Below are 115,343 nucleotides of genomic sequence, written 5' to 3' on the forward strand. Positions count from 1 at the left end.
GCGTTGGTTTATGACGGGTTTGGTATTTACCGCCGCAATCGCCGTATCGTCGAAAAAGTGGCGGATATCGCCAAGGCCTGGACCCTCAGTTTTGGCGGCGTGGCGCTGCTGATGTACCTACTTAACTTATTAGGGTCAATGAATGCCACGACCTTGTTTGAAATTTTCAGCGTGGGGTTTCTGCTGCAAGTCGCGTCCTACTCAGTCTTTCGCAAACTGCAGGCCTACTCTGGCGGCAAGCGCGCCAAGGCGATTGTGGTGGTGGGCGCCGGTGCCTTTACAAAAACCCTCGCGGAAACGCTGAACTCGAACCCCTGGTCGAACGAGCGCGTGGTGGGCACGGTGCTGCTGGACCACAGCGAAATCAACCCAAGCGACGTCATGGCCTTAGTGGATCAAGCTTCCCAGGGCGAGCGGTTACGTGGGGTTTACTTGGTATTGCCGATCGAGCGTGGTGAGTTTGCCGTCGAGTTTTATCGGACCATGGTGAACAAGCACATCGATGTTCACTGGGTGCCTGACACCTCGTCGTTGGATTTGATTAATCCAAATATCAAAGAGGTCGGTGGCAATCCGGTCATTTCGTTTTCCGAAACCCCCTTGCTCGGCCTGCAATCGCACAAAAAAGCTTTGTTGGATCGGTTGGTTGCCAGTGCTGCGGTGCTGCTGTTGTGGCCCATCATGTTGGTGGCTGCCGTGGCTGTGAAGCTGTCATCGCCAGGGCCGATTTTGTTCAAACAAAAACGCACCGGCTGGGACGGCCAAATCTTTGAAATCTGGAAGTTTCGCAGCATGCGTATGGATATCGAGGTCGGCGACTGCGTCAAGCAAGCGACCAGAAATGACCCTCGGGTGACGGCGGTGGGGCGCTTTATACGCCGAACCAGCATCGACGAGTTACCTCAGATATTTAACGTCTTGGGTGGGTCGATGTCACTGGTCGGGCCGCGTCCCCATGCCATTCAACACGACCGCGAATACAGCACGCAAATTGACAGCTACTTAGCGCGTCACCGTATCAAACCCGGCATTACCGGTTTGGCCCAGGTACGCGGCTTCCGGGGTGAAACCGAGACCGTTGATCTGATGGCAAAACGAGTCGCAGCCGACTTGGAATACATCAATACCTGGTCCGTTTGGGCGGACATTCAAATCATCATTGCAACAGCATTAACGCTGTTCAATAAGCGTGCATATTAGGGATTATTTGTGAGCGACTTCGATCAAGAGCAAAAGTTTGAAGTGCCGGCCAAGTATTTGGCAGCGGTGTCACGTTTCAAGTGGGCACTCGGGGTGGGCGTTCTGTTCCTGGCGGTGATCGCCGTGTCGGTATCCATGCTGATCCCGGCGACCTATCGATCCGAAGGCATGGTGTTAGTCGAGACGCAGCAAATTCCCGACGAGTTGGTGCGATCAACGGTGACCTCGGTCGCCGCGGAACGTATTCAGATCATTCGCCAGCGCGTGATGACCCGTGAACGGTTGCTCGAATTGATGGACAAGTACCCGGATTTGCATGAATGGCTGGGTGGCGAGCTGGTCTCTCAGCGGGTGGCGAAATTCCGTGAAAATGTCCTCGTCGACCTGATCAGCTCTAACTCGCGCTCCCACAGCGCCGCGACAATTGCGTTCAAAATTAGCTTTGACGCCCCTGAGGCGGCGATGGCGCAAGCGGTTGCCAACGACTTGGTGACCATGTTTTTGGATGAAAACGTCCGCGCGCGTACCGAACGAGCCACCGAAACCACGGGCTTTTTGCAAGGCGAAGCCGACAAGATGCGCCAGCGCTTGGCAGAGACTGAAACCTCTATTGCGGTGTTCAAAAACGACAACGCGGATGCGTTGCCCGAGCACTTGGATCTTTACCTTTCGATGTTGGAACGGGCTCGGGGTGAGGCCACGGACATTCGCCGTCAGATCGAAGTTCAGACCAACCAAGTATCCCTATACGAAGGTGAAATCGCAGCCAGTCGTCAGGAACAGTCAGAAAGCCCTGAGCTGGTCCGCCTGGAAGCCGAATATGCGCGCCTGACATCGCTGTATTTGCCGAGCCACCCGGATGTCCGCTCTATTCAGACGCAATTGGATACCGCCAAGTCAATTCGTAAGACCTCGACCCAAAGTCAGGCCGGACGTGTCTTTGAAAGCAAGATCTCAGCGGCCCAGAAACAGCGGCGGTTGCTGCGAAGTGAGCTGATCCAAGCGAACGAGAATATCGCAGTGCTGGAAGCCCAAATCGTGCGGATACCCCAGGTTGAACAAGGGTTAATCGCGTTGAATCGTGATTACGAAGCCGTTCAATCCCAGTACGAACAGCTGATCGGTAGCACGATGCAAGCGCAAATGGCTGAAAGCCTTGAGCAAGGCCGCAAAGCAGAGCGCTTTTCACTGCTGGAAGCTCCCGTTGTGCCGGACCAACCACATAGTCCGGATCGAAAAAAGCTACTGGGCGGCGGTCTGGTTGCGTCGGCGGGTTTGCCGTTGGCCTTGGTGCTGGCGGTTGGCTTTTTTGACCGCAGTGTCCGCGGCACCAGCGCTGTCGAACGGGTCGTCGGTCAGTTGCCGTTAGTGTCGGTGGGTGTGATTAACCCAGGCGTTGCATCGCGCCACTGGTTTCTAAAGTCGCTGCTGATGCTGTTGGTGCTAATGGCGCTGGCGGTGGCGGCCGCGCTGGTCGTTCATACCCAGGTCATGCCGCTGGATACCTATGTCTACAAAGCTATCTACAAATTTAACCTCGAGGGGTTCGTCCAATGAGCAGACTTTACGATGCGGTGCAAAAGTCAAAAGGCAATCTGACGGCTCCGGTTGTGGCACCCGCACCCGCACCGATCGTTGAAGGTGCTCGGGATCGTGCACAGCCTCCTGTGGCCGCGCGGAAGACCCGGACCATTAAAGTGGACACCCATTCACTCAAGCAAAATCGGGTTTTGTCATTTGATAAGAACGAGCCCGAAGCGGAAAGCTTCGCGTTGTTGCGGACCAAAGTTTTGCACCAAATGACGGTGAATGGATGGAACTCATTGGGGATTACGGCCCCGCATGAGGGTGCGGGCAAGTCGTTGGTCGCCGTTAACCTGGCCTACAGCCTGTTATTGGAAGGCAACAAGAACATATTGCTGGTGGACTTGGACTTGCGCCGGCCGACCTTGCACAAGTACTTCGACTTCACGCCGGAATTCGGTCTGGTCGACTACGTCCGAAATGGCACACCGCTGGACCAGATTTTGGTGTCGCCGGAGGGTGACCCCAAATTGTCAGTTTTGCCGTCCAAGGGGCGGACTCTGCACTCATCAGAGACCTTGACGCTCCCGAAAATGAGGGAGTTGCTGTGGGAAATGAAATCCCGCTATGACGATCGGATAATCATTTTTGATATGCCGCCATGCCTGATTACAGACGATGTCATGGTCTCACTGCCGTATGTCGACTGCTCGATTCTGGTGGCCGAGGATGGTCGAACCAAAGAAGACGAGCTTAAGCAAGCGCACTTGATGCTGAATGAGCATGGCTTTTTGGGCGTTGTGCTTAACAGGGTCAAAGACACCCGGAAAATCTATGTCTACTGATCAATGTATTGGTGTTGTCTTTGTCAGCTACAACTGTGGGCGTGACATCGCCGAGCTGATCGGCCGTTTGAAAGCGCAGCCTGTGGCCGGCTATCGGTTCACGTATGTCGTTGTCGACAACGCCTCGGCGGATGACTCGGTGGAACGTTTGGCGGGCATTGTGTCGGAGGATGTCGTACTGATCGAATCGCCGCAGAATCTGGGATTTGGGCGCGGCTGCAATTTAGCCTTTGAGCATACCCAACACTGCGACCGGGTGCTGTTGATGAACCCCGATATTGAGCTGTTTGATGACTCGGTTGAACAGCTGTTAGCGTGCGCCGAGCGCGTGCCGGCGGCAGGTATCTGGGGCGGCGTTACCCTGGGCCAAGATCGCTTGCCTGACGGTGCCAATGCGTGGCGCGAGCCACGTTTGTGGCACAGCCTGGCGTGGGCGACATGGGGTGATCAGTTATGCATCAAAGCGACCGGGACCAGCGTGGCGGCATACCCCAAAAGCCTCGCGGTAGGTGATTCCCCTTATCCCGTCGATGCAGTGTCCGGGTGCTTCCTGCTGATTGATCAACCCATGTTGACGACCCTCGGCGGCTTCGACGATCGGTTCTTTATGTACAGCGAAGAAATTGACCTGTGTCGTCGTGCGCGTGCGCTCGGTGCGCAACCGACGGTGTGCCCATCCGCTCAGATTATTCATGAGGGCAGTGCCACGGTCACGTCAGTCAACCGGCTTAAGTTCATGCATGGCGCCCGTCTCAAGTACTTTACAAAACACTCAGGTGCACTGGGCGGACATACGGCACGCGCACTGACTGGACTTGGCGTCGGCATCCGCTTAGCCGCATTTGGTGCCAAGTCGTTAATCGATCCTGACGCAAAAATTCGTTTCAAAACCTGGTTGGCGGTGGCCTGCGACCGCAGTGTTTGGTCGCTGCGATGAGGGCGCTGACGACTCAACCGACGCTGGCGGAAACTGCAATAACGGAGGTGCCGATTGAGCACGCATAATCTGACGTTGCCATGGCAACGTCCCAGTTCAGAGCAGTGGATGCTGATCGCGATTGGCGTGTTTCAACTGGCTATTTACGCCGAGCCGATGGCTCGAATTATCGGTGTCTGGTGGAACAGCGCCGAATATGGGCATGGCCTGTTTATGCCCTTTGTCGCGGGCTATATCGTTTGGCTTAACCGCGCCGCATTGTCATCCGCGCCGCGCAACATGATCACCATCGGGTACCTCGGTTTGGCGCTCAGCCTGTTTTTGATGCTGGGGGCGTCGCTGTCAAATTTGGAATCCGTCAAGCTGTACTCATTGTTAGCGGCCGTGATCAGTTATTTTACACTGGCGTACGGTTGGATTGGGCTGCGCATTATAGCGGTGCCAGCTTTGCTGATGTTTTTGGTGATCCCGCTGCCCTACCTACTCATTTCACAACTCACGGCGGGCTTACAGCTGATCTCGTCTGAGCTGGGCACCTGGTTTATTCGGTTATTTGGTTACTCCGTGTTTTTGGAAGGCAACCTGATCGATATGGGCAGTTTTAAGCTGGCGGTGGTCGAGGCCTGCAGCGGGCTGCGGTATCTGTTTCCGCTCTCAAGTTTTGCCGTGCTGGTGGCGTACTTTGTGCGGTCCGGCTGGCTGTTTAAAACACTGTTAGTGCTGGCCACTGTGCCGGTCACGATATTGATGAACAGTCTGCGGATTGCTGGCACCGGAGTGATCGTCAATACCTTTGGGATCGAGGCGGCTCAGGGTTTTCTGCATGACTTTGAGGGGTGGGTTGTTTTTGTGGCAGCGCTCGCCGTGATGGTGCTCATGGTGTTGGCGTATGGGGCGCTCACCCGACGCGGCGCGGGCATTGATTCACTGTTTGATTTCGAGCCCCGTGGGGACGCTGGCGAAGCTGTGGACGGCGCGTCAGTTCAGGTCACTAAGCGGCCCGCAGTAGTCCTTGGGCTGGCTGCACTGGTTGCGGCGTCGGTGGCGGCGGTGACGTTCAATTCAACGGCGTTCGTGCCGGATCGCTTGTCGTTTTATGACTTTCCGACGCGACTGGGTGACAAACAGCTGTATGCCAAAGGCCTGGGGCTTGGCGAGATCGAAATACTGCGCCCCGATGATTATTTCCTCGGTGACTATGTCAGTGACTCGGGTGACCTGGTCGGTCTCTACATGATCTATTACGAAGAGCAAAAGGAAGGCAGCGCCTTGCACTCCCCAAAGGTCTGCATCCCCGGCGGCGGGTGGGAGATTGTTGACGAAAACATACGAGTGATCTCGCTTGGCGTCGACGTCGAGGTAGCCGTCAACCGTGCCGTCATTCAGCGCGGTGAAATCACCCAAGTGGTCTATTACTGGATCGATCAGATGGGCGTGACGTACACCAACGAATATCTGGCACGGGCGTCGCTGCTCAAAAGTGCGACGCTCAAAGGCCGCTCCGACGGCGCCTTAGTGCGCGTCAACTCCGTGGTTCATGACGGTGACTTTGACTCGACGGACGCCGAGCTCGATCACTTTGTCCGAAAAATGTATGTGTTCTTGCGCGATTACTTGCCCAGCTAAACAAAAGGATCAATACCCATGAAAAACTGTCGTTTTACGCTGCGTGCTCTGGTGCTTGTGTCTAGCCTTGCCGTGCTTTCAGGTTGTCAAAGTCCGGAGGAAAAGGTTCAAGCCTTCGTCGATAAGGCGGTTGCACAGGCCGCTGCCGGTGATTACGCGGCGGCCCATATTGAGTTTTCGAACGCGCTTCAAATCAATCCCAACCACATCGGCGGATTGTTCGGTGTCACCGAAGTCTTCGAGCATGAGCAGAAGTGGAAGCAGGTTCACCAGTACCTCAAACGTGTCTTGGAACTTGACCCCGACCATGTTCCCGCGCTGCATAAAGTTGCGCGCCTTGAAGTGGCAGGGAACCAACTGGACACAGCGCTTGCACGCAGCCAGCGTCTAAAACGCCTCGATCCGAATTCGGCGGAATTGCATGCATTAGACGCCTTAATTGAACTGCGCGAGCAACGCCCCGTGCTGGCTGACGCAGCGGCGCGCCGTGCCATTGCCATCGACCCCACCAATGAAGACGCAGTGTTGGTGATTGCGACCTTGACGTTGCAAGCCGGCAAGGTCGACGAAGCACTGTCGATCGCGGAACGTTTGCAGTCCCATGACTCCAGTGCCATCGATATGTTCCGAGTCACTGCGGTGGAAAAGACCGACGACATCGAGCGAATCGCAGCCGTGTATCGGGATGTGATTGCCAAGCACCCGGACGAGAGCTTGTTATCGCTGCGCCTGGCCGGCTTTTATGCGGACGCAGGTCGTATCGACGACGGGCGTGCGGTCATGCTGCAGGCACTGGCCCAATCCCCTGATAATCGCGAGCTGGAAAATCAGTTTCTCGCGTACATTCAACACATGTCCGGCAACCAGGCGATGCTTGACGAAGTCAATCAACTGATCGCAACCACTCCCGATCGACTCGATTTACTGAATAAAAAAGCGATTGTGTTGAATCGTATGAACCCGGCCGGCGATCTGAACTCGCAAATCGAATCCCTGTTGTTGTCGGTGGCGCAGCAGGGGGGGGATTCGGTTGACGCTCACGACGCTAAAATTGCGCTGGCGTCGAGCGCGTTCTCGGTGGCGGATGATGACCGCGGTGACGGCCTGATCGCCGAAGTACTGGCGGCGGATCCAGAACATCAGGCAGCGCTGCGAATTAAAGCATCGCGCATGATTGAAGAGGGTGACGCCGATGCAGGCTTAACGGTGTTGCGTGCGCTGCAGGCCGATAACCCCCGTGACGCCCGGGTCGCGTTGGCCATTGCGCGCGCCCATCGAATGGCGGATCGCTTTGACCTTGCCGTTGACCAGTATCGACGTGCCGCCGAAATCAACCCTCGTGACCCGGACATGGCGGTCGAATATGCGCGGCTTTTGAAAGACCGGAACCAACTGGCGGAGGCGGATCAGGTATTGGTTGACAGCCTGTCGGCGTCGATCGCTGATAACGTGCGACAGTGGTCGTTGCTCGCGGACATTCGTTTGGCACGCCAGGATTGGATTGGTGCCGGGCAAGCCGGGCAACAACTGCAGCAGGTCGAGGGGACTGAAGAGGCCGGCCAGCAAGTCGTGGCCTTGGCGTTAGTGGGCCAAAATCGGTTTGATGAGGGTATTGCGTCGCTCCAACAAATATTTGAACAGTCCGATGCGAAGGCCCGTCCCATGGTGGCCCTGGTCAACTCATACGTGCGAAGTGGTCGAGGCCAGCAGGCACTGGATTTCTTAGACTCGGTTTTGCTCAAGGATCCAACCAATGCCTTAGCCATGATCGTAAAGGCGCGCAGCCAGCGCACACTGGGGCTCACGCAGCAGGCCGAGTCGAGCTACCGGGAGTACATTTCCAATCACCCAGAAAACCCAACGGCGTACGCTGAACTGTCGAGTCTGTTGGTTCAAACCGACCGGCTCGCCGCAGGGCTGGCCGTGCTTGATCAAGGGCTGAGCCGGTTCGATGACGATCAGTCATTGTTGTTCCGCCGATCAGCCGTGTTGACCCAGCTTGATCGAAAGGCTGAGGCTGTGGAGGTATTGGCCGCGCTGTTGGAGTCATCGCCTGACTTCGATGCGGCGGCCAACAACTTGGCGGTGCTGTTGGTCGAACAAACGCCGTGGCGCGACACCCAGCGCGCGCTCGCGCTTGCCGAACGATTCAAACGCACCCAGGTTCCCGCGTTTTTGGACACCTTGGGTTGGGTCAACCTTCAGGCCGGCGACGTCAACAATGCGATCTACTTTTTAGAATCGGCGGCGAAAGGCGACCCAAATGACGGCGCGATCCGGTATCACCTGTCGCATGCTTACATCGCCGCTAATCGAAACGCGGCCGCACGCGCAGAACTGGCCCGAGCACAGGACGACACGCGCTACGCGGATCGGCCCTGGTTTGGAACCATCAAGACCACGTTGGAATCGTTGCAGGATTAATCATGTACGAGCAGTTCTATGGCCTAAACGCGAACCCTTTTACTTTGGAGACCGATCCAAAGTGGCTCTTCCTGAGCGAAACACACCGCGGTGCACTCGGGATGCTGGAGTACGCAATTCTGCAGCACTCCGCGTTTTCGGTCATTACGGGTCCGATTGGGAGTGGCAAAAGCACGCTGGCGGCGAAAATTCTAGAACAGATCGACGAGAGCATGAATGTCGCCCATCTAAACTTTGTGCATTCGGACATGGGGTCGATGTTGGCCTGGATACTTTATGGTTTTGGGCAGGACTATGAGTCATCCAACCGAATAACGCTGTACGACCGGCTCAAGACGTTTTGTCAGGAGCAGGTCAAGTTGAGCCGGCGTAACGTGGTGCTGATCGACGAGGCGCAGAATTTGACCGGGCCTCAGCTTGAAGAGATTCGCACCATTGCCAACTTGAACTTTGGCTCGACCCAAGCGCTGCAAATTCTGTTTATTGGTCAACCCGAGTTCCGCGACACACTCGCGGCACCGGCGCTGGAGCAGCTACGACAGCGTATCGCCGTCGATTACAGCATTTTGCCGTTGTCGGTGCGTGAAACCGATGAGTACATCGGGCATCGGCTTACCGGGGCTGGCTGCGACTATGCGATATTCGGTCATGGGGCGGTGGACTTTATTCATTCGATGACCGGCGGAACGCCGCGAAAGATCAATATTTTGTGCGACACACTGCTGTCGTATGGCTACTTGGACGAAGTGCGAATTGTTGACCAGGACTATGCGATCGAGGTCATGAAGGATCGCAGTCGCTCGGGCATGGTGGCCCTTGGAATCGGCGCTACGGCGACGGCGGGACGCTGAGGTGATTACTGGGTATTACAAAAGCGTTGGCTGGAACTCGCTGGCCCAATTCGGTGGACAGGCAATTAACCTGGGCGTTTTGCTGGTTCTGACCACGGAGCTAAGCCCCGGCGTCTTTGGCACCTTTGCGGCAACCTTATTCATTGTGGCGCTGTCCGGCACCTTGATTGAATTTGGTTTGCTGTCGGGGCTTATTTACCAGGACAGCATTTCCCGGCTACAAAAAACCGGTGCCGCTTTGCTGTCGTCTGCGCTGCTGCTGGTGGTTTGGTGTGGCATCGGTTTGGGGGCTGACGTTCTGTCGGCGTGGATGAAAGTCGAGGGTGCCGGGCAATTAGCGCAGCTGACTTTACTCGGGTTTGCACTGGTGCCGCTGTCAATTGGAGCCGATGCGCAGATACGCAAGAACAACCAGTACCGGCAGCTGGCGATCGCCAATATTTCATCCGTATTGTTGTCCGGCATGGTCGCCATCGGCTGCGTTTACTCGGGTTATACGACCTGGGCGCTGGTCGCTCAGTTTGTCGTTCACAACCTAACACGCAGTTGTTTGCTGTTTGCCCAGGCGCCTTGGGTGCCGAAATTCGGGGGCCTAGGGGCAATGTTCTCGACCTTGCGCTATTCGGCTAAAACCACGGTCAGCAACGCCCAAACACAGCTCAGCGAGTCGGTCGACACCCTGATCGTATCCCGTTTGTTTGGCGCCGACGGTTTGGGGATCTATGCCATTGCCTTGCGCTTGGCCAGTTACCCGCTCAACAAAATTAAGCACATCATTGGAATGATCTTGTTTCCGGCCTTTGTCAGTGTCCGGGATTCCAACGCGGCACTGATGAATCAGAGCGTGGAAGTGCGGCTCAACTCGTTGTGTTGGGTCAGCCCCTTGTTCGTGGCAATTGCTGTTTTTTCGGCCCACATTGAAACACTCTACTTTCACGGGCAATGGCAGGGCGTCGGCGAATTGATATCGATTATGTGTGTCGGGTTCGCGATTGAGATGGCGTTTTTTGGCCAGCCGCAGCTGTTGCAGGCCCGGGGGCTGCTAAACCAACTGAATGCGGCTATCGCCTTTCAAATTGTGGTGTTTTTTATGCTGGCACAGGCGCTGGCACCGCAATTTGGATTGACTGCAGTCGCCTACGCGCTTGTGCTCTCGCGTCTAGGCCAGTGTGCGTACCTCGCTGTGGTGGCATCGCGTACGTTGAACCTATCGCCGGTTCGGTTTATGGCGCCACTAGCCCGGCCCTTTGTGACCACGCTCAGCTTGGGGCTGTGTGGTGTGGTGTTGTGGCACATGGACATTTCGTTGTCCGCGTTCAGTGTCGCATTCATGCTCGCAGCAACCCTGGTCTATGCGATCCAGGCCTACTGGTTTTGCCGGGCATTACCCAAGGCCGCTATTAGTCGCTACATCGTCAGTGTGGCGAGCGCGTTGCTGCGCCGAGGTCACGGCTATGAGTGATGGCAAGGTCGTGGTCTTGATGGCCGCCTACAACGTTGCTGAGTTTATCAACGAGGCCATCGAATCGGTGCTGAGGCAGTCATATGGTCACTTTGAGCTGCACATATTCGACGATGGCAGCCGCGATGACACCTTGAGCTTAGCGGCGGCCTATACCGACCCTCGTGTCCAGATTCATCATTGGCCCGGGCATGCCAATAAAGGCAAGGCGAGCTGCCTGAACTACCTCATGGAACACACACAATGCGACTATTATATGATGATGGACGCGGACGACACGGCGCATCCGCGCCGGATTGAACTGAATATCCAGGCCGCACAAGCCGACCCCGAACGGGTGCTGGTGATGTCCGGTCACGAACTGATCGTGGGGGCGCAGCGAATGGCCCCAAACGGGCACTTTTATGCGGCGTCCGAGGTTAAACAGATATTTAAAAACTGCCGCATGCCGGCGCATGATCCGACCATGTTTTTCAGGGCGGACATCGGGCGGGAGCTGGGGTTTGATGAGGAACAACGGTTGGGGCAAGGCGTGGATTTCTGTCAACGATTATCCGAGCGCGGCGCGGTTCACGTGCTGCCGGACGTCTTGTATCACTACCGAATTAATCCTGGATCGATTACGCATCGTCAATCGAGCGCGAAAACCGAGTTCGTTTATCGGGTGGTTGCAAAGGCGGCCGAGCGTCGCGGACACCCGATTCCTACGCGTGAACAGTTCGAAAATGACAATCGCCGCTGGTTGAACGACGACAACAACCTGGCCGGTCACTTCCTCGAAAGTGTGCGCTATCAAATGGCAACGGGGCAGGTCGCAGGGGCCTGGCGCACCGTGGTGCAGTCGTTGCAGCTGATGCCGTGCCGTCGTCGTTCCACGTACAAGGCATCGGCTGGATTTTTGATTGGTTTGGTGACCGCTGGCTGGTGGCACGGTCGCGCCAATGCAAACCGGGGTGCCGCGTCCTGATCCTGTTAATGGGTCCTTCTTTCATCGGTTTGATGAGGTACGCATGAGCTTTGCGGTCTTTGGTGTCTTTTTGCTATTGGTTTTGTTTGGTTCACTGCGCTGGCTGGTACCGACGCTGGTCGCCTTCGCGGTATTGGTGCCGTTCACCGAGGGGCTGGTGGTCGCAGGCATCGATCTAAAATACATCCGCCTGTTGTCGCTGGCCGGTTTAGTGCGGCTGATCGCGATGGGTCGCTTTAGCCTGGAACTCAACCAGGTAGACCGTGTTTACCTGTTTTGGGTGTTGTCAGGATTCGCCGTTTTTATGCTCGCGAATTTAAATGGAAGCTCGTTCGTATACCGGGCGGGGATGGCGTTTGATGGCTTGGTCTTGTGGGCCTTGGCACGCTGGGCTCTCAATGCCGATTGGTACGGAGTCGCAGTACGCGCGTTTACGGTCGCCTTAGTGTTGGTCTCGATCAGCGTTGCGGCGGAATTGTATTCCGGGTCGAACGTACTCGGCGCTATCGGCCAGCCGGACGCCCTGTGGCGTGACGGCAAGGCGCGCTTGTACGCGGCGTTTGATCACCCGATTTTGATGGGGTCATTTTTTGCCGCGGTGCTGCCCTTGGTGCTCGGGCTGTGGGTGACGCAAAAAATATCCAAGATCAGCGCTCTGGTCGCCGGCGCGTTGACCGTGATGATAGTGCTGTCCACGAGCTCATCCGGTCCGATTGCAGCGATGGCGGTGGGCGTACTGGCGTTTGCCGGCTTCAAGTTAAAGTCCTGGGTGTACCCCGGCCTGATCGCGCTGGTGCTAATTGCGGGCGTATTGCATTTTTTGGTGATGGAGCAGTCAGTGTGGCTGCTGCTGGGTCGGCTGGACCTAACCGGCTCCTCGACCGGCTATCACCGCTACTGGTTGATCGAGCAGACCGTCAATCACTTTAATGAGTGGTTTTTGGTTGGAACACGCGACATCTCGCATTGGAATGTGTGGGCTAACGACGTCACCTCTATGTACGTGCTACAGGCCATCACCGGTGGGTTGGTCGTTTTGGTCGCGTTCTTTTGGATGTGCTGGAAACTCTTTGTGCGGTTAGAAAACACCGAGTCCGTTGATCCAATCGCGTTGCCGCCGGTGCTGCAGTGGGGGCTGTTCTGTTCGTTTCTGACGCAACTGGCGTCGTTCATGAGTGTGGCGTATTGGGGCCAAACACTGGTGTTGTTTGGCTTTTGGGTCGCCCTGTATTCGTCGCTGCCTCGTCAGCGAACCGCGCAACCCCAGCAACAGTCGCGGCCGGCGGTGGTCGGATCGTCGCCTAAGTTCCAGCGCCCCGCGGTGTCACCGAGGTCGCTGGGCTAACTAGGACGGCCCCGAAGCCATCGGTCCATCGGGCGTTCCAGCATCCGGTAACTGGCGATGCCCACCGCGGTGCAAAAAACGCTGGCCGTCAGTATAAAAAGTAGCGCTTGAACGGTTGAGTCAGTCGGGGTAACAATCAATCTCCAAAGCTCCCGGTACAGCCCAAGCGCCAGAATATGGGTCAAGTAAAGCGAGTACGACGCGTTACCCAGCAACAGTGGCAGGCGCATAAAGCGAACGGGTCGAGTGCGTTCTAGTGCTAACACGCCGAGCACGATCAGCGCAGCCGGGATCCCGCGTGCCACGAAGCGCAGATCATTAATCCCGTCGAGTTGGGGCAGCAGTGCCATGCCGAGGGCGCCGGCGCCGATCATGGCCCACGCCACAGTAGGCGTGCCGATCATCGAGTCCTTGCGCAGAAACCATTTTCCGATGAGCACGCCGAACAAGAATTCGAGCATCACATTGTGGGTAAAGGTCACGACGACCGCGTGCGTTGAGTGGCTAACACGTCCGAGTAATACCAGGGAGATAATAATGCCGGCGATGATGAACGCCCTTGATCGCGTCAGCAGCGCCAGCGCGAATAGTGCGTAAAAGAACATTTCATAGTTGAGCGTCCAGCCCGGAACCAGGATCGGTGAGATTTGACCGGGAAAGGCGAGGCTGTAGTGGGGAATGAACAGTAGGGACATTGCGATGGTGGTGGCATCGATCTGGGTGGTCTTGAACAAGGTAGGCACCAGCCACACCAGTGCGCACACGACCAGGGTGACCAGCCAGTAAATCGGCGCAACTCGAATTAAGCGGTTTTTTAAGAACTGAAGCGCTGGCTGCGGTCGCAAATCAGTGATGTAGTACATGATGAAACCGCTAAGCACGAAGAACAGATCGACACCGCTGGGCCCAATTCGGTAGTCCGAAAGCTGGGCGCCGTAGGCATCGATTTGGCCGATGGCATGGTGGTACACGACCATCATTGCGGCGATGGCGCGCAAGTATTGCAATGAGGCTAGGGTTTGCGGTTGCGATGCCATGCGTAGGGGTTCCTTGTGGCGTCGGGTACTGCGTGATCTTGAGTCGTCATCCTAGTCGAGCGCAGGCCGTCTCGGTACGTCGCTTGGTCGGTAATGGTGATCTGAACAGCGGTACAAGGTGGTGGGTAGCCATTGGCGTCATGATTCGTGGATGACTGCTGTTCGATATTTGCTCTCTCTATTGCTGATCCTTGCATGGGTGGCCCGGCCGGGTATTGCCGGCGCCGCGCCGTCGGCATTGCTTGCGGTCGAAATGACGGCCTGGGAGTCGGCGTATGCCCAGCGCAAGTCCGGTTTCGACCCCTCGCCGCGCGAAGTCCGCGAGTGGACCGGTCAATCGAGGCAAGCATGGGTTGACCATGTCATGGCCAACCTCAATCCCGCGGCGACCATCCAAGCGCCGACCTGGACGGGACTGGCCGTCAGACACTGGGGGCATGGCGACCTGACCTCTAGCGACCGATCGAGCTTTGGAAAAGCGCGCCAAGCTGAGGTGCAAGCCCTTCGTGGATGGTGGTTTCAACAAATGTCATCGACCCGCTCGCCGCTTGCGGAGCGGATGGTGTTGTTATGGCACAACGCCTTTGTCGTGGCTTTTTCGGGCATGCGAAATCGTTCAGATGCGCTGTGGCAGCATCATCAAACCCTGCGGCAGCACGCGGTCGGGAACTACCGGGAGCTGCTCGGGGCGATGATTCGAGACCCGGCGCTGCTGATCTACCTCGACAACACCGCCAACACGGCGAAAAAGCCCAACGAGAATTTCGCCCGCGAGCTATTTGAAATATTCACCCTAGGGGACGGGCACTACACCGAACACGACATTCGTGAGGCTGCCCGGGCGCTGTCCGGTTGGCACGTCTCCCGATTCGGCCCGCTGCGTTTTGAGGTCAACCCCAGGGCCACGGACCACTACGGCAAGACAATTTTCAACCGGAAGGGCCGTTTCGACGGTGACGATCTAGTCGAGCTGATATTGAGTCAACCGGCCAGTGCTGAGCATCTGGTTAAACAACTTTGGAATGAGTTCGTCTCGAACGAGACGCCAGACCCCGATTTTGTAGCCCACCTATCCGGTGTCTTGGTATCTAGCGACTACGCGATCCGGCCGGTGCTAAAGGCGCTGCTGTCGTCGGAGTCCTTTTGGGATCCGCGTTGGGTGGGCACCAGTGTAAAGCCGCCTGTGGAACTGATTGTGGGGGCGCTGCGGTCGTCTCAGCGCCCGCTCATGACCACACAGCAGGCCACACAGTTGTCAGCCAAGATGGGCCAGGTGCTGTTTGATCCGCCCAATGTGAGCGGCTGGGGCTACGGGGAGTATTGGCTGGAACCCTCGTTGCTGGTCGAGCGCGACAGGGCGCTTGATGGTATCGCCGAGGGCACAATGAGCATGTCCGGCCGTATGGCCATGCAAGCGCCAGCCACGATCGCGACTCGGCCGCTTCAGGCCGGGACAACCCCGGAACTGCTGACTCGGGAATTGGTCTTGAGTTACTTCACCCCAGCGCGCGATGGCCAGCGCTTAGTCGTCGACGCAATTTTTGATGGGCTGGTATTCCAGGGCCGACGGTGGGATTTTTTTGGTGTGTCATTTGGGCAGGATAAAAACGGTGAGTACCTAATGACGATCACCCGCGATCGCTGCCGGCCGGCGTGTTTGTCGGTTTGGCCGATCGATGCTCGGGATCGAGGACTGAAGAACTTTACCCGCTTCTATTTGAGTGGCCGTGGCTCGGGCATGATGGAGGCGTTGCCGGCCGACGATTCAGCGCTAGTCAAGGCCCTGCTTAACACCGCGCCGGCGGTGCTGGCGCGTGTGCTCCAGAGCCCTCGTATGCGAACGGACGAGCAAAAACTCCAATGGAGCCTGCGCATGCAGGGGTTGCTAACGCAGGTCCAGGCGCGGTTTGGTGACCAGGCGATCCCGGTCCGCGAAACGGGTGAGGGTCTATGGCTTGAACCGCCGATTAAGACGGCCGGCCCGATCCAGCCGGCGGATTCCGTCGCCAGCTCCGGTGAATGGAGCGCACGGGCGCGTGAGTTGGGCCTGGCGTCCGACCTATCCGGCTGGATGTTGAGCACCGGCTCGACGTCGGCCATCCAGCAGTGGGCTATGGTGATTCGACACCCAGCTTTCCAAATCAAATAACCGAGTCTGAGCGGAGTGAACATGGACCGTCGGGGTTTAATCAAGGCACTGATCGCGGCTGGGCTGGTCAGCCCAACGGCGCTTCAGGCTGCACTGCGAACGGATTTTAAGTACCTGGTGTTAGTCGAGTTGACCGGCGCAAATGATGGCCTCAATACGCTGGCGCCTTTTGAGTCGGATGCCTACCACCGTCTTCGGCCGACTTTGAAACTTGCAACCGACCAAATTATCCGAGTCGGCGAAAGCCCGATCGTCGGACCCTTGGGCTTGAACGTTGAACTGGCCAAACTGGTGGACGAAGGCTGGGGCCAGGACATCGCGGTGGTCATGGGGCTTGGCTACCCGGCGCCCAATCGTTCCCACTTTTCATCGATTGCGTTGTGGGAAACCGGCGGTGATGGCTTGCAGGTACGTAATCGAGGCTGGGTGACCGATACGCTGGAGCGCCTGTACCCAGGTCAGCAGCGCATCCATGGCGTGACGCTCAGTCAATCGATGGGCTTGTTTAAAAGTGGGCGGGGCGTTTACACCAGCATCGCTAACCTGAATCAGCTCAAAGGCTACCAACCGGCCTCGATGGAGGCGACCAGTAACCCGTTGCTTCAGCTAATGGCCCAGCGCCGCTCGGATCTGAGTTTGGCCTCGCGTACGATTCGTGAAACGCTGGAAAGTTACGGCGCAAGCCGCCTGCCATTGCAACCGCGCTATAACCCCCTGGGCAACCAACTACGCGACGTAATGAGAATCATCGGCGCAGAGTTGCCGATTCCGGTACTGCACCTTCAGCATGGGTCGTACGACACCCATAAGTCGCAGAAATACCGTCATCGGAGCCTATTGCGAGACCTTGGGGAGAACCTGTCGTTGTTCAGTCGAGGCTTAAAGCAGATGGGGCGGTGGGATGACGTGTTGGTCGTGACTTATTGCGAATTTGGGCGCCGCGCACTCGAGAACGCAAACGGCGGCACCGACCACGGCACGGCGAACACGCATTTTGTTATGGGGGGGCGCGTCAACCCCGGGGTGTATGGCCGCCACCCGTCGCTGACCGAATTGGTCAATTCGGATATGCAGCACACATTGGATTATCGCGGTCTGTACGACCGGATATGCACGCAGTGGTTCGAAGATCCGCTTGAACGCTGGCAACCCTATCGAGAGCCGGATCTATCGGGTTTGATTCGGGCCCGTTCATAACTCGCACCTGATTAGCACCATGGGGCTGGGTACAACGGCGGCCCGGTGGTGCATTCGACTAGGCTTTACCCCGTAACTTCGGAAGGAAAACGACGACATGTTCAGTGCCATTGTACCCGCGTATAACGAAGCCCGAGTCATCGGCCGCTGCCTAGAGACGCTGTCCGCAGCGGCGGTAAAGCTCGGTGGCGACATTGTGGTGGTGTGCAACGGTTGCAGCGACGACACCGCGTCGGTCGCGTCGCACTACCCCCGGGTGCGAGTCCTGGTCACCGATATTCCATCAAAAGTACAGGCACTCAACCTTGGCGAGTCCGAGGTCTCGAGCTTTCCGCGGTTGTATTTCGATGCCGATTTGCAAATGACCACCGACGCAATCGTGGCGCTGGTCGAGCGCATGAGCTGTACTTCGGCGCTGTTGGTGGCGCCAAAAATGACCATGGATTTGTCGCGTTGCTCGTGGGTGTCCCGTCAGTACCATCAGTTTTGGTCGGCCTTGCCGGCGTACGCCAAGCGAATGGGCGGGGTCTATGGGCTGACCGAGCAGGGGCGCGGATACTTTGATCAGTTTCCAGAGGTCACCGGGGATGACGCCTATGTGCGATCGCTATTTTCAGCGGATCAGGTGGATATTCCGGCGGACATCGAGTTCCTGTGCGAGCCGCCAACGAACCTTCGCGACTTGCTTCAGGTCAGAACTCGAATCGTCCGCGGTGGCAACCAGCTTGAAGCGCAATACGGCGCGTCCCCTGAGGTCCCCACCAACGGCTTGGGCGATGTTATTGCACGGGTGGCGCGGCATCCCTCTGAGCTACTGGCAGCGGCGTGCTTTGTGTCGGTGACGCTATGGGTTAAATACCGGGTCAACCGCCAGCGCGGCCGCGGACACGCGCTTACATGGGAACGTGACCATTCAAGCCGGGTCAGCGGGTAGTGCGCGTACTGTTGGTGTCGTCGTCGGGCGGTCATTGGGTCGAGCTGATGCGGACACGCCAAGCCTTTGCTGGCCATCAGGTGCTGTTCGCGTCGACTGAACGTGCCTATGCAGCTGACAATCCAGACGCCGCCTTTTATTACCTGCCCGATGCGTCACGCTGGAGCAAGTTTCGTCTAGCCGTTCAAGCGCTGGCCTGTGCCTGGTTGATCCTTCGTACCCGTCCGGATGTTGTGGTCACAACGGGTGCCTCGGCAGGTTTTTTCTGTCTGGTGTTCGCCAAGGCACTGCGCAAACGCACGGTGTGGTTGGACAGCATCGCCAACTGCAGCGAAATCTCGATGAGCGGCCGCAAGGCGCAGCCCTATGCCGATCTGTACTTGACCCAGTGGCCGGAGCTGGTCGAAAGCAATGGGCCAAGCTTTCACGGGGCGCTGCTGTGATTTTTTTAACCGTAGGCTCGCAGTTGCCATTCGATCGTTTGGTCATCGCCGCGGATCAGTGGGCCGCCCAACACCCCGACACGCCGGTGATCGCCCAGGTTGGCCAAACGGATTACCAACCCCGTGCCTTAAACGTGATCGACACACTGAGTCCGAGTGACTACCTCGCCACCGTGCGTGAGTCATCATTGGTCTTGAGTCACGTCGGCATGGGCACCATCATCAACTGCTTGAACGAGTCCACACCCATGGTGTTACTGCCGAGGTCGTCCGCTTTGGCGGAAACGCGAAATGAGCATCAAGTCCATACCGCCGAAAAGCTTAATCGCTTTGCGCTGATGAACGTGGTGTGGGATGCGGACGACCTTGGTAACACGATCGATCGTTTGTTGAGCGCGCCGTCGGCGTGCATGAAAGAAACTATCGAGGTTGATGCGGCGCTGTTGAATAGGCTGCGCAACTTCGTTGACCAAACCTAGCCGAGCGCGTGGATCCGGCCACGGCGTACGGACCGATAACGCGATTAACACAGAGGCCGACCATGTTTACGAAAAATGCGCACCATTACTTACCGCCCGTTGCGTTCGATATCGCTAGAAAGCTGCGCGGGTACGATGCCCCGAACGTTTTGTTCGACAGCGACGACCGGGTCTTCAAGGATGCCGTCGCAGATTCGAACGTCTACGGGGAATACGGCTGCGGCAAGTCAACGACCTGGGTGTTAGCCAACACCTCGGCTCAGATCATTGCAGTAGATACCTCCAAAGAGTGGGTGGAAGTGGTCAAAAACAGCAATGCGAGCCACCGTGATCGACTCACCATTGGTCACGCGGATGTCGGTGATGTGGGTATGTGGGGCCGACCTTTGACCTACGAGCGCAAAGACTCATTTTCCCACTACACCGATTACCTGTGGCGCCAGGCCCTAACGCCGGATCTGGTGCTGGTGGATGGCAGATTCCGGGTTTGCTGCTTTTTGACCAGCCTCAAGTTCGCCCCAGCGGGCACTAAAATTATTTTCGATGACTACATTAACCGCCCGCACTACCACTTCGTCGAAAACTACGCCAAGCGGTCCCTGGTGTGTGGTCGACAGTGCCTGTTTATCGTGCCACCAAAAAATGGCATCGATATGGACGCGCTGGACAAAGATATTGATGGGTTCAGATACGTGATGGACTAGTGGTTTCAAACGCTGCGATTGCCCAAGGGTGGGACTTTAGCCGAAGGGCGGGTTGCTCTACCCACCGCCACGACAGGATCGCGAGGCTGAGTGAAATCAGCGTGGCTAGGGCAATGGACTGAGTCACCGTGGTGTCCGGGTTCAATACCATCAGTGTTTGTTGGACCGGGAACGCATAAATGTAAAGGCCATAGGAATAGTCGCCCAGGCGATTGAAGTTAAGCCACGGACCACGTGGTAAATACGCCAGGCTAAAGACCAGGTACGGCAGGGTGATAAAGTATCCCAGCTCGAATCGGCCAAGGAGTGCGGCGATTATCAGGGCGGCTGCGGCGCCGAGCGCCAGTGTGTGATTCAGGCGGATGTTTGACCGCCATAGGTAAAAAGCAGCGCCCACTACGAACCAACAAAACAGGCGAAGGCCCTTTCCGGGTTCGTGGCCCAGGTAAAGCATCCCCCAAATAAGCCCCCATGATCCCAGTGCGGCGAGTGTCACCCAAAAGCGCGACCCGAGCGTCGGAACTCGCTGTTGAATGTTTTGACTGACCGTCAATATCGCCACGATTACCACGTACATTCGAACTTCGTATGGCAGTGTCCAGAGCGATCCGTTGACCGCATTCGCATAGGGCGTGGTCGTGAACACCCCCGGCAACTGGTGTTCGATGCCAAAAAATAATACCGCGTTGCGGGCCAGGTACTGGTAGGTCGCCGGTTCGGTGAGGTAGGCGGCCGCGGAGAGGTCAGTGACGGCCAGGCCCAGCCCGAACACGGTAAGGCTCAGGGCGATGAGTAAGGCGGGATAGATACGTAGAATGCGTGCCCAAAAAAACAGCCAGGTATTTTTGCGCGCCATAAAGCTTGCGGTGATTAAAAAGCCGCTGGTTACGAAAAATATATCGACCGCCATCGTCCCTAACGTCAGGCCCAAGGTAGATTTGAGCGGTTCGGCGTCGCCGGTTCCGGCGACCAGTGCAAAACTATGAGTCAACAGCACTAAAAATGCCGCGATCAATCGGATGAGGTTGAAATTATTGTCCCGACCGTGGCAAAAGTCGGCGAGAGAGCGATTCATGGCAAGGGCCTCTGAGCAATGATTCGCAGTGTGCCAGTTGACGCTTTGACGGGGCTACGTACACAAGGCGTGGTGCCGGTTCAGTCTGTGTACTTGGGTCCTAAAGAGGGTGTGGTAACGAAAACGCCGGCATATAGCCGGCGTTTTTTCTTGCCTGGACCCTTGGGTCGATTAGGCCGCTTTTCGGCGAGCCGAGAAGCCAGCGAAACCAGCCAATGCCGTGCCAAACAGGATGGCCGCTGCGGGAATCGGTACCGCAGCAATAGCGATGTCGACGTTGCCGCCGGTGATGCCAGCCGACGGATTCAGCACCAGCGTGTAGATACCCGATAGACCAGCGAGTGAGGCGCTAAATTGCGGGCCGGCTGCGATGTTCAAGAATGACCCCCAGACCTCAACATCCGCGGCGTCTTTCAGCGATGCGTAAATTGTCGAGGTGGTGCTGGTCGAAGTGCCACTGGTTCCGCACAGCGGGTTGCCCAGGAACAGCAGGCTGCCGCCGTCGATAATGCCGCAGCTGTCAAACGACAGGTTAACGCGGGTGGGTGTGCCGTTGACGGCCACCGTGAGTTTGTCGTCGAGGCCCGGGAAGCTGCCGCCGATGGCATAGTTAGAAACCTGGGTAGGTTCGCCATAGCCGACGACCATGCTGTCTGGGAATACCACGTCGGCGCTTGCACCGGTGGCGGCCATTAAGCCGGCGGTTGCGAAAGCGGCGGCAGTTAGCGTGTGTTTAATGCTCATAGTGATTTACCTCTGTGGTGTATTAAGTGGTGAAGCGCTTAGAGCTTTGCAGGTTGCGTGCCAATTTTGAAAACGGGGTAGAACTGAGTGGCCACGGGGTTTTGGCCGATGATGAAGCGCAGGGCCGGCTCGGTCTGTCGATTTTCCTTACACATAGTGGGCTCAACACCGTCGTGAATCTTTCCACTTTCCGATGCTCGGCAGGCAGCGGTGACGCTACGGCGAACTGGTACTAATAACCCATGGGTGACGGCTTATTTTGGATATGATGCGGGCTCGCAGTGGCGGTTAGTGCCAATGCCTTGGGTAAAGGAGCGTTAGCGCAATGAAGGGAATTATCCTCGCAGGCGGGTCGGGGACTCGATTGCACCCGATCACACGGGGGGTATCGAAACAGATGCTGCCGGTCTACGACAAGCCGATGATTTATTACCCATTATCGGTGTTGATGTTGGCGGGCATACGCGAGGTACTCATCATCTCGACGCCGCACGACCTGCCCAACTTTGAACAGTTGCTGGGTGACGGCAGCGATTTTGGTATCTCACTCAGCTACGCCGAACAGCCATCCCCTGACGGCTTAGCCCAGGCATTTATCATTGGCGAATCGTTCATTGCAGATGACAGTGTTTGTTTGATTCTGGGTGATAATATTTTTTACGGGTACGGGTTCAGTGGCATGCTAAAAGCGGCGTCCCAGCGTCAACGTGGCGGCACGGTATTTGGTTACCACGTCAACGACCCTGAACGTTTCGGTGTGGTTGAGTTTGATGCCAACGGCCGGGCGGTCTCGATCGAAGAGAAGCCAACCCAGCCGAAATCGAATTATGCAGTCACGGGGTTGTACTTTTACGATAATCGCGTGGTCGAGCTGGCTAAACAGGTGACCCCAAGCGCCCGCGGGGAACTCGAAATTACCGACCTTAACAACGCCTACCTGGCGTTGGGTGAACTCAATGTCAGCGTGATGGGGCGTGGTTTTGCCTGGTTAGACACCGGGACACACGATTCGTTGATGGCGGCGGGCACCTATATACAAACGATCGAGCAGCGGCAGGGCTTGAAGGTGGCTTGCCTTGAAGAAATCGCGTTTCGAAACGGGTGGTTAAGCCGAGGCCATCTGCTCGAGTTGGGTCAATCCCTGAGCAAGACCGGGTATGGGCAATACCTGCTTCGGATTGTGGATGACCCTGCGTTTTGACGGGCAAAAAAAAGCCGCCCGAGGGCGGCGTGTCTGTGCGGGGTTGTTTAGAAGCGGATGTTTAACTGAATGCCCGCTTCAACTTCGGTTTTACCGTCAATGCCGGTGTAGTTCGAACGCTGTTCTGCATAGGCGCTGATGCGGGTCGCAGAACCGATGTCGTTGTTGTAGAACACGCCAAGGTTGTATTCGCGACTTGCACCGGCCAGGTTGCTGCGGCTGTCTTGGTAGACCAGATTGCCGCTGGCATCAATGTCGGACGGCGTTCGGAAGTGGACGTCACCGCTGGCGATTGCAACCGGCAACGCAGCCACCACACCAAACTCACCCGCCGTTGTGTTGAAGCGTGCGCCGATATTCGCGGTGTTCGAGATCACGGTGTCCGCGCCTTTGAGCATGGATTGCTGGTCGATATTTAAGGTGGTGAAGCCTGCGCTTGCGCCGCCAAATACCGACACTCGCTCGCTTACGCGGGTGTCGAAGTTGTAGCCCAGGTATCCAGTGGTGGCACCGTTAATGCGCATCAAATCGCTGTCGGCGGTGTTGCCAAGAAACGTCCCCGTTTCGGTCATGTAGCCCAGGCTCAGGCCGTTGTTAAAATCGTAACTCAGGTTAATCTCGTCGCCGTTGTCGCTGATACCCAGCAAGGTGTTGCCACCGCCCACCAGTTGCGCGTCGGTGGCGTAGCCGGCATAGGCGTTGGTGTTGATCAAATCTTTATGGGCAACGGTGTGACTGAACGTCCGTGTGTCGACGGCAGTGACCATGCTGCTGGCATCGACATAGAAGTCGCGATCATAGTCGTCCAACACCATCAGCGAGCTCATGACCTCGCTCACCTGGGCGCCTCCACTTAACCCGATAGCGCCGAAATCATTGGTGGTGGCACCGTCCGCACGTCCGCTGGTGGGGATGGACAAGGTGCCCTGGGGGCTGGTCGCTTCGTCCAGGTCTAGCAACCCTTGGCCGTGACGGTTTGCGTCATAGTTGGGGATGTTCTTGTTACCGGTGGCAAGCAGCAGCTGAGCCAAGTTTTCACCCTTCATGTGAGGCCACATCTGATGAACGATGGCGACGGCGCCGCTGATCACCGGAGCGGCCATTGAGGTGCCAGATTTGACGGTGTAGCCACCACCGCTTTGGGCACTGGCCACGAACGAGCCCGGTGCCATCAGGTAAAAATCGCTGACGCGGTAGTCGCTGGTGGCACAGCTGTCACCGACGCACAACGTGCCTGCGGCATTGGAGAAGCTCGACAGGTCGTCAGTTTTGACGTCATACGAACCGGCAATCAGAATGCGTCCGCCAAAGGTCAGCGTGCCGTCCGAGTTTGTCTGGGTGGCGTAGTTGCCGGGGTAGGCGGAGTAGGCTAAGCCTTGGTTGCCCGCGGCGGCCACCATCACCATCTCGCTGTCGCTAAAGTTCGCTTTCATGGTGCTCAGCAATGAGCCCGCTGAGTCTTGGTTCAGGTTGTAATAGCCATTCGTCGCCCAGGCGTTCAGCGTGCTGTCGCTGCCCGGATTTGCAATCGAATAGGTGCCGTTGCCAGCAGCCGTGACGGCATTGCGGAACGGGGTGCCAAAGCTGTAGCCGCCTGATACGTTGGCCACGGCCGCGCCGGACTCGGACGCCCAGCCGAGCGCTTGGGCCATGCCCATCATGTCGTAGAAGCCCGACTTGGTGGCGACTTTACCAATAATTAGGTTTGCGTCGGGGGCAACACCGGTCATGCCAATGCCGTCCAGTGCCGCAGCGGCCGTGCCGGCGACGTGGGTACCATGGCCATTGACGTCGTCCATGCCTTCGCTACCGTTACACGCCGAGGTGAAGCACTGTTGATCAAGGATTCGCCCGGCAAATTCGCTGTGGTCGGCATCGATGCCCGTGTCAAGAATGGCAATGGTGCTGCCGGCGCCAGTCCAGCCGCGTGCCCACGCCTCCGGCGCGTTGACGATATCAAGGTCATTGCCGTACTTGCCGTAGCGTTCGTTGCTCAAAATGGTCGAGGCGCCAAAAAAGCTGTAGGCGGTTTGAAAGGCGTCAACGTAGTTTTGTGTCTGTGACAAGTTGACGTCGTCGCGTGCCATGTAGGCGTCGGCCGCGATCACATTTAGGGTCGGTGAGCCCTGGCCCGACACCACCTCTTGCTCCGGTGCGGGTTCCGGCGCGATGTCACGGGATTCGATCAGCTGCCGTGCGATTTGTGTTTCCTGCTCGTAGGTTGTCTCCACCGCGGACACTTCACTGTGGGTCTCGGCCTCGGTGCTGCCGTCGTTGTAATGACGTGTGGTGGTGGTTTCGACGACGGTTGTGGTCTTGACCGCGGTTTCCATGACGCGGGTTACGACCGCGTAGATGTGAATGGCGCCGTCGTCGGTTTCCTCGACCACCGTGTCAGTTCGGTCGACTTCGTAGGGTGCGCTACGAACCACGTCGTAGCGGGTGTCAACCGCGGTCTCGGTGCGGACCAATACTGGGGCCGCCGGTACGCTGTTAGCGTTGTCCAAAAATGCGGTCAATTGGTCCAGCTCTTGTTGGTAATCGTCACGCGTTTGGATCAGAAACCCGAACCAGGGTTGGGTGCTGTAGCGCTCGCGGTAACGATCGATGTACATGTCGTAGAAGTACACGAAGCGCTCAGTTTGCGCGATATACTGACGCGCCAGCTCGGTCTGCGAGGCGAAGCCGCCATCGTGCTGTTCAACCAGGGACGAGTAGTCTCTAACGGCAGCCTCAACATCGTTCGGCAATATTATGGCACCCGACACACAGACTGTAAGGGCGGCGGCAACAGCTGTTTTCTTGAAGTTTTTCATAGGGTTCACTCTCGTTTTCAATTCTGGGGCCGGGATAATCACGGCAAGTTTGTTGGTACTTCTCGGACACCCCAGAGTGTAGAAGTGGACTTTGGTACTATCGCCTCGGCGACTCACAAACGTGATCTGTGTCTCACAATTTGTGCGCCCTTGAGCACGTCATACGTTTGATTGGTTAGCCGTTTCGTTGCGTCAACGATTTGTCAGTCGGCCATGAGGGTAGGGTAAGCTGGTGCCGGGTTGCCCCGCTGTCCGATACCTCGTCCGCGGATCGGTGGTGCACTACCCATCCGATAAAGCGACAGTGGACATGCCCAGTGAAGGTGCTTGAAACGAACTTGCCAGGGGTCTTGATTTTTGAACCGAGGGTGTTCGGTGACGCCCGCGGTTTCTTTAAAGAGACCTTTCAGGCCGCGCGCTATCGCGACGCCGGCATTACCCAGCCGTTTGTGCAGGACAACCATTCGCGCTCTAGCAAGGGTGTGTTGCGTGGGCTGCACATGCAGCGTCAACACCCCCAGGGCAAACTGGTGTCCTGTTCGCGCGGCGCGGTGTTTGATGTGGCGGTGGATATTGACCCGGACTCGGCCACCTTTGGCGACTTCGTCGGCACGGAATTGAGTGAAGACAATCATAAACAGCTGTGGATTCCTCCGGGGTATGCACACGGGTTTTATGTGCTGACGGACGTCGCTGATTTTCAATACAAGTGCACGGACCTGTATCGGCCCGAGGACGAATGCGGACTTATTTGGAACGACGCAGACGTTAACATTCCGTGGCCCAGTCGATCTCCCACCCTATCGGACAAGGACAAAGCATTGCCCAGTTTGCGAACCCTTCAACAGCAGTCGGCCCGCGTATGAGAGTTTTGGTCGCCGGCGCCAACGGCCAGGTCGGTCAAAGTTTGATTCAGCGCAGCTCGCATGAATTGGTGGCATTGGACCGCGGTGCGTTGGACATTACCCAGCCGCACTCCATTCAGTCGGCGATTGAGCGCCACCGTCCGGATGTGCTGATCAATGCTGCGGCCTATACCGCGGTCGATCGGGCCGAACGCGAATCGGCACTGGCCGTGGCGGGCAATCAGACCGGGCCGGCGCTGTTGGCGGCGGCATGCGCAGGCGCGGGGATACCGTTATTGCACATCAGCACGGACTACGTGTTCGATGGCACGGCCGATCGGCCCTATGTCGAAACGGACCCGACCCAACCGCTGGGTATTTACGGCCAGACCAAGTGCGCCGGTGAAGTCGCCGTGCGGGCGGCATTGCCCGAGCACATCATTTTGCGCACCAGCTGGGTGTTCTCGGCGCACGGCGCGAACTTTGTGCGGACCATGCTGCGCCTGGCTGACACGCGCGATCAACTCAGTGTGGTAGATGATCAATTCGGTGGCCCAACCGGTGCCGATACCATTGCCGATGCCTTGCTCGGGATGGTGGACCGTTATCGGGACACCGGCGCATTACCGTGGGGCACCTACCACTTTAGCCAGTTGCCGCACGTGAGTTGGCACCAGTTCGCCTGCGAGATCATTCGCCAAGGCCGGGCCCGTGGACTGCTGGATCATGACATCGAGGTGTTGCCGGTGCCGTCCAGCGCCTATCCGACCACGGTCGAGCGGCCGAAAAATTCACGCTTGGACCGAGCCAAATATGACCAAGCCTTTGATCTCCAAACGCCAAGTTGGAAAGCCGAATTGGCCCAGGTTTTGGGCGTCTTGTCGGCCCGTTCCTAGGGACCCTCAATCCGCCACCAGCTCGGCAATAAGCGCCTGTTTTCATGGCGTCGATAACGGTCGTCCAACAGGTAAATGACCCCGGTGTCGGTCAAGGTCCGGACCACACGGCCGGCGGCTTGAACGACCTTTTGCAGCCCCGGATAACGGTAGGCGTAGTCAAATCCCTGTTGATTGTTCTGATCAATGCGTTCGCGCAGCAGCTCGGTCAAGGGCTCGTTGGCCGGCATGCCCATGGTCGTGATAAAGGCGCCGATCAAACGGCGGCCGGGCAGGTCGACCCCCTCGCCAAAGGCACCGCCCAATACTGCAAACCCCAAAATCTGACTGACCTCGCTGAAGTGCGCTAGAAACTCACTGCGCTGGTCTTCACTCATCCCGGCGGTTTGGCACTGGGTCGCAAGTGCCGGTGCCCGCTGCTGCACGGCCGCGTGCAACTCTTGCAGGTAGTGGTAGGAGCTGGCGAAGACCAGGTAATTGCCGGGTTCGGAATCGCACTGGGCGATGATTTGCTCGGCAATCGGACCCAAACTGTTGGCGCGGTCGCTGTAACGGGTCGACAGCCCCGGCGGTATCACCACCCGTAATTGGCTGGGGTCAAACGGCGAGGGCACATCGAGCACCCGCGTTTGCTCGCCAAGCCCGAGCATGCCGCGGTGGTATTCGGGCGGGCTTAGGGTTGCCGAGAACAGGGTGCTACTGACGGCATTGGCGAACCGTGGTGCCAGGTGTGGCGACGGGATCAGGTTGCGAATGGCGATTTGGGTGCGCACATTAAGCGCGTCGGATTCATCCAGCGTTACTTCAAGCACGCTATGGTCGGCGAACACATCGGCCAGACGAATAAAGGCCAGGGCTTCAAAATAAAACTGCATGTAAGGCCCGTCATGGCGTATCGCGGCGTCACCGAGAAAGTCGGTGACCTTAGAGACCAAGTTTTGCAGTGCTTTAAGCAGCGCCTCGGGAATCTCGTGGTAGTAAGCGCGGGCGGCGGTTTGGCGCGCGAAGCTGTTTTCCCAGGCCGGCATCAATGCCTTAAATGCGCCACGCAAGGCGCTTGGGGCCTGTGCGGCGGATGCCTCAAGCACCGCCTGATCCAGCACCACGCTGTACATGGCGCGGGCGCGTTCGACCAGGTTGTGGGCCTCGTCGACCAGGACCACGGCCCGCCAACCCGACTCTAGGGTGCGGGCGTGCAGCAGCGCTTGGGCATCGAAGTAGTAGTTGTAGTCGCCGATCACCACGTCGCACCATTGCGACATTTCCTGGGCCAAGTAGTACGGGCAGACGCGGTAGGCCAGCGCAATTTCACGGACGCGTTCGCGGTCCAGCCAACGCGCTTGGGCGGCCTCGACCCGGGCCAAGGGCAAGCGGTCGTAAAATCCTTGGGCCAATGGGCAGGAGTCGCCATGACAGGCCTTATCCGGATGCTCGCAGGCTTTGTCCCTGGCCACCAGTTCCAGCACCCGCAGCGGTTGCTCGCCGCGCCCTGACAGTCGGTCAGCCGCATCCAGTGCCAGCGCACGACCGGGCGTTTTAGCGGTCAAAAAGAACACCCGGTCCAGCTCGCCGCGGGCCATTTGTTTGACCGCTGGAAACAGCGTCGCCAATGTTTTGCCGATGCCCGTGGTGGCCTGGGCCAGTTGCGACGCGCCGTTGGAAATAGCGGTGTAGACCCCGCGCGCCAACTCGTATTGGCCCACTCGAAAGCTTGGGTAGGGGAAGTTTAGGCCCGTGCTGAACGCGTCGCGGCGGCGGCGGTGGGCCAGCTCCATCTCGGCCCAGGCCCGAAACGACTGGCAACTGACCTTAACAAAGGTCGCCAAGTCGCTGGCACTGAAACGCTCGGACTGGAGTGTCTCCTCGCCGGACACCACGTGGTAATACAGCACGCCAACTTCAATCTGAGAAAGGCCCTGGGCCTCACACAGCATGGCCCCGTAAAGCTTGGCTTGGGCCCAGTGCAGCGCGCAGTGGTTGTCCGGGATGCGTTCGATCGGCACGCGGTGGGTCTTGATTTCCTCCACGCGGCCGACCTCTGAGCTCCACAGATCACAGCGGCCACTTAGCTCGATTCCCTGGCACACCAGCGACAGGCTGACTTCGGGCTGCCAGTGGGCGGCGCGTTTAGCCGTCACCGCTTGGTGCCCACGTATACCGTCAATGGCACTTGGGGCTGGGGTGAAGCGAAGGTCCAAGTCGCCCAGTTTGGCGGTAAACGCGGCCAGGCCGCGGACACTGACGGGGTAGTTCATGCCCAACTCACGTTGACGACGGTGGCGTCAATGCGGTGATGATTAAAAAATCCAAGCCATGCGCGCTGGTGATCCTGAAGGGCGTCGCCGGGGCCTTTGACTTCAACCAGTCGGTAACTGCGTGCGGAGCTGTCAAACACGATCAGGTCTGGGAACCCACTTCGATGGCGCTTGATGTCATCCAGCAGCCGCCTGAAAATCACCGCCAGGTCGTCCGCTGGCAAACAGTCCAGCGCCAGCTCCAGCAGTGGTGGCGTTAGCACCGACCAATTGACCAGACGATTTTGAATGCCACGGCTGTGCTTGGCGCGTTGGCGGATCCGAACGCGGTGGCTGTCATCGTCCAGTGACGCGAAGGCCTGATCGATCAGTGTTTGGCGGCTCGACTCGAAGTCGCTGGAATACAGATCCGCTGGGGCGCTTTGGAAGGGATGAAAAAACGCGCCCGGACGGGGCGCGAACAGGGCGTCCCAAAACAACAGCCCGAACAGGCTGGGAAACAGCCCGTTCTCGACCCAAAAGGCCTGTCCTGAGTCAGCGGACAAGGCCTCGGCCACGGCCGTTTCGACACGCACGTTTGGGCGGAAAGCAAGCACCATTGCCTCGGTGGGCACGCTGTTGCGTGCGCGCGCCGGGGCTGGGTAACCGACGGCCTTGGCCAGCCGAGGCAAAGACTTGGCCACCGCCGTGGCTTCGGCCGGGTAGTGGGGACGTGCGACCACGCGCCGCGCAAAGCGGTAGGCCAGCGCCAGGTCACCGCGCTGTTCCAACACCCGCGCGATTCGGGGGCGTGCGTTACTGGCCCGGTAGTCGTCCAGGGCCAAGTCCCATTGACCCAGGCGCTGCCGCTCGCGGCCGCGGGCATACAACGCACTGCTACGGCGGCGTGACGCCAGTGGTCCAGCCGGATCGGCCGGCAGTGGTTGGAGCCCGTCCCACTGGCTAATTTGCCAGCACTGCTCGAATTCGACGGCGGATTCAAAGCCCGCACCGACCAGCTCGACGTCTTGGTAGCGCATGACTCCTAGCTGTTCGAGTACAAAGGTTTGCCAGTCATGGTACAGGCTGCCGAAAAAGGCCAGGCGCCAGCGATCAAAGGTGTCGCGGCAGGTCAGGCTAACCACCGAGTCGCTCAGATCCGGGACCCAGTCATCCCAAGGCTGATCGGGCAGGGCCTCATGTTGCAGGTGCATCAACAGATCACCTTTGCGAACCCCGGCGTCCGCACCAAAGCGCGCGCGCAGCTCCGCCGCGCTCAACAAGTCACCCAGCTCGCCCAGGGTCAGGTCGTGATCCAGCGACAGCCAACCGGCCTGGCAGCCGGCGTCGAGCGCATGAGCCATGTCGATAATTTCGGGGTAGTTCAGCTTGGGGACGCGAAAGTGCGCTTTTTGGCGCATGACCAGCCGCATCAGCAGCGCCTGGGTATCCGCCGGTAGCGTCTCAAACTCATCGATTTGCGGGCACAGTGCGGCCGCGTGCGGGCACTGGCGTAGCCAATCCAGCGCGCGCTGGAGGTTGTTCAGGTAATAGCGTTCGGCGGGTGGATCAATCAAAGGCAGTTGGCGACCGGTGCGTGTGTTTTTTAACAGTATCACGGCGCCCAGCCACAGGCCCAGCAGGGGTGGTTGCTTTTGTTGCGCACGCACGGCACGCTGAACGAAAAAACACTGCGTCCAAGCAAATGTTAATTTGCTCACAACATAGGCTGTCCCATGAAAATTAAAACATCTGTTATTGCCCTAGCGTTGCTATCCGGCGCTGTCATTGCTGCGGACGACAACCGCACCCCGGTTGAACGTGGCGAATACGGCCCGCTGGATCAGTACCCCGGCAACCCACTGTATTCGGCGCCGATCCAAGTCAGCGAGCACGTGTACAGCGCCATAGGCGCGACCCAGCCGGCGACCTTCGAAAACCACGGTCACAACAATAATCTCAGTTTCATCATCGGCGACGCCTCGGTAATGGTCATCAATGGCGGCTCGAATGATGAGTTGGCGGCGGCCTTGCACGCCCACATTCGGGCGTTGACGGACCTGCCGGTTGACTATGTCGTCAGCGAAAATGGCCAACGCCACGCGGTTACTGGTAACCATTATTGGCAGCAGCAGGGCGCGACACTGATTGGTCAAACCGATGCCCAGCATGAAATTGAGGATCGCGCCGGGGACTACATCGCAACCACGCGGCGGGCTCGCCAAGACGAAAATTATGCCGTGCACATCGTTGACTTCGACCAGACTGTCGACGAGGCCTTGACGGTTGATCTGGGCGGTTTGGCGGTCGAGTTGCGGGTGTTTGGTCCGGCCCATTCGCCCGGCGACATGGCCGTCATCGTGCCGGCGGACCAGGTGGTGCTGGCGGGGGACCTGGCGTTTCACGTGCGCATGCCGCCGATCTTTGACGAGACGGACAGTGCCGGTTGGGTCGAGACCTTCCGAGACTTTCAGGCATATGCGGCCGATATGGTCATTGTGCCCGGGCACGGTGGTCCGACTGATATGGCGACGGTCACCGCGGGCACCTTGGATTACTTGCTGTACCTGCGCGAACAAGCCCAAATCCTGCTGGATGAGGGCGGCTCGTTGGACGACGCCTACAAAATCGACCAGCGCCAGTATGCGCATTGGCATACCTACGCTGAATTAGCGGCGCGCAATGCGGGCCGTGTCTTTACTCAGATGGAGTTCGAGTAGCCTTGACGTCGCGCGCCGGGCCCAGCGTTCGGACATGACGTTCAATGTGCTGGATCACCAGCGACGCAATGTCCGCGCCGCTGGCCGCTTCGATGCCCTGCAAGCCGGGTGATGAATTGACTTCCAGCACCAGTGGCCCGTCGGCACTGTCGACTAAATCAACACCTGCCACGGCCAGCCCTAGCTGGCGTGTGGCTTTGCGCGCGATCGACATCTGTTCTTTGCTGGCTTTAATCGCCAAGGCCTGACCACCCCGGTGCAGGTTCGAGCGGAACTCGCCTTCTTGGGCCTGGCGCTGCATGGCGCCGACCACTTTATTGCCGATCACCAGCAAACGGGTGTCGGCCCCGGATGCCTCTTTGATGAAGCTTTGAACCAAAAAGTTCGCCTCCAGTCCGCGAAACGCGTCGATCAAGCTTTCGGCGGCCTTGCGCGTCTCGGCTAGTACCACGCCACGACCCTGGGTCGATTGTTGCAGCTTGACCACCACCGGGGCTTCGCCGGCTAGGTTAATCAAGTCGCGGGTCACCTTGGGGCTATTGGCAAACGCGGTCACCGGCATGGGGATGCGGGCCTGTGCCAAAATCTGGTGCGCCAACAGCTTGTCACGGCTGGCGACAATACCGGCGGCGTCATTCAGGCAATACGCACCGGTCGCGGCAAACTGGCGCAGCACGGCGGCGCCGTAGGCCGTCACCGACGCGCCGATGCGCGGTATGACCGCGTCAAACCGCGGTAGCACCTTGCCGTCATAGTGGACCTCGGCCATGTTCGAGGTGATGCGCATGTAACAGCGGTTGGTGTCCAGCACTTCAATCACATGGCCACGCGCCTCGGCCGCCTCGACCAGGCGTCGATTCGAGTAATTGCCCGGTTCACGTGACAGCAGCGCAATTCGCAGCGGTCGCTTGACCGGGCGTTTGCGGCGGGTGCCTTTGTACGCGCTGAAACTCAGGGTCGGCTGGACCAGCGAGCTATTCGGGTCGACCAGCATGTCTTCGCTGATCGCCGAGCGCCCCAGCAGCATGCGATAGGCCATGTTCTCGCGGTTGGTCAGAGTGACTTCGATCGGCCAGCGTCGATCGCCCATTTCGACATCCGCCTCGATTACGTAGCGCATTTCGGTTTGACCGTTGGAGCTGGTGACCTGGCGCTGATCGATTACGTTCGCCGAGCAGGTGATTTCTAGGGTCGGGTCTTCAGGGTCGGGCTGAATCAAAAAACGCACTTGCGGCTTGCTTGCGGGCCCAAAGGGTTCGATCACCGTGGCGTGCAAGGCCGATGTTTTGGCCCCGGTGTCGACCTTTGCTCGTATCGCCGGCAATCCCAATCCAGGCAGTGATAACCACTCTTCCCATCCCAATGTAAACGCCATGTTGCAGTCCCTAATTCAAAGTGGTTTAAAAACCTGAGCTGTATAGATCAATAGACTTGGGCTGGCTAGTGCCCAGGCGAAATCGCCAACACACCCTAGCCGGCTTGGCGGTGCTGGGGTAGGGTGCGTCTCCGCCACCGGAGACCTCGATTTTGGATTTAGAACAGCAGCTGCGTGCGCTTTTGGCACGGCGCGAACATAGCGCGATTGAGTGGCTTGACCAGGTCGCACACAGCTTTTCAACCGCACCGGATCAGCGTGGCGCCGTGGCTGAGTTCGTGGCGGCCTGCGAAACCAAGGGTGTGATCGCGACTGCCTTTTCCGATGCTGCACGTGGATTGGGCCAAGGTGGCGACAAGCGTGCCATTTGGCGCCAACTGCAGCGGGCCATGAGCGCTCAACCGCTGGCAATCGGCCAGCATCCGGCGACCGATGAGCAGCAACAAATCATCGAGGCCGCCTGTCGCGGTGAGCACCTGTGGATCGCCGCCGGCGCCGGCGCCTCCAAGACCTCAACCCTGGTGGCGATCACCCAGTACCACCCCTGCGCATCCCTTTACCTAGCTTTTAACCGTGGCATCGCCAACCAGGCCCAACAGCGCTTCCCCAATTGGGTTGAATCGAAGACCCTGCATGCCCTGGCCTTGAAGCACTTGCCCGAACACCTGCGCCAGTCCGATATGGACCTGTCCAACGCCCATGCCAGTCGTGACATGGTCATGGGGTTGATGGAGGCGGTTGGTGATCGCTGGCCCACGCGCGACATTAACGATTGGATCGCCCGCTTTGGCACCGATGATTCACCAGGCCGGGTCGGCGCAAACGAATTGCGCTTAATCGCCGGTCGGGCCTGGCAACAGCTACTGACCCAAGTCGATCCCATGCTGGCATTGCCAGCCTTGGCCGAGGGCATCGCCCAGGCCCTGAGTCTGCAAATAAAGACCGCTAAACAGCGCGTGTTTTTGGAGCAGTTGGTCGAGCAGTCGGCACTGCCACGTTTACTGAGTGAAGCCGGCGCGGCCGTGTGGCAGGACTTTACCGACGGCCGCTACCTGACTTTTGGTTTCAACGAGATGCTGCGATTGTTTGGCCTTAGTGGTCCGTTGCTGCCGATTAAGTTGCTGCTAGTGGACGAAGCCCAAGACCTTAACCCCTTAATGCTGAACATCATTCAGCGGCATCGCAGCGCCGGCGTACAGGTTATTTTAGTCGGCGACAGCGCCCAGGCTATTTATGGTTGGAACGGCTCAATCGACGCCATGCAGCGTATGCGCCACAGCCTAGACTGGACCATTTGCCAACTGAGCACGACCTTTCGCTGTTCGCCCGCGGTGACGGCCTTAGCTAACGATATTTTAGCCGCCAATGCCCACACGCTGCGTTTGCGTGCCGCGGGACCGGCGAGCCCCGCGCCCCATCAACCGGAGTTGGCTGCTATTTGCCGCACCAACGCCGGCTGCGTACAGATGATTGCCAGCTATGCCAATCGGGGCAAAAAGGTCTACTGCCCGAAAAAGCCCGACAGCTACCTGTTGTGGCAGCTGTTCTGGCTAAAGCTAGGCAAAGCGGACAAGGTCGAACATCCGGAATTAAAGCGTTACCCCAATTGGAATGCGCTGGGTGACAGTATTCGTGGCGATCAGATGGACCGGGACATGCGACTGGCCTATAAAATCATCGACCAGGATCCAGGCGATTTTTCAAAGAAGCTAAAGGCCATGAAAACGGCGCTGGTGGATACGCCGCAGCGGGCCGATGTCGCAGTGATGACGGCGCATGCGGCCAAGGGTTTGGAGTACTTAAATGTCCGTTTGGGCGAGGACTTCTTTGACGTGCTGGACGAGGCCGGGCCGGATGGCCGCGCCGAAGAGCTCAACATTCTATACGTGGCCGTCACGCGAGCGATGAACGCCATTACGGGCAAAGGTATGGCGGCGGCGGTGCGCTCGGCGATTGGTACCACGCGCGCCGGATAGAAAAGGCTTGTGCTCCGCAACAAAGTGAGTGAACATTCATTCACTTTAACGAATGCTAGCCAAATGACCACAACCCCCGACAAACTGTTGACCGCTGCGCTAACGCTGATCGCCCGCCATGGCTTTGATGGTTTTTCCATGAAAGACCTGGCCGGCGAAGCGGGTGTCGCGGCCGGCACCGCCTATCGGCATTTTACGGACCGCGAGGCACTGCTCGAAGCGGCCTATTTACACGTCCTGACCGGCGTTGCCCGCTGCCTGTTTGTGGCCGACGAACACGACTTGGATTTTGCCCAATACCAGCGCTGGTGGCACAGGCTATGGCGCCATTGCGAGGCCAATCCGACCCACGTACTCAGCCAATTTCAGTTTGAACTGTTGCCGCGTCAGCGCAGCGAAACGTTATTGCTCGCCAAGGCGGCGTTGTTTGCCCCAATTACCGATTTCTTTGATCGCGGTCGTGCGCAAGGCTACTGGGTTGACCTGCCCAACGACGTACTGGGGCTCTTAACCTTCGAGACCCTTGGCCATTTGGCCCTGCGCCAGGCACGCGGTGAGCATTTGAGCACCGCCGTGATTGAACAAACCTGTTTATCGACTTTTACGGCGATCAGCGCCGGCCCATTTTTGGAGAACCCATGAAATCCTTTGTCCTAGCCCTCACCGTTTTGGTCAGCTTGCCGCTGGTCGCCGCCGAACCGATGCGCGTCCAGGTCGAGGCGATCACCGCCCAGCCGACGGCATTGAGCACGGTGGCGTTTGGCGAGCTGGAGGCGTCGCGCAGCGTCACCATAGCGACCCAGACTGCCGGTACGGTGTCCAAGTTGTTGGTGTCCGAAGGGCAGGTGGTTAAGGCTGGGGATTTGCTGGTGTCGTTGGCCAACAACGACCGTGCCGCGCGCTTGACCCAAGCCAACGTCGCACTAAGCAGTGCGCGTGCGGACTATCAGCGTGCCGCGGCTTTGGTGGAGCGCCAGTTGCAACCACGGGCTGTACTGGACAATGCATTGAGCGCCGTGCGCGCCGCCGAAGCGGCCCGTGACAGCGCCCAGGTCGAGCAGGACCGTGCTGATATTCGAGCGCCATTCGCCGGCCGTGTTGAGGGCCTGACGATCGAACAGGGCAGCGCATTGGGTAACAACACCGCGATCATGTCGCTGGTCGATCAAGGTGGCTTTAAAGCCGTGGTCGACGTGCCGCAACAGGCTGTATTCGATTTGACGGTGGGCACCGAGGTGTCGGTGATGGTCGCCGGTGTTCGCCAGTACAGTGGGGTATTGGCGCTGATTGGCCAACGTGCCAATCCGCAGACCCGAACCTTTGATGTTGAAGTGGCCATTCAGGGTGATCTGAATGGGCTGCGCGAAGGTATGACCGCGCGTGTCGATATCCCTACCGGGCAGGCGACGACGCATTTTGTGTCACCGGCCAGCTTGTTTTTGGACAGTGCAGGGCAACTCGGGTTAAAGGCGGTCGATGGTAACAACCGGGTTACCTTTTACCCGGTCGAAGTAGTCAAGGCCGAGGGCCAAGGGGTCTACGTCGCGGGTGCCCCCGCGGCACTTGATTTGATTACCGTGGGTGGCGGGTTTGTCGCCACCGGCGTTGAAGTCGTGCCGGTGAGTGACGCCCTGTGAACGCACTGATCGATGCCGCATTCAGTCGTACGCGCACGGTCATCACCTTATTTGTGATGATTTTGTTGGCCGGAACCAGCGCTTATTTCAGCATTCCCAAGGAAGCCGAACCGGACATTCCGATCCCGATTATCTATGTCTCGGCTAGCTACGACGGCATCAGCCCGCAAGACGCAGAGCGTTTGCTGGTTAAACCCCTGGAAAAAGAACTTCAGTCAATTGAGGGGGTTAAGACCATGACCTCGAATGCATCTGAAGGCTATGCCTCAGTCGTGTTGGAGTTTGATGCGGGCTTTGATGCCGACCAGGCCTTGTTGGATGTGCGCGAAAAAACGGATGCCGCCGAGGCGGAGTTACCCGACTCGGTCAAGCCCAAGGTCAACGAGATCAACACGGCGTTGTTCCCGGTTCTGACCTTGGTGCTGTCCGGCGAGGTCCCGGAACGTGCGCTGATTGCGTTGGCCAAGCGTTTACGCGACGAAATTGAGGCGTTGCCGGGTGTCTTAGAAGTCGATTTGGGCGGCGATCGTGAAGAGTTGCTCGAAGTCACAGTGGATGCACAAACCCTGGAGTCCTACCAGATTTCATTGTCCGAAGTGGCCCAGTTCGTCAGCCTGAACAACCAGCTAGTCGCGCCGGGCGCGATGGACAACGGCGCCGGTCGTTTGGTCTTTAAGGTGCCCGGGATCATTGAAGACATCGAAGATCTGCTGTCGCTGCCGATCAAGGTCGACGGTTCACAGGTGGTGACGTTCTCGGACGTCGCGGACATCCGGCGCACCTTTAAGGACCCCACGGGTTACGCCCGATTAGGCGGTGAAAGTGCGGTCTCGCTGGAAATCAAAAAACGCAGTGGTGCCAATATTATTGCCACCATCGGCGCCATTCGTCAGGTCATGGCGATCGCTCAAACCCAGCCTGAGTGGCCACAAAACGTGCAGGTGTCGTACCTCCAAGATAAATCCGATGACATCAAATCGATGTTGGGTGACTTGGAAAACAACGTGGTCACGGCGATTGTGTTGGTGATGGTCATCGTTGTGTTTTTCCTCGGGGTGCGCTCGTCGATCTTGGTGGGCCTGGCCATTCCGGGATCGTTCCTGGCCGGCATGGTGGTCCTTCAAGCACTCGGGTTTACGCTCAACATTGTGGTCTTGTTCAGCCTGATTTTGGTCGTCGGCATGTTAGTTGACGGCGCCATTGTCACGGTCGAGTTGGCGGACCGAAAGTTGGCCGCCGGGGCCGAACCCAAGGCCGCCTATGCCGACGCTGCCAAACGCATGACCTGGCCGATCATCGCGTCGACCGCGACCACCTTAACCGTGTTTATGCCGTTGACCGTGTGGCCGGGTATTGTCGGTGAGTTCATGAAGTATTTGCCGATGACGGTGATCATTACGCTGGCCGCGTCACTGGGCATGGCGCTGGTATTCATTCCGGTATTGGGCGCGGCGTTGGCGCGCTTTCGCCGCGGCCAAATTAACGCTGTCCCGGACATCGCCGAGACCGGCTCGCTGTATAGCTTGGGCGGCTTTACCGGCGGCTATATCCGCGTTTTGGGTACCTTGGTCAATCACCCGGCCAAAGTATTCGTCGGTTTGTTGCTGGGCATCGGGGCCAGCTACGCCGCGTACGGCGTGTTTGGCCGCGGTGTTGAGTTTTTCCCCTCGATTGAACCCGAGTTCCTGCAAGTTCAGGTCCAAGCCCGTGGCGATTTTTCGATCGATGAGCGCGATGCGTTAGTGCGCCGAGTCGAGCAAAAAATGCTGAGTGCCGAGGGATTAAATTCGGTGTATGCGCGCACGGTGACGGGCGGCGGGGCGGGCAGCCAATTGCCGGCCGATGCCATTGGCGTGATTCAGTTGGACCTGATGGATTGGCAGGACCGTCCGCCGGCGTCGGAGATTATCCCGGTGCTGCGCGAGGCGGCACAGAGCATTGCCGGTATCCAAGTCCAAATCCGCGAACCGGAATCCGGCCCCGGTGGCGGTAAACCGATCAATATGGAACTGTCGGGGCTGGATCTGGTGGACTTGGCTGAGGCGGTTGCACGGGTGCGTGCACAACTTGAAAGCGTCGACGGCTTGGTCGACACCCAAGATTCGCGCCCACTGCCCAGCATCGAATGGCGTTTGGAAGTGGACCGCGAACAAGCCGCGCAGTACGGCGCCAATGTGGCGTTGTTGGGGTCCAGCGTCCAGATGATGACGTCGGGCATTTTGCTGACCGATTATCGGCCGGACGACAGCGAGGACGAAATCGAGGTGCGCTTGCGCTTCCCCGAGTACCAGCGCGATCTGGGACAGCTGTCCCGTTTGCGTGTGCCCACAGCCTATGGGGCCATCCCAGTTGAAAACTTCGTCACGCTGAAGCCTGCCGACAAAACCGGTCAAATCGAGCGTGCCGATGGCCGCCGCATTATGACCATCGAGAGCGATGTCGCCGATGGCGTGTTACCCGCCAAGGCGTTGGAGGACATTCAGGCGGCGTTGTCGGATGTCGAGTTGCCCGCGGGCGTGCAGTTAACGTTCAAGGGTGAAAACGAAGACCAAGCCGAAGCCGGTGCGTTTTTAGGCAAGGCATTTGCGACTGCCATTCTGGCGATGCTGGTGATCTTGCTGACTCAGTTCAACAGTTTCTACCAGGCCTTATTGGTGATGAGTGCGATCGTGTTTTCAACCGCGGGTGTGCTGCTGGGGCTGATGATCACGGGGCAGCCCTTTGGCATCGTCATGGGCGGGATTGGGGTGATCGCGTTGGCCGGCATTGTGGTCAACAACAACATCGTCTTGATCGATACCTACAACGAGTTCCGTGCGCGCATCCATGACCCACGCGAAGCGATTTTGCGCACCGCCGCACAGCGTATGCGCCCGGTGTTGCTAACGTCGGTAACCACGGTGTTGGGGCTGATGCCGATGGTATTTGCACTGACGATTGACCTGTTTGATCTGTCGGTGCTGGTCGGTGCGCCGTCCAGTCAGTGGTGGGTCCAGCTCAGTAGCGCCATTGCTGGCGGATTGACCTTCGCAACGGTGCTGACGCTGTTTCTGACCCCGTGCCTGCTGATGCTGGGCGCGCGCTTTGGGCGCTAGTTAAAAGCGCTCCAGCTCGGGGTGGGGGAACTGTCCGTCATGCACGTGCAATGCCCCGCCCTCAGCGCAGCGGTGCGGTGTCGGGATGGCCTTGCCGGGGTTAAGCAAGCCGGTGCCGTCGAACGCGCCTTTGAACGCGTGAAACTGGGCGTTTTCGGCTTGGCTGAACTGCAGGCACATGTAATCAACTTTTTCGATGCCGATACCGTGCTCGCCGGTGATAGTGCCGCCATGATCCAAACAGATTTGCAGGGCCAGCGCGCCCAGCCCGTGCGCCGCATCGGTTTCGTCGGCGGCCGCGTCAAACAAGACCGAGGGATGCAAGTTGCCGTCGCCGGCATGGTAGGCATTCCAGACCCGAAAGCCTGCGCGCTCCGCAGCCTCGCTAATCGCCACCAGGGCCGGCGCCATGGCGCGGCGTGGCACGGTGGCGTCCAGCACCAGCACGTCCGGGGATTGCATCGCCATGGCAGGGAAGGCCGCTTTGCGGACTTTCCAAAGGTGCAGTCGGTGGGCTTCGTCGCGACTGATATCCAGGCTGCTGGCAAGGGGTTCAAGGACCGCTCGGGCCTGGGCAATGGTTTCGTTGACTTCGGCTTCAACCCCGTCCAGCTCGACCAACACCATGCCACCGGCATCGTCCGGGAAACCGGCATCCAGTAGCGTGTTAACCGCGCGAATTAAGTTGCCGTCGACCACTTCGATGGCCGCCGGCATGATGCCCGCACTGAACAATTGGGCAACCGCATCCGAGGCCACAAACAGGTCGCTGAATGCCGCCGCAATGACACGCTGGACCGGCGGAACCGGGCGCAGCTTGACACACACCCGCGTCACCACGCCTAACAAACCTTCGCTGGCATGCATGGCGGCGAGGCAGTCGAGGCCTTCGCTGTCGAGCGCCTCGGAGCCGAATTGATGGACCTCGCCGTCACTGGTTACGACCTCGACTGCGCAGACGTTATTGACCGTCACACCGTATTTACAGCAATGAATGCCGCCGGAATTTTCAGCCACGTTGCCGCCAATGCTGGACGCGACCTGAGAGCTGGGGTCGGGGGCAAAATACAGTCCGTCGGCGGCGACCGCTTCGCTGATCGCTTGGTTACGAACACCCGGCTCGACCCACAATGTTAGGCCACGGCGCGTGCCCATCGTGCGCATGCGCGTGGTCACTAACAGCAGCGCGCCGTCGATCGGTGTGGCGCCGCCGGACAGCCCGGTGCCCGCGCCTCGGGTAACCAGCGCGGTACCGCTATCGCGGCACGCGTTTACAATCGCCACCACATCCTCAGTCGACTCGGGCAATGCCACCAAGGCAGGGCGCTGCTGGGCCGTCGTGTAGGCGTCGTTAGAGTAGACGCGCGTCGATTCAAGGTCGCTTAAAAGCTGGTCCGGTCGCAGGTCACGCCGAAGCCGATCAATCAGTGTTTGCATGGTTTCCCAATGGGCATTGAAGGTGGGGTCGGCACTGCGGCCGCGTCGCTAGAAAAAGAGACAGTGCGATCGCGCCCAACACAAGAACGCTGGATAACCAGGTGGGCGGCTGTGCCAGCCATAGGCTGAGTGACAAACTAACCCACAGACCGCCAATCGCAAACCCTTTACCACGCCGACAAATGACGCCGTGATCGGCGAAATCAGTCAAGGTTTCGCCCAGCCGTGGATGGGTCCGTAACCAATGCTGCATGGCTGGGTTGGTGCGGCTAAAGCACCACAGCGCGATCAGCCAAAACACGGTCGTCGGCAACAGTGGCACGACCAAGCCGATGGCGCCGGTTACCAGGCTGATCCAGCCGGCGGCCAGTAATGACAGGTGTTTGACATGTTTTATCTGCATAACTTTTAGTATCGACCAAAATCCGCACTAAGTTGAGCACGTTAGCGGAAAACCTTGGGTGATGGTATTGGGTGTATTGTATACGCACGTTTACTCATGGGGCTCAGGGCGCGGTACTGATAGCCTAAACGCCATTCTACGGAGGGCCCAACTGTGGACCGACCTATTGAAACTGCGATGATCTTTTTAGTAAACGAATTGGACCATTCGATTGCCAGCCGGGATTCCGGACGCTTTATGGAGCTGATCGAGCTGATGTCGAATCTGGATCCTGATCGGGCAAAATCGATCTTACACGACCGCCTGACCGAATCGGCTGGCTTATCGACCCTGATTGACTACGCGCGCTGCCGCTACCATATCGCCTGATAGGGCCCGGCGATGCTAGGATTAGCGCCTAGACGGAGCCACTATGCAATCACACCACGCCATCATTGATGCGCTCAAAGCGCATGACTATGCCACCGCCACCGACCTTACCAGCGCGCAACTCGTCCAGACCCCTGAGGACTGGCAGTTGCTGCAGTGGTTGGCGGACGCCCAACGCGGCCAACACCAGCACGAAGCTGCGGTCGAAACCTTAGAATCCGCTTTGCGCGTGGCGCCTGACCAGCTTGCGCCATTGGTTGCGCTGGGTATCGCGCTGCAGGGTGCGGCGGATTACGACCGTTCCATCGAGGTGTTGGATCGAGTCATCGAGCGCTCGCCGGGGTTGGAGCAAGCCCACAGCGCGCGGGCTTACAGTCTGCAACTACGAGGCGACCATGGCGCGGCGATCGAGGCCTACCACGGTGCGCTGGATGTCCATTTTGAACGCATTGCGACGCGAATCATTGAGCACCAAGGCATTAGCCAAGAAGACGCCGAGTTGTTCCAGTACGTCATGTTCAATGAGCTTAAGCGCGAGCCCTTCACCGCCATCGTCTACAACAACATTGGCCTGTGCTATCTAAACGGTGGCGAAACCGAGGGCGCCAAGGCTTACTTCAAAGACGCCATTCGGCATATCCCGGTTGGTTACGGCTTCCCAGATCCCGCTGAAAACCTTGAACTATTAGTGCCACTGGCAGCGCCCGTCCCGGATGACACGCGCGAGCGCTTTTACCAGCAGTTCGATGTCGACCTGCCAATCTATGGCGGCACCGGCAGTCGCCAGGACCCGGTCGTGCTGATGTACGAGCCCAGCGGCGCGGAAATGGAGTTGGTCAGCATCGAGCATCAATTCGTGCGCTGTGTCGGGCGCGGCATTGGATTTACGGTCGTCAGTTTCGTCGGCAGTGAATTGGTCACATTGGGCCCGCGCGTATTGGACAGGGTCCGATTTGAAATTGACGAGATCCAAGGAGTCGAGAAAAAACGCCTGATTCGAACGTTTTGGTTCGATATCACCGCGGTATGGCACAAAGACCCAACCTTAAACCCGCGCTAGCGGAACTGCTCAACGCTGCGCTGGTCTATGCTGGTAAGCACCACGGAGGGCGGGTATGCGTTACGCAATTTGGATCACGCTGGTATCAGTCATGGCGGCCCACGCAGCACCGGGTGGCGCCCAATGCACGCTGACTCAGCCGTTTTTAGCCTCGGCCTGGCCGGCGACTGATTTCACTCAGTGCTCGGTCGATCTGGCCGACGTTATCAGCGGGGGGCCGCGGCGTGATGGCATACCCAGCATTGATCACCCGATGTTCGCCAGCGTGGCGTCCAGCCAATTGGGCGCGGACGAACCGGTCATTTCCTTGGTTATTGATCAGGTCGCGCGGGCCTACCCCCTGCGCATTTTGATTTGGCATGAAATTGTAAATGACAGGGTGGCCGGCATTCCGGTCGCCGTGACCTATTGCCCGCTGTGCAACGCCGCACTGGTGTTCGATCGGCGCGTGGCGGGCAAAACGCTTGAATTTGGAACGACTGGGTTGTTGCGGCATTCGGACATGATCATGTATGACCGGGGCGGTGACAGTTGGTGGCAGCAATACACCGGGCAGGCGATTGCCGGCGCGATGACCGGCCAGTCGTTAACGTTGGTGGCCAACCGGCTGGAACCCTTTGCCGATTTTGCCGTGCGCCACCCGCAGGGTCAGGTGCTAATACCGAACGATCCGAACGCCCGCCGCTACGGTGCCAACCCTTACCAAGGCTACGACCAATCATCTCGGCCTTTTTTATATCAGGGCCCGTTGCCAGCGGGTGTTCCACCCATGCAGCGGGTTGCCGTTGCCGGGCGCACCGCGGTTGCGTGGCCGGACTTGCAGCGCGCCGGTGTGGTTGAGCGCGACGGTTACCGGTTCGAGTGGCAACCGGGCATGCGCTCGGCGCTGGACACAGCGGACTTGCGAGCCGGCCGCGCGGTGGGCAGTGTCCAGGTGACCCGGGCTCGCGTTTTGGTCCCGCACCACGTGACATTTGCCTTTGTCTGGCACGCATTTAATGCCGAGGAGGGCAGCGATTAGAAAAAAGAGACCGTCAGCCTAGACTTTGTGCATTCGTATGCAGTACCTTTTTGCCAACGATAAAAAATTGCGGAAAACGCCAGCACAATGAACCACACCACCAACAAACGCGTCCTGTTCGACGGCCTTCAGTCGCTGGCTCAGTCCAGCGTCGACGACATGGCCGCCACCATTGAGCGGCTGTACCACCCCGATGCGACCTGGCGCGGCTCGCACCCGATCAATGAGCTGGATTCACGCAGTGCAATTTTGACCGATGTTTGGCAGCCGCTGGCCCGGGCCATGCCCGACATGGAGCGGCGTGATGACATCGTGGTGGCTGGCGAATACGAAGGCGAGGAGTTCGTCGCCTGTATCGGTCACCTCAGCGGCACATTCAAAGCCGATTGGTTAGACATCCCCGCCACTGGCAAGACCTTGGCCGTGCGCTACGGCGAAGCCCACCAAATACGCGATGGCAAAATCGTCCAAACCACCATGATCATTGACGTGCTGGACGTGATTCGCCAAAGCGGCTATTGGCCGTTGCCGCCGTCGATGGGACTAGAAATGCGCTGGATGGCTCCGTTTACCGGCGATGGCGTTCGGCTGGACAGCACTGATCCGGAGCGCGGGGCCGAGGCGGTCCGCTTCATGCGCGAAATGCAGGAAGTGCTAGGCCAGTACAACGATCTGGAAGACAACACCCGCGACGGTCTGTTGCGGATGCCGCAAAAGGATTACTGGCACGACAAATTCATGTGGTACGGCCCAAGTGGCATCGGCACGACGCGTGGCCTTGAAGGTTTCGTGGACGGCCATCAATTGCCATTTCGAATTGCCTTCCCCAATCGCGACGGTGGTAATCACTACATTCGCATTGGCGATGGTCCGTACAGCGTGACCGGCGGATGGCCCAGCGTTTACGGCAACCACCTGGGCGGCAATTGGCTGGGAACATCACCGACCGGCCGTCAAATCAAAATGCGGGTCATGGATTTCTATTTAGAGCACGAAGGCAAGTTACGTGAGAACTGGGTGCCCATTGATATGTTGCATATTTTGCTTCAGATGGACATCGACATCTTGGCGCGTATGCGCCTGCAACACGGACGCTAGCGCAGGGCGTTGTTGACGCCTCGGTAGTGCCTGACGTCCTCAATGACGTATGTTGTTTTGGACTAGTTAATAAACCGTCTGCTGGAGGACGAATAGAAATGACAATTATGAAAAAAGCGCTGCTAGCCGCAGCTGTGACTGCCGCCAGTGCATCCGCATTTGCTGCAAACTGTGGGTTCAACGAAGGTCGCGTCAGCATCGTTGGCAACGAATTTCCGGCCATTCAGACGGTTGGCGCTGCGGCCGTGGCCTGTGCCAACGGTTCGGCGACAGTTGAAACCAACCTGACCAAAGACCACCAGAAAATTAACCTGGCGGGCATGAGTGGTAACCCTGCGGAATACACCAGCGCGATTGTCGCCAACTCGTCAATCGTTGCATTGATGAATGAAGACGTGATTCGTCCGCTGAACGACTTGATCGCCGCGTACGGCCAAGACATTCCTAAAAAGCAGTTGATTACCATTGGCGGTGACGTCATGGCGGTCGCGTTCATGGCCAACGCTCAGCACCTGGTTTACCGCGCGGACATCTTGGAAAAGGCTGGCCTGACGCCGCCGACCAGCTATGAAGAAATGCTCTCCGGTGCCGAAAAAATTCGTGCCATGGGCATCCTCGAAAACCCACTGGGTGGCGCCTACGCGGCGGGTTGGAACCTGGCTCAAGAATTCACCAACATGTACCTGGGCCACGGCGGCGAGTTTTACCAGCCGGGCACTGCACAGGTGGCCGTGAACAACGCCCAGGGCGTTGCAACACTGGAAATGCTAAAAGCCCTCAGCGGTTACATGAACCCGGATTTCCTGACGCACGACTCGAACCTGACGTCGGACGAATGGACCGCGGGTAATGTTGCGATGATGAACATGTGGGGATCGCGCACGGGTAACTTGCTGAATCCGGAGTCGTCAGACGCCATGGTACACACCAACACCAAAGTGGCCGGTCCGCTGACGGTCGGTGGTGGTTCGGATGCGGCATCAACGCTGTGGTGGGACGGCTGGACGGTATCCAAGAACATTTCCGATGCGGACGCCAAAGCGACCTTCTTGGCGCTGAAAGCGGGCACCAGCACCGGTATCTTGAATGACACCACGATGGGTCAGGCCGTTTGGATGATCGATGGCTACACGCCGGCACCGGTCAACGAAGGTGTGTTTGCGGCGATTGCTGCGGGCACCACGCCTTACCCAATGTTGCCTTACCACGGTTTGCTGCACACCGCACTGGGTGACAACGTAGCGGACTTTCTGAGCGGCAAGGAAAGTGCCGAACAGACATTGATGGATATCGAAGCGGCCTACACGGCAGCGGCCAAAGAGAAAGGCTTCCTGTAAGCCGACACCTCGCGTGGGGGCTTTAGGGCCCCTGCGTTTTCCTTTTCTATTAAAGAAGTGATCCGATGAAACACCGTTCGTTTTTCTGGTTCATGTTGCCGTCTGCATTGGCCATGCTGGTGTTTATCGCGGCGCCTATCGTGTCGGTTGTAATTCAGTCGGTCTACGCACCGCATGAACAAGTTATTAAAGAAGTAGAAAACTGCAGCATTTTTGGCTGCACCACCTCGACGACCGTTGATCAGGAAGCCACCCGCGCTAAACGCGGCGACGAGCCACTCGGACGTTTCGTGGGCACTCAGATTTACACCGACCGCAACCACTTGGCGACCGAAGAAATCGGTGTCGCGTGGCAGGCGTCGGAAAGCTTTGGTGACTTTTATAACAAAGCCACTAACCTGCCATTTTACGGCGCTATGTCATTCACACTGACGTACACCGCGGTGGTGACACCGATGGCCATTATCCTGGGATTCTTTATCGCCTTGGGCGTTAATGGATTGCCAAAGGTTTTACGTGGGCCGACGATTTTCTTTTCGTTGCTGCCGATGATTGTGACGCCCTTGGTTGGCGCACTGATTTTGTTTTGGATGATCGATTCCCGGGGCGTGTTGGGTGTCGCTTTGCAGTCACTGCTGGCGGACCCCAATTTGTCGCTCAAGGCCTCGACGCCAATGATGTGGGTGACCTTAATCGTTTACGGGGTTTGGTCCAGTTGCCCGTTTGCTTTTGTGGTGTATTACGCAGGGCTTCAGACCGTTCCACAGGACTCGATTGAATCGGCCAAGTTGGACGGTGCGTCGCGCTGGCAACAGACCTGGCACATTATCATTCCGCACCTGGTGCCGTTGACGACCTTTATGGCGCTGATCAAAATTATGGATAACTTTCGCGTCTTTGAGCCCATCGTTAGCTTCAATGCACAGGCTCACGCGCAGTCCTTGTCTTCCTTTATTTACAGTGACTTAGGCGGCGAAACTCAACTGCTTTCGTCGGCCGCTGCGACCTCGGTACTGACCATCGTCGGCGTCGTTATTCTACTAAGCCCGGTCCTGGTTCGGACGTGGCGTGACTATGGGAAGGCACGCTAATGAGTAGCAGCATCCAAGATCAAAAGCCGCTTTATCTTAAGGTCCTGATCAACAGTTTCCTGGTGATCTGGCTGGTGATGGCTGCGTTCCCATTTTTATGGACGGCCTGGGGCTCGTTCAAAGTCGAAGCCGATTTTTTCAGTAAAGCTGACTGGACCAACGCCCTGACCGGCGTTATGACCTTGGCTGAAACCGGGGGGTTATTTACCGGTGCAGGCTACGAGGGCGCCTGGATAGAAGAGGAGTTTTGGCGCGCCGGCCTGAACACCTTTATTGTCGTGGTCGCGACGGTGTGTATTTCGCTGACCTTTGGCACGCTGGGTGGTTACGCCCTGGCACGCAGCGGCTACCGCTACGCATTTTGGGTGCTGTTGATTGCACTGGTATTTCGGGCGATGCCGCCGATCACGCTGGTGTCGGGGTACATGCTGCCGTTTTTTGAACTCAATATGTGGGGCCACTTGCCGACCTCGATCATCGTGCTGGTGGCGATTAACCAGCCGTTCACGCTGTGGATGCTGACCTCGTTCTTTAAAAACATTCCGCAAGAGTTGGACGAGTCGGCGATGGTTGACGGCTGTACACGTTTCCAGGCCTTTCGCCGGGTGATTATTCCGGTGATGTGGCCGGGCGTCATTACCACCGGATTGTTCAGCTTTTTGTTGGCGTACAACGATTTCGCGGTCACCGCGATGCTGCTGAACGAAGAAAACAAAACGATGGTGCCGAAATTGGCCGGCTTCCTAGGCACCACTCAGACCAAGGGCAACGTCATGTTTGCGGTGTCCTCGGTGGTCTCGATCACAGCGCCGCTGTTTATCCTGGTGATGTTCTTTCAGCGACAAATCGTCAGCGGGCTGACCGCCGGCGCAGTTAAGGGTTAATCATGGCTTCAATTTCACTCAAAAATGTACAAAAGCGCTGGGGCAAGACGGTTGGCGTTAAAGACTTCAATCTCGAAATCGCAGACCAGGAGTTCTTGGTGTTGTTGGGGCCGTCCGGGTGTGGCAAGACCACGACCATGCGCATGATTGCAGGGCTTGAAGACATTACCCAGGGCGAGGTCATGATTGGCGATCGGGTCGTCAATAATTTGGAACCCAAAGACCGCGACATTGCCATGGTGTTTCAGTCGTATGGGCTGTACCCGACCATGACGGTGTACGACAACATTCGGTTCCCATTGAAAATTCGCGGTGAGGACAAGGCCGCGGCCCACGAACGGGTGATGCGCGCCGCCGCGATGGTGGAACTGGAACCCTTTTTGGACCGAAAGCCGGCGGCCTTGTCCGGCGGTCAGCGTCAGCGTGTGGCCTTGGCCCGCGCCATCGTGCGCGAGCCGACCGTGTTTTTGATGGACGAGCCGCTGTCGAACCTGGACGCCAAGCTGCGAGTGTCCACCCGTGCGCAAATTAAGAACCTGCAGCACGAGCTCAAAACAACGACCATTTACGTGACCCACGACCAGATCGAAGCCATGACCATGGCCGATCGCATCGTGGTCATGAGCCAGGGCGAGATCCAACAGGTTGGCACACCCGAAGAGGTCTACAACCACCCCAACAATACCTTTGTGGCGGCCTTTATTGGCTCGCCGGCGATGAACCTGACGGACGGCACGCTGGAGGGCGGAGTGTTCACCAACTCGCACATTCGCCTGCCGGGGCTGCCCGCGGTCATCGAAGGTCCGGTTACCCTGGGCTACCGTGCCGAGGACGCCAACTTAGTGGAGCAGGGCGGTCATTTAAACGGCCCTATTTTTTCGACCGAGCTGTTGGGTGATGCGACCATGGTGACCTGCAAAGTCGGTGATCAGCTGCTGAGTGTGAAAACCGACAAGGATTTCCGCGCCCCGATTGGCCAGCCGATGTCCGCCAGCTTGGACTTGGCCACCTGCCATTTGTTCGATGCCACCACGGGCGAGCGCTTAACCGGCCGGTAACGGCTATAGCGTCCACGGGCGGCCAACTGGGCCGCCTTTTTTAATTGCGAGGATTACCAATGAAAGGATCACGCCCACAGCAGGCCGTGTTAACCCGTGACACCGACATGAGTCAAACCGAGGCGACGCGTGCGGTTATCGAGGGCATGGTGGACGGGCTAAACGATCATCGCATCGCCGATATTGGCGAGTTTTTCAGCAGTGGTTTCAATTGGATGGGCAACCAAGGCTGCGGCACCAAGGCCGGTTTGCGTGAGTTTCAGGATAACTGGCAGCGACCGTTCCAAGCGGCCTTCAGTGACAAGGTCTGTATCGACGAAGCCCGGCTGTACATGGGTGAATGGGCGGCCGCGTTCGGGCGTCAAGAGGCGACCCATTCAGGCACTTTTATGGGCATTGCGGCAAGTGGTCAGCGCATTGAAATTCGCTACATGGATTTTTGGAAAGTGGTGGACGGTAAAATCGTCGATAACTACGTCAACGTCGACTTTCCCCATGTGCTCGCACAATTGGGCGTGGATTGTTTTAATGGCGAGGGCTGGGAGGCCTTTGATCGTGGCGAAAAGACCCCACCTACGCCCTCTAACTAAAACCACCAAGGAAGTCCTATGAACTCTATCCCCCAAATTCAGCTTGACGACGCCCAACGCCTGGCCAAAGCCGCCCGCGACTATGCCGCCACCAATGGCTGGAACGTCAGTGTCGCGGTCGCCGACTCGACCGGGCACGCCGTCGTGGTTGAGCGCATGCCCGGCGCGCCGCTGATGAGTGCGGAAATCGCATTGGACAAGGCCACCGGCGCTGTGCGCGCGGGCAAACCGACCATGGCGCTGGAAGACATGATCAACAACGGCCGTACCGCGGGCTTGCAATTGCCCGTGCTCGCTTTGGGTGGTGGCGAATTGGTGATGGTCGATGGCAAGGTGGCCGGCGCCGTCGGCATCAGCGGCCTGACCCCGGCGCAAGACGTCGAAGTCGCTAAAGCGGGCGTCAACGCACTATGAAGATCGGACTGGTCGACTGCCAAGCGGCGGATGCTGCGGCCCAGTTCAGCCGGTCCCTGACCGACACTGGGTTTGCGGTGTTGGTCAACCACGGTGTTGATGCGTCATGCATCGACGCCGTGTATCAGTCCTGGGCGAAATTTTTCGCCCAACCCGATGCGGTTAAACGCGAATTCGTCCAAGACGGGCAGCGTGGTTTTTTCCCCTACCGCAGCGAAAACGCCAAAGGTCAGGCGCAAAAAGATCTCAAAGAATTCTTCCAAGTGTATCCGGACGCTCGTGTTCCGGACGAGCAATTACAGATCACCCAAGACACCTACGACGCGTTGGCGGGTTTGGGACAGCGGCTGTTAGGTTGGCTGCAGCAACAGGCACCGACGTCGGTGAGCGAACAGTTTTCAGTGCCATTGACCGCGATGGCCGCGCAGTCACCCAAGACCATGTTCCGGATCCTGCATTACCCGCCGGTCGATGCCCAGCAGGCCCGTGCCGGCGCCATTCGTGCGGCGGCGCACGAGGACATCAACTTGATCACCTTGCTGTTGGCGGGCAGTGCGCCCGGTTTGCAGGCGATGGACCGGGACGGCCAGTGGCACGACGTCAGCTGCGACGCCGGTATGATTGCGGTCAACGCAGGTGACATGTTGCAAATGGCCAGTGGCGGCTATTACCCCTCGACCACCCATCGCGTGGTCAACCCGCAGGGCGCGGAGGCGGGCGTGGCGCGTTATTCGATGCCAATGTTTATCCATCCCCACGCTGATGCGGTATTGAAGCCGGGAACCACGGCGGACCAGTACCTGAACGAGCGGCTGCGCGAAATCGGCCTAGCGGGTTAGCCGCTGCGCGGCACTGATCGTCGCGTAGACCTCGTCGGCGGCGCGCAAGCGTTTGACCGCATTGAATAGCGATGGCCCCTGATCGAATCCGCGCTGGCTTTGGTTTAACCACTGTTTGATGCGGATGATTCGGTACGCGTCGTTGCATTCGTGGCGCGCCAGCATGTCACTCAATAATTCCCAATACCTCATCAGCGCATCCAAATAGTCGGTCCATGACCAAGGCGTGAAGTCAGGGTCCTTCAGTTGCATCGCCAAATCGGGGCGAGCGACCGCGCCGCGGCCAATCATCAGTTGTTCGCAGCCGCTGGATTCGTAGCAGCGCTGCCAGTCCTCGCGCGTCCAGACTTCACCGTTGGCGACCACGGGAATGGCCAGCGCTTCGCGAATGTCGCGCAGGTAGTGCCAGTGCGCCGGTGGCCGATAGGCGTCGGTTTTGGTCCGTGCATGGACCACCAGTTCCGACGCCCCGGCGTCCTCGAAGGCCAGCGCATTGTCGACGCACACCGAGGGGTCGTCGTAGCCCAGGCGCATCTTGACCGTCAGCGCGATGTGCGCCGGCAGGGCGTCGCGCACGGTGCGGGTGATGCGGTGAATCAAAGCGGTTTGTTTCAGTAAAATCGAGCCGCCTTGGCTTTTATTGACGGTCTTGGCCGGGCAACCGAAATTCAGATCAATCGATGGGCTGCCCAAGCGCACGGCGGTCAAGGCATTCAGCGCCATGAACTCGGGGTCACTGCCCAGCAGTTGAATGCGAAAGGGGGTGCCGGAGGGTGTTGCACTGGCGTGACTCAATTCCGGACCAAAGCGGTGAAAGACCCGGTCCGGTAGGCGCTGTGGCGTGACGCGGACGAACTCACTGGTGCACAAGTCATAACCGCCGACGGCGGTGACCAGTGTGCGCAGCGGCGCGTCCATTAGCCCCTCCATGGGGGCCAGGTGAATACGGGATGGGATCATGGCGCGCACAGTGCCATGCGCACCCAAAAAGTCAAACCTGGTCGCGAATGACCCCGCGTAAAATGCCGACCACTTCGACGTCCGCGTTGTCCAGCCAAATGGGTTCCATTTCGCTGTTGGCCGGCATCAGGCAGACGCCGTCCTTTTGCACGTAGAGTTTTTTCAAGGTGACCGTTTCTTGATTGATTCGAACCACGGCGGTTTCGCCGTTGGCAGCGGTTTGGGTGCGTTCGATCACAACCAAATCACCGTCCTGTATGTTCATTTCAATCATCGAGTTTCCTTTTACCCGCAGCGCAAAGGTATCCTTGCGACTGAGGGCGCGCGGAACCAGCACCAGTTCTTGCTGTTCCCAGGCTTCGATCGGCAATCCGGCCGCGACTTCGCCTAGCAAGGGTATTTCGACCATGCCATCGGCCATTAGGTCGGCCAGTGCATCATCGGACGGGATCAATGGTTGGCGGCGAACGGGCAACAAGATTTGGGTCATTTTATCGGCCTTGTTTATTTATACAGTACTGGAGCTTAATACAGTTTTGACGGACGCACAACATTGGCCGGATTTGGATCCGCACTGCCTGTATTTCTTGCCGGTTGGCGGGACCGGTGAAATCGGTATGAACCTGAACCTGTACGCCTATAACGGCCGATTTTTGTTGATTGACCTGGGCATCATGTTCGGTGATGAGGCGACGCCTGGGGTGGACGTCATTACCCCGGACATTCGGGCCCTGGAACCAATTGCCGACCGTATCGAAGCCTTGGTGTTGACCCATGCGCACGAGGATCATTTGGGCGCGCTTCGTTACCTGTGGCCGAAGTTGAAGTGTCCGGTGTACTGCACCGGATTTACCGCGCGCGTGGCCCAGCGCAAGCTCAAAGAGATGAGTGATAAACACGCCAAAGCGGTCAAGATTAAACGCGTTAATGCGGGCGATCGGGTTGAGCTAGGGCCATTTCGGGTGGAGTGGCTGCATTTGACCCATTCAATCCCGGAGCCCAACGGCATTGTGCTGGATGTGGCCGACCAACGCGTCTTTCACACCGGGGACTGGAAGTTGGACCCCAATCCCGTGGTCGGCGAAAGCTATGACGCGAAACGGCTCGAAGAAATCGCCGCTGAGGGCGTGGACTGGATGGTGTGCGATTCGACCAACGCCACCACGCCGGGCTGGAGTGGATCGGAGAGCGAGGCGGCCCGAAAGTTAGCCGAGGTGTTGGCCAACCGGCCCGGTCGCCTTGCGGTGACTTGTTTTGCCTCAAACGTGGCACGGGTTTCCAGCCTCGGGTCGTTGGCGCCGGGGCTTAAACGCCGCGTCAGCATCCTAGGGCGCTCGATGCACGAAATGACCCAGGCGGCCAAAATCGAAGGCTACCTGCCCGATTTTCCCAGCATCGTACCGGCCTCGGATTTGGGCTATTTGCCGCGCGACGAGCAGATGATTTTATGCACCGGATCGCAGGGTGAACCGCGCGCTGCGCTGTCCAAATTGGCCAGCGACACGCACCCGGACTTGCACCTGGAGGCGGGTGATACCGTCGTATTCAGCTCGAAAATGATCCCGGGCAACGAAAAGTCGATCGGGCGCATGCGCAACCAGTTCGCGGTTCGCAATATTGACGTGCTGGACGGCGAGGCGCTGGGCATTCACGTCAGCGGGCATCCGTGCGTGGAAGAGCTGAAATGGATGTATCAAACGATCGCGCCGCGCCACGCTTTGCCGGTTCACGGTGAGGGGCGACACTTGAAGGCGAACGCCGACATTGCCCGCGGCTGTGGCGTCAATGCGCTGGAAATACGCAACGGTGATTTGGTCAATCTGAGTCATGCCCAGGTGGTCGGCAAGGTCTACACCGGCCGCTGTGGGGTGGTCGGCAATTCGCTGATTCCAACCACCAGTGCCGCGCTGCGTGAACGCAACAAGGTCAAAATGGGCGGCAGCGTCACGGCCACGGTGGTGATTGATGGCAATGGCAAGCTGTTGGCGCCGCCGGGTATTCGTTTGTTGGGGGTCGCCGACCCGGCGACCGAAGAAGCCACGGGGGCGTCATTGATGCGCTCGATGACCACAGCGATTGAGGCCTTGGGCCCGAACAGCCTAAAAGACGACGCCGCCGTTCAGGATGCAGCCGAGCATGCACTGAAAAAAGCCAGCTACCGCAAGCTGGGCCTGCGGCCGGTGTGCCAGGTCATGGTGGCGCGACTGGGTTAAACCCGGGGCGCTGCGTAGCTTGCGGTGAACAAGGCCACGGCGGCGTCGCGGCCTTCGGGTCTGATGGTCGCCTCGGCGACGATCAAGGTGTGGCCAATGCGGATCAATTTGGCGGTGCACAGCAGCGGGGCGTCGCGGTCGGGTTTTTGTAAAAAGCGGCTGTGCATGTCGGCGGTTACGCAGGGGCCACCGGCGGGCCCCAATTCCCACAGAATCGCCAGGTACATGCAAATATCCGCCATCGCAAATAACGCAGGGCCACTGACGGTGCCACCGGGGCGCAAATGCATCGGCTGCGGTTGCATGCGGGTCACCGCAAAACGCGGGCCGACATCGTGCAAATCACCCATCAAGTTCCAAGTCGGGAACTGCTCCGTCAGCACTGCAATCATGTGCTCGCGGTCGGCAAAGCGGTCGTGACTCATCGAATCAGGCCCGCAATCAATTCACCCGGAACATCGCGGACGTCAGGGTAGGCCCAGTTCGGCGCTTGGTCCTTATCGATCAACAGCGCACGTACGCCCTCGGTGAATTCGCCATGCTGGACCAAGGCGTTGGCCAAGTTCAGGTCTGCTTGGAAGCACTCGCTAAGGCTGCTGTGACGGTGGCGGCGCAAGTAGGCATCGACCACGACGACACTGAGCGGGCTGGCCTTGGTGGCGGTCTTGGCGACCGTTTGCAGCCACGGATTGTGATGCGCCGATAGGTTTTTCAAACCTTCAAAGCGGTGCCATAAGGTCGGTGCATCGCGCAGGCCCAACAAGGTTTGGAGGTTTTGATGAACGTCCGAATCGTCGGCGGCGTGGGTGGCGGGGGCCATGCCGCGTAACAGGTGGTTGATCAGCCCCAGGTTACCTTCGAAATCGCCCATCCAGTCAAGTTGTGCCAGGTGCGATTTAACCGCCTCGAAGTACTCGTGACCCAGGTGCAGGTCCGCCAGATTGAGATAGACCGCATCCGCGCCACTTAGATGCGCGCCGCTGATGCCTATGAGCGGGCCAAGGCCCATCGGCACGCGGTTCAAAAAGTAGTTGGCACCGACATCGGTAAAAAAGCCGATCGCGGTTTCGGGCATCGCCATGCGCGTGCGCTCGGTGACGATCCGAACGTCCGCGCCTTGCAGCAAGCCCATGCCGCCGCCCATGACAAAGCCATCACCCCAAACCACCACCGGAGTGTTCGAGCGGTGAAGTAATTCATCCAATGCGTATTCCGTGGCGAAATAGTCGGCGGCGCGGGTGATTCGATCGAGGTCGTTTTCGCCGGGCTGCAGCTGGGTCACCGATTTCACATCGCCACCGGCGCAAAAGGCGCGATCACCGTCGCCCGAAATCAAGATGGCTTGGCAGTTCGCATCTTGTTGCCAGGTTTGAACCGCATTCATAAGCTCAATTGCCATCCAGGGGGTTAGTGCATTAAGTGCCGCGGCATTGGCAAGAATGGCGTGACCGACGTAGCGGTCACCGCCGAATTTTTCGATACGAATCATGGGGGCAATCTTATGTTGGCGAATAGTCGATTGAGGTTAGCGAATAGCAGGGGCTCTTGGTAGTCTAGCGCGATGCCCCTATAGCTCAGCTGGATAGAGCGTCCCCCTCCTAAGGGGAAGGCCTGTGGTTCGAATCCACATGGGGGCGCCAATTAAACCATATAAAAACAACAGCTTAGATTGGTGGCTCATCTCGAAATTCCTAGCTTTTCACTGAAAATAGCATGCACAAATCGTGCACAACATGCACACATCTATGTCAGCGTGAGTTTCTTCTTGATACTGTGTTGAAAACAGACATGGAGATTGTGTTTGGAAGATCAGATCGACGTCAAAAATGATGGGCGAATTGTCTTGTATAAGCGGTCAAGCGCGCCGGACGCTGTGTATCAGGTAAGGCTGAGGGTTCCAGGAAGCAACGGCTACAAACGGTGCTCTACCAAGCTGTCTAATCCAAGGGAAGCGGAGCACTTTGCTCTTAATCTGTATGAAGAACTGTATTTCCATGTCCGTGATGGTGGGTCGCTAAATGCGCCTCGATTTGCCAAAGCATTTGATTCTTGGAAGAAGGCGTGCGCAAAGAAAAATACAACGCTGAAAAAAGGGAGTTGGGATCGAACCATTCAGATGGTCGAGATGTACGCTCTGGATTACTTCAGGGATGTGCAGATCGACAAGATTGGTAAAAAAGAGATCAGCGCATACATTGCTTGGAGATACGACAACTACCGTAAAAAGCCACCATCCGAAGATACGCTCAAGCGAGAGTGCACCGCACTTAGATCGTTCTTTAGGTACCTTCAAGACGCGTCTTCAATACCTAGAATTCCTGACTTCCCCACAGAACTAAATAAAACCAAAAACAATCGTAGGCCAACATTTAGTCAGACCGAGTGGCGCAAGATAGGGCGCAACCTGCGGGAGTGGGTGAAAGCTGGAAAGAGACTAGGGAAGTGGCGTGATCGATTTGTGGCTCATCAGTACTTCCTCATTTTGGCAAATACCGGAATGCGGATCGGCGAAGCTAGGCATCTCAAGTGGAAAGATCTCCGCAGTGTAAATACCGATGATGGGTCTCGCCTGATTGCGGACGTCGAGGGGAAGACTGGCAGGCGAGAGGTGGTGTTTCAAAAGGGTGCAGAAGAATACGTAAAGCGACTCTACGATCTTAGGCGAGACGAGCTTGAACGAGACCCTCCGGCGGTGGAGCCTGTTTTTATTAGCCGCAGAACAGGCCTTCCCTACACTAGTTTTAAAAGGTCGTTCAGTTCGATGCTTACCTACTGTGGGATAGATGCTGAGAACGAAAAAGGAACAAGGACGATCTACTCACTTAGGCATTTCTACGCCACGATGCGGCTGATGGAGGGGGTGAGCCCCTTTCTACTATCAAAACAGATGGGGACTTCCGTCGAGATGTTAGAGAAGTTCTATGGACAAGTGATTACTTCAGAGGTTGCGGACAAGATCTCTTCAACCAAGGCGAATTTCAAAATCCGAGCTACCGAGTCGCGCGATTATCCATTCTGACCTCTTAGAAAAATTGCTTTTATTTTGACATCTAAATTTTTTTTGTTGATGTGGAATTTGGGTTTGCTATACATATAAGAGTGTCAAAAAGACTTATAAGGGCGATAGATGTCAATCTCATTGGAAAGGTCCAAAGGATCGGAAAAACTAAAAAATTATAGGATTTCAGTGTCGGGTTATGGTGGAGAATCCGCATACATCTCGATCTCCAAAGCGGCATGTGATTTTTGGATAGAGTCTCTCGAAAATAGCGACAATGATGCAGTCGAGTACTGCCTAAATGCCGACAGCGGTGATTTCGATTTTGACGAAATTAATGAGGTCCCAGCTGACGCAAAGTTTCTTTTTGACGAGAAGAGTGGTCAAAGCGATCACGTGTTTGAATCGCCGGACAAGACCGCTCATTTGTGGGGACCTTCTGTTCAACTGGCAACCGTCGATGTTGACCTGATTGAGAATGTAGAGAATCCGGATGAGGTTACTGAGAACGTTATATCCGGCGAAGGTGTTGACGATTTGAGCGCCAGGATTGGTGATCAGACTGACTTCGAAGTGGACATATTTGAAGAGCCGGCGGACGGAACAATTTCGTATCCAAGTCCGGGGGATTGTGTGTTTTTGTTCACTAGCCTTGAGAAGGGAACGTTTTACGAGTGTTTTGTATCTTTGTCCGAAGAGTTCGACGCTACTAAAATTCGGTTTGTTGTGGGAGAAGCACCAGACGGTCAGGACATTGTCCTGGGTGTAAAGTATGACGGCCAAGCAATAGAAAACTTAGGTGGCGATACTGTTGGGCAGGGGTACTCTGCACACGCGTGGGAGCAGCTCTAAAAAATATTCATTTGAGCTTCGAGAAGGGCACCCCTCGTCAGGCCCTTCTTCAAGATAACAAAACACACTTTATGAATTTTTATATAAAAGTTGGCCTGTTATCTCAAACCAACACTGGCTGCCCACTTTTCATGGCCTGACAATGTATTTCTTGGAGACAGCTCACCAACACTGTCTCTGCCCGGAAACATCCATCTCCACTGCCCATCATTAAACTTGTGCTGGTACTTTTCCGTGATGTAGCACCAGCCAATGCCGTAGCGGTCAGCCATCTCTTGGTGGGCGGTAGCTAGGTCAAGCTCTTCCTCAGTGGACAGTGGCTGGAGATAGAGGTCCAAGGAATGTATTGCTGTAGGGTCTAGAGCATAAAAATACTGCTTCACCCCAGTTTTTCCGGATGACCGGGTTCTGATGAGTGAAAGTCCTATTAGATCAAGAAGCTTGTTTAAAAATTGCGTCGGCTTGGACTGGATGTCAGCACGCACTTTGATACCAACATGGGTTCTCAGTGGAACTGCTAGCTGGGCCGCCTTAGAGGCAAATTCATTTAAGTCATCCTTAGTTATTTCCACATCGGGCTTGAAGGTGAAGTTCTGATACAGAGGGGTGTGCTGCAAAAGCATGCCGAGCACCATGTCTCGGTAAAGTGGGTCTGCAATCAATGCTGTCTTGATGTCCGATCCCAAATCTACGCCAATCTCAAAATTTTGCTGCATTCTCTTCTTGTCAGTTAGACGCCGGTAAAGAGAGATTTTTGTACGTAGCCGTTGATCTTGATCCTTCTCAATCAACTCCTGGGTTACATCACACTGATAGAACCGCTCAATCCGGGTCCTAAGGAATGCATTTTTTAGATCTTCTGGAATAGGAAGTTGGATGCGGCTTATTCGGTCCTCTACTCTTAAGAAGTCATAGAGGCTCAGGCAAGGTGCCTCGAAGATTGCTTTGACCTTCTGAGCGCTGAGCACGTCAGATGCGACCTGTAACCTGTCTCTACCTGACTTGCTTGCTACTGTGTCGGGGTCAACAAAATTAGCCAGATAGCCTTGATCATTTTTGTAGTTGAGAAAGTTGAGTTTTAGCTGATTGAGTGACTTGTGTCGGTCTTGAACTATCCGGGCAACCATTGGGGTAAACAGGTCATCCGGGGCTTGGTGGCCAGCCTCTACGGAATGACCCTCAAGCAAGTTTTCTAAATGCCGGGTCTGAACATCAGCCAAAATTGCGGAGTAGTCTGTTTCCAGGTCGTCCTTTGCTGGGTCGATCCACACGCAGACCTGCTTCGGATTTCGCACCCTCAACAACTGTTGATCTATATCGCGGTGGTCAGTCACGCCGCCCACAAATAACCCAACCACCACATCTACATGTTGGGCGTCGTCCGGAAAAGAAATATCAACGCCTGTACCGAGAGAGGGCGACGCCAGTACCGCATCGTAGTTAAGTATTTCTTTCTTCACATCTTTGATGAATGTTTGTGCGTCCGCCGACTTCGAGTTCTCGGAGGTGATGTGGAACACCTTGGGTGCGCCTCCACCTGGCCTCTTGGAATGTGAGATTAGTTCGGCAACCTTGAGGACTAGATTCTTTGAATTGGAGGTAACAAACACTCGTTTGCCTGCGGAGATAAATTCGCACAACTGCTCAATTAGCTGATCTCTCGAGTTGTAGACATCTATATTTTTCCCGCTAGTCTCTTGCCATTCATTGATTCTGACAAAGCAGGGTGCCGCCGGCGGGCGCAGACTGAGCAACGTGTGGAATGCAGACCAGGATAAATCCGCATCTAAACAAACTATTTTTTTTGCGTTCTGAACGAGCCTAGTAAATGAATCCCAGATCAGATGCCGCTTCCCGCGCAGAGTGTCAGACAGGAAGTGCGCTAGTACTTGCTGAACCTCATCAATGATAACGACGTCGTAAACGGATGCTCGGATTTTGGGAAGGCTGTCTAAGCAAATGCCATAACGTTTCCGTTTCTCAATGATTTCGCCGTGCGACAACTTGTTGTCATCCAGATAGCTATGAAGGCCGACCCTCTCGCACATCTCTCCTATTAACGCTTGTCGGTGCCCAATGAGAAGGATAGATGTGTCTGTGTAGATGCGACTATCGCCCTCAAAGCTGGATTCCTCGTATTCAGCAAAAGACTGATGCCGGAATTTGAGCCGAGCGACTTCACGTTTCACAAACTCTGTTTTACCCGAACCTTTGGGGCTCCTGACAAACAAGACACCATTGCTGACATTGAAGTCTGGCAGGTATCTTTCCTCGGAAAATTCTACCGATGCCACGGTGAATTCCCCGCCATCCATAAACCTCTCGATCCCTTCAGCCTTACGGTGAAAGGTTTTCATGTTCTTTGCTTGAGAAACCTCTCGCATGGTCTCAACAAAATTATCAATTGCCGGCGCACTAGATCGCGCTGTGGACGGCGCCCACCGGGTTACACAGCACACAGAGCAGTAGTGATACACCTCGTTGTGATCGTTAAGCGCCAAGAAAGAGCTGGGATTGGTATCGAGGTGAAAAGGGCAACGCACCACAGTTTTCGAGGAAACTTGATCCGCAGTGATGGTGCCGCCTGTCTCGGTTGTAAATTGAGTACCTCTCATGAATCGTGAGGTTGTCGTGCCGGTAAATGCTAGACGCCGTTTCCGAACCGTAAGTGCACGACCGTTTGCAATGAGGTCATCCACATCAACTTCTGAGAGCGTTTGGTCAAACCGAGCGATGAGGGCAGCGCTATTTCCATAGAACATCCTCGCTGGGTCAGAAACAGAGATATCCCCCCCAAACATTTGAGCGAGTGCCCGAGTCGCAAAGGTTAAGTGCGCAGGGCTCTCGATCGGTTTCTCAAGAAGGAAAACAATTCGGTAGCGGTGGACGTCGGGGGAGTGTGAGGGGGTTGTGTATATAAAGGCGGCGGAGTTTCGGATATAGGCGTTGGACTCGGCCTGATTAAGACTTAGGCCTCCGTCAACATCAACGCATAGGCAATGAGCTTGGCTAAAATATTCAGACTTCCGGGTGTCACCAGTAAATGCATAGGAGAAGGCAATTCCTGAGGTGACCAGCTGAAGAAACTCGTCACAGCTGACTTCGTATGTCTCAAATCCTTGAGCGAAGAACTTTGGGTCAGCCGGTGAATTCTTATTGATCAGGTTGGGGTTGAAGGAGATTAGCCATTTTTGAGTCGATTCCTCGGTCACACTCGGATCCTGTTCATCGCATTTTTTTCAGTATAGAACAGCAAAATGATACTGAGTATCCATAAGCGATTGATCTATCAAACAAAAAATAACGTCGCAGAAAGTGTCCAGGAAAATCCCATTACATTATGATTTATCTCACTATTTCGTACTGAGATTTAGAGATGAGTGGATTGGGGAAACAGGCCAAGGTCTTAAGCAAGGCCCAGGTCGAAATGATTTCGAATTACCTTCTGACTAAGCGGAATGGGCTGCGGAACCAGACCATTTTTCTACTTTCTGCACGGGCGGGTCTAAGAGCAAAGGAAATCTCAGCGCTGACATGGGAAATGGTGCTCACCAGTGACGGGGAAATCTCAAAAGACATTTCCCTCACCGATCAGGCATCGAAAGGAAAGGGCGGCCGTGTCATTCCAATGCACAAATCCATAGAAGCCAACCTGCAGCTTCTCCGGGAAAGGGGCGGAGCGAGCGGAGCCGTAATCAAGAGTGAGCGGTCAAGTTCAGTAACTCCCCAGATGATCGTGAACATTTTTCGCGGGTGGTACTCAGAACTTGGTCTTGTTGGGTGTTCTTCGCACAGTGGTAGACGGACATTCTTAACTGCCACGGCTCAGAAGATTAGTCTCGTCGGAGGATCGATTAGAGACGTTCAGGCCTTAGCTGGCCACCGGTCGCTGCAGACAACCCAGCGTTATATCGAAGTGAGCGGAGCTGCGCAGAGGAGGGTTGTTGCCTTGCTTAACTGATAATCAGCGGAATACGGCAAAACGCATGTGAGAAGAAGGCTGGAGACTATAGAACTTTCGTCCGTAAGATTGCGCTGGCTTTGAAGGTCGCCCCTATTTTTAAAGTGGCCCGCCTAGGGATTGGTGGCATTTGCGACTACTCTAGTGCACCCCGAATAGCTACACGGAAGCTTAGAGTGTTCATCTCCGCATCGCGGGCAAATACCTTCCAAAACCCAGGCGATGGAAATGCCAGCTGATCCGATAAGCTATTGCGTTCAAATTTAAATTGATCATTTAGATAAATGGTCAACGGATATTCGGCACCTGAGAATACTGAGCGTAATGAATTCCGCCCTTTTTGGGAACGAAGCTGTATGTATTAAGGAGTTTGATTATCGCAAGTATCCAATTGCCTTGTGCCGCTTGATGGCTTCGACGTTTTACTAAGAGCACTCCTTACTCAGGGCACTTCTCAAAATGACATCGATGAAACTTTAGGGTTGGTATCACGCAGGTGAAGTTGAGTGGATTGCCGATATTCCAAGCGATTTCCGACAACCTCACTCGCTGTAAATAACGGCTTCGTAAGAAAACGAAGCCATTCATTGGGCTAGGCCGCTTCGGTCTGCAGGCCAAACCATTCCAGCTTGGCGATGTCATCGAAGATTGCCTCTTCAACCCACTCGTACATCACGACCTCTGCGTGATCGCTTCCAAAGTGAAGGTCAAAGGTCTTGATTCCTTCCAATGCTCTCAGCCGGGGCGATGGCGCTCAGCTCATTTTGTGTCATGATGAATGCATTGCGACTTCGTTGGAGTTAGGAGAATCAAATGATTAAACGACTAGCGTTATTTGTTGCGTTGTTGCCCAGCACAGGGGCGTTCGCGGCGGACCCGCATTGGTTGAAAGGGATGGATGACGGGGTGTACACCATTCAGGTGTGGCGCAGTGAGTCCTGTGGTTGCTGCAAGGATTGGATTAAGCATCTGGAAAGCCATAACTTCGACGTCATTGATACGCCGGTTGCAGACTTGAATGCGATCAAGGATCAGTATCAAGTTCCTGCTGGGGCACGTTCGTGCCATACCGCCAAAGTGGGGGATTTAATCGTTGAGGGGCATGTGCCCGCCCAGGACATTAAAGGCGCATTACGATCCGCTGATCAACCGGATTTATTGGCCGCACCTGGAATGCCCTCGGGCAGCCCGGGGATGGATCAGCCCGGCGCACGCAAAGACAGTTTTGCAGTGTTTGCGTTAGCGGATGGACAGGTGTCTGAGTGGAGTAAACACGAAGAATACTAAACCCCGAAGTTCTTTTGTCCCCTTGTATGAACCGCTTGGCCAGTGGTTTGGGCATTCCGCCGGAGAGTGTTCTCTAGACACGTCACTCTCTCGCGGTTGCCCTTTGGTTTCTTATAGATTCTGGCCAAGTGGATTCAATGTAACTGAGCACCGCGACAATTTCCTGGTCACTCAAAATATCGCCATAAACCGGCATATTTGTCGCGTAATTTGGATCATCGATTAGGCTGGTAATGCCGTCTTTCAGAATAGTAAACAGCATCTGGTCCGGATGGTGCCAAGTGTGTCCAGTCTCGTCATGGGGTGGTGCGGGAAGCCTTCCGCTTTGATCCCTTTGTCGCCAATTGCCTTGACCTTCGAGATTCTTCCCGTGGCAAACAGCACAGTACTGCTGGTAGATTACCGCTCCCTGACTAACAACCGCCAATTGATCAGGCTCAAGTTCGACTGCAGGAGAGCGTGGCTCCGCGTTGAATGCGTCGGTTTTCATGAGGCCAAAAACGCCTAGTGCGGCTAGTATCGATACGACGCCAATTAGTGCCCGCGTATTTCGTATATGCATAATTTCGGTCCAGTTTGTTGAAGAGCCCTCAATTGGGCTCTTCTGTAAGTAGAGACCTGAACGATCTTCAACTTGTCTGGCTAAGGTTAAAACACGAAGCGTGCTCCAAGTACACCTAGCCAATTAGATGTGCTGTTGCCCTCGTCCACTGCTAAATCAGCGGAGTCGCCATACTTGCGTTCGTAAACTACGCCAATGTACGGAGAAAACAGTCGGTCAACAACATCGTAACTTAATCGCAAGCCAGTTTCGGTCGAGACGAGTCCCTCTCCAACGCCAATCTCGGAGTCCTCATTAAACGCCGCGGTCGCATCCAGGTTTGCAGTTAACACGAGGTAGTTTGTGAACAACACTTCATACTCTGCATCTATGGAACTTGACCAGTTGCCTTCGTCACTGAGAAATAGATTTGCATCCACTTCGAACCACTGTGGCGCAAGTCCGCTTATGCCCGCGACCGCATAAGCCCGGTCGGGTCCGTTAGGGCTGTCAAACCGCACGCCAGCTTTTGCGTCGAAAAAGCTTGAGATTGGAATCTGACCCACGATTTGATTTTCCAGGCCTTCATATTTGTCCTCCGTTAAGCTGTATTCACCCTTGGAGAGGAGGCGTACCTTGAGCTCATCAGTCCCATAAAATAAATCGGCGTTCCATACTGCCAATTCATCATCATCATCACTGTATCGATACTCAAACTCCTCTACTTGAACACCCCAAGTGATGAACGATTTATTTCGATCAGTTTCGTCTTTGATTAACTCTGCCGCGCTCAAAACTGAGGAAGCGGACGTAGTGGCGAAAAATAAGCTCACCCCAAGGAGTTTCATAGGGATCACGAATCACCTCCCGGAGTGACAGTTGTTGCCAGCTTTGCTTGCTTAATCTCGGGCCCACCTTCAACGATGATTTTTCGGAACATTCCGGCGGACGCGTGATAAGACAAGTGGCAGTGAAAAGCCCACTGCCCAGGCTCATCTACTTCGGTTTCCGTATACACGGTTGTGCCGGGCTGGACACTTACGGTGTGTTTGATTGGGTTCCACTGGTCTGCGCCAACATCTAAGATGCTCCACATACCGTGCAGGTGCATTGGATGTGTCATCATGGTTTCGTTAACAAATTTGAAGCGAACACGCTCTCCATACTGCAATCTGATTGGCTCGGCGTTTTCATACTTGACACCATTTATGCTCCATAAATACCGCTCCATGTTGCCAGTCAGCCGAAGCTCAATTTCGCGTGTTGGCTCACGATCCTCATATAGCGGCTTTTGGGCCTTTAAATCAGAGTATGAAAGAAACTTCCCTCCGTTAGCTGCCTTAGGGATCAATCCACTGCCGTCGGCATAAAACTTGTCTTCAGTTTTGCTCATGGCCATGTTCGAGTGGTCCATGCCTGCCATGTTCGAATGGTCCATGCTTGCCATGTTCGAATGGTCCATGCTTGCCATGTTCGAATGGTCCATGCTTGCCATGTTCGAATGGTCCATGCTTGCCATGTTCGAATGGTCCATGCTTGCCATGTTCGAATGGTCCATGCCTGCCATGTTCGAATGATCCATGCCCATATCAGCCATGGTGAGCCTCGCCGGGTCTCTAAGTTCAGGTACAGGCGCAGCCAATCCATTTTGGACCGCCAGGGTTGCCCTCGCAAAACCCGACCGGCCCATCGACTCAGCAAAAATAGTGTAGGCCTCGGCATCCTTTGGCTTAACGATCACATCGTAAGTCTCCGCCACACCAATTCGAAACTCATCCACCTTTACGGGCTGAACGTTGTTCCCATCGGCTTGAACGACTGTCATTTCAAGCCCTGGAATTCGAACATCGAAATACGTCATCGCGGAAGAGTTAATGAATCTAAGCCTAATTCGTTCGCCGGGCGTAAATAGTCCGGTCCAGTTTTGGTCGGGGCCCTTACCGTTAATCAGACCAGTAAATCCTTGCAAATCCTCTACGTCAGCTTTCATCATTCTCATGGAGCCCCAAGCCATCCGATCACTAACGGTCGAGCTCACACCGTTCTCCTTAACTTCGGCTAAGAAATCTCCGAACGTCTGCTGTTCCCGGTTGTAGTAGTCAGCTGCTGTTTTCAGATTCCGCATGATGCGATTGCCTGAGTGGGGGTGTTTATCGGTAAGTTGAACGACGTAATCTCTATCGTATCGGAAGGGTTCGCGACCCTCGGGCTCAATTACAATAGCTCCGTAGGCTCCGTCCGGCTCCTGGAACCCTGAGTGGCTGTGGAACCAGTACGTTCCGGCCTGCTGAATCGGAAACTGATAAGAAAAGGTTTCCCCTGCAGCGATCCCTGGAAAGCTAATCCCAGGGACTCCGTCTTGATTGAATGGCAATATTAATCCATGCCAGTGAATAGACGTCGCTACATCTAGATTATTCGTCACATTAATTTTTACTTTTTCCCCCTCTTTAAATCGCATTATAGGTCCGGGGGAACTGCCGTTATAACCAATTCCTTTTTTAACGAAATCACCTGTATCGATAGTAACTTCATCGACAGATAACTCGTATTCGCCGGCAATTGAGGCGGCGCATATTAGAAATCCACAAATTCCTGTTGCAAATTTACTCTTCATAATGTCAGCTCCGGACTTTATCCAGTCAAAAAACAGCTTCCTCTAGGTACGTCATTTCTAAAAATGCAGATAGACCTAGAATTTGAACGCTCCGTACATGCCTGCTGGGTAGTGGCCTGGTACGTTGCAGGCATATTCGATATTTCCGTCATCTGAGAACTTCCAAATCATCTCAGCAGTTTCTCCAGGGGCGAGTAATGCGCTATTCGGATCGTCATGCTTCATCGTTTGACCGTTACCCATGTCCATTTCCATTAAATCCCGGTTGAGTTTTCCGCCCTGAATAATTCCATGCTGAATCATCATCAGCATCTCTTCCTGATGGCCTTCGTGCATCTCAGGCGTGCCGATATTGAACTCGTGAACCAACATCCCCTTGTTGTTGATGACGAAACGGATGGTTTCACCTTTTTTGACATCGATGTTTTCTGGCTCGTAGTAGTTGTCATACATGTCAATCTGAATCGTCTTTGACACGTCTGATAGTTTTCCCTGTTCTCCAGCTGTTGCTCCATGGCTGCTTCCATGAACCCCGCCTGCGTGACTTGCAGTTGCTATTGCCATTGCGATCGCTGCTGCGAACATTCGGTTCTTCTTCATCGATAATTCTCCGTCTGGTTTTTTTTCGACCAAGCCTTGCCGTGCGAAGAGCACGCAAGCGCTGGTTCGGAAGGGAACTTACTTAGGAACTCTGAATTTTTTCTGAACTTCTAGTCATGTTTTTTTCAGGAAAAAATCAGATTCCACGTGATATGTTTGAAATGTAACAAATCTCAAATTCAGCGCGAGCCGAAGCCTAAACACTGTCGAATGGAGCGGTTGCAACCCTTGAGAATACTACTGGTGGAGGACGACGAGCGCCTAGCAACTATCTTGTGCAAGCAATTTAGTGACGCCGGGTATAGCGTCGATCAGACCGCTCTGGCGAGAGAGGCACAGGCCCTGGGCCGAACAGAAGACTACATGGCAGCTGTTCTTGATTTGGGTTTGCCTGATGGGAACGGCTTAGAAGTCTTGCGAATCTGGCGGGCTGAAAAAATTGCGATGCCTGTTTTGTTATTGACGGCCCGTGGCGAGTGGTACGAAAAGGTTGAAGGGCTCAAAGCCGGTGCAGATGACTACCTCTCAAAACCTTTCCGAATCGAAGAACTATTGGCCAGAGTTAGCGCAATTGTGCGTCGTAACGCTGGACGCACCAAATCGGTGATTAGCGTAGGCAGATTTGAACTCGATGAGGATCAGAGATTGCTAAAGCTGGAGTCAGGTATGGCCTATCGACTGACCGGAACTGAGTTTCGATTATTACGTTGCTTGATGGCTAGTCCTGGGCGCGTTCAATCAAAATCCCACCTAATAGATCAAATGTACAACCTAAGTGAGACACCGACAGAAAATATCATTGAAGCCTACATCGCCCGCTTGCGCAAAATGCTGGGTAAAGATGTCATTTTAACTAGGCGAGCCCAAGGATATCTGTTCAATGATTTGGTATAACCAACAGAGATCCATTCGGTCGATCTTGACGTCCGTTTTATTATTAGTTGGGACGGGGCTTATGGCTGTTGCGTGGGCGGTTCACGGTACATTATTGGATCGAATGACAGAAAGCATCGTCTTAAACCAGCTCAAATCTGAGGTGGACTACCTAAAAAGCAGGTTAATAGCTTCCGGTGGGCTGATGGATGAACTACCGTCAGGCGACTATTTTGAAGAGTTTTTCTATCACTCATTTGCCATCCGGTCGCAAGACAATATGGTTTATTCTTCAGGCTCATTAACCGATGCACTGCTGAGCGTAATCCAAGAGGAAAACGATGGTGTCGTGCGGGCATCTACCACAGCCTCTGAAGCTGGCTCAGCTAACATACTGGCGTATCGCGAGAGTTTTGGTGAGGCAGACGAAAAGTTTGTGGTGGTTGTGGCGCAAGACCTTACAGTTTTGGGTAAGAGTCAACAAGAGCTACACCTGTGGACCGCAATAGTATCAATAACCTTATTGTCTTTATTCATAGGGCTAATTTGGGTAGCAATTAATTTCGCTTTGAGGCCTGTTTTGGGCCTAGAGAAATCGCTAAAAAATCTTCAAGACGGTACCGAGTCTCGATTAAACGAGAGGGTCCCGAGCGAATTTAGAATGCTAGTGCGCCAGTTAAATCAACTACTTGGGTTATTCGAGAAAAAAATGGAAATCTCGAACAATTCTATGGCGAATCTTTCGCATGGGATAAAAACGCCTATTTCGGTTGCCCAGGCTTTACTAGGAAAGGGTGAGCGCGGGCTAACTGCTGAGGATTGCTCCCACATCAGAAGGAGCTTAGAGAGCATCAATTTTCAGCTTGATTCCGAAATGCGTAGAAACAGGTTTTCTGGAATTAAAATCGGGCGTGAAACGCAGGTAATTGAAAAAGCGAGAGACTTGCTATGGATGCTTGGGCAAATTTATCCTACTAAATCCTTTGAATTTAAATCCTCGCTTGATCCTAACACTCGATGGCCTTTGCACGAGCATCAGTTTAACGAAATTGTTGGAAACCTGGTTGACAATGCAGGCAAATGGGGAGCTCATTTTGTCGAACTTTTTTTAGGCAGCATAGATCAAGGGTACGTAATTAGAGTAACTGACGACGGTCCCGGAGTACCAAATGAGCTTATCGACCAACTGGGTAGTCGCGGTCTTCGACTTGACGAACAGATACCTGGGCATGGGTTAGGCCTAGCAATTGTTCGGAGTGCTATAGAGCCTTATGATGGCGAGTTGTCACTCTCGTCGGGTCCAACCGGAGGTTTTTGTGCAACTGTGGTTATAGCTTCCGGAAAGACGATCGCAGAGCAAACAACACGCGGCGATTAACCCGTCAAACCGACCCTAGGGCCCGGCCGGTGCGGGGCTCTGTGGAGTTGCCTTGAGCGCCGTACAGAGATTGCTCGGGCTCGCCAGCAATGATCGATTTGATTCGGTCGGCCTTGTTTTTCACGCGCTGCAAGACGGTGGCGTTACTTTGATTCTCGTGACGGCAGCGTTCAATCGCGGCCTCTGCGGTGGTGTAATCCCCCCCGAAAATTAACGGCACTTTTGAGTAGAGCGTTTTATGATGAAGACATCAAAAGCAATCGGCGAAGAAATCACGGTTCACCGACGGCTTGATCATGGCCATTTTAAAAACAAACCGAGAATGGCGTGCCCGTCGCCGATCTAGCCCGAGAGCATAGCTGTCGAACAGCGATGATTTATCAGCGGCTAACGTTCGGTGGCATAGACGCTTCGCTCATGAAGTGCATGGAAGAGCTTGAGGCCGAGACCGCCCAGCATAAGAAAATGTATGCCGAAGAGCGCATGAAGGCTGGGATCTGCTAGGAAGCTTTTGAGGAAAAGCTTTAAGGCCATCGCCGTGACACGAGATCTGCAAGGCGACTGTCATCAAGCAGGGGTTGTAGATTAGACCGGCTTTTGTCTGTATGCCCATAGGTTGAACTTCTAATGCTCGACCGAGAGCTGTGCTTACTTATCTCACAGGCACCCGCTATATTGTCTATTTGGTCCCTTTTTGAATCGACTTCACAAATCCCTCACTGCGCTCGTTCTACCATCACAAGTAATTGATATATATGAAAAAATCCAAAGAGCACTTTCCTCCTAAGGGGAAGGCCTGTGGTTCGAATCCACATGGGGGCGCCAAAACATCAATCGTTTGTTGTTCGGTTATTACGACTGGAATCGGTCATACATGGGTGACGGCGGAATAACCACTATCGCAGCCGCAGCCGACGAAAAATCTAAAATGGTGTCCGGATTTTGTTGACCACAACATATCGATTGGCGCAATACCCAGATACCACACGAGGCTTTGAACATGAAAACGCCAAAACAGGCATTCGAATTAGCCGCTTAGGTGTGCAGAAACCTGTGGGTCATTACAGGTGTTTAAAACAAACGCTGCCAATTAAATAGGTTGTTTCATCAATGCCCAAGGCTCCGATCGATTATTTTGTCGCCGCTAAGCGCAACGATATTGGCGGGGTAGTTGCTATGATTGCGTCGAAATCGCGCTGTCCGTTACTTCATCGTACTACGGCGTTTCGCTACTCAATTATAAGTATTTCATAGCTCAGAGGCCCTCGTTACTGTGTCTTGAGCAAGCCGACGGGCGGTTTGCGCAGTTAATGTAAAAGGCTTGAGATGAAAAACATCAAACAGACGTTCACAGCAGGCGCAGCTAGCTGCCTGATCGGGATCAGCATGTTACCTATGGATGCCAGCGCACAATCTGGGTCGCGCCTGTGTGGCGCGGCGGTCTACACGCCGACCGGCGCGATAGGGCTGATGGTGGAAATTAAGCAACCCGGGAAAAGTGGAAGAAGTGCGGCAAACAACTTTTGCAACGCGCTGGCCCAAGGCGTCCTGGATGGATTTGCAGACGAGGGTTTGGATGTCTCTGAAAACAATCGGGGCTGGTTTAAACGCTCAGAGTGCGAAGACACTGCAGGCTGGATGTCGGCGGGTGTAAACCGCGCGGACATATGCGACCAAATGTCTCGCACTAGCGTAGGCAATGGAGCCAACCCATATATGGTCATTTACACCAAACGAAATAATACTTTTACGGTTAAAAAGCCCTAGCGCCTCTGCGATTCGCTCTGGTGTGTGAAAACAAGGGGCGAGTGTGTCCCTTTTTTTAACGAACAGTCGGTCATCGGCATACCCTAAAATGGGTATGCCGTTTTTTTTAATCGCATGTCAGCATCACGTAATAACGCGCGGTGTGGTTGTGGGTATGGGTATGGAAACTTCAGGTGAGAGCGATTTGGATTCACGAGCGGTTGAATTTCGACTCGGGACCTTGGCTGATCTGGATCAGTTATTGGTTTTATACGCGCAGTTGATCCCAGAGCAAACGCCGGCGCTGCCTTTGGCGCGTGAGTGTTTAACACGAATTTTAAATGATTCGGGCCACGGTTGGATTGCGGTGGCTGAGTATGAAGGCAAGGTGATTGCGACCTGCCAGGCGGTGATTTACGCCAATATCATTCGCGCCCCTCAGCCGAAAGCTATGATCGATTCGGTCGTGGTAGATGCGGCGCGACGTGGCCAAGGCATTGGGAAAGGGTTGATGCACTGGACCATGCAGGAACTGCGGGCACGCGATTGTGGGCTGGTATTGGTGGCGACGTCATTTAAGCGCCTGGTTGCCCATAAACTTTATGAAGATCTCGGCTTTGCGGCGTTCGGGCATTCCTATTTGATCGACCTGGCCACTGAATCTGCCACGTATCGGCGGCAAGCTTGATGGCGTCGGTTGTTTTGCGATGCGCACTGTGGGTGATGTCGGCATCAGTCTTGGGGGCCTCCGCCCAGGGTAATTATCAGAAGTTTATTGCATTGGGCTCGGGCTCCTCTGTGGGGACCTATTATCAGGTGGCAAACACGCTGTGCCACGCTATTAATGATGAACGATTGGTTCACGGGGTCCGCTGCATCAATCGCAGCACGGGTGGATCGATCTACAACATCAAGGCGTTGCAGGCCGGGCAACTGGATATGGCGATCACGCGCCGTGACTTATTGGACGCGGCCATGGACGCCCAGTCTAGCCGTCCGGATTTGGAGGTGGGCGTTGGGTTGCGTTACCTAAAGTCCCTGTATTCGATGCCGTTGGTCGCGTTTTCCCGGGCAGACAGTGGCATTAATGGTCTGAATGACATCCTTGGTAAACGTGTCAATATTGGGGCCAAGGGGTCGGGTAAACGGTCGGCCGCGTCGGCGATATTCGATGCCCTTGGATGGTCCTCCAGTGATTTTTCTGAATTAACAGAGCTGAGCAGTGCGGCGATGGTTGAGGCGTTTTGTGACGGCACAATCGATGTCTTTTTCGAGGCGCTGGCCAACCCGAATGCGATGTACGCAACGATCATCGATGACTGCAACGGACGCCTGATCGAAATGTCACCCGCCATTATTGATCGAGTTTTAGCCGCCAATTCGGCATTCAAACTTACGCCGATTGCGGCGGGTCTTTATAACCATCACGCCGGCGAATCCAAGGCGATCGGTTTTGAGGCAGTGTTGGCGACGACTGATGCGTTAACCGATGGGACCGTGGACATAATAATGCAATTAGTTTCCCAAGTTGAATCGCCGTGATGGGGTGTCTAGGTATCGAGAACGTTGCGCGCCTCAGCGCATTATTAGCGACGCTATTGGTCGCGGGGTGTGGGTCGGTGGGGACACCGATCACTGGATTCGCTGATGCGACTGACAAACAAAGTTCGCTGTCGGTGACGGCGTCGCGCGCTGCCGAATTAATTTTATCGGACGACCCGGGTTTGGCGTTGGCGCAAACAAATCTGGCCCTGCAGACGAACCCCAATAACTCGTACCTGCACTATTTAAATGCCCTGGCTTACCATGCACAGGCGCGGGCCGGTGATGGCACACGCTACGCGCTGGCGCAAAAAGGCTACTCCCAGGCCGTCCGATTTGATGCCGGTAACACCTTGGCTTTATATGGGTTGGGTGAACTGTACTTTGAACAACGAAAGTTTAGGTTGGCGCGTGATCAATTCAGCGAAGTGCTGTTGTACAACCCTAAGGATCCGGACAGCACCTACGCGTTGGCGGTGTCTGCCTATTTATCGATGGATGTTGAAACTGCGGCCGGTGCGATTCGCCAGCTCGCCATGTTGGAACCGGACAGTCGACGTTTACAGCAGGCGGCTAGCTTAATATTTGCAGCAGCGGGCGAACACCAGTTGGCCCAGCAATTCGTTCAGCAATTGGCCACGGCTCCGCACGCCGACAATATCGCGGCCACCCGGTCACAGGGCCTGGCCGACCGCGTCCGACAACGGGTACTTGATTGGTCAAACTACTATGCCAGCGAAGCAAACATGGTAGCACCGCGATCACAACCGGTGGAGGCTCGGTTCGTCGATGTCGCGCTCGCCGACGCTGAAGAAAATCTGCCAAATGAAGAAATGGTGGTTGTCGATGTCGTGATCATTCGCACAGAAGAAGACGTGACCACCTCAAAAGGAGTCAACATCCTGTCGGGCTTGATGGTCCAGTTGGGTAGTTTCGATACGGATAACGAAAACGCCTACACCTACACCAATATCGACGAAAAAGAACAGGGCAATCGCACGCGGACGATTACGCGGTCGTTGACGGTGCCCTCGATTAACTACTCGCTAAACATCGCCAATGCAGGCAATGCACGTAACGAAATTTTGGCGCGCCCGACATTAATTGCCTATGACGGTAAATCGTCTGAGTTTTTCTCAGGCGTCGAGGTCAACGCGGCCGCAGTGAGTAACTCGTCCTCAGGGGACTCGGTCGAAATTGAAAAAGAAGTCGGTGTTCGTTTAAAACTGGAGCCGGAGATTTTGTCGGACGGGCGAATCCGCTTGGACATTGAAGCTGAGCGGACATTTTTAAAGACACCCAGCTCATCGGTAGAGTTTTCGTTGCGCGTGGAAACATCAAAAACCAACGTATCGGCCAGTGTCATTATGGATTTCGAGGACACCTTAATTCTAAGTGGCATGTCGGAAAAAGAAACTGAACGGACTCGAGACGGTGTTCCTGTTTTACAGGACGTGCCGGGACTGCAGTACTTTTTTTCGCGCGCTACCACCCGTGATTTTCAAAAGTCCGTGCTGATTTTGGTAACGCCACGCCGGCCGCAGTATGTGTATCAAAAAACGCGAGCGGCTGGGAATGCGGAGTCGGATCGTCCGCTGGATGAATTGAAGGCGCGGTATGCGGATTGGTTCAAGCCTTACCCAAACTGGTCCTCCGTGTTTCATCACATGCAGGACAATCAACTTTACCGGCAGTTTCGAACGGGCGACGTGTCACTGGACACCTCAAACGATTATCAACAACTCAGCGGGCGTCTAAGTCAGGCGCTGCAGTTTTTGTATTACTGAGGCGGCTGAGATGCGTTGTCACATATGGGCTCTATCGACGGTTTTGTTGGTGTTGACGCTACAAAATGCTCAGGCCGAGCCGTCGAAATACGTGCGCCAGTTGCTGGGATCGAATGCATGCAGCGAGTGCGATTTGCGGTACGCCGAGTTGACCGGTGCCGAGTTGGCCAATGCTAACTTAGCCGGAGCGTACATGGTGGGTGCGCGACTGGCGCGGGTCGATTTGTCTGGTGCCGATTTGACAAGTGCGCTGCTAATGCAAGCGGACTTGCCGCGAGTTGACCTGACCGGGGCGATCTTGTCTAAGAGCGATGCCGAGGGCGCTAATCTGTATGCGGCAACTTTGTTCAAAGCGGAACTGGCCTTTGCGAATTTGCGCGGTGTGGATTTGACCGAGTCCGAGCTCTCATACGCCAACTTAGCCGCGTCGGATTTTACTGGGGCCATCTTGGATGCGTCGTTTTTGAGCTTTACAAACGCGCGCAATGCAAACTTAACAGGAGCCTCGATGCGCCGCGTTCGGATTGATCGTGCGGTCTTGGATAACGCCCGAATGCAGGCGGTTGATTTAACCGAGGCACGTGCGTTGTCCGTGCGCTTCGTCGGTGCGGACCTTCGTCGCTCGACACTGCGCGATGCGGACCTAAGTTACAGTCATTTTGGCAACGCGGACTTGTCCGCGGCCAATTTGAGTGGCGCCGATTTGACCGGTGCTGATTTCCGAGGAGCCAGTTTACGGGGCGCGGATCTGAGTGGTGCACAAACAGGTAGCGCGTTGTTTGACGGTGCAGATTTGTGCGGCGCAACTATGCCCAACGGGGCTGTGAACCAATGCCTGTAACAGCCTTGTGCAGGCCCGCGCTTTCGATCGCCGGATTTGCCTTGCTGGTCATGTTTGGATCCTTGACGGTAGTTGCGTGGATGAGTTTCGCAAAGTTCGAGACCGTCTATCAACGGGTCTTTGCCGAGCAATACCAGGTGCCGTTGGACGAGATTAGCGCCGCCACCTCCAAACTCACACGTTTGGGGGTGGCCGTGGCAAATACTCAGGAGGTTGCAAATATTTTGCGCTCCGGGTTAGCCATGGCACCAAGTGCTGGCGCCGCCGGTGTTTATAACAGTTTTGGCACGTTGATCGCCGCACAAAATCAGGCGGGCAGCGACGGTACCCATGTCGGTGTGCCGGGTGAGCGGCTGGACGCGGCATTTGTAGCGGCACTGCAGCGCGCAAGTGCGGGTGGGGTTGCCATCGAAACCGACAGCGGAATCGTGCTGGCCGCGACCATGGTGGGCATTGAAGGTGAGGATATCGGCGGTGTTTTTATCGCCATTGATACGGCGACGCTAAGCGGGCCAAAAGAGGCCGCGTGGCATCAGGCCATGAAAATAGCGAGTGTCTTAGGATTAAGCGCCGGGGCACTCCAACTGGTGGTAATTTTGGGCTGGGGTCGTCGTGCATTTGACTTGAGTAACCGCCACACAGTGCCGATCGATCGGCTGAAGCTTCAGCGTAAGGTATTGGGGCTGGTTCTGCTCACCCAATGTGCGGCCTTAGGCGCGCAACTTTATGCGGATCACCAAGTTTTTAAAGCCCAATTGGGGCCGTTGATTACCGCCAAAAGCGACTCGGCCGTCGTTGCGATGGCCAACAAATTTGAGTTGGCCGTGGGTTATGGGGTGCCATTGGCCAAAATTCCCGACGCTGAGGCGACCCTGCAGGCATTGGTGGCGCAGTCCCCCGCGATCGATTTAGCCGAAGTCTCGGTGGGGTCTGTAAGTTTGAGCGCGGGTTCACGGCGGGCTGACGATAGCTACTACCGCAGTGCTCGAGCAATTGGTGAGCCGGGCACTGGGCAGGCCAATGTCTATACCAACCAATCGTTTGCGGCACGCACGTTTAATCACTTGCTATTCGATTTAGGCACATTGGGCGTCGTGTTTTTGTTGGCGTCAGCGGAGGGGTTTGCGTTTTTGAGTTGTATCGCGAGGTCCCAGCGCAATCGCCAAGCCCAAGTTAAGCCTGTTTCGAATTCGCGGGCAGATTCGTTATCGCCGGCAAACGAACCTGCGAAATTGGTTGCGTTTCCGTTGTTTCTGTATGTACTGACCGAAGAATTAACGCGCTCTTTTTTGCCCCGTTATGCAGCCGGTCTTTACGACGGATCGTGGGGCATCTCGGCGGATTTAGCCGCAAGCCTGCCGATATCAGCCTACATGTTGGTGGTTGCAACAGGCACGCTAGCAAGCCTACTTGGGGCGACTGGACGTCATACTCATCATCTGTTTTTGCTCGGAAGTGCGGTGACATTGATCGGCCTTTTGGGTACGGCCGTGACCCAAGATTATACCCAGTTCGTTGGCTTTCGATGCCTGTCTGCCTTGGGTTACGCGTTTGTCACCCTGGCCTTTCAAAACTATATTTCCGAGCTGCCAAAGGGGCCGCAGCGCAAGCGCGCACTTACCGCATTCATTTCAAGCGTAATGTTAGCTGCTATCTGTGGCGTGTCGATGGGGGGCGTTTTGGTCGATCATTTTGGTGAGACTGGTGTGTTCTGGTTGGTGTCTGCCATTATGGTGGTGGCATTTATGTTGGGACGGCGCTTTATATTCCGCCGTCAAACAGCAGATGCTGATGGCGGCAGTGCACTGACGATGCGTGACTTTGGCATGGTGTTTCGCAGCAACGACTTTTTGGTGCACCTAGGCTTAGTGGCGATACCCAGCAAGATGGTGTTGACTGGTTTTTTGTTTTATTGGGTGCCCCTCAGTTTAGGCCCGCTCGCATTGTCGCCCGTGGACATTGCGCGGGTCATGATGATGTATTTTTTGGTCGCGGTCGTGGTGTCCAAACTGAGTGGCATGCTGGCGGATGAGTCGGTTGCCAGCCAGCAACGTTGGATAATTTTGGGTGTGGTTTGCACCGGTGTCGCACCGCTGTTGATGCTGCTTGAATTCAGTGTCATCACGACCACCACCAGTGTAATGCTATTGGCGGCTGGTCAGGCCCTAGCCAATTCCGCGGTCGCTAATCGGATGGCAGATAGCGTTGCAGCTACGCCGTCGGCGCAGGTGCTGGGTTTGTTTCGGGTCTTCGAGCGCAGTGGTAGCGTCATTGGCCCGATTTTAGTGGGGATACTTATTGCAAGCGTCGGGTTCGTCGATGCGGCCGCGGGCATGGGCTTGATCGTATTGATGGCGGGCGTGGGGTTGGTTATCTATTACGTGCTCGCTTGGTTAGGGAGTAAAACGGTGAATCATGCGTAAGCTTGTGTCGTCCTGGATGGCGTTAATGGCGTTGGCATTACCGTTGTCGATTGCGCCGCCCAGTGCGGCTGAGGCTAAGCCCAAGGTTATTTACCTGGTGCTATGGCGCGGTTGGGAAGATGCCAGTGAAGGTTTTAAAGACGGGCTCGATAGTGCCGGTATTGACTACGAATTGATCGTGCGCAACGCCGAAGGTCAAAAAGACCGGTTAGCGGGATTCGTTGCCGAGGCCAAGGCGCTGGACGTGGATTTGGTGGCGACCTGGGGTACCTCGGTAGCCACCGGGATGCTTGGACTGCATGCGGGCGATGCCAATCAGTTAACCGTTGCACCCATTCCGGCGGTATTTATGATTGTGTCCCAGCCGATTGGCAGCGGCTTAGTAGCGGATTTGAGCAGTTCCGGGCGCAACTTTACCGGCTCTTTATATTTGGTGTCCGAGCAAACGCAACTGACGGTACTCAACTCATTTGGCCCAGTTAAACGTTTGGCGGTGGTGTATAACCCACTCGAAGCGAATTCGACTATCAATGTTAAACGCCTGACCCAGCTGGCCAAGGAGCGCCAATTTGAGTTGTTGGCGCGACCCGTGCCGCTGACCGTGGACGGTCAGCCTGACGGTGAACAAATAATCGATACGGTTGAGTCGTTAGCGGCTTTGGGTGTCGACTGGTTTTATCAGGGTCCCGACAGTTTTATGAATAAAAATGGTTCTATCTACGTTACCGCGGCAACAGCCTTTGGGATACCAACGTTTGCGAGTACCGATCGGTTGGTCCACGAGGCGGGTGCGTTGCTAAGTGTTTCGAACAGTTATCGGGCCGCCGGTGTGGTGGCCGCCGGTAAGGCCGCCGCGATACTACGTGATGGTGTGGATCCAGCGGATATTCCGATAACCGGACCTAAAGAGCCCAGCATTGTGATTAATATCGACAGTGCTTTGGCACTCGAAACCTATCCACCGCTGAGTTTATTGGGGTTATCAAAAATCGTCACCGCAGTGCCGCTCGAATGAGACCCAGGTTTAGGTTACCGCACCAGTCGGAATTCTTATGAATATCATGGTGCTAGAAGATGATCGCACCGTGGCGGCGCGCTTTGAACGTATCTTGGGGGAGTGGTCCCAGGCACAAGCGGTGATCAGTTTTCAATCGTTGGGCGATGGCATGGCAGCACTAAAATCAACGTCCGTTGACTTACTGATTGCGGATATTCATCTGCCGGATGGTTCGGGTATTGAAGCCATTCAGTATTTGTCGGATCACCAGCCCGACGCGAAGGCGGTGGTTATTTCCGCGTTATCGGATCGCCGGGTGGTGATCGACGCAATTCGAGCGGGCGCGATTGGTTACCTGTTAAAAGACGATGATGTTGTTGAGATCATTCGTGCTATTGAATCCATTTTGGCCGGAGGATCTCCGATTTCGACCGCGATAGCGCGATACGTAGTCGAAAGCGTTCAAGCAAGAAATGTCACTGTCGGCCCAAACAACAAGGGCACGCTGCTGACCAGCCGTGAGGTAGAGGTGATTACGGCGATTTCTAAAGGTTACACCAATGCAGAGGTTGCAACGATGCTGGCTATTTCGCCGCATACTGTCCCCGTTCACATCCGCAATATTTACCGCAAACTAGACACGCGCAACCGATCCGAGGCAACGTCGGAGGCGCGCCGGCTGGGTATTCTTGAGTAGGCATCTGGCGCGCTCACTGGTTGGTTTGACGGGGCTAGTGGCATTGTTTATTTTCGGTTGTGCGACCTTGCTTCGCGGGCCGGCCCCGTCGTTTCGTTATGACACCGCTGTTTGGACCGGCAGCGACCAGACAGTTGAGTTGCCTATGATGTGGTCGGCTGACGCAACTAGGATGTACCGGCGGACGTTTAACATCGACACTGAGTTGGCCCGCGACTCAACGATTTACATCCCGTATTTCGCCCGTTATTTGTCGATTCATCTCAATGACGAGATGGTTCATTTTAACCGGCCAATGGTGCGCTGGCATGGCCGCATGTCGTTTGGCTCGGTGCTGCTTGAATTGCCAAGTAATTTGCGTGTAGACGGTATTAATCGACTGCGAATTTCGGTCGCGAGTGAATCGCTGACCCCGGGCACGTTGTCGCCGATTTACATAGGACCACCGGGAACCTTTGATCGCTTCTTTCAAGTCCGTCGATTTTTATCGGTTGATTTAAAACGCATCACGTTCGGCGCACAGCTGTTGCTGGGCATCGTGTGTTTGGGGATTGCGTTGGTGCGCCGCTCCGAAAAGTCTTTTGCCTGGCTGGGATTTTTTTTGGTGGCGTCCAGCGGCACCTTTGTTGGGGCCTTAAGTACCACGTTTCCGGCCCTGGAAGGGCTGTGGCCGATGATGTTTTTATTGGCCACAGGTGGGTCGCTGGCAACGGTAGGCTTTTCTTATGCGTTCATCGGTCGCGCGCCACCGCGAGCCCTGTTGCCGATGGCTTTTCTGGTGCCAACGACATTGATCGTTTTGGTCTGGTGGGCGGGGTTGGATGTTCGGATTGCCGGTCTATTTATTGCAATTCCCGTTCATGTGTTCAGCATCGCGGTGTTTGTAACTGTCTTGCTGGGTGATAATGCATCGAAATATCCCAAGGCTTCGCGCGCGATTGGGTACGGCGGGGCGCTGTTGTTGCTGACGATGATTCACGATGTCGGCCTCAACCTGGGCTTGGTTGACTCGGGGTTATTCTTGGCCCAGTCCTTGCGAATACCACTTTTCGTTGCCATTGGTGCTTACCTGACCATGCGGTTGGTTAAATCATTGGAGGCCGGCGATCGGGCTGCCGAGGTTCTGCGCCGTAAATTGGCGGGTCGGGAGGCCGAATTGCGAGGCGTATTGGACACCGAAAAGCGGCTGGTCAAGCAGCTGGCCACTCAACATGAGCGCGAGCGCATCACTACCGATCTTCATGACGGGGTGGCGGGACACCTGTCGACTATTGTCGCGCTGTCCGAGGATCCGGCGGCCGACGGCGACGAGATTAAACGTGTGGCGCGTTACGCCCTGACCGACCTGCATATCATCATCCATGCGCTGGATTTACACACCGGTAATTTGCTGTCGGCACTGGCGGTTTTGCGAGAGCGAACACTCAACCCGCTCATTAACTTGGGGATCGAGGTTGAATGGTCGATGCTTAATTTGCCGCCGGATTTGGTGTTAGCGCCCGAGAAAGTCCTATCGGTTGCACGGATTATTCAAGAGTCTGTGACCAATGCTGTGAAACACGGTAATGCCCAAAAAATTAGTGTTATGGGCTCGACTTTAGCGAACGGTGGGGTGAAATTGACCGTCGAAAACTCCGGCGGGACGCTACTGTCAAGCGGTGCGCTAACGCCGAACAATGGTTTGCGTAACATGCGATTGCGTGCGCGTGAGCTGGGCGCCGAATTCACGCTTGTGCCGACGCCGACCGGGGCCTGTATGACCCTTAGTCTTGCCTTGGGCGAACAATAAATCGCACGCCCTGAAATGTTTGTTCGCCAAAAAAAAATAATACGTACTTAGCACCCAGTCCTATGAAAATTTACTAAAGCGTATTGTTTTACGTTAATCGCCCGTGCCATATTAATTTTAATTGGTATACCGAGATCGAGGTAATCAATCGTAGAACGTATAGTCAGCAACTCAGGCATCGACAGCGCGGTTTTCCATCAACTCAATCGGGGTTTGGTCAAACACCTGTTGCCATAGTTCGCGCCAAATGCGGTTGTCATGATTGCCAAGCACCGACTACACCGGCGCACGGTCGGCCAAAGCTGCCAGCTCGCCTGCGATAGCGGCGTGTTGGGTGTTCATGTCGCTGGAATGGCCGATGTAGTGTAGTGGTTCATCGAATTCGGACACTCAACTAGGTGGTAATCTGCGACCAAGCAAGGAATGTTCTAATGAAAAAGCGGCGTTCGTTTAGTCGAGCGTTCAAACGCGAAGCGGTGTCCATGGTTTTGGATCAGGGGTTCAGTGCCGGCGATGCCAAACCTCGCATAGTCTTAGAAGAGCCACGTTGCAGTTCAAATTCCGGGATGATCGGCATGCACAAATGCTACACGCCGCAGAATTCTAGGGCTGAAGCCATTGATCTAAAATGTAAAAAAATCAGATCACTTTCCTCCTAAGGGGAAGGCCTGTGGTTCGAATCCACATGGGGGCGCCAAGACATCAACAATTATCTGTTCGGCTACTACAACTGGAAACGACCACACACTGCCAACGACGGAAACGCACCTGCGTTGGCCAAATAAAAACCTAAAATGGTATCCGGAATTTGTTGACCACTACACTTTTACATTGGCGGTGACACCGTAAGGCCGTTGAATTTTTCCTTACTGTTGGGATTAGGTTTTTCTGGACGGAAGGGCCTCCCTTTTCAGACTCGCGCTTAAATCGAAACTTGGAGGTTTATTCCAAGGTGCCGCGAATTTGTTGGGCGACATGCCAGTATGATCGCGATCGACCGAACGCACTTCGCCCGGTTTGCCAGTCATCTTCATCGGTCATATCGAAGGGGTGGGTATCGAGTGCTTTTGGCCAGTTTTCACTTGGGATTCGTAGGTGGTCGCGCCAGCCGTCCGGATGTTGATTCCACCACGCCAATCGGCCTTCGTGACGCTTTACGCCACCTTTGTCCTTAAAGCTGATGCCGTCTGGGAGTCGACGCTCGACGCCTTTGCACAAGCTCTCGATTGCTTGATAAAGATTGCTTCCCCTCCGAGCGGCATCGGTCCAACCGGTTGCTGGAATATGAAAACCTCCTTGCCGCTTTTCGAGTGATGCGAGAGCGGACCGGCTAACCCTACACCGGTGTTGATGCCGATCGCTCTTCAGGCCGGACTTGTCCCGGTTCACCTTCGGATTATTGTGATTCGGAACTTGATGCTGGGCCTGCTAACGCGGCCGGTATGGCTTGGCTTGGTATCAAATTTAGAAGCGAAAATCCCTCTTTTTAACGATTTCCCCGTAGTTGTGAGGTACTGTTGTACAGGTGCGTCGTGCAATTCAGGTTCGGCCGATTTTGCTGTGGATCATTGGCTCGTCCGAGCCCAGAGGGATTGCATGTCCAAAAAGCCGTTTTCGTTAGATATCACCGGGCTCGATGCGCCGGCCGATCCGGCAACCCTGTCCGAGGTATTTTCGGGGCACGAAGGCTTGCTGCTGGGGGATTTGGCCACGCGGCCGGTGGTGTCGTCTGAAGATCTGGAGTGGCTTGGCGTTTTTGCTCTGAATGCTTACTCCAGCGACCGGCTGTTGAGCACGGATACGCCGTCCGGCACGGCGCCTGCTCAGTCGAGCCAACGGGCGGCCCAATTTATTGATTCGCCGGTGGTCGGCATCGGCGTTTACCAACAAAACGTGCTCATCGGCACCACCGACAGCAGCGGTGGATTTTCGTACTCCGCGGCCAACGGCCCGGTGACCTTCAAAGCTGGAAATTTAACGGTTGGGTCCTTTGACCCCAGTGCGGCGCCGTCGGACAGCATTATTACGCCGTTTGAATTGGCCGGCGCGTCGCGGGATGTGGATCTGTTAAAAGACACCAGCGCGGAAGCTCAGTTGGCACTGAAAATTGCCAAAGCACTTCAGATGCTGGATCAAGACGGCAACCCGGACAACAACATCGTCATCGATGACGACACCTTGGCGGGGGTATTGGCCGATGGTGATTTCGATTTAAGCGGATCGGACAGTCTAGCCTCGGTCTTTACCGTTGATGAAATTGCCGACGCCGATGCGACCTACCATTTGGAGCAATCGATCGATCAGTTCACCGGTATGGATAACGTGACGGATGAAAAAGCGATCATCGACGGCTACATCGCCAATGCCGAAATTTGGCTGGATCTGAACGGTGACGGCCGCATTAACCTGGTCAACGATGACGGCGTTTACCAAGTAGGCGAGGACTATTTCACCACCCGCTACTCCAGCTCGGACGGTCGGGTGGTACTGCGCGAAACCTTTGAACTGAACGGCCAAACGTTGGAGGCAAGTGACTTCGACGTGTTGGTTCGGTCCGGCGTCAACATTGATACCGGCATCGTCAACACCTTGATCTTTTCGGCTCCGGCAGAGGCCACAGTTGTGACGCCGCTGACGACGCTGGTGAAGCGGGCGACCGTTGATCACAACTTGTCGATTGAAGAAGCTGAGGCGGCGGTAAAAAACGCACTGGTAGAACACGGCGCAACCTTCTCGATTTTGCACCAAGACCCGATTGCCTTATTACAGCAAGACGCCGATAACAGCGAAGCTTTGGCGGCTCATAAGGCCGCAGCCAAGGTGGTGCAGGCCGCCATGGGCGTCGCCCAGGGATTAACGACCGCGGCCGATAACGCCAATATTGTTAGCACCGACACGGCCCAGATTGCGAAGCTGGCGATTGACACAGTGATGGCGGAGTTGGTCGAGACTATCGTCACTAACTTTCAGAACACCAACGCGGACCCTGCAGCGGCCGTTGTCATTGACCCGACCTCAGCGACCGTCATTGGCGGGATTTTGGACGTTGTTGAAAGCGAAATTCAGACGTTGGGCAACGGCGCCTTAGACAGCGTCGTCAGCGCCGTCAAAAACGGGGTGAAGTCCGATGCGGTCAATGCCGGTGCGGACATCGACGGCGCGACCAGTGTTGAAGACCTGTCGATTGAGCAGGCCAAAGCGCTGGATACCACCGCGCCTGGTGTTGTGACCGTTTCACCGGCACAAGATGGCGCGCTGGTCAGTGACGCATCGCCGACCTTGACCATCGGCTTGCGGCGCTCGGGTGAACTGGCCCAGCGGCACTACGAAGGCGATGTCTTGATCATTAGCATCGACAGCGCCACGCCGTTGACGCATGCACTGACCGCGCAGGATATTCAGCACGGACGCACGCGTGTTGATTTGGCCGCGTTGAACCTGAGCTTGAGCGATGGCAGCCATACAATAACGGTGTCGAGTAAAGACTTGGCCGGCAACATCAGCGCGGTGACCTCGTTTGGCCTTAGCGTCGACACCACCGCACCTGCCGCGCCAAGCATCGGCTCAATGGCGGCGTTTATTAACGACACGACGCCTACGGTGACCGGTACTGCCGAGGCGTCATCCACGATCACGCTGTACAGCGGCGCCAACACCGTTGGCACCACGACCGCTGATTCATCGGGCAACTGGTCCGTGACCACCGACGCGCTGGCAACGGGTGCAAATAGCCTAACTGCCGTTGCCAAAGACAGCGCCGGCTATAGCTCGCCGGCGTCGGTGGCGGTCACCACCACCGTCGATACCACCGCGCCTGCTGCTCCGACCATTTCGCTGACATCGGCTATTACAAACGACACAACCCCAACGATCTCTGGCACTGCCGAGGCGCTATCGACGATTCGGTTGTACAGCGGCAACAGCGTGGTTGGGACCGCATCCGCCGATTCATCGGGTGATTGGTCCGTTACCACCAACGCCTTGGCGACTGGGGCCAACAGCCTGACGGCGACCGCTACGGACCGGGCTGGCAATCTGTCGGGATCCTCTGTCGCGACCAGCTTAACAATCGATACCGCCGTGCCGGTGGTCAGCGCGGTGAGCGTGCCCGACGCCGGCAGCTACAAAGTCGGCGACAGTTTGACGTTTACCGTGACCACCTCTGAGAGCGTCAATGTCTCGGATACACCCCAGCTGGCGCTGACGATCGGCAGTGCCACTCGCCAGGCGTCCTACGTGTCGGGAAGCGGGACCGGTGCGTTGGTGTTTTCCTACACCGTACAATCGGGTGATAACGACAGTGATGGCCTGTCAGTGGGTGCCTTGTCGCTAAATGGCGGGGCGATTACGGACACTGCCGGCAATGCCCTCAATTTAACGTTGAATTCGGTGGCCGCCACCGCGGCGGTGCTAATCGATACCGCGGCGCCGAGCGCGCCGACTCTGGTTCAAAACGGCAACCTTGTGACGGTCACGGCTGAAGCCGACGGGGTGTTGACCTTAGTCAACGCAGGTGTGGATATAACCGGGCGCTTTTCGGTGATTCAAAGTCCGGCCGGCACCTACACGGCAACCGCTGACCTGGCTCAGTTTGCACAATCCGAAACCTTGGCATTGTCGGTAACGGTCACCGACACCGCGGGTAACACCTCGGCCGCATCGAGCGCGGTCAACGTAACAATTGACCCGACGGTGCCGACGGTCACGTCGGTAACCACGCCAAACGCGGGTAGCTACAACGCGGGCGACAGCCTGAGTTTCACCGTAAACCTGTCAGAAGATGTCAGCGTAACCGGGACACCGCAACTGGCGCTGTCCGTGGGTGGTGTGACCCAGCAGGCGTCGTATGTGTCGGGCGATGGGACCAGTGCTTTGGTATTTTCCTACACCGTGCAATCGGGTGATAACGATAGCGATGGCATCGCAGTGAGCGGGCTGGCATTAAATGGCGGCACGGTAACGGATAGTGCGGGTAATGCGCTCAGTATCGGGTTAAACCAAGTAGGCGCCACCGCTGCCATTTTGGTCGATACAGCGGCACCGAACGCGCCAAGCATAACCAATCCAGGTGCAACCGTTGGTGCGACTCCCACGTTGTCAGGCACAGCGGAAGCGAGTGCATCGGTAACGCTGACCAGTGCCGGAGAGACGGTTGGTACGGGAACTGCTGATACATCCGGCAATTGGGTCATCACGACCACCGCACTAAGCACAGGCACACCAAGCGTGGTTGCGACGGCTACGGATAACGCTGGAAACACCTCAGCAGCCTCAACCGCGCTGGCCATTACGGTTGACGCAACAGCACCGACCGTGGTGTCAGTGACAACGCCAGCAGCCAGCCGATCAAACGCCGGTGACGTACTGACATTCACAGTAAACACCTCGGAAAACGTGAATGTAACTGGAACGCCTCAGCTGGCGCTGAGCATTGGTGGGGATACTCGGCAGGCGTCGTATGTATCGGGCGATGGAACAAGTTCGCTGGTGTTTGCCTACACCGTCCAGCAGGGCGACAACGATAGCGATGGTATTGCCGTCGGCACGCTGTCGTTGAATGGCGGAACTCTGAGTGATTCAGTCGGCAACGCACTTATCTTGGGGTTGACCGGGGTCGGTGATACCGCCGCCGTATTGGTGGATACGATAGCGCCAAGCGTTCAAGCAATTTCACTAAGCGGCAAGGTAATAACAGTAACCGGCGAAGCGTCGGGCACCTTAAAGATCAAAGACGGCGCGACGGATATAACAACGAAATTCACCGTCACCGAGAGCAGTGGGACCTACACCGCAACCGCAAACCCTAGTCAGTTTGACGGCAGCGAAAATCTATCGTTAACGGCAACCGTGACAGATGCAGCTGGCAATGAGAGCCCAGCGTCGACTGCGCTATCTGGCGCGATTGATACGACGGTGCCTTCTCAACCTGCCGCCAGCACCAGCGGCAATGTGTTGACGGTAACCGGCGAGCGTGGCGGAATATTAAAACTGTTCGACAGCGTAACTGACGTTACGTCGAAATTCACGATTTCTGAAGACAATGGAACGTACACGGCTAGGGCAAATGTGTCTGAGTTTAGTTCGCCTGCGAATCTGGATCTGTCTCTGACCGCAACGCTAACAGATGCTAGCGGAAATGTTTCTTCCGCATCAAGCTCTGCCGCGATGACGGTCGACAACACCGTTTATGCAACAACTCAGGTCGTCACGAGCGCGGCGGAATACGCGAGTAACCAGCCCACACTTGAAGGCACCGGCGAAGTGGGTTCGACCGTGACGCTGTTGGCGTCGGGAAGCTCAGTCGGTTCTGGCGTCGTCGGCTCCGATGGAACCTGGACCATCCAAACCTCAGCGTTGGCGGACGGGTATCTACAACTTGATCTGTCAACGGATCATGGTGGCGGGACTACAGTTGCACAATCCGCGGTGTATTCCATGACGATTAATACCTCGTCATTTGCGGCGCGCACGCTGCAGAAAATGTACGACGGTGTCGAAGAGATACACTTAGATTCCAGTCTGTACAGAATGGGCTTCGTGGAAGACGCGTCCAATGCCTGGGTTGAGGGGGTCAAAACGACGGCCGACCGTTTAGGCACGGTGCTGTACGGGTTTGAAACGACCTCGCCTAACGCAACGACTGCCATTTCGGTCGACAATTTAGACGATGAGGCGCGCGATCGTGCGGGCCTAATGGCCTTGGCCGAAACCAGTCACAACAATAAGACCATCCGAGTGGGCACCTTTGCCCATGACAACCTGTTTGCCGATGCAGTCGGGCGGGACCCTCAAAGTGACGGACTTGCACGCATAACCGCTAACTTCTTAACCGAATTAACCGGCGGAAAGCATCAAATTGGCGGTGTCGAACCCTTGCGTATTATGTCGATCACGGCTGGTGTGTACTTCGATGACCAGCAGTTCGACGCCAACGATCATAACCGGCGCTCGTACATCGACGCTATCGATAGTAACGAGAACGAAGGCCGACTGCATAAAGACATGGGCCTGTACATCGACTCGGTCAACAGCGGATCGCAGTCGCAAATATATGACTTCATTGACGATATTGCGGGTCCCAACCGTGACTGGGGAACCCAGTATGACGTCATCATGGTACGGCCATCCATTGATGACGCGTATCGGGATATATTGCTGGATTGGGCTGCCGACACCGGTGGGGCACTGCTATTTACCTATGACACATCGCCTAATCGGCCGGATGTTGTCGACCCACACCCCGGTACGACCCAGTACCTCCAAAGCATTGGCATTGATCCGGTTGGCAAAGTCAGAGTGGCAACGGGTGACTATGGGCCGTCTCGCATCGACCCGTTTCAAGCCAACGCCCTGAAAGCCGCCTTGGGTATCTTTATTGATGATCAAGGCAGCGCATCTGACAATCGTCTGGTGCGGGTTGATGACTTTACGCTCCCGTCTGAAATTTATGACGCCAACGGCTTAAAACTAGCGGATGTCACCTGGGCCACCAGCGACTCGACAGCGATGTCAGCCACCGGCGTTGTCAACGCGAGCGGAGATGTGACCCTGACGGCGACAATCACCGCATTGGATGGCACGACATCAAGCGTTGATCATTACATCACCGCGGTGAAGCTGCTTGACAGCGATGGAGACTCAGCCGAACCCGGGCTGCGGTTTGAATTTTTAAATTGGATAAGCGGACAACAAAATAGAAGTTTTGGCCGCGCTAACCAGCTGTATGAAACGGATCTTTCGCAGCCGGAAATCAGTCGCCAGCCTCAAGAAATATTCGACTTGGCTGCGCAAGGAAACTTAGGGTCAATTGTAACGTCTCAGTTGACGCTGGACTTGCAATCCAGCGCTGGCAGTTCGTTCACAACGGCTCGCGATGGGTTCAGCGACATCAATGCCGTCGATCATGTGATGTTAGTCACCGGTTACCTAGTGGCCAACTCGACAGGTAACCATGACCTGGAGTTTGGCGTTAACCGCGACAATATGATGCAGGTGTTTGTTGAAACCGACAGTGGTTATCAAGAGGCGTTAACGGACACAGCATTAAAGCAGCTGACGAACATGGATATGACCGCCGGCGAAGCGTACCGCGTTGTAGCGATGGTCCGAAAAAACAGTAACGTACGATCATTCTCGATGCAGTGGAAAGAACCCGGCGACACGGTTTTTGCTGACATCCCTGCGGACAACCTGGTCGCTCGCCCGTCGGTTTACCCGGTCGCGGGACGGACCGACGGTAATTTCTTTGACTTCATTGATTTTACAAAGGATCCCTGGTCTGTTCAGGCCGCGGCCGCGGCAAATACGGATTTAAATGGCGACACAGTCTGGAACCAAGACGAATTTGATGCGGTGTATCCCGACATCAAACCCGTCCAGGTTAGCGAGGAGATCTCGCTGGATTTGGAGTACTACCAAGCCCCCGTCCAAAATCTGCTGTTGACCGATGCGGTGATGGCGGACGCGAAAACCGTATCGCTGAATGTATACGACGACGCGACCGGGAACCTTACGCATAGCTTGTATAACTGGTCTTTGGACACCTCGTCGACGATAACAATGGCCAGCTTTGCGAGCCAGCTACAAACCAAACTGCGCGCAGACCTCAGCGACAATAACCTTACCGTGTCCGTCACCGGTGGCGTGATTACCGTAGATGATCCGAATTTGGGATTGGTTTTTGAGGAACTCATCGTCGGCAAAACCGCCGCATTAGCACCAATAACGTTCGACATAACCCAGACCAAGGCACAAATTCAGGCCCAAGGGGCAGGGCTGCGAACGGCGGCAGGTTTGTCGGCAAGCTTTCCAAATAATGCGGACGCATCGGGCGCGTTTATTGGTTCGCTCGCAAACACCAGCCGATTCAGTTTTCAAAGTTCTGAATTCGAGCTTAATAACGTCAAAATCTATTCGAGCAAAACCGAACGTTTTATCGATGATCAGACTTGGGTCGGCAATAATAGCAGCGACTTCGCCGATGCCGATGCTTACGACGACAAGTGGAAAGTACACGGCACCTTAGAAAAGACCCTGAACTACTACACCGGTCTCCGCTGGGACGTTCAGTTCGATGGCGGCAACGGCGGCACGCAAAAACTGGTTTATAAAGTCCACAAAGGTGGATCTGGCGGGTGGGAGACGGTGACTCCGACGCTGGCAAAAATTCATAGCAGCACCCTGTATGACGATTTGATCGAGAACGTGTCTGAAGCCGGCCGCAAGGGTTCAACGATCTCGCTGGGTGATATCACCGGTCAAATCTCGGTGGATGCAACGGATCTAGCCGCGTCTAGCCCGTTCAGCGTTTTAGAGCAGCCGCTCTTTGGCGTTGTTAGCATCGCCGCTGACGGATCCTATCGCTACAACCCCACCGATGCTCGCTTCCAAGGATTCGATCAATTTCATATCCAAGTGACCGACGTGGCGGGGCGTACACATGTTGTGCCTGTGACGATCGGTACAAATGATGGAGTGGTCGAAGAAACCTCCCAGACCGCGGTCGTTGAATTCGCCGATCCCACTTACGTTGCGCCTGCAACGTCGGAATACAACACATCAACGGCGGGTAGTGCGTGGACCTTTGAAGATCTGTTCTTTGCACAAGTCGCCGTGCACCGCCCCGACAGCCCGTACCTAAACTTAGTTGAAGGGCGGTGGGTCAAGTTAAAGCTAAACATTTCGGCGTTATCGGCGTCGGTCGATGCGCCGATGTTCGAGGTGGTGGTTAAAGATATCGACGGTCAGATCGTCGGTACCCGTGTGCTAACCGGGCCTGGCACAATACCCACCGAACTCGATTTACCTGGCATAGACAACTTGGCGACTGGCGCGGGTCACAATGATGCCGACAGCTATACCGTTCCCATCCCCGCGGCGTGGGTATCACCGGGCAACAAAATCGAAATCCTCGCGAACGGCGTGAGTCTTGCCGATCGCGCCGATTTCACAGCAAAAAATTACGCCGATAGCGACGGTTACATCACCCCCAATATCGTAGGCGGTGGCAGCCCGGACATTTCGATCGGGCACTTCACCCTCGGTGCTTACAACGACACGTTCTTGTATATCTCAACCAACGATTTCGCAGCCGATATTTTGGCGTCAGTTCCTGCTCAAAAAGTGGAGCTGCTGTATCGATCAGGCTCGACCTTGGTAGAGACGATTCGAAATCGAACCATGTGGGATTCGCCGTCTACTATCTCCTCGGATCATTCCATCGCGGGCGGTGCAGCATCGTACATTGAGACATTCACCAAGCCGTTTGGCTGGGGTTATCCCGGCTGGGCCCGTAACTTGGCAATCGCGGTTAAAAAAGCCAATTTCATGTCGCCCTTACCGGGCGGCATGAACTATCCAGACTGGATGTATGCATCGTTGTCGCCGGATGTCGGCGGTGGCGTCGGTGGTGGTCAGACCGGTTCGGGTAATACCGCAAGCACCGCAACCATTCACGAGTTTCTGGGACATGGCGGCGGCATTGGGCATCCAACTGAGCAGGCTTATAGTTTCGCGTACAACTGGAAACACACGGCAAACGACACGACGCCGCTGAATCAGCTGACGACCTTAATGTCCGGTACTTTGGCCAACTATAACAACGGCACAGCAACCGTAACCGGCCCGTTCAAAGTGTTTGAAGTCAACCTAAGCTCATCGTTGTGGGACAATAAACTGACGGTCGGTGACTCCTACGCTCTCGTTCTAGACGACGGTGATATTCATGCGATCAAAGTCACCGTTGACAGCGGTTCTGGTGCGTATGTTGTCGATAGCGATGCCGCTGTTATCGATTTGAATGCGAATGAGGCAAGCGCCGTAGTCGCGCTGTCACAAGACTTGCGCTTTATCATTACCGATAACGATGCCAACAATACCGAGTATATGAAACAAGGCTCGTTAGGGGATAATTGGTATTACGATCAAAACAACGATGTGTATGTCACGAACTACTACATAGCTAACCTGAAAGAGATCGTCGAAAAGCTCAGGGGCGCAATAGCGATTGCGGTTAGTTCAAACGGTTCACACCCGGACGAGCTGGCGGCGATAGCAAATAACGATGCCGCGTTAATTCAGGTTTGGCAGGACCTGCGTTCGTTCCAAATACAGGTAGCGACACCGGGTGCACTGGGGCCGGTGATCAATCAGGCTGAGGTGTTGGCGATTGCGTCGCGCTTACCGACCATTCATGAAACAGAAAAAGTGGATGTTAATAACGACGGTACTCGGACACTGGAGTACAAGTTAGATGGCAGTAGCCAAAAGGTAGTTGCCAAAACTGACGGTTGGTTACTGCAAGCGACCCCGCCAGTTTACGACCTGCGTACCGGGCCGATGGCGGGAAGCCAGGGTACCGGATCGCCGGGCCGTGAGGATGACGAGGGGCTGGCGTTCGCGCGGTTCTCGGATGTCGAAATTAACGACGCATTGGTCGATCGTTTTAGCAACATCATGCAATGGCGCCCCAACGCAGTGGCAGGAGCGGATACGGAAGATGGCGGCTATGCAGGTGATGGTTATTACCAATATTTCGGGCTAGATCAAGACGTATACACCGTTGCAGATTTAACTGGCGTGTCCGGTGACACCCGGAAAATTACAGGCATTAAAACCAACCTACTCGAAACCAACGTCGTTGATTTTTACTCCGACGAAGCTGTGGGTGAGGGTCATAACCACACTGACAATATCGCTGACGATCATACGCATACTGATGACGTCACCGATGACCACGATCACGATAACTCTGCCGATCATTTAGGCGACAGCAATATTTTCCTGACCGGTGATAATGGTAAACGGCTTAACACAACGGCGATTGGTGATACTTTCACTGCCTGGACAACAGGTCAGGATAACGTGCGAATTGCCGGGGCACGCACCAACCAAAGTGTCATTTCGTTTGAGGTGCAGCTAAGCGACGGCAGCATAGTCCCTGTCGATCTGGTTAAAGGTTGGCAGACGGTAACCGCGGCCAACGATCAGGGCACAATCGAGGCGTTAATGCCACACCAAGTTGGTGTCGAAATTTATAGCGTGATCCTCAATATCCAAGACACTCATGGTCACGAACACGAACGCGGTGCACCCTTCCACGCAGACGTGCCGATGTTCGTGTACAAAACCGTCGGTAATCTGCCGGCCGCTTATTACGATTACCTAAAACCGAATAGCGGAATCGTCTTCGACGCCATTGCGGACTACGCGTTACGGGTGACCTATCAAACCGCAAACGGTTTGGTCACGGATCACATCCAAATACCCGCGAAAAACAGCGGCGGGATCAACCTGCCCGTTAAAGGCGAGTTGGTTCGCATGGATTTGCTGGATGCAACCGGGGGCAAGCAGGCATACCTGGAAAACAATGTGATCTCGTCATTCGTCAACCCGACGGCATTGGCGAACCTGGTGCTGGGTGGCAACGACTGGTTTGGCGTCATATCAGACGTCGAACTGCCGGACTACCATAACGGTCACGCGCTAACCTGGTCGGCGTCGGCCAATAACTTTATTGACCTGACCACGGGGGCGGTGACCCTGGCCAACCTAACGGCCAATAGTTCAATCACGGCCACCTGGACTGAAAACGGTTCCCAACAGCAAACGACCATTGGGCTCGCCGCACTGTCGGACGAGTTATTGAGCGCCAGTTTGTTCCCGCACGGTTCGATTATCGTTGATGACGTTGCGTTGCCAGACAGTATGTTTGGATACGATGTGGTGTGGTCAAGTAATGCCACGTCTGTATTAACCAACGCGGGGGTAAATGCAGCAACCGCCGCCGGCACGGCAACCTTAACGGCGACGCTACAAAATAGTGACGGTACGGCCCGCAGTATTTCCAAATCGTTTGACGTTGTTCCGGACACTGCTTTGGCGTCCGGACTGCAGTTTGATGTATTCGACCTAGGCTCGGTCTACGCAAATGCAGATATCGCAGGCGACAAGGAATTTAAAGCAGACGACGACAAGCTGGGCTACGTCGCGTTGTTGCAGGGTGGATTGGATTTTGAAAACACCAACAAACTCTTTGAAGGCACCGCACGCAACGTCGTGTGGCACGCCCAAGACGCGCGGGACTTCAATGCCTACACGGTAGCCACGGTCGGTGGTAGCCAAAAGCTGTTTGGCAATAATGAAACTGAGTTCAGGCGATTTGTTAATGCGGCCTACCGCGGCCGCGAGGACGATACCAACATAGATGTAGTCGGTGATATTGCCGAAAACTCGTTATATGTATTCAGTGGATTGCTGCGCCCTGATACTACTGACGATTATCACTTTAACCTGGACATGCGAGTGGAGGGCAGCTTTGCCATCGAGGTGAACGGCCAGATGCACCACTTCCAAAGCACCAACAATCTGAAAACCCATCACGACCCCATTGCACTTGAGGCCGGCGGCTCGTATAAAATTTGGGCCTCGGTGTTGATGTCTCGGGAAACCGTCGGTGCCAACAATGTTGATCGGTACGACACGGTTGATCTTAAATGGTCGACCGCGGACCAACCCGGCGATAACGATTGGACCTATATCCCGGAGGGGTTGCTGAAACATACGCCGAACGTTGACATGTGGAGCGGCGGTAACGCGCCGTACGCTACATCGGGCCGTGTCACCTTCTTGGAACACGATGACGACTTCCAATTAAGTGACAGTACAACCTTTGATTTTGAAATCACTGGGCTTGGGTTTGGTGAATACACCGCGTATTTGGATAATACAGATAACTCCGGGGCCGCCAACAGCGAGGGCGCAAGCAGCGTCACGCTGGACGGCACCTTGGAATTGGATTTTAGTGAATTTGACGCATCGGCCGTTAAAAGTGGCACGACACAAACTTTGGATCTGATTGTCGCCGACACGATCACCGGGACCTTTGACACGATTAAAAAGGTTGGCCTTGATTCAGCGCTAACCGCGACGGTGACGTACGTCACCCCCTCAGATGGTTCGGACGACGTCCTTCGGTTAACTTTAGGGTAATGAATTTTGATTAAATTAAGTGTAATAACAGCCGTCGCCACGGGCGCAATGTTACTGGTCTCGGGCTTGCCAGTGGCTGCGCAAACAGCCGTCGCCGGCGGCGTTCAAACCGATCTACATACACTAGCGGGCCTGCGGCAGCAGGCCCTGGCCACCTCTCCGGCGGTCAAAATCGCGCGTGCTGATGTGGCCGCGGCTGGGTATTCCGCCGAGATCGTCGAATCCGAAAGGCTGGCGAAGTTTTCGACCAGCGTCGAAGCGCTAACCGGGAACGTCACGGACAACACCATCAATCTGAACCTGACTAAAAATATCTTTTCGTTTGGACGATACCCGGCTCAGCAAAAACGCGCGGCGTTGGATCAAGCGGTGTCGCAGGATCGGTTGGCCATTGCCGTGCAAGACACTGAAATCCAGTTGGTCGACTATTATTTCGATTGGTGGATGGCACACCGTATCAACAGTATTCGTCAGCACGCGGTGGACCAAGCGTCCAAATTACACGCACAGATCCAGGAGCGCGCGGATCTGGGATTGTTGTCCAACGCCGATTTGACCAGCTCGCTACTGCAACTGGACCGCTTGGACCGGTCTTTGCTGAATTCAGAATTGGACGCCACGAAGGCGCAATCTGATTTGACCTTTTTTGTGGGTGCGGATTTGAGCGTGGGCAAGCTGGAAAACAACCTGCCAGAGTCGACCCCGGTATCGATGGGTGCAACGTTGGACGTCGAGTCTGTGTTGAAACATAGCGTTGAGCTGTCAGTCCTTAAAAAAGAGTTGGCCGCGAATACCGCTCAAATCGAGGTCGTGCGTTTATCAAACCGCCCGACCCTGGATGCGGTTGCGCGCGTAACGGTCGACGACCCCATCACCCCAAGCCAAGGCACGCGGGAGGGCGTCGGCTTGATGTTCAACATGACGCTGAATCCTAAGCGTTTGATCGCTGCGCAAGTGGGCGAGTTGCTCGCGCAGGCCGACCGAATCGAAGCCGAGTTGATGGCGGCGGAACGTGACTTGAGCATGACGCTGTTAACCCTTGAACGCACGTTGAATGACTACGCGACCAAGTACCCTCGTCTTGAACAGTCCAGAACCCGTTCAGCGGATTCGTTGGCGTCCAACGCTCGACGTTTTCAAGCGGGAACCGCCGACTGGCGTGAGCTGCTGTCCTCAATTGCCGAGACGGCGGAACTAGAAGTCGCCATCGCGCGGTTGCAGATCGCCGCTATCGCGGCGACCGCACGCCTCAACGCGATGAAGCATGGATAAAGCGGTCGATACCGCGCCCAGTCCGTTAGAGGCCCACAAGCGCAATCTGCTTGGGGCGCTACTGAGGTTAGCGACGATCAAGCGACAAACGGTGGATGTCGCCGTGGTCCGGGATACCGTAGACGCCGTGCCCGGCGTCGACGCCGCCGGCAATATCAAAGCGGTGTGCACGCAACTGGCGATTCAATCACCGGTCTTCAAAAAATCACCCCAGCAGCTGGTCGCCCCGTTCCTGGCGATACTGCCCGGACCGGATGTGGCGGTGGTGGCGGGGCAAGTCGACGGTGTCCACTGGACACTGGGCCGGTATGCCAGCGATGGGGCATTTACCGAAACGACGATAGACGCCTTCGAGCCGGGTACCTCGTTCGTCGGCATCGAGTACCAATCTAATATTCCGTTGCGCCGCAGCCATACCTTTAAACTGATCGTGGGTGAGTTGCTGTCCCAGCGCCGACCGATTTTTGAAGTGGCGTTGGCTGGGATATTCATGATGTTCCTGGCGGTGTCGGTGTCGCTGTTTTCCATCCAAGTTTATGACCGTGTTATTCCCTCATCCGCGCAGGCGACCTTGTTGGTACTGGCCTCCGGGGCATTCTTGGCGCTGATTTTTGAGTTGCTATTAAAATTCGCCCGTTCCGGGGTGGTAGAAAAGCTGACCGATAGCGTCGACATTAATTTGGCCCGCAGCGTCATGGCGCGTTTTTTAGGCGTGCGATTCGACAAACTTCCAGCCAGCGTCGGCAGTGCAACCCAAGTGCTGAAAGGCTACGAGACGGTTCGCGGCTTCCTGGTGAGCTTTTTAACCATGTGCACCGTCGATATGCCGGTCGCTATTTTTCTGTTGGGCCTGGTTTTCCTGATTGGTGGACAGTTAGCGCTGATTCCGGCCGCGTTCTTTGGTGTCGGCTTGGTATTGGCGGTGTTTTTCCATCGACGCCTAACGGTGTTGGCCGGGCTGTCCCAGAACGCCCATTCGCGCAAAACTGGGATTTTGGTTGAAAGCGTCGAGGCGGCCGAAACGTTAAAGTCGAACAACGCGCGCTGGCGCGTATTATCCCAGTGGGTTAGTACCACCAATTCGGCGCGTGACATTGATAATCAGTTAAAGCACGTATCCGAGAACGCGCAGTATATTTTGCTGCTATTTCAGCAGATTTCTTACATCTCGCTAATCAGTGTCGGGGCGTTACAGGTGATTCAGGGCAACCTGACCATTGGCAGTGTTATTGGCTGCTCCATTCTGTCGGGCCGAATATTGACACCGATCAGCCAAATCCCCTCGCTTATGATTAACTGGGCGCATGCGAAAATGGCGCTCAAATCGCTGGAGAGCTATTGGAATCTGCCGCAAGAAAATGAAGGTGAGACGACCAGCTATTCCGAGCGGCTGCGCGGGCCAATTGAGCTGACCCGGGTGCCGTCCCTTCGCGTGAACACGGGCGAACGTGTCGGTCTGGTTGGCCCCGTGGGATCCGGCAAGTCGAGCCTGATTCGTTTGTTGCTTGGACTGATCGGTGCCGAGCAGGGCAAAGTCCAGATCGGGCACCTGAGTATTGCGACCTTGGACCGGGTCGCGCTGGCGCGTGATATTGGCTACGTGTCCCAGGAAGCGCGTCTGATTTCGGGGACCATTCGGGACAATTTGATTCTCGGAATGCCGGACCCGGGCGAAGCACGTATTGCTGATGCCTGTGCGTTAACGGGCGTGACGGATTACATTATCGGCCCGTCGCCCAAGGGGCTCGAGACCGCGATTAATGAAAGTGGCGCGGGCTTGTCGGGTGGCCAAAAACAATTGATCCATCTGACGCGCGCGCTATTAAAACAGCCCAGTATTTTGCTGTTGGATGAACCGACGGCGTCGCTCGACGGCGGGCTGGAACAGCGGGTGATCGACGCGTTAGGCCAATACTGCGAGAAAAACCCCGAGACCATACTGGTGGTGGCAAGTCACCGGCCGAAGGTGTTTGGCTTGGTTAACCGATTAATCGTGGTCACGAATGGTGAAATTTCGATGGATGACACCCGAGATGCGGTTTTGGCGCGTATTGCGCCGGGTACTGAAAGGCCAACGGTATGAGACAGGCCTCACCGATTTACCTGGTCGCCGGATTGGTGAGTTGTTTTCTGATCTGGGCGTACCACTTCGAAATTGATGAGTCGGTGCGTGCCACCGGCTCGATCGCACCTGCCGGTCGCATCCAGATCGTACAGGTTGCCGATGGTGGCGTGCTGGAAGCGCTGTACATCAACGAGGGTGACCGCGTGGTAAAAGGGCAGGTAATCGCCAAGCTCGAAGACACGCGGGCCAGCGCACGCAAAAGTGAGCTGGACGCACAGCTGGCGGCACTGCAAGTGCGTCGAATGCGCGCCCAAGCCGAAGCAAGCGGCACACCATTGTCGTTCGTCGACTTGCCGGCCCAATGGAGCGGATTAATCGAGGCGCAACGCGCGCTATTTTTGGCCAGCCAAGATCGCCAACAAAAAGCGGTGGATGCGTTGGCGTCGTCAGTCAGCTTGGCCAAGCGCGAGTACGACATGATGTCGAAACTTACGCGCGGTGGTGACGCAACCAATATTCAGCTGTTGCAAGCTCAGCGTGATTTTGTCGATCGTACGCAGGCACTCGAGGATGCCAAGCTGCAATACCGGACCCAAGCGCTGGGAGAAATTGCAGAGATCGACGGCCAGTTGTTCTCGCTTAAATTTTCAATTGATGAGCGTGAAAATATTGTCGCCAAGACCACAATAACCGCGCCGAAATCCGGCATTGTAACCAGCCTCAAGTACGCGACACTCGGTGCGTCTGTTTCGGCCGGTGAAGCCTTCGTCTCAATCGCGCCAATTGATGAGACCTTGGAGTTGGAATTGGAAATTGACCCAACTGATGTCGGATCCTTGCGACTGGGTATGCCGATCAAACTATCCCTAGGCGCGTTTGATCCAGCGATATTCGGTACTGTCACTGGCCAATTAAAGCTGATCAGCGCCGACGTTGTGCCGGCCAATGATGCGACTCGAAAAGCGGCTTATTTCAAAGGGGTTGCCGATGTCGACTGGGCGTCTAATTCGCGCATTGATGCGTCGCTGTTAAGGCCAGGGATGACCGCGACAGTTGATATTAAAACCGGTAGCAGGACGGTGCTGTTGTATCTATTTAAGCCCTTGCTTCGTGGCTCGTCGACGGTATTTACCGAGCGTTAGTGAAAATCCAATACCCAGCCCAGCAAATTACTCGCCTTCGCTGACATCACCTCGTTTCACTGCTGTTTGTGCTCAACTCAATGTCTTGGTTTGAGGCGAACGTAATCTAATTGTCGGGCCACCAAGAGACGAATAGGCCAACCAAATCGGTCGAACAACGATCCGGCGTGGTAACGACAGGAATAACGCCCCGGTGGAGTCTTGCACTCGCAATCCTAGATTTCCATGTCACTTTTGAATCATTCTGTCATAAGGATAGGCGAAGCTGGCTGTGGAAAGCCGTTTCGGACGCGAGGACTTTCAATATCAGTAACGGCAGTCAAACATCATGAAAAAACTAGTTTGGGTGATCTTTTTAGCGCCCTGGGTACAGGCACAGGCCGACATTTGCGACGAACTGGCGGCGCTACAGGCGGACCCAATGCGCACAGCCCCGGCGGTCGCGTTTGAACGATTGCAGGCGGAACGGGTGATCAAGGCTTGCACCGACTCCATTGACGCCGCGATTGAGCCTCAGGGTCGCTATCTGATTCAGCGGGGCCGGGGTTACCTGAAGGCCGATCAATTTGATTTGGCTTGGGCCGATTGGAATGCGGCGCGCGCGTTGTCGTATCCGGTGGCGGACTTCGTTCTAGCCAGCGCGTACTTGATTGCAGATAACTTGGCGCAGGACCTGACGATGGCCCGAAGTCACTATGTCACGGCCTATGAGAGCGGGGTGGGTTGGAGCGCGCAAGGATTGGCCATGATCTACGAGAACCCCCGCTGTGAATGCTTTGACTTAGATACCGCAGAGCGATGGCGAACTCGTTTCCAAGCTTTTATGGGCGATGACAAGTAGTAGAGCTTATCGAGGAACAAGCGCCTCGGAGCGACCCCGTTTAGGCTTCACCCACAGCGCGTTCGCCGCCACTGGCCGATCGGCTGTCTATTTAACACAACAGAAGCCGAACCTTTGCCAAATGGAGCGAGTGTCAGGCTGATCTACACTTTGCTAAAGTGAAAAAAAGTAGGTAGTAAGCGAGTTCCGGTGAGCGAACGAATCGACATTAATCGTGATGGGCAAATTATTGTCTGTCCGAGATGTAAAGCCTGAAGTGGGGCTTGCTAGCTATGAGTCAACATAGAGGTTTCGGATTTTAACCTGCAAACAGAACCGAACCATGCCACCGCCATTCAGGCCATGGATGAAAATCCGGATATTGCCCTAGATAACCTGACCCCGTGGAATTTTATGAAATTCATTCTTTTAGGGATAATCTCGATGGCCCTAGTTGGCTGCCAAAGCGGACCCGCAGGCCAGGCGGTCACCAACTATGGGAATGGGGTGGAAATCCCTGAATCTGCTCGACCAAATGAAGCGACTAAGCAAGCCTACATACTGCGACAAGCATCATGGTTTGGGGATCAAATTCGCCGCGGTAGAGTCTATATAGTAAGGCCAGCAGGAAACGCCGTTCCTTTTAATACGGAACCTAATACTCCGAGTAAAAAGCTAGAGAAGGAGTTTCAGGTCGGCTCACTGATTAGTTACCTCTACTACGATGATGGCGTTGTGCGATACGACGGCACCCCAGCGGCGGGCCGCTTCAAGCGAAGTCCTGACAACGATACCTATTTCTTTACGCACTCAACCGGCAAGAGCATTACCTCTTACATCTTGGGTCATGCGATCTGCATGGGCCATATCGAGTCCATAAATGAGCCCGTCGACTGGCCGCAACTCAGTGCAACGCTGTATCAAGGCCAGCCAGTTATAGATCTCTTAAATATGTCAGCCGGTGACGCCCACCTTGTTGATGACGCTGCGACCCGCTGGAAAGGGCACCCGACCCACCACCGGTCGATTCCCCTTTACCAGGTTGCCAAAATACTAGACGGGACCGAAAAACGTGGGACCGGTGTCTTCTATAACAACACGCTAACGGACCTTATCGCGGGTTATATCGAACTGAAAGCCGGTGATGAATACGATGTCTTGATGGAGCATGTATTCCAAGACAAAGCTAAAATCGAGAAACCAGTTTATTACGAACGACAGTCCCGAGCGTCCTACTCATATTTCATTACGCGGATGGATCTGTTGCGCATTGCCGTCGCCATGATGAATGACTATCAGGCTGGGAATTGTGTTGGTCAGTACCTTCAAGATCTTCAGTCCCAAGAAAAAATATGGCCAAAATATGGGACGTCTGGAAAGAGATCCGTGAATTTAATGAACCATTCCAGGCACTACGGCGGGCAGTTTTATTGGTCTTTTGATGGCATGCGAAATAGGAACATCTTAGGTGCTGATGGATTGAACGGGCAGAACATACTGATTGATCTCGACAATTCGCGAATCGTGGCAACTCACGCCATATCGTCTGGCTGGGATACTGGAGGGCTCATGGTCAAGGTCATCAAGAAAGGTAAACTACCAAATTAAAAGTTACCCTATACAAGATGGGCCAGCTTAATCGCGTTTTTGCCAAGTGTCTGGGTTTAACCCCCGGTAATTGGTGCCCCGACCGTCGTCACACCCTGCGTGATTACTTTGATCGACGCGCCTGACTCGTTGTAGATTGCCGACTGATTGATCGCCGGATAGCAAACACCATGACCCAACCCTTACCCCTGATCAGACGCGTGGTCGTGCTCAGCACACTCGCCATGGCCGCCGACACTCGGGCAGCGGCCCCAACGGATTACAGTTTCATTACCGGCGCTGACCTGCGCGACGCGTTGTCTCAGCAATCGATGGTGCTAAGCGGCTACTTGTTGGGCGTAGCGGACGCGCTGAAACACAGCGCGGACCCTGCACGTTGTTTCGTTATCCCAAACGCCGCGGACGCTGATGTGCGTTTACACACGGCGTATCTGGACCACTGGGACCCCAGTCAAACGCCGCCGGACGATGCGGTTCAAGCAATCACCGAAGCCTTTTCAGCGCATTTTCCTTGTGCGCCGCAGTAACGGCGTAAGACCAATGACGGACTGATCATTATTACAAAAAAGGCATAAGGTTATGTCCCTGAGTAATTAAGACGATCCGGAGGTCTGTGATGACTCGCCAAATCCAGAGTGCGGCACTCGCACTCGTTGTGGCAATTTTTTCGTTTTCTCCCGCGTCCTGGGCTGATCAGCATTCGTCCGAGGCGACCACGGTCTGTGCAGATGGCACGCCATGCGCAGTAGAGGATGAAGAACCCACCGACGAAGACTTGGAAGAGTCTTGTGACGATCAGGTTTTCTAATCTCTCGCCGGGTTTACCCAACGCGATAACAACAAAAAAGGAAAGACAGATGACTAAGAACCAATTCATGGCGGGTGCTGCTTTAGCACTGACAATGTTGGCGCCGCAAATCGCAACTGCTGAAAACAAGCCGGTCGGCATCACGTCGTCGATGGCCGAAGCCACTGTGATGCACAACGGCAAAGAGGTCACCATTACACGTGACCAAAACAACGAAGCAGTCGTGATCGATGCGTTTTCAAAAACATCACGTCCGTGCCCGCCGTTCTGTATTCAACCCATCAGCCTCGCACCGGGTGTCGAAACGATCGCCGAACCTGAAATGATTGATTACCTGGTCCAGATGTCCGCCGGCGATGATTCCATCATGGTGATCGACTCACGGACACCTAACTGGGTTGAGCGCGGCACCATTCCGGGCGCCAAGAACTTGCCGTGGACTGATTTGAGCACTGCTCGTGGTGCGGACCCGCTGTCAATCGGCGATATCTTGACCGAAGAGTTTGGCGCGGAAGAGTTTGACGGGCTTTGGAAGTTCAATAACGCTAAAACACTGGTCATGTTCTGCAATGGCATGTGGTGTGGTCAGTCACCGACTAACATCAAATCGCTGCTGAACTTTGGCTACCCAGCCCATAAGATCAAATGGTATCGCGGTGGGATGCAGAACTGGGCAAACCTGGGACTTACAACGGTTAAGCCCTAAGTTACCTAAACAGGTCGGCATTGCGCCGGCCTTTTTTTTGGGGCCCCGTACTAGGCTTCACCCAGTGCGCGTCCACCGCCACTGGCGGACGTCTTGCCTTTGTCGCCGTATAGACGTTGGCCTTCGCCACCGGAAATCACCGTTTTAATGGCATCGGCCTTTTGTTTCAGACGCTGCAACACTTGGGCGTTGCCCTGATTCAAATTCTGGCAGCGCTCAATAGCTGCTTCGGCGTCCGCCGCGGCCTGATCGATTTGTTCCGCAAGGACGGGCGCAAGACTGCCCAGCATGGCCGATGCAACTTTATTGGCGTCCACGGTGAAGCTGCCATTGGCGATGGATGCTCGAATCGCATCCACACGCGCCTGATCAACCTCACTGGTCGCCGCGGCCCGTTCCTGCACTGCCTGCATTTTTTGGGCTTCGCTCCTCAGCGTAACTGAATCGTTTGATTGCGGTGCCACCCGGCAGAGCCTTAGAAGAGCCTCGTTGTCTTAGAGGAGCCACGTTGCAGTTCAAATTCCGGGATGACCGGCATGCACAAATGCTACACGCCGAAGACTTTTAGGGCTTAAGCCATTGATCTGTAATGCAAAATTCATAGATCACTTTCCTCCTAAGGGGAAGGCCTGTGGCTCGAATCCACATGGGGGCGCCAAAACATCAATCGTTGGTTGTTCGGTTATTACGACTGGAATTGGTCATACATGGGTGACGGCGGAATAACCACTACCGCAGCCGCAGCCGCAGCCGACGAAAAATCTAAAATGGTGTCCGGATTTTTTTGACCCCTATAACCAGCTAGAACTTTGAACCAGACTACGTTAACTTTTATTGCAACTAGCGGCCAAGTTAGATTTCTAAGTTGTCATGGGTACTCTCAGAAGCGCAGAAACGCATGGCTTCCTACCTCCATCAACCCCCACGACTGGCGTTAAAGAATCAGATTACTGAGAATGGATAGGATATGAAAACAATTACAAAAGCTTTATTTGTCGCTGGACTGGTTGGGGCGGCGGCGGTTGGTGCCGATCCTGGGCAAAATGTTGTTTACCAAGCGCAAAGTATGCACGCAGCAGACGCTGAACGCCTCTCATCTCCAGTCGTTCCCGCCAAACAAGCACTTACGAATTTTCTGCGTGAGCAAGGTATTCGCCAAGGCAGCACTACTGAAGGCGACAACGTTACGATCATCAACATCCAATCCGCCCGGACAAACGTTGCGTCATACAGCGCGGACTTTATGGATTTACGCGATTCCCTTGCTGTAGAAGCTCAATTGATGGCAAAAGCCAACATTATTGAATCGATTTCGTCAGATGCCAAAGCACTTCGTTCAGTTGTGAAATTTTCAAATCCGGTCATGAAACAGATAGCGCAAAAGGAAAATATTTACAGACAGGCTATCGCGGCGCAGAGAAGGCAAGCTGAGCAAGCCCAAAAAGATGTAGCGTTATTACTGGAAGGCGTTGATCGCTCGCAAGCGGATCTGATTAGAGGGGCAACGTTCTCGGATAAGTTGATGTCGTTGCTCGACGCCGGAATTAAAAAGCTCGATGACAGCTATGATCCATCAACAATTGATGAAGCAAAACAGAAGAAATTAGAAGATTTAAAACAACGCTTAAAGTTAGCGCGACAGGCGGAAAAAGACGCCGTGGCCGCAAAGAACGAAATAGAGGCCAAAGAAGCAGAGCTTGTCGACAATAAGAAAAAAGAAGTGTCGTCGCGTATGGCACTCGCCGCAAACATGCCGCTTTTCGGGGCTACCGTGATCGCGTCGGCCGATAGTTACGATGAGCTTAAGGGCGGTGTACTTGAAGTGGCTGTCGCAATGGTTTGGAGTACCCGACTCGAGGATGATGCGAAAAAGGTATTCAATCGCCAAGGTAATGGCGAACCTCGACCTACCAAGTTGTCTTTGAACGAATGGCTCGACTCGCAGGATCTCGCAATAATGGTCGGCCCTCGCCGCTATTTAGCCTCCGATGGCTCCATAAACTTTTTAGGAATATCTGCAGTTGAGATGCCATTTGATGATGCCGAGTATTCAGCCGCTGTGATCGAGGCCGAGCTGTTTGCCAAACAGGGGGCGGTTCTGTCCATGCTGTCCGAAGTGACCTCTGATAAGGCTGCACAAAAAACTCGCGTAGACCGAAAAGTTGACGGAAAAGTTGCTCCCGAAGTCTATAAAAATATTGCCATTGAAATGAAAGCGACAGTCGAGGCCAACGTAAATGGATTAGAAATAATTCGTACCGTGGATACCGTACATCCGGCGACGGGCAAGGAAATTATCGTCGCAGTGGCGAATCTCAATAGCGCGCTAGCTCACAAATCCGAAAGCATCATGGCTGAAACATACGCTTTACTGAAGGAGTTTAATGCCGACCAGAGCGTGAAAGTTGGTGTTAAAGCTGGCATGGAAGCCGCTGCAGAAACAACTCGAAACAATGAACAACTCATCCAGCAAGGGCGTAACTCGGGGACTAGTGCAGTTAACGAAAAATACGAAGACTCTACTCGCCCAACCACACAAACCCAGTCTGCAACAAAGTCTGGGGCAGTGGCAGATGGATCAGGGACAGCTGGCACCTTTATCAACAAGGGAACCTTAGAGCGTGATTTCTAGCCGCAGTTAGTTGCAAGAGGCGGGCATTGCGGGGAGTGAGTTGAAACTGACTCATAAGCGGATGGTTCCTTATGGTCCGGACGTCGAAAAATTGTCGAGCCTGCCTTTCTTTGGCGCTGGAGCGGCGAGTTTTCCTCAAAAAGTCGGAGGCCTCTCGAAACGAGGACTCTTGGAAATGTTTGTCGCACGCGTCAGAGGTTTTTAGAAGGCTGATGCGGCATCGAGGAGTCGATTTATATGAACTGGATTCGCGACAAGCACTTTCGGATTTTAGCTGTCTTAGGTCTGACTTTCTTATCCGGTTGTAAAGCCGATTCTTCGGCCGGTGCGCAAATGCCAAAAGTGGTAAAAGCAGCCTCTTGTCAATCAACAGACAAGAAATCTTCCGATTTTTGGGATTGTGAAGAGAGCAAAAAATTAAGGTTCAATATCTTTCTTGATCCAGAAGGTTTATCGATCAAATTGCGGGATGGTGAATTTTACTTGTCGAGGGACTTAGGGCATTTGGACGACCCGGATTTTCAAGATTTGCTCATTGTTAGCGACTCGCTCCCGTATTTAGTGGGGCTGGTGTGTAGCGACAGCCTAGAGGCAGATAAAATTAAGACCCTCAATGAGATTTATGCTGACTCAAGCGCCTATGAAATGAACGTTCGGATGAGGCGCTCAATCAATGAAGACCCGAACGTATACGAGTGGCGAGTAGAGGCAGAAAATGTCTACAGCTCATTAAATAAATATTGTTTATAAGGTTAAATCAAATGCAAAACTTACTCATAAAACGTGTTTGCGTATTGATCGCTTCGTTATATTTATTGGGATTCGGGTCTGTGGCATCCGCGCAAGAATACAAGTTTGCTTACAGCATCCCCTATAAACCAGCTCTTTTCTCAAAAAAGCCTAAACCTGAAGATTTGCAGGCAGCTATCGATAATGCAGCGTCGGAGGTATGGAGCCAGTTTCTCCTGTCAGTTCCTCAGGCTGAACTAATTCAGTATGACGAGCCGTCAAACAAGCAAAAAATTGAAGCAAGGTTTGACGAGTTGGTGACGATTTCTGCTGGGCCACAAGTGCGTGTGGATGAGAAGAAGAAAATAATACAAGTTGGGGGGCGGGGAATCGTAAACGTCACCCTCTTGCGTGTAATTGTTGGCGGAGATACGCGCTCAAATCCAGTGACCTCTGAAATAGCGATTGGATTTTTAGTACTTCCACGATTGCAACAGTCGGTAACCAGCTTTGATGCTGAACGAGAGAAAGTGACCTCGAGCACAGGGCGGCAAATGAGCGAGAATGTGCTCAGTGAGGAAGTTTCCGGAAGTGCCTCTGGCGTTACAGAGCGCACGGTCGAAGGAGCTAAAACTGCGACTGAGAGTGTGGAGCGGACTTCGGGTTCTAGTACGCGTGTTTCCCAGGAAGCTGAGTACCGGGTCGGAAATGTCGTGCAGGTTACGGGAGCCTTAAGTGAAGCGTTCAATAACGCTGGTTTTGACGCGTATGACTATTCTGACATCGCAGCAAATTGTGGCGGGCCCTCTTCGGACGTGGTTATGTCTGCGATTCTCGAACGTGCTTCGGGAGATCTGCCTGGAGCCATGAGAAAAGGTGTGTTTGATGCGACGCGTGATGACGGTTGTTTAGCTGGAGAGTTCTTTGTTCTAGGAACGATAGATATTGATAGTATCGAATTAAAGCAGGGCATCGTGCATGCCAGCGCAATTGTAAACGTTCAAATATTCGATTTGTCGAGAAGAATTCCCAAGCGAGTCGCATCGATAGATTCAGTTCGACGTGATGGTGAGGGGACAACCGAAGATAAGGCAGTTTCAAACGCTATATCAAAAGCTACAGGGCTCGCTGGGGCAGAGATAGTTAGCGCGTTCGCTAACCGTTTATAGGTGACAAGATGACTAGTAAAGTAAGTAAATTAGTCGCCGCTTGTTGGTACGTATTTTTCCTATCCCTGACTGCAAATTACGCTTCAGCTCAAAAGTTGGAGGTAATAACTGTAACAGGCAAAGGGTCCTCGATAGAGCGTTCTGAAGCAGTCTCCCGTGCGTTAATTGAAGCGGTTGGGAAGGTAAATCCGACCGCAGTTTCCGCACTTGATCAAGTCGCAAAACGATCTAGAAAAAAAACATCAAAGGTTAATGGCGTAGCCCTAACTGAGTCAGAAAGGGTTTCTGAAATTGACAGGGATTTTTCGCAAGCTACAAAAGGCGTTGTTAAATCGTGGGGGATTGTCTCTGAGAGTATTAACGCTAAAAGCTTGGTCGAAGTTATTGTGTCGGCTGAGATATATCGGCTGGTAGATTCGGCTCAACTTAGTCGTAAACGGGTTAGTGTGATTGCAGCGGAAATATTTGACTCTGAACTCAATAACATATTGTCATCTGCAGTTAGTGAAGGCCTTATCAAAAGTCGAAAGTTTGCTGTTATCCAAGATAATAATCGATCAGAAATTAAAAACTTTATCGACAACATCAAGATTAACGGTCGTATAGAAGATCTTGCTCGACTGCAGGGTACTGCAGCTCCGGAATTGGTGATACTTGTCGGACTAAACGAGCTTGCTGAAAGCCAAAATCGCTTGCGAGGCCGGATTTCGATCGATGTGATTGAGTACAGCACAGGCCAGATCAAATATCAGAATAGCCTACCGATATTTCTAAAGGTTGGGGACTTAGCGAGTACGCAGCGTCGTTTGCAGGTGATGGGGTCAGAGCTGAGTAAACAGCTTATTTCTCACATCTATCCACCTCTTGTTGTTGGGTGGAACGGAGAGCTCATGACGTTGGGTCTAGGTGACGGTTTCTTTGCTTCGGGAGATGTCGTTCAGGTCCATGAGAGCTTAGGTGGTTTGCGCGACCCATATACGGGCGAATTTCTTGAGGAGAACCTCAAACCGCTTTGCGAGGCTGTCGTGAGAACGGTGACGTCGCGTGTAGCCCTGGCGAGTCCGCGAGGACGATGCGGACCTCCCTTTTTGAGCGGATCGCTCGAATTAATAAATCAGCTTGAAACGAGTTTTTTTGTTGTGACAAGGGTTGACTATGGGTCAGCAGGGCCTGCTGAGAACTCTTTTAGGAATACACGACCCAAGAATGAATCTAGTGATTTTAATGGCCTTTTTAAAACAGATTAATGGTGAAATTATGATGCGAAAGACTTCAGCAAGCTTACTAATAACGGCGCTTTTAAGCTCGGCGAGCGTTTCTGCTTTTGATCTGAAAGGTCTAAAAGATCTGGGTGAGAAATTAAAAAAACTTGCACCCGAGCAACCTGCGACTAATGAGGTGACTACCACTGCAAAGTCTGCTACCGCTAAGAATACGTTCGGTTCCAGTTCCAGTTCCAGTTCGGAGAGAAGTTCTAACTCAGGTGCTTTGGGATTCTGTGAAAGCGAGGATAGCGTATTCGGTTTGACCAATTATACGCCTATGAGTCTATCCGGGCGTCCTGAATCGATTGTTTCCGAGTATTTCAACATCGATCCGGGCTTGGCGGAACTTCAAATTAGGGAGCAGCTGTTCGCTCAAGAGATTCGTCCAGTTATTGGAGTTACTTTTCCAAAGGTAATAACTGACGGAGGAATATGGAGTGGTGAGGCCCGCTCTAGGGGGGTCGAGCTAATGATGGATCCATCTTTGACTAAGCTCGCGCAAGTAATCGAGGCCTCAAAGCAGGAACCGGAAGGCTGGGGCGCTGTAGATATCCAGATACCCGAATCTAAGCTGGTGATGGCGCTAGTTGCAATTCAATTGGAACCATTACTCAAAGATAAAGCATTACCAGGTAGGCTTTTAAAGGCCGCCAGAGAACCTGGAAAGTACGGAAGTGCTGTATCAATCAAATCTCGCCTAGCGCTTGCGATGTCGGCGCGTTGGGAGTTGATTCAAAATAATAACCAGCAGCGATTCGACAACTACATCGTTCAATCTGGGGATAACCAGGCACAAAAGCTTGGTAGTAGTTCGTCAGCCACCGGACGCTCATGTGAGTTGTGCTTTGATACGATCGACTGGGCTGCTAACGGCGGCATTCCCAATTGGAGGCTTGCTTCCCAAGTGGAGCAGGCGAAGCAGATGCGAGCTCAAATGTTTGGCGACCAACCGCCTTACAATCCTGCTAATTGGGTGGTTAACGTGTCCTCCTTGCGAGCCCAAGCTCAAGAACTGAATAAAAATACTTCAGCCAGTTTCGTGTCAGCGAAAGCCCAGTCGCGCTCTGAGGCTAAGGGTGCAGAGGCCGCTCGCATATCACAAGAGGGGCAGAATACGTTCGGCGGAGTACCCGACCCTGAATTAGATCAGGCAATCAGCATTATGCGGATACAAACACCACAATATATGGATGCGGCGAAGAAAGATGCGCTAGCTAAGGCTCTTAAAGACCGGGTAACGCTTATTAATGACATTCAGACTATGCACATCGGGCTAATGGGTGCTGCGTTTTCTGGTCAATACTCCTATGTTGATATTGGTGAAAAAGCCAAGGCTTTAAATAGTCTGACTCGTTCAGCTTGCTTGGTGGCATTTGCCGAAAGTCGAGCGGCAGCGGCATCAGACGTGACCTTGCCCGACCCCAATGATATCAGCGAAGAAGAGTCTTTCCTTCGTGGCGGTTAAGAGGGCCTAAATATGAAGAGGCGTCAGATTCTCAGGTTCCCGGCTGGCTTAGCAATGATTCCATTAGGGTCGTTAATTGCGCCGTTTAGCCACGCCAACCTTGGCTCAAGACCTGTGGTTTGGGGCGGCAGTGGCTTTAACGTACCAAGCAACGAAATCGATCTAAGACTTCAGCGGGTCAACCGGTCATTAGAATCTGATGGTCAAAAGGGATGGAGACTCTGGACCGATGCGCTCTTCACTAATCTGGAAGCAGGATTCAACGGACTGATTACCAATGGTCCGGGAATGAAGATTGCGTATGAGTCAGATCCCGGTTTGATCTTTTCTTTAGGGTTCGATTACGAGAACTTTTTGAGGATTGATGTACTTCCTGGCGAGCTCCCGGGGGAAGATTCAGACGGTAATCGCGACATATCGTTTTACTACTTATTTTCTTCAATTAGGGTGTACTCGTTAGTATTGCCAAGGCAGAGGAAAGGCCAGATCAACTTGGTTTATAGCCAGCCGGTAAAAGCGTTTAACAGGGGCATGCTTCGGACTAGTCGTGATTCTGAAAATAGGTTCGTTTTAGAAACGCTGATGGGTAGCGAAGGATTTTCCACTTTATCGAAGTTCCAGAAGCTAGTTAGTGGAATGGCTGTTGATGAAAGCTTCTTTGAGCCTCGCCATTTAAGAGTTCGATCGGCAACTGTAGCCCCCAGGGCGTTGGACACGTTGTTTTCATTAAAGCTGGATGAAGCCTTCGATTCGAATTTCTTTGCCTCAATGATTGGTGTGTCAGCGAATAATTCGTTCGATGCCAGTGTCCTTCCATTCGTCATGACTGACTACTTAAGTTCTACTTTGCGGTCTCGGTTCGACAAAGAGCCTGAGATTGGAGCAATCTTTAATGATATGGATGACGATGTTGCTTCGTTTTATGTTGATTTTTCGATCAATAAAGTAATGCGTAGAGTCAGTTCTGAAAACGCGTCTAAACAACAAATCGCTCGAGGCCTGTCGATGGATATTTCTTTTATTGATGCAATCGATGGATTTGTGGTGTTTAAGACGACTTTAGTCAGGGTCGAAAAGCGTGAGCAGGTTAAAGGAGCTAGAGAAGAGAGTTGGTATCGCTCAAATGATTCTCTTTATTTCTATTATGTGGTCGAAAAGATGATTGGTGACTTTTTTGAAGGAGTAAAAAATTTAGATCAGAATTTGCTTAGCAATGCCGGGGTGAGGCCGCAAGATGCAACTCGTTCCGATTTAGAGACGTTGCAGTCCGTACTTCACTCTTGTCGTTATGGTGCGTGAAGTACACTAATTAGCGGTTTAGTCAGGCTGGTTGATTAGTGGATTTTTAGAATTGGAATGCAGAGTTATTGGTCTGTACTGATCAACAAAATTCAGACAGCGTTTTAGGTTTTTCTTCAGCCAACGCTAGTGCTCTGCCTTTGTTGGCCGTGTGTGGCCGTTTCCAGTGGTAATGACCGAACAGATAATTGTTGGTGTCCTGACGTACAACCTCGATATATTCATATCGAAGTGGCAGAACATTCGCTTTTGAGGCTTCGGAATAGGCGCCGCTTCATTGGAGCGTTATCCGTGTAGTTCTCGCGCCGGCTCATGCTTTGAACCGTTCGGCATCGCCACAAGATGTTTCTAAGCTGGGACTAAGCATATTGGATTCCATGGTTCGAGGGAAACATTACCTATGAGTCGGCTTGGGTCAAATTTTTTAAATTCACAAATAATGCACAGGTATACATAAGAGCCTCCAACTCATTGATCTGTAATGCAAAATCCACAGATCACTATCCTCCTAAGGGGAAGGCCTGTGGTTCGAATCCACATGGGGGCGCCAAAATAAAGGGCAGTCGTGCAACTGAATGTCTGCCTGCTTACAAAATCGCAGACAGACAGTCCATCAAGTGGATTCCAGTGACACTCTCTTACACTGCGTTAAGGGCCTGCTCCAGATCAGCTAAAAGATCATCAATATGTTCGATACCCACCGACAACCGCACCATATCGTGAGTCACGCCCGCCGACGCTAGTTCCTCGTCGTTCAACTGTCGGTGCGTTGTCTCGGCAGGAATTGACGCCAATGATTTGCTGTCACCGATGTTAACGAGGCGAAGGAAAACCTGAAGCGCATCATAGAACTTACGCGTTGCGTCGCGCCCGCCGCCGACGCCGAAACTCAGCACCCCCGACGCCTTGCCTGCCATGTATTTTTGAGCCAAGGCATGATCTTGGTGCGAAGGTAGGCCTGCGTATTTGACCCAACTTACACTCGAATGCCGCTCTAAGAACTCGGCAATTTTCTGGGTGTTTTCGCAGATGCGCTCCATCCGCAAAGCCAGTGTCTCGAGGCCTTGAAGCAAGAGGAAAACATTCATGGGGGAGATGGCCGCCCCTGTGTTCCGAAGCGGTACAACCCGTGTCCTACCGATAAAGGCCGCAGGGCCAAAGGCTTCGGTATACACAACGCCGTGATACGAAACGTCGGGTGTATTCAGAAGCGGGAATCGTTCGGCGTGATCAGCCCAAGGGAAGTTTCCAGAATCGACGATAACGCCGCCTATCGAATTACCATGGCCACCAATGTACTTGGTCGCCGCCGTGACAATGATGTCCGCGCCTTGTTCGATGGGGCGCCATAAAGCCGGGCTGGGAACCGTGTTGTCCACAATCAAAGGGATACCATGTTTGTGCGCCACCGCGGCAAGCGCCTCGATATCAGAGACTCGACCGGACGGGTTACCCACCGACTCGCAAAATAAAGCTTTTGTGTTCGCATCAATCTTTGACGCGATCGCTTGGATGTCGTTGGTAGCAACGAATCGCACATCGATACCCTGACGGGGCAGGGTATGGGCGAATAAATTGTAAGTGCCACCGTATAAATCGCTGGCTGAAATAATGTTGTCGCCGACCTGGGCGATGGTCTGAATGGCGTAGGTAATTGCCGCCATACCGGATGCGACCGCCAAGCCTGCGATACCGCCTTCGAGGGCGGCAACCCGTTGTTCAAAGACATCCGTGGTCGGATTCATGATTCGGGTATAGATGTTACCGGGCACCTTAAGGTCGAAAAGGTCGGCGCCGTGCTGAGCATCATCAAAGGCAAAGGATGTTGTCTGGTAGATTGGCACGGCGGCTGACTTTGTTGTCGGGTCAATGGTGTAGCCGGCATGCAAGGCTTGAGTTTCTAATTTCATCTTTTATTTTCCTTAAACTGGGT

Annotated in this window: 87 protein-coding genes, 3 tRNA genes and 2 pseudogenes (1 of these 92 cut by a window edge); 69 read left to right on the top strand and 23 right to left on the bottom strand. The window is 54.9% G+C overall.

All coding sequences use genetic code 11. The annotated features are described in order from the left end of the window. The 10 genes in view from GH975_RS05810 to GH975_RS05855 are tightly spaced (at most 54 nt apart) and all read left to right on the top strand, a layout consistent with a single transcriptional unit that may run on beyond the window. A protein-coding gene (locus GH975_RS05810) for an undecaprenyl-phosphate glucose phosphotransferase (RefSeq protein WP_153713618.1) crosses the window boundary here: on the top strand, window positions 1-1,200 show its 3' portion. It extends 186 nt beyond the left edge of the window; 1,200 of the gene's 1,386 nt are visible here — the last part of the coding sequence; its start codon lies off the left edge, out of view; the stop codon is at window positions 1,198-1,200. A gap of 9 nt (window positions 1,201-1,209) precedes the next feature. Beyond that, window positions 1,210-2,757 (top strand): GumC family protein, encoded by a 1,548-nt coding sequence (locus tag GH975_RS05815; protein ID WP_153713619.1) that lies wholly within the window; start codon window positions 1,210-1,212, stop codon window positions 2,755-2,757. Beyond that, on the top strand, window positions 2,754-3,569 hold the full coding sequence (locus tag GH975_RS05820) for a CpsD/CapB family tyrosine-protein kinase (protein WP_153713620.1): 816 nt from the start codon (window positions 2,754-2,756) through the stop codon (window positions 3,567-3,569). Before GH975_RS05815 ends, GH975_RS05820 begins: the two co-directional genes overlap by 4 nt. Beyond that, the gene (locus tag GH975_RS05825) at window positions 3,559-4,506 is read left to right on the top strand and encodes a glycosyltransferase family 2 protein (protein ID WP_170272559.1); all 948 of its coding nucleotides are present in this window, start codon (window positions 3,559-3,561) and stop codon (window positions 4,504-4,506) included. The genes GH975_RS05820 and GH975_RS05825 overlap by 11 nt, the downstream gene beginning before the upstream one ends. A 54-nt stretch (window positions 4,507-4,560) precedes the next feature. After that, window positions 4,561-6,132 (top strand): VPLPA-CTERM-specific exosortase XrtD, encoded by a 1,572-nt coding sequence (gene xrtD / locus GH975_RS05830; RefSeq protein ID WP_153713622.1) that lies wholly within the window; start codon window positions 4,561-4,563, stop codon window positions 6,130-6,132. 18 nt (window positions 6,133-6,150) lie between these two features. Next, window positions 6,151-8,556, top strand: coding sequence for a tetratricopeptide repeat protein (locus GH975_RS05835; RefSeq protein WP_153713623.1), 2,406 nt, complete (start codon window positions 6,151-6,153; stop codon window positions 8,554-8,556). A gap of 2 nt (window positions 8,557-8,558) precedes the next feature. Continuing rightward, window positions 8,559-9,407: an ExeA family protein gene (locus GH975_RS05840; RefSeq protein ID WP_153713624.1), complete on the top strand. Its 849-nt coding sequence runs from the start codon at window positions 8,559-8,561 to the stop codon at window positions 9,405-9,407. A gap of 1 nt (window position 9,408) precedes the next feature. Next, the gene (locus GH975_RS05845) at window positions 9,409-10,869 is read left to right on the top strand and encodes an oligosaccharide flippase family protein (protein ID WP_170272560.1); all 1,461 of its coding nucleotides are present in this window, start codon (window positions 9,409-9,411) and stop codon (window positions 10,867-10,869) included. Then, window positions 10,862-11,836, top strand: coding sequence for a glycosyltransferase family 2 protein (locus GH975_RS05850; protein ID WP_170272561.1), 975 nt, complete (start codon window positions 10,862-10,864; stop codon window positions 11,834-11,836). The genes GH975_RS05845 and GH975_RS05850 overlap by 8 nt, the downstream gene beginning before the upstream one ends. Window positions 11,837-11,879: 43 nt before the next feature. Beyond that, the gene (locus tag GH975_RS05855; protein WP_153713627.1) at window positions 11,880-13,181 is read left to right on the top strand and encodes a hypothetical protein; all 1,302 of its coding nucleotides are present in this window, start codon (window positions 11,880-11,882) and stop codon (window positions 13,179-13,181) included. On the opposite strand, the gene GH975_RS05860 is transcribed toward GH975_RS05855, so the two are convergent. Then, entirely contained in the window at window positions 13,178-14,218 is a 1,041-nt protein-coding gene (locus tag GH975_RS05860) for an acyltransferase family protein (protein ID WP_153713628.1), read from the bottom strand. The genes GH975_RS05855 and GH975_RS05860 overlap by 4 nt on opposite strands. A gap of 151 nt (window positions 14,219-14,369) precedes the next feature. On the opposite strand from GH975_RS05860, the gene GH975_RS05865 reads away from it, so the two are divergent. The 6 genes from GH975_RS05865 to GH975_RS05890 all read left to right on the top strand — a co-directional run bounded on the left by GH975_RS05865 (window position 14,370) and on the right by GH975_RS05890 (window position 20,124). Then, the gene (locus tag GH975_RS05865) at window positions 14,370-16,367 is read left to right on the top strand and encodes a DUF1800 domain-containing protein (protein ID WP_153713629.1); all 1,998 of its coding nucleotides are present in this window, start codon (window positions 14,370-14,372) and stop codon (window positions 16,365-16,367) included. Window positions 16,368-16,388: 21 nt separating this feature from the next. Continuing rightward, window positions 16,389-17,564, top strand: coding sequence for a DUF1501 domain-containing protein (locus GH975_RS05870; RefSeq protein ID WP_153713630.1), 1,176 nt, complete (start codon window positions 16,389-16,391; stop codon window positions 17,562-17,564). A 97-nt stretch (window positions 17,565-17,661) separates the two neighbouring features. Continuing rightward, window positions 17,662-18,498, top strand: coding sequence for a glycosyltransferase family 2 protein (locus GH975_RS05875; protein ID WP_153713631.1), 837 nt, complete (start codon window positions 17,662-17,664; stop codon window positions 18,496-18,498). Beyond that, window positions 18,498-18,941 (top strand): glycosyltransferase family protein, encoded by a 444-nt coding sequence (locus tag GH975_RS05880; RefSeq protein WP_153713632.1) that lies wholly within the window; start codon window positions 18,498-18,500, stop codon window positions 18,939-18,941. The genes GH975_RS05875 and GH975_RS05880 overlap by 1 nt, the downstream gene beginning before the upstream one ends. Then, complete coding sequence (locus GH975_RS05885) at window positions 18,938-19,420, top strand: glycosyltransferase (protein WP_170272562.1); 483 nt, start codon at window positions 18,938-18,940, stop codon at window positions 19,418-19,420. Before GH975_RS05880 ends, GH975_RS05885 begins: the two co-directional genes overlap by 4 nt. A 62-nt stretch (window positions 19,421-19,482) precedes the next feature. Beyond that, window positions 19,483-20,124: a hypothetical protein gene (locus GH975_RS05890; protein WP_211365851.1), complete on the top strand. Its 642-nt coding sequence runs from the start codon at window positions 19,483-19,485 to the stop codon at window positions 20,122-20,124. Here the strand turns inward: GH975_RS05890 and GH975_RS05895 are convergent. Both GH975_RS05895 and GH975_RS12345 read right to left on the bottom strand, forming a co-directional pair. After that, complete coding sequence (locus GH975_RS05895) at window positions 20,105-21,199, bottom strand: acyltransferase family protein (protein ID WP_153713634.1); 1,095 nt, start codon at window positions 21,197-21,199, stop codon at window positions 20,105-20,107. The genes GH975_RS05890 and GH975_RS05895 overlap by 20 nt on opposite strands. Before the next feature lie 171 nt (window positions 21,200-21,370). Continuing rightward, window positions 21,371-21,943 (bottom strand): hypothetical protein, encoded by a 573-nt coding sequence (locus GH975_RS12345; RefSeq protein ID WP_153713635.1) that lies wholly within the window; start codon window positions 21,941-21,943, stop codon window positions 21,371-21,373. Window positions 21,944-22,268: 325 nt separating this feature from the next. Between GH975_RS12345 and rfbA the strand changes: the two genes are divergently transcribed. Beyond that, on the top strand, window positions 22,269-23,144 hold the full coding sequence (rfbA, locus tag GH975_RS05905; protein ID WP_153713636.1) for a glucose-1-phosphate thymidylyltransferase RfbA: 876 nt from the start codon (window positions 22,269-22,271) through the stop codon (window positions 23,142-23,144). A gap of 47 nt (window positions 23,145-23,191) precedes the next feature. On the opposite strand, the gene GH975_RS05910 is transcribed toward rfbA, so the two are convergent. Beyond that, the gene (locus tag GH975_RS05910; RefSeq protein WP_153713637.1) at window positions 23,192-25,960 is read right to left on the bottom strand and encodes a S8 family peptidase; all 2,769 of its coding nucleotides are present in this window, start codon (window positions 25,958-25,960) and stop codon (window positions 23,192-23,194) included. A gap of 317 nt (window positions 25,961-26,277) precedes the next feature. Here GH975_RS05910 and rfbC point away from each other — a divergent pair, with 317 nt between their 5' ends. Then, on the top strand, window positions 26,278-26,826 hold the full coding sequence (gene rfbC / locus GH975_RS05915) for a dTDP-4-dehydrorhamnose 3,5-epimerase (protein WP_153713638.1): 549 nt from the start codon (window positions 26,278-26,280) through the stop codon (window positions 26,824-26,826). After that, window positions 26,823-27,701 (top strand): dTDP-4-dehydrorhamnose reductase, encoded by an 879-nt coding sequence (gene rfbD, locus GH975_RS05920; protein WP_153713639.1) that lies wholly within the window; start codon window positions 26,823-26,825, stop codon window positions 27,699-27,701. Before rfbC ends, rfbD begins: the two co-directional genes overlap by 4 nt. Here rfbD and GH975_RS05925 read toward each other — a convergent pair. Together GH975_RS05925 and GH975_RS05930 are read right to left on the bottom strand one after the other, a co-directional pair. After that, window positions 27,698-29,956 (bottom strand): ATP-dependent DNA helicase, encoded by a 2,259-nt coding sequence (locus GH975_RS05925; RefSeq protein ID WP_153713640.1) that lies wholly within the window; start codon window positions 29,954-29,956, stop codon window positions 27,698-27,700. The two genes, rfbD and GH975_RS05925, sit on opposite strands and share 4 nt — an antisense overlap. After that, on the bottom strand, window positions 29,953-31,656 hold the full coding sequence (locus GH975_RS05930; protein WP_153713641.1) for a VRR-NUC domain-containing protein: 1,704 nt from the start codon (window positions 31,654-31,656) through the stop codon (window positions 29,953-29,955). Before GH975_RS05930 ends, GH975_RS05925 begins: the two co-directional genes overlap by 4 nt. A gap of 15 nt (window positions 31,657-31,671) precedes the next feature. On the opposite strand from GH975_RS05930, the gene GH975_RS05935 reads away from it, so the two are divergent. Then, a complete protein-coding gene (locus tag GH975_RS05935; RefSeq protein WP_211365852.1) occupies window positions 31,672-32,655 on the top strand; it encodes an MBL fold metallo-hydrolase in 984 nt (327 codons plus the stop codon). Here GH975_RS05935 and rimK read toward each other — a convergent pair. After that, a complete protein-coding gene (rimK, locus tag GH975_RS05940) occupies window positions 32,633-33,556 on the bottom strand; it encodes a 30S ribosomal protein S6--L-glutamate ligase (protein ID WP_211365877.1) in 924 nt (307 codons plus the stop codon). The genes GH975_RS05935 and rimK overlap by 23 nt on opposite strands. Window positions 33,557-33,625: 69 nt before the next feature. Further along, window positions 33,626-34,030, bottom strand: a pseudogene (locus GH975_RS12025) (ATP-dependent zinc protease family protein); the annotation flags it as partial. Window positions 34,031-34,182: 152 nt separating this feature from the next. On the opposite strand from GH975_RS12025, the gene GH975_RS05945 reads away from it, so the two are divergent. From GH975_RS05945 to GH975_RS05960, 4 genes are all read left to right on the top strand, one after another. Further along, on the top strand, window positions 34,183-36,006 hold the full coding sequence (locus tag GH975_RS05945) for a UvrD-helicase domain-containing protein (RefSeq protein ID WP_153713643.1): 1,824 nt from the start codon (window positions 34,183-34,185) through the stop codon (window positions 36,004-36,006). A gap of 63 nt (window positions 36,007-36,069) precedes the next feature. After that, window positions 36,070-36,648, top strand: a complete 579-nt coding sequence (locus tag GH975_RS05950) for a TetR/AcrR family transcriptional regulator (RefSeq protein WP_153713644.1) — start codon at window positions 36,070-36,072, stop codon at window positions 36,646-36,648. Then, entirely contained in the window at window positions 36,645-37,643 is a 999-nt protein-coding gene (locus tag GH975_RS05955; protein WP_153713645.1) for an efflux RND transporter periplasmic adaptor subunit, read from the top strand. The genes GH975_RS05950 and GH975_RS05955 overlap by 4 nt, the downstream gene beginning before the upstream one ends. Then, complete coding sequence (locus GH975_RS05960; protein WP_153713646.1) at window positions 37,640-40,738, top strand: efflux RND transporter permease subunit; 3,099 nt, start codon at window positions 37,640-37,642, stop codon at window positions 40,736-40,738. The genes GH975_RS05955 and GH975_RS05960 overlap by 4 nt, the downstream gene beginning before the upstream one ends. Here the strand turns inward: GH975_RS05960 and GH975_RS05965 are convergent, their stop codons facing one another. Further along, on the bottom strand, window positions 40,739-42,175 hold the full coding sequence (locus tag GH975_RS05965; protein ID WP_153713647.1) for an FAD-linked oxidase C-terminal domain-containing protein: 1,437 nt from the start codon (window positions 42,173-42,175) through the stop codon (window positions 40,739-40,741). It lies immediately after the preceding gene. Continuing rightward, a complete protein-coding gene (locus tag GH975_RS05970; protein WP_153713648.1) occupies window positions 42,159-42,578 on the bottom strand; it encodes a YbaN family protein in 420 nt (139 codons plus the stop codon). The genes GH975_RS05965 and GH975_RS05970 overlap by 17 nt, the downstream gene beginning before the upstream one ends. A 153-nt stretch (window positions 42,579-42,731) precedes the next feature. On the opposite strand from GH975_RS05970, the gene GH975_RS05975 reads away from it, so the two are divergent. From GH975_RS05975 to GH975_RS06025, 11 genes are all read left to right on the top strand, one after another. After that, complete coding sequence (locus tag GH975_RS05975; RefSeq protein WP_153713649.1) at window positions 42,732-42,947, top strand: hypothetical protein; 216 nt, start codon at window positions 42,732-42,734, stop codon at window positions 42,945-42,947. Between the two features lie 43 nt (window positions 42,948-42,990). Then, a complete protein-coding gene (locus GH975_RS05980) occupies window positions 42,991-44,007 on the top strand; it encodes a tetratricopeptide repeat protein (RefSeq protein ID WP_153713650.1) in 1,017 nt (338 codons plus the stop codon). A 55-nt stretch (window positions 44,008-44,062) separates the two neighbouring features. After that, the gene (locus GH975_RS05985) at window positions 44,063-45,028 is read left to right on the top strand and encodes a DUF3179 domain-containing protein (RefSeq protein ID WP_153713651.1); all 966 of its coding nucleotides are present in this window, start codon (window positions 44,063-44,065) and stop codon (window positions 45,026-45,028) included. Between the two features lie 87 nt (window positions 45,029-45,115). Then, window positions 45,116-46,126 (top strand): ester cyclase, encoded by a 1,011-nt coding sequence (locus GH975_RS05990; protein WP_153713652.1) that lies wholly within the window; start codon window positions 45,116-45,118, stop codon window positions 46,124-46,126. A gap of 98 nt (window positions 46,127-46,224) precedes the next feature. After that, window positions 46,225-47,463, top strand: coding sequence for an ABC transporter substrate-binding protein (locus tag GH975_RS05995; RefSeq protein ID WP_153713653.1), 1,239 nt, complete (start codon window positions 46,225-46,227; stop codon window positions 47,461-47,463). 65 nt (window positions 47,464-47,528) lie between these two features. Then, window positions 47,529-48,554: a carbohydrate ABC transporter permease gene (locus GH975_RS06000; RefSeq protein WP_153713654.1), complete on the top strand. Its 1,026-nt coding sequence runs from the start codon at window positions 47,529-47,531 to the stop codon at window positions 48,552-48,554. Beyond that, entirely contained in the window at window positions 48,554-49,438 is an 885-nt protein-coding gene (locus GH975_RS06005) for a carbohydrate ABC transporter permease (protein ID WP_153713655.1), read from the top strand. Before GH975_RS06000 ends, GH975_RS06005 begins: the two co-directional genes overlap by 1 nt. A 2-nt stretch (window positions 49,439-49,440) precedes the next feature. Further along, window positions 49,441-50,496: an ABC transporter ATP-binding protein gene (locus tag GH975_RS06010; protein WP_153713656.1), complete on the top strand. Its 1,056-nt coding sequence runs from the start codon at window positions 49,441-49,443 to the stop codon at window positions 50,494-50,496. A gap of 59 nt (window positions 50,497-50,555) precedes the next feature. Next, window positions 50,556-51,086 (top strand): ester cyclase, encoded by a 531-nt coding sequence (locus GH975_RS06015; RefSeq protein WP_153713657.1) that lies wholly within the window; start codon window positions 50,556-50,558, stop codon window positions 51,084-51,086. An 18-nt stretch (window positions 51,087-51,104) separates the two neighbouring features. Beyond that, window positions 51,105-51,500, top strand: a complete 396-nt coding sequence (locus tag GH975_RS06020; protein ID WP_153713658.1) for a GlcG/HbpS family heme-binding protein — start codon at window positions 51,105-51,107, stop codon at window positions 51,498-51,500. Next, a complete protein-coding gene (locus GH975_RS06025) occupies window positions 51,497-52,339 on the top strand; it encodes an isopenicillin N synthase family dioxygenase (protein ID WP_153713659.1) in 843 nt (280 codons plus the stop codon). Before GH975_RS06020 ends, GH975_RS06025 begins: the two co-directional genes overlap by 4 nt. On the opposite strand, the gene GH975_RS06030 is transcribed toward GH975_RS06025, so the two are convergent. Together GH975_RS06030 and GH975_RS06035 are read right to left on the bottom strand one after the other, a co-directional pair. After that, complete coding sequence (locus tag GH975_RS06030) at window positions 52,328-53,299, bottom strand: tRNA dihydrouridine synthase (RefSeq protein ID WP_153713660.1); 972 nt, start codon at window positions 53,297-53,299, stop codon at window positions 52,328-52,330. The genes GH975_RS06025 and GH975_RS06030 overlap by 12 nt on opposite strands. Before the next feature lie 31 nt (window positions 53,300-53,330). Then, window positions 53,331-53,789, bottom strand: a complete 459-nt coding sequence (locus tag GH975_RS06035) for a LexA family protein (RefSeq protein WP_153713661.1) — start codon at window positions 53,787-53,789, stop codon at window positions 53,331-53,333. A 46-nt stretch (window positions 53,790-53,835) separates the two neighbouring features. On the opposite strand from GH975_RS06035, the gene GH975_RS06040 reads away from it, so the two are divergent. Further along, window positions 53,836-55,512, top strand: coding sequence for a ribonuclease J (locus GH975_RS06040; protein ID WP_170272563.1), 1,677 nt, complete (start codon window positions 53,836-53,838; stop codon window positions 55,510-55,512). Here GH975_RS06040 and GH975_RS06045 read toward each other — a convergent pair. Together GH975_RS06045 and GH975_RS06050 are read right to left on the bottom strand one after the other, a co-directional pair. Next, window positions 55,509-55,937: a PaaI family thioesterase gene (locus GH975_RS06045; protein ID WP_153713663.1), complete on the bottom strand. Its 429-nt coding sequence runs from the start codon at window positions 55,935-55,937 to the stop codon at window positions 55,509-55,511. The two genes, GH975_RS06040 and GH975_RS06045, sit on opposite strands and share 4 nt — an antisense overlap. After that, the gene (locus GH975_RS06050; protein ID WP_153713664.1) at window positions 55,934-57,001 is read right to left on the bottom strand and encodes an enoyl-CoA hydratase/isomerase family protein; all 1,068 of its coding nucleotides are present in this window, start codon (window positions 56,999-57,001) and stop codon (window positions 55,934-55,936) included. The genes GH975_RS06045 and GH975_RS06050 overlap by 4 nt, the downstream gene beginning before the upstream one ends. A 74-nt stretch (window positions 57,002-57,075) precedes the next feature. On the opposite strand from GH975_RS06050, the gene GH975_RS06055 reads away from it, so the two are divergent. From GH975_RS06055 to GH975_RS06065, 3 genes are all read left to right on the top strand, one after another. Beyond that, window positions 57,076-57,152: transfer RNA gene (locus GH975_RS06055), tRNA-Arg, on the top strand. A 161-nt stretch (window positions 57,153-57,313) separates the two neighbouring features. Beyond that, window positions 57,314-58,531: a tyrosine-type recombinase/integrase gene (locus GH975_RS06060; RefSeq protein ID WP_153713665.1), complete on the top strand. Its 1,218-nt coding sequence runs from the start codon at window positions 57,314-57,316 to the stop codon at window positions 58,529-58,531. A gap of 108 nt (window positions 58,532-58,639) precedes the next feature. Continuing rightward, window positions 58,640-59,362, top strand: a complete 723-nt coding sequence (locus GH975_RS06065) for a hypothetical protein (protein ID WP_153713666.1) — start codon at window positions 58,640-58,642, stop codon at window positions 59,360-59,362. A gap of 98 nt (window positions 59,363-59,460) precedes the next feature. Here GH975_RS06065 and GH975_RS06070 read toward each other — a convergent pair whose 3' ends face one another. Continuing rightward, window positions 59,461-62,574 carry a plasmid replication protein, CyRepA1 family gene (locus GH975_RS06070; RefSeq protein WP_153713667.1) on the bottom strand — a complete coding sequence of 1,038 codons (3,114 nt, stop codon included), beginning with the start codon at window positions 62,572-62,574 and terminating at the stop codon, window positions 59,461-59,463. A gap of 164 nt (window positions 62,575-62,738) precedes the next feature. Between GH975_RS06070 and GH975_RS12335 the strand changes: the two genes are divergently transcribed. Then, window positions 62,739-63,323 carry a tyrosine-type recombinase/integrase gene (locus GH975_RS12335; protein ID WP_153713668.1) on the top strand — a complete coding sequence of 195 codons (585 nt, stop codon included), beginning with the start codon at window positions 62,739-62,741 and terminating at the stop codon, window positions 63,321-63,323. A gap of 592 nt (window positions 63,324-63,915) precedes the next feature. Here GH975_RS12335 and GH975_RS06080 read toward each other — a convergent pair. Beyond that, entirely contained in the window at window positions 63,916-64,053 is a 138-nt protein-coding gene (locus GH975_RS06080) for a hypothetical protein (protein WP_153713669.1), read from the bottom strand. A gap of 83 nt (window positions 64,054-64,136) precedes the next feature. Here GH975_RS06080 and GH975_RS06085 point away from each other — a divergent pair, with 83 nt between their 5' ends. Further along, the gene (locus GH975_RS06085; RefSeq protein WP_153713670.1) at window positions 64,137-64,610 is read left to right on the top strand and encodes a DUF411 domain-containing protein; all 474 of its coding nucleotides are present in this window, start codon (window positions 64,137-64,139) and stop codon (window positions 64,608-64,610) included. A gap of 82 nt (window positions 64,611-64,692) precedes the next feature. On the opposite strand, the gene GH975_RS06090 is transcribed toward GH975_RS06085, so the two are convergent. From GH975_RS06090 to GH975_RS06105, 4 genes are all read right to left on the bottom strand, one after another. After that, complete coding sequence (locus GH975_RS06090) at window positions 64,693-65,100, bottom strand: c-type cytochrome (RefSeq protein WP_153713671.1); 408 nt, start codon at window positions 65,098-65,100, stop codon at window positions 64,693-64,695. Between the two features lie 158 nt (window positions 65,101-65,258). Further along, on the bottom strand, window positions 65,259-65,999 hold the full coding sequence (locus GH975_RS06095; RefSeq protein ID WP_153714790.1) for a copper resistance protein B: 741 nt from the start codon (window positions 65,997-65,999) through the stop codon (window positions 65,259-65,261). A 5-nt stretch (window positions 66,000-66,004) separates the two neighbouring features. Next, window positions 66,005-67,768, bottom strand: coding sequence for a copper resistance system multicopper oxidase (locus tag GH975_RS06100; RefSeq protein ID WP_153713672.1), 1,764 nt, complete (start codon window positions 67,766-67,768; stop codon window positions 66,005-66,007). Window positions 67,769-67,843: 75 nt separating this feature from the next. Continuing rightward, on the bottom strand, window positions 67,844-68,368 hold the full coding sequence (locus GH975_RS06105) for a cupredoxin domain-containing protein (protein ID WP_153713673.1): 525 nt from the start codon (window positions 68,366-68,368) through the stop codon (window positions 67,844-67,846). A 228-nt stretch (window positions 68,369-68,596) separates the two neighbouring features. Between GH975_RS06105 and GH975_RS06110 the strand changes: the two genes are divergently transcribed. The 13 genes and pseudogenes from GH975_RS06110 to GH975_RS06165 all read left to right on the top strand — a co-directional run bounded on the left by GH975_RS06110 (window position 68,597) and on the right by GH975_RS06165 (window position 83,138). Continuing rightward, window positions 68,597-69,262, top strand: coding sequence for a response regulator transcription factor (locus GH975_RS06110; RefSeq protein ID WP_153713674.1), 666 nt, complete (start codon window positions 68,597-68,599; stop codon window positions 69,260-69,262). Further along, on the top strand, window positions 69,249-70,619 hold the full coding sequence (locus GH975_RS06115; protein ID WP_153713675.1) for an ATP-binding protein: 1,371 nt from the start codon (window positions 69,249-69,251) through the stop codon (window positions 70,617-70,619). Before GH975_RS06110 ends, GH975_RS06115 begins: the two co-directional genes overlap by 14 nt. Window positions 70,620-70,915: 296 nt before the next feature. Continuing rightward, window positions 70,916-71,111, top strand: a pseudogene (locus GH975_RS12135) (IS3 family transposase); the annotation flags it as partial. Between the two features lie 834 nt (window positions 71,112-71,945). After that, entirely contained in the window at window positions 71,946-72,386 is a 441-nt protein-coding gene (locus GH975_RS06120) for a hypothetical protein (protein ID WP_153713676.1), read from the top strand. Window positions 72,387-72,429: 43 nt separating this feature from the next. After that, complete coding sequence (locus tag GH975_RS06125) at window positions 72,430-73,053, top strand: GNAT family N-acetyltransferase (protein ID WP_153713677.1); 624 nt, start codon at window positions 72,430-72,432, stop codon at window positions 73,051-73,053. A gap of 35 nt (window positions 73,054-73,088) precedes the next feature. Beyond that, window positions 73,089-73,907, top strand: coding sequence for a TAXI family TRAP transporter solute-binding subunit (locus GH975_RS06130; RefSeq protein WP_246164784.1), 819 nt, complete (start codon window positions 73,089-73,091; stop codon window positions 73,905-73,907). Next, on the top strand, window positions 73,907-75,694 hold the full coding sequence (locus tag GH975_RS06135) for a type II and III secretion system protein (RefSeq protein ID WP_246164785.1): 1,788 nt from the start codon (window positions 73,907-73,909) through the stop codon (window positions 75,692-75,694). Before GH975_RS06130 ends, GH975_RS06135 begins: the two co-directional genes overlap by 1 nt. A 49-nt stretch (window positions 75,695-75,743) precedes the next feature. Further along, window positions 75,744-76,535: a pentapeptide repeat-containing protein gene (locus GH975_RS06140; protein ID WP_170272565.1), complete on the top strand. Its 792-nt coding sequence runs from the start codon at window positions 75,744-75,746 to the stop codon at window positions 76,533-76,535. Window positions 76,536-76,615: 80 nt separating this feature from the next. After that, window positions 76,616-78,958 (top strand): MFS transporter, encoded by a 2,343-nt coding sequence (locus GH975_RS06145; RefSeq protein WP_170272566.1) that lies wholly within the window; start codon window positions 76,616-76,618, stop codon window positions 78,956-78,958. After that, on the top strand, window positions 78,951-79,973 hold the full coding sequence (locus GH975_RS06150) for an ABC transporter substrate-binding protein (RefSeq protein WP_153713682.1): 1,023 nt from the start codon (window positions 78,951-78,953) through the stop codon (window positions 79,971-79,973). Before GH975_RS06145 ends, GH975_RS06150 begins: the two co-directional genes overlap by 8 nt. A 37-nt stretch (window positions 79,974-80,010) precedes the next feature. Further along, window positions 80,011-80,652, top strand: a complete 642-nt coding sequence (locus GH975_RS06155; protein ID WP_153713683.1) for a response regulator — start codon at window positions 80,011-80,013, stop codon at window positions 80,650-80,652. A gap of 37 nt (window positions 80,653-80,689) precedes the next feature. Next, window positions 80,690-82,441, top strand: coding sequence for a sensor histidine kinase (locus tag GH975_RS06160; protein WP_170272567.1), 1,752 nt, complete (start codon window positions 80,690-80,692; stop codon window positions 82,439-82,441). Window positions 82,442-83,055: 614 nt separating this feature from the next. Continuing rightward, window positions 83,056-83,138: transfer RNA gene (locus GH975_RS06165), tRNA-Arg, on the top strand. A 245-nt stretch (window positions 83,139-83,383) separates the two neighbouring features. On the opposite strand, the gene GH975_RS06170 is transcribed toward GH975_RS06165, so the two are convergent. Next, the gene (locus GH975_RS06170) at window positions 83,384-83,659 is read right to left on the bottom strand and encodes a hypothetical protein (RefSeq protein WP_153713685.1); all 276 of its coding nucleotides are present in this window, start codon (window positions 83,657-83,659) and stop codon (window positions 83,384-83,386) included. A 378-nt stretch (window positions 83,660-84,037) separates the two neighbouring features. Here GH975_RS06170 and GH975_RS06175 point away from each other — a divergent pair, with 378 nt between their 5' ends. From GH975_RS06175 to GH975_RS06210, 8 genes are all read left to right on the top strand, one after another. After that, window positions 84,038-96,430, top strand: coding sequence for an Ig-like domain-containing protein (locus GH975_RS06175; RefSeq protein WP_170272568.1), 12,393 nt, complete (start codon window positions 84,038-84,040; stop codon window positions 96,428-96,430). Window positions 96,431-96,502: 72 nt separating this feature from the next. Beyond that, the gene (locus tag GH975_RS06180; protein WP_170272569.1) at window positions 96,503-97,702 is read left to right on the top strand and encodes a TolC family protein; all 1,200 of its coding nucleotides are present in this window, start codon (window positions 96,503-96,505) and stop codon (window positions 97,700-97,702) included. Further along, window positions 97,695-99,785: an ATP-binding cassette domain-containing protein gene (locus GH975_RS06185; RefSeq protein ID WP_153713688.1), complete on the top strand. Its 2,091-nt coding sequence runs from the start codon at window positions 97,695-97,697 to the stop codon at window positions 99,783-99,785. The genes GH975_RS06180 and GH975_RS06185 overlap by 8 nt, the downstream gene beginning before the upstream one ends. Continuing rightward, complete coding sequence (locus GH975_RS06190; protein WP_153713689.1) at window positions 99,782-100,909, top strand: HlyD family efflux transporter periplasmic adaptor subunit; 1,128 nt, start codon at window positions 99,782-99,784, stop codon at window positions 100,907-100,909. Before GH975_RS06185 ends, GH975_RS06190 begins: the two co-directional genes overlap by 4 nt. Window positions 100,910-101,237: 328 nt before the next feature. Beyond that, the gene (locus GH975_RS06195) at window positions 101,238-101,750 is read left to right on the top strand and encodes a hypothetical protein (protein ID WP_153713690.1); all 513 of its coding nucleotides are present in this window, start codon (window positions 101,238-101,240) and stop codon (window positions 101,748-101,750) included. A 342-nt stretch (window positions 101,751-102,092) separates the two neighbouring features. Next, a complete protein-coding gene (locus GH975_RS06200) occupies window positions 102,093-103,337 on the top strand; it encodes a serine hydrolase family protein (RefSeq protein WP_153713691.1) in 1,245 nt (414 codons plus the stop codon). Window positions 103,338-103,507: 170 nt separating this feature from the next. Then, window positions 103,508-103,864 carry a hypothetical protein gene (locus GH975_RS06205; RefSeq protein ID WP_153713692.1) on the top strand — a complete coding sequence of 119 codons (357 nt, stop codon included), beginning with the start codon at window positions 103,508-103,510 and terminating at the stop codon, window positions 103,862-103,864. Between the two features lie 330 nt (window positions 103,865-104,194). Continuing rightward, complete coding sequence (locus tag GH975_RS06210; protein WP_153713693.1) at window positions 104,195-104,851, top strand: rhodanese-like domain-containing protein; 657 nt, start codon at window positions 104,195-104,197, stop codon at window positions 104,849-104,851. Between the two features lie 50 nt (window positions 104,852-104,901). On the opposite strand, the gene flgM is transcribed toward GH975_RS06210, so the two are convergent. Then, window positions 104,902-105,315: a flagellar biosynthesis anti-sigma factor FlgM gene (gene flgM, locus GH975_RS06215; protein ID WP_272482777.1), complete on the bottom strand. Its 414-nt coding sequence runs from the start codon at window positions 105,313-105,315 to the stop codon at window positions 104,902-104,904. Between the two features lie 503 nt (window positions 105,316-105,818). Here flgM and GH975_RS06220 point away from each other — a divergent pair. From GH975_RS06220 to GH975_RS06250, 7 genes are all read left to right on the top strand, one after another. Then, window positions 105,819-107,483 carry a hypothetical protein gene (locus GH975_RS06220; protein ID WP_153713695.1) on the top strand — a complete coding sequence of 555 codons (1,665 nt, stop codon included), beginning with the start codon at window positions 105,819-105,821 and terminating at the stop codon, window positions 107,481-107,483. 237 nt (window positions 107,484-107,720) lie between these two features. After that, window positions 107,721-108,233: a hypothetical protein gene (locus GH975_RS06225; protein ID WP_153713696.1), complete on the top strand. Its 513-nt coding sequence runs from the start codon at window positions 107,721-107,723 to the stop codon at window positions 108,231-108,233. Window positions 108,234-108,244: 11 nt separating this feature from the next. Beyond that, the gene (locus GH975_RS06230) at window positions 108,245-109,381 is read left to right on the top strand and encodes a hypothetical protein (RefSeq protein WP_153713697.1); all 1,137 of its coding nucleotides are present in this window, start codon (window positions 108,245-108,247) and stop codon (window positions 109,379-109,381) included. 8 nt (window positions 109,382-109,389) lie between these two features. Then, window positions 109,390-110,628: a hypothetical protein gene (locus GH975_RS06235; RefSeq protein WP_153713698.1), complete on the top strand. Its 1,239-nt coding sequence runs from the start codon at window positions 109,390-109,392 to the stop codon at window positions 110,626-110,628. Next, a complete protein-coding gene (locus GH975_RS06240; RefSeq protein WP_153713699.1) occupies window positions 110,588-112,111 on the top strand; it encodes a hypothetical protein in 1,524 nt (507 codons plus the stop codon). Before GH975_RS06235 ends, GH975_RS06240 begins: the two co-directional genes overlap by 41 nt. A gap of 54 nt (window positions 112,112-112,165) precedes the next feature. Then, complete coding sequence (locus GH975_RS06245; RefSeq protein ID WP_170272570.1) at window positions 112,166-113,410, top strand: hypothetical protein; 1,245 nt, start codon at window positions 112,166-112,168, stop codon at window positions 113,408-113,410. Between the two features lie 459 nt (window positions 113,411-113,869). Further along, a tRNA-Arg gene (locus GH975_RS06250) sits at window positions 113,870-113,960 on the top strand. 88 nt (window positions 113,961-114,048) lie between these two features. Here the strand turns inward: GH975_RS06250 and GH975_RS06255 are convergent. After that, the gene (locus GH975_RS06255; protein WP_153713701.1) at window positions 114,049-115,320 is read right to left on the bottom strand and encodes an O-acetylhomoserine aminocarboxypropyltransferase/cysteine synthase family protein; all 1,272 of its coding nucleotides are present in this window, start codon (window positions 115,318-115,320) and stop codon (window positions 114,049-114,051) included. Between the last annotated feature and the right edge of the window lie 23 nt (window positions 115,321-115,343).

Origin of the sequence: Litorivicinus lipolyticus (genome assembly GCF_009650135.1) — a bacterium.
GTDB lineage: Bacteria > Pseudomonadota > Gammaproteobacteria > Pseudomonadales > Litorivicinaceae > Litorivicinus > Litorivicinus lipolyticus.

What these genes read in the sequence shown, in the direction of transcription:
- GH975_RS05820 (WP_153713620.1), top strand. Translation starts at nt 2,754, where the DNA reads ATGAGCAGACTTTACGATGCGGTGCAAAAGTCAAAAGGCAATCTGACG.
- GH975_RS05825 (WP_170272559.1), top strand. Translation starts at nt 3,559, where the DNA reads ATGTCTACTGATCAATGTATTGGTGTTGTCTTTGTCAGCTACAACTGT.
- GH975_RS05835 (WP_153713623.1), top strand. Translation starts at nt 6,151, where the DNA reads ATGAAAAACTGTCGTTTTACGCTGCGTGCTCTGGTGCTTGTGTCTAGC.
- GH975_RS05840 (WP_153713624.1), top strand. Translation starts at nt 8,559, where the DNA reads ATGTACGAGCAGTTCTATGGCCTAAACGCGAACCCTTTTACTTTGGAG.
- GH975_RS05850 (WP_170272561.1), top strand. Translation starts at nt 10,862, where the DNA reads ATGAGTGATGGCAAGGTCGTGGTCTTGATGGCCGCCTACAACGTTGCT.
- GH975_RS05855 (WP_153713627.1), top strand. Translation starts at nt 11,880, where the DNA reads ATGAGCTTTGCGGTCTTTGGTGTCTTTTTGCTATTGGTTTTGTTTGGT.
- GH975_RS05860 (WP_153713628.1), bottom strand. Translation starts at nt 14,218, where the DNA reads ATGGCATCGCAACCGCAAACCCTAGCCTCATTGCAATACTTGCGCGCC.
- GH975_RS05865 (WP_153713629.1), top strand. Translation starts at nt 14,370, where the DNA reads ATGACTGCTGTTCGATATTTGCTCTCTCTATTGCTGATCCTTGCATGG.
- GH975_RS05870 (WP_153713630.1), top strand. Translation starts at nt 16,389, where the DNA reads ATGGACCGTCGGGGTTTAATCAAGGCACTGATCGCGGCTGGGCTGGTC.
- GH975_RS05875 (WP_153713631.1), top strand. Translation starts at nt 17,662, where the DNA reads ATGTTCAGTGCCATTGTACCCGCGTATAACGAAGCCCGAGTCATCGGC.
- GH975_RS05890 (WP_211365851.1), top strand. Translation starts at nt 19,483, where the DNA reads ATGTTTACGAAAAATGCGCACCATTACTTACCGCCCGTTGCGTTCGAT.
- GH975_RS05895 (WP_153713634.1), bottom strand. Translation starts at nt 21,199, where the DNA reads ATGAATCGCTCTCTCGCCGACTTTTGCCACGGTCGGGACAATAATTTC.
- GH975_RS12345 (WP_153713635.1), bottom strand. Translation starts at nt 21,943, where the DNA reads ATGAGCATTAAACACACGCTAACTGCCGCCGCTTTCGCAACCGCCGGC.
- rfbA (WP_153713636.1), top strand. Translation starts at nt 22,269, where the DNA reads ATGAAGGGAATTATCCTCGCAGGCGGGTCGGGGACTCGATTGCACCCG.
- GH975_RS05910 (WP_153713637.1), bottom strand. Translation starts at nt 25,960, where the DNA reads ATGAAAAACTTCAAGAAAACAGCTGTTGCCGCCGCCCTTACAGTCTGT.
- rfbD (WP_153713639.1), top strand. Translation starts at nt 26,823, where the DNA reads ATGAGAGTTTTGGTCGCCGGCGCCAACGGCCAGGTCGGTCAAAGTTTG.
- GH975_RS05925 (WP_153713640.1), bottom strand. Translation starts at nt 29,956, where the DNA reads ATGAACTACCCCGTCAGTGTCCGCGGCCTGGCCGCGTTTACCGCCAAA.
- GH975_RS05935 (WP_211365852.1), top strand. Translation starts at nt 31,672, where the DNA reads ATGAAAATTAAAACATCTGTTATTGCCCTAGCGTTGCTATCCGGCGCT.
- GH975_RS05950 (WP_153713644.1), top strand. Translation starts at nt 36,070, where the DNA reads ATGACCACAACCCCCGACAAACTGTTGACCGCTGCGCTAACGCTGATC.
- GH975_RS05955 (WP_153713645.1), top strand. Translation starts at nt 36,645, where the DNA reads ATGAAATCCTTTGTCCTAGCCCTCACCGTTTTGGTCAGCTTGCCGCTG.
- GH975_RS05965 (WP_153713647.1), bottom strand. Translation starts at nt 42,175, where the DNA reads ATGCAAACACTGATTGATCGGCTTCGGCGTGACCTGCGACCGGACCAG.
- GH975_RS05970 (WP_153713648.1), bottom strand. Translation starts at nt 42,578, where the DNA reads ATGCAGATAAAACATGTCAAACACCTGTCATTACTGGCCGCCGGCTGG.
- GH975_RS05980 (WP_153713650.1), top strand. Translation starts at nt 42,991, where the DNA reads ATGCAATCACACCACGCCATCATTGATGCGCTCAAAGCGCATGACTAT.
- GH975_RS05985 (WP_153713651.1), top strand. Translation starts at nt 44,063, where the DNA reads ATGCGTTACGCAATTTGGATCACGCTGGTATCAGTCATGGCGGCCCAC.
- GH975_RS05990 (WP_153713652.1), top strand. Translation starts at nt 45,116, where the DNA reads ATGAACCACACCACCAACAAACGCGTCCTGTTCGACGGCCTTCAGTCG.
- GH975_RS05995 (WP_153713653.1), top strand. Translation starts at nt 46,225, where the DNA reads ATGACAATTATGAAAAAAGCGCTGCTAGCCGCAGCTGTGACTGCCGCC.
- GH975_RS06000 (WP_153713654.1), top strand. Translation starts at nt 47,529, where the DNA reads ATGAAACACCGTTCGTTTTTCTGGTTCATGTTGCCGTCTGCATTGGCC.
- GH975_RS06005 (WP_153713655.1), top strand. Translation starts at nt 48,554, where the DNA reads ATGAGTAGCAGCATCCAAGATCAAAAGCCGCTTTATCTTAAGGTCCTG.
- GH975_RS06010 (WP_153713656.1), top strand. Translation starts at nt 49,441, where the DNA reads ATGGCTTCAATTTCACTCAAAAATGTACAAAAGCGCTGGGGCAAGACG.
- GH975_RS06015 (WP_153713657.1), top strand. Translation starts at nt 50,556, where the DNA reads ATGAAAGGATCACGCCCACAGCAGGCCGTGTTAACCCGTGACACCGAC.
- GH975_RS06020 (WP_153713658.1), top strand. Translation starts at nt 51,105, where the DNA reads ATGAACTCTATCCCCCAAATTCAGCTTGACGACGCCCAACGCCTGGCC.
- GH975_RS06025 (WP_153713659.1), top strand. Translation starts at nt 51,497, where the DNA reads ATGAAGATCGGACTGGTCGACTGCCAAGCGGCGGATGCTGCGGCCCAG.
- GH975_RS06030 (WP_153713660.1), bottom strand. Translation starts at nt 53,299, where the DNA reads ATGATCCCATCCCGTATTCACCTGGCCCCCATGGAGGGGCTAATGGAC.
- GH975_RS06035 (WP_153713661.1), bottom strand. Translation starts at nt 53,789, where the DNA reads ATGACCCAAATCTTGTTGCCCGTTCGCCGCCAACCATTGATCCCGTCC.
- GH975_RS06045 (WP_153713663.1), bottom strand. Translation starts at nt 55,937, where the DNA reads ATGAGTCACGACCGCTTTGCCGACCGCGAGCACATGATTGCAGTGCTG.
- GH975_RS06050 (WP_153713664.1), bottom strand. Translation starts at nt 57,001, where the DNA reads ATGATTCGTATCGAAAAATTCGGCGGTGACCGCTACGTCGGTCACGCC.
- GH975_RS06065 (WP_153713666.1), top strand. Translation starts at nt 58,640, where the DNA reads ATGTCAATCTCATTGGAAAGGTCCAAAGGATCGGAAAAACTAAAAAAT.
- GH975_RS12335 (WP_153713668.1), top strand. Translation starts at nt 62,739, where the DNA reads ATGAGTGGATTGGGGAAACAGGCCAAGGTCTTAAGCAAGGCCCAGGTC.
- GH975_RS06085 (WP_153713670.1), top strand. Translation starts at nt 64,137, where the DNA reads ATGATTAAACGACTAGCGTTATTTGTTGCGTTGTTGCCCAGCACAGGG.
- GH975_RS06090 (WP_153713671.1), bottom strand. Translation starts at nt 65,100, where the DNA reads ATGAAAACCGACGCATTCAACGCGGAGCCACGCTCTCCTGCAGTCGAA.
- GH975_RS06095 (WP_153714790.1), bottom strand. Translation starts at nt 65,999, where the DNA reads ATGAAACTCCTTGGGGTGAGCTTATTTTTCGCCACTACGTCCGCTTCC.
- GH975_RS06100 (WP_153713672.1), bottom strand. Translation starts at nt 67,768, where the DNA reads ATGAAGAGTAAATTTGCAACAGGAATTTGTGGATTTCTAATATGCGCC.
- GH975_RS06105 (WP_153713673.1), bottom strand. Translation starts at nt 68,368, where the DNA reads ATGAAGAAGAACCGAATGTTCGCAGCAGCGATCGCAATGGCAATAGCA.
- GH975_RS06115 (WP_153713675.1), top strand. Translation starts at nt 69,249, where the DNA reads ATGATTTGGTATAACCAACAGAGATCCATTCGGTCGATCTTGACGTCC.
- GH975_RS06120 (WP_153713676.1), top strand. Translation starts at nt 71,946, where the DNA reads ATGAAAAACATCAAACAGACGTTCACAGCAGGCGCAGCTAGCTGCCTG.
- GH975_RS06130 (WP_246164784.1), top strand. Translation starts at nt 73,089, where the DNA reads ATGTCGGCATCAGTCTTGGGGGCCTCCGCCCAGGGTAATTATCAGAAG.
- GH975_RS06135 (WP_246164785.1), top strand. Translation starts at nt 73,907, where the DNA reads ATGGGGTGTCTAGGTATCGAGAACGTTGCGCGCCTCAGCGCATTATTA.
- GH975_RS06145 (WP_170272566.1), top strand. Translation starts at nt 76,616, where the DNA reads ATGAGTTTCGCAAAGTTCGAGACCGTCTATCAACGGGTCTTTGCCGAG.
- GH975_RS06150 (WP_153713682.1), top strand. Translation starts at nt 78,951, where the DNA reads ATGCGTAAGCTTGTGTCGTCCTGGATGGCGTTAATGGCGTTGGCATTA.
- GH975_RS06155 (WP_153713683.1), top strand. Translation starts at nt 80,011, where the DNA reads ATGAATATCATGGTGCTAGAAGATGATCGCACCGTGGCGGCGCGCTTT.
- GH975_RS06175 (WP_170272568.1), top strand. Translation starts at nt 84,038, where the DNA reads ATGTCCAAAAAGCCGTTTTCGTTAGATATCACCGGGCTCGATGCGCCG.
- GH975_RS06185 (WP_153713688.1), top strand. Translation starts at nt 97,695, where the DNA reads ATGGATAAAGCGGTCGATACCGCGCCCAGTCCGTTAGAGGCCCACAAG.
- GH975_RS06190 (WP_153713689.1), top strand. Translation starts at nt 99,782, where the DNA reads ATGAGACAGGCCTCACCGATTTACCTGGTCGCCGGATTGGTGAGTTGT.
- GH975_RS06195 (WP_153713690.1), top strand. Translation starts at nt 101,238, where the DNA reads ATGAAAAAACTAGTTTGGGTGATCTTTTTAGCGCCCTGGGTACAGGCA.
- GH975_RS06200 (WP_153713691.1), top strand. Translation starts at nt 102,093, where the DNA reads ATGGATGAAAATCCGGATATTGCCCTAGATAACCTGACCCCGTGGAAT.
- GH975_RS06205 (WP_153713692.1), top strand. Translation starts at nt 103,508, where the DNA reads ATGACCCAACCCTTACCCCTGATCAGACGCGTGGTCGTGCTCAGCACA.
- GH975_RS06210 (WP_153713693.1), top strand. Translation starts at nt 104,195, where the DNA reads ATGACTAAGAACCAATTCATGGCGGGTGCTGCTTTAGCACTGACAATG.
- GH975_RS06220 (WP_153713695.1), top strand. Translation starts at nt 105,819, where the DNA reads ATGAAAACAATTACAAAAGCTTTATTTGTCGCTGGACTGGTTGGGGCG.
- GH975_RS06225 (WP_153713696.1), top strand. Translation starts at nt 107,721, where the DNA reads ATGAACTGGATTCGCGACAAGCACTTTCGGATTTTAGCTGTCTTAGGT.
- GH975_RS06230 (WP_153713697.1), top strand. Translation starts at nt 108,245, where the DNA reads ATGCAAAACTTACTCATAAAACGTGTTTGCGTATTGATCGCTTCGTTA.
- GH975_RS06235 (WP_153713698.1), top strand. Translation starts at nt 109,390, where the DNA reads ATGACTAGTAAAGTAAGTAAATTAGTCGCCGCTTGTTGGTACGTATTT.
- GH975_RS06240 (WP_153713699.1), top strand. Translation starts at nt 110,588, where the DNA reads ATGAATCTAGTGATTTTAATGGCCTTTTTAAAACAGATTAATGGTGAA.
- GH975_RS06245 (WP_170272570.1), top strand. Translation starts at nt 112,166, where the DNA reads ATGATTCCATTAGGGTCGTTAATTGCGCCGTTTAGCCACGCCAACCTT.
- GH975_RS06255 (WP_153713701.1), bottom strand. Translation starts at nt 115,320, where the DNA reads ATGAAATTAGAAACTCAAGCCTTGCATGCCGGCTACACCATTGACCCG.